A 111,902-nucleotide genomic window follows, 5' to 3' on the forward strand; every position below is an offset into this window, starting at 1 on the left:
TGCAGGAAGTCGGCGATGTAGTCGTTGGAGGCGACCAGCCTGGCCAGTTCGCGCCAGTAGCGGATGTCGTAGCCGATGAGGATGTCGAGGTCCCCGGCGCGGGCGGCGCGGGAGGCGGCCTCGCCCCTGCGGCGTATGGAGACGAGCGCGACCCCGATGCCGAGGTCGGGTTCCGGGACGGCGGTCACGGCGGTCACGGTCGCCGGGCTCACGGGCGCGTGGCGCCGGAAGATGCCGTCGACGACGAGCATCCGGGCCTCGACGATCCGCCGGTAGTCGTCGACCGAGTACTCGTGGACGCGGAAGCCGCGGTGCTGGTCGGAGTCGAGGAGGCCCTGCGCGCAGAGGTCGACCAGGGCTTCCCTGACGGGCGTCGCGGACACGCCGTACTGGTCGGCGATCTGCTTGACCGTGAACTCCTGGCCCGCTTTGAGACGGCCCGCGAGCACTTCGTCACGGAGCGCGTCCGCGATCTGCTGTCGCAAGGTGTTGCGTGTGACAGCTCCGCTCGCGGGCATGTGGTCGGTCCCCTCCGTCCGGCTCCGGACACCCTAGTCCAGACGGAGGGAACCTCCCGGGAAGAGCGGTTACGCGGTGTGCTCGTCGGCCACCGAGAGGGCCGCGTCCAGGGCCGCGAGGCCTTCCTTGGCCTCCGCCTCGGAGACGTTGCAGGCGGGAACGGCGTGGGTGCGGTTCATGTTCACGAAGGGCCACAGGCCGTTCTTCTTCGCCGCGGCGCCGAAGGCGGCCATCGGCGCGTTGGCCTCGCCGGCGGCGTTGTACGGGACCAGCGGCTCGCGGGTCTCGCGGTTCTTGACCAGGTCGAGCGACCAGAACACGCCCATGCCGCGGACATCGCCGACGGAGGGGTGGCGCTCGGCCAGCTCGCGCAGGCCGGGGCCGAGGACGGTCTCACCGATGTGCGCGGCGTTCTCGACGACCTTCTCGTCCTCCATCACCTGGATGGTGGCGACGGCGGCGGCGCAGGCCAGCGGGTGACCGGAGTAGGTCAGACCGCCCGGGTAGGCGCGCTTCTCGAAGGTGGCCGCGATCCTCTCGCTGATGGCGACGCCGCCGAGGGGCACGTAACCGGAGTTCACGCCCTTGGCGAAGGTCATCAGGTCGGGGACGACGTCGAAGTGCTCGGCGGCGAACCACTTGCCGGTGCGGCCGAAGCCCGCCATGACCTCGTCGAGGATGAAGACGATGCCGTACTTGTCGCAGATCTCGCGGACGCCGGTGAGGTAGCCGGGCGGCGGGGTCATGATGCCGGCGGTGCCGGGCACGGTCTCCAGGATGATCGCGGCGATGGTCGCCGGACCCTCGAAGGCGATCGTGTCCTCCAGGTGCTGGAGGGCACGCGCGCTCTCCTCCGCCTCGGTGGTGGCGTAGAAGGGCGAGCGGTAGAGGAACGGCGCCCAGAAGCGCACGACGCCGGCGGAGCCGTTGTCGGAGGGCCAGCGGCGCGGGTCACCGGTCAGGTTGATCGCGGTGGAGGTGGCGCCGTGGTACGAGCGGTAGGCGGACATCACCTTGGTGCGGCCGGTGTGCAGCCGGGCCATTCGGACGGCGTTCTCGACGGCCTCGGCGCCGCCGTTGGTGAAGAAGATCTTGTCCAGGTCGCCCGGGGTGCGCTCGGCGATGAGGCGTGCGGCCTCGGAGCGGACGTCGATGGCGAAGGCGGGAGCGAAGGTGCTCAGCTTCCCGGCCTGCTCCTGGATGGCGGCGACCACCTTGGGGTGCTGGTAGCCGATGTTCGTGTAGACGAGACCGCTGGTGAAGTCCAGGTAGCGGTTTCCGTCGTAGTCCCAGAAGTACGAACCCTCGGCGCCGGCGACGGCGAGCGGGTCGATCAGGCCCTGGGCGGACCAGGAGTGGAAGACGTGCGCGCGGTCGGCGGCCTTGACGGCGGCCCCGGCCTGGGGATCGGGTTCGATGACATGAGGGGTCATGTCGTCGAGGGTAAGGAACCGCAGGTGAGGCGGGCCATGACCATCTTGTCCACCGAGATGCGGGCGGACCCGACACGTTGCCGGTCCGGGCCGTTCCGCCCGTCCCGGACTCGGAGGGGAAGGTCGTCGGGAAGCACCCGGAACGCCTTGTGCCGGCCGAGCGGCCGCACGGCCCGGAAGTCGCGCCGGTCGAGGGTGAGGACCGCGTCGGTGTCGTACTCGGCGGCCAGAGCCACATTGACGGCGTCGGCCAGGTCGAGGGCGCTGTGGCGGGACGGGTCCACCGGCGGACGCAGGGTTCCTGACCCCGGCATGACGCGTCTGGCGGCGGCCCGGCGCGGGCTCGGGCGGCCCAGCACGGGCGGCCGGACGCAGGCGTGGCGTGGGCGGCCTGGTGCAGGCCGCCCCGCGCAGGCGAGGCGGCTCAGATCATCAGGATGATGCGGCCGGGCCGGTGCCCCGCCTCCGCCCTCCGGTGGGCCTCCCCGACCTCCTCCAGGGGCATCACGTCGGCCACCCGGGTGATCAGCTCCCGGTCCGCCACCTTCCGCAGGGTCTCCGTCAGCCGGGCGGCGTCCGGCCTGGCCCGTACCGCCTCGACGCGGATGCCGCGCTCCGCGGCCGGGATCCGGTCGGGGGCGAGCGCGGCGAACGCGCCGCCGTCCTTGAGGACGGGCAGCAGCGCGTCTCCGACGAGCGCCCCGTCGAAGACCCCGTCCACCCGGTACGGGTCGCCCGCGAGCACCTTGGCCACCACGTCCTCCGGGGCGCCGCGCGTGACGACGTGGTCCGCGCCGAGGATCCTCAGTTCGCTCTCGTCGCCCTCGTGGGCGACGGCCACCACCCGCAGCCCGGCCGCGTGCGCCAGCTGGACCGCGATCCGGCCCACCACCGCGCTCGCACCGGTCACGAGCAGTGTCGCGCCCGGCCGCAGCGCGAGCCGTTCGAGGCCCTGCTCGGCGGTGGCCGAGGCCAGCGGCAGGGACGCGGCCACGGTGAACTCCACGTCGTCGGGGACCGGCGCCAGCCACTCCGGGTCGGCCCAGATGATCTCCGCGTAGGTACCGTCGCCGGTCAGCGACTCGAACCACGGCACGAGCCCGGCCACCCGGGTCCCCGGCGGCATCCCGGGGGCGTGGTCGAGCAGCCTGCCCGCGAAGTCCGTCCCCAGGACGAACGGGGGCCTGAGTGAACCGACCATGTCGGCGTACTTCCCCGCGCGGATCCGCAGATCCGCCTGGTTCACCCCGGCCGCCTTCAGGCGCACCCGTACCTTCCCCGGTACGGCCCCGGCCTCCGGCTCCGGCCGGCGGACCATTCTGAGGACCTCGGGTCCGCCGTAGGCGGTCACTTCGACGACACGCATGGGGTACTCCTCAGACGGAAGGCCCCCTCGTCGCCATTACACCCACGCTCCGCACACCCGGCAACCCCTGCCCGGCCACCCGGGGGCCGACCCCGCGCCGCCCCGGCCCCGCTCCCGGATCTCTCCGAACGAACGGAGAAGTCCAGGTGACCGCCCGCTACGCGGCCCCCGCCCTCGTACAGGCGTCCGTACCCTCCCGGCCATGGAGTGGATCACTGCTGAGAACGTCATCGCCCTGGGGACGGCGCTCCTCGGCGTCCTGGTCTCGGTCGGCGTCGTCTGGCTCGACCGGTTCTCGCCCCAGCGCAAGCGGCTCGGCTACCGCGTGCAGCTCAACACCCCGCTCCACCGGGAGGAGAACCAGGACCGCGAGGTCATGACCGTGCGGGAGGGCGAGGTGGTGGGCATGGCCCCGCCCGCCAACGGCTCCACCCTCGTCCTTCTCCGCATCGAGAACGACCGCGACCTCGACATCGGCTCCGACGACTACGGCGCCTCCACCGAGCCCCACGGGCTGCGGATCACCTTCGGCGACCGGACCGTGCAGGGCGTCGTCGCCACCGTCCCGGCCGGCTGGGTCTCGGTCCGGGACGACCTGGAGCGCGCCCCCAAGCTGGGCCGCAGCGGCAGTGCCGTGCTCGTCCCCAAGGTGGCGCTCGACCGCGGGCAGTACTTCAAGCTGCTCGTCCAGCTCTCCGGCGGGGTGGCCGACCGGGACGTCAAGGTCGACGGCAGCCTCCAGGGCGGTGCCATCCGGCGCAACAGGAGCACCACCCCCGACGAGAAGGCCGCCAGGTTCAGCCCCACCTCGCGGGCCGTCACCGTCGTCCTCACCCTCTGTGTGATCGCGCTCGCCGCGATCATCGTCCGCGAGCAGACCCCGCCGCCGATCGGCTGCGCCACCGGCACCCTCACCGTCACCGGCTCCACCGCCTTCGCCCCCGTCGTCCGCGAGGTGAAGAAGCAGTACGAGAAGGACTGCGCGGGGGCGACGATCATCCTCGACCCGCACGGCTCGACCTCCGGGATCCGGGCGCTGGCCGACGCCGGCGCCGGCGCGAAGCAGGGCAAGGGCTCCCCCGCCGTCATCGCCCTCTCCGACGGCCGCAAGCCGGACGGCTTCCCCCGGCTGCGGGAGAGCATGGTCGCCGTCTCCCTCTTCACCCTCGTCCTCAACGACGACATCCCCGTCGACAACCTCACCCTGGACCAGATCCGCCGCGTCTACCGGGGCGAGATCACCCGCTGGAGCCAGCTGGTCCCCGGCGTCGACCGGCCCGTCCGGCTCATCAGCCGCGACGCCAACTCCGGTACCCGCGAGGTCTTCCAGCGCCGGGTCCTGGAACGCAACGAACCCGCCAACTCCTCCCTGGACTGCGTGAACGTCGACGACACCGAGTCCGAGGTGATCCGCTGCGAACTCGACTCCACGGACCGGGTCCTGACCACCGTCGCCAAGCTCCCCGGAGCCATCGGCTACGCCGACCTCCGCTCCGTCGGCGGACACCCGGGCCTGCACAAGGTGGCCATCGACGGCCGTGAACCCGTCCTGGAGGAGATGAGCGGAGCGGGCTACCCGTACCGGGAGATCGAGTACGCCTACACCTGGGGCGCACCCCCCGCCGACTCGCTGACCTCCAGCTTCCTCAGCTATCTGACCCGGGGCCGCGGTCAGGACGTGATCGGCACCCAGGGCCACCTGCCCTGCGCCACCCCGAAGGGGCTGAAGCTCTGCGGGGACGGCTGACGTGCCGTCTGGCATGCTCTGACGACGTGGAGCCATTGACCGCGGAAGACCCCGCCACCATCGGCCCGTTCCGTCTGCTCGGCCGTCTCGGAGTCGGGGGGATGGGCCGGGTGTTCCTGGCACGCTCGGCCGGCGGGCGGACGGTCGCGGTGAAGGTGGTGCACGCCGAACTCGCCGCCCAGGACGAGTTCCGGCGCCGGTTCGCCCGCGAGGTCGCCGCCCTGGAACGGGTCGGCGGCACGGGCACCGCGCCCGTGCTCGGCTCCGACACGGAGGCGGGGTCGCCGTGGGTGGCGATCGGCTATGTCCCGGGGCCCTCGCTGCGGACCGTCGTCGGCGACGAGTCCGGGCCGCTGTCACCCGTGACGGTGAAGGCCCTGGCCGGCGGTCTGGCCCGCGCCCTCGAACACATCCACGCCGCCGGACTCGTCCACCGCGATCTGAAACCGTCCAACGTGCTGCTCACCGTCGACGGGCCCCGGATCATCGACTTCGGCATCGCCCGCGCCGTCGACACGGTCGCCGACGGCGGCAACCTGACCACCACCGGGGCGGTCGTCGGCTCCCCCGGCTTCATGTCGCCCGAGCAGGTCAGGGGCGAGCACATCGAGCCCGCCTCGGACATCTTCTGCCTGGGGTCCGTGCTCGTGTACGCGGCGACCGGGCGCGCGCCGTTCGGTACGGCGGACAGCGGCGTCCACGCCACCATGTTCCGGATCGCCCACGACGAGCCCGACCTGACGGACCTGGCGCCCGAACTCTCCGGGCTGATCCGGGCCTGCCTCGCCAAGGACCCGGCCGGGCGCCCGTCGGCCGCCGAGATCGCGGAGACGCTGTCGGTCCCGGACCCGTGGCTCCCGGCGGACGTACTGGCACGGCTCGGACGGCACGCGGCGCGGCTGCTGGAGGCGGAGACGCGGGCGGAGGAGGAAGGTCCGGTCTTCTCCGGTGCGTCCGGTGCTGCTGTCTCCAGTGCCTCTGCTGCCTCCGGCGTCACTGGTGTCACCGGCGCCCCCGGTGGCTCCGGCTCCGTCGTCGCCGCCCCCGGTGAGGCCACCCCGTCCACCCCCCTGCCCTCCGGCTCCTCCACCGCTCCCCAGGCCCCCGCCCGGCACCCGTGCCGCCGCGCCGGGCCGGTCGCCGGGCTCACGGCGCTCGTCGTGGCCGCCGCGGCCGGTCTCACGTACACCTTCTGGCCCGACCCCGGCGCCGGCGACGACCGGAAGAACCGGGCCGGCGGCAACGGCTCCGCCCGGCCCGCCGGGATCGTCCCCGCCGCCTTCCTCGGCGCCTGGGAGGGCGTCGTGCAGGGCTCGCCCGAGTCCCCCCGCGAGACCGCCCGGATCGAGATCGCCCAGGGCGCCGCGGGCTCCAAGAGCGCCGTCTACGTCCAGGTCACCGAGAACCGGATGTGCATGGGCCGCTCGCGGCTCGTCTCCGCCGACGAGGACAAGGTGGTCTACGGCGAGTCCGACGTGACCACCAGCGTGCCCGCCGAGCGCTGCACACCCGCCGCCCACCAGACCCTCACCCTGCGCTCCCCCGATGTCCTGGAATGGGCCTCGGGCGCCGCGCGGACCACGTACCGCAAGGCCCCCAGCGGCCCGGCGGTCGTCCCCGCCCGCTTCCTCGGCCACTGGTCCCGCGTCCCCGCACCGGAGATCTACGGCGAGAACGACGACCGCTACACCTCGGAGGTCACGATCACCCAGGGCCCGGTCGGCGCCCCCGTGATCGGCGTCATCGACGGCTACCCGCGCACCGTCGACGGCGTGACCACCGCCGAGGACTGGTCCTGCGGCACCACGTCCGTCCTCGCGGGCGCCGGGAGCGTGCTGGTCGTCGGCCCCCGCACCAAGGACACCGACGCCTGGGACCGCGAGTGCCAGGAGGGCCTGTCCCGCTACCTGGTCGTCGACACCTTCAAGGGCCGGGACCGGCTGCTGGTCTACCCGATGCTCGACGGCGAACCGAACGAGTACTACCGGTCCTAGGCGGTGCCCCGCGCGCCCATCGGCCTTCCCCGGCCCGCCCCCGCCGCGCGGGCGTACGCCCTGACCAGCGGGCGGGTGTCGTCCGCGCGCCAGGCGAGGGCGAAGCGGCTCGGGGCGACGCCGTCGACGGGGCGGGTGACGACGCCGTCGCGGGCGAGGAGCGGCGCGTTGCCCGCCGCGACCAGACAGATCCCCAGGCCGTCGACGAGCGCCTCGTAGGTCTCGTCCGCACTGGCTATCTCCCCGCCGACCACCGGCGGCCGGCCGCCCCGGGACTCCACCGCCAGCCAGTGGTCCCGCAGTTCGGGCCCGGTGTCCGGCAGCGCGAGGAAGGGCTCGTCGAGAAGGTCCGCGAAGTCCAGGCGGTCACGGGCGGCCAGCGGATGCGACTCCGGAAGGGCCACGAGCCGGGGCTCGGTCGCCACCACCACCCAGCGGAAACGGTCCTCCCCGGACAGCGGCAGCCAGACGAACGCCACATCGCTCGCACCGTCCGCGAGCCCCGCCGTCGGGTCCTCCCAGCCCACCTGGCGCAGTTTCAGCCCCGCCTCCGGGTGCGCCTCGGTGAAGCGGGAGCGGATCGCGGGCAGCAGCCCGCCGCGCCCCGGACTGGTGCTCATCCCGACCACCAGCAGGCCCCGCTCGGCCTCCCGGGCCCGCCGTACCGCCTCATGCCCCTCCTGCCAGGCGGCGAGCGCGGCGCGGGCGTGCGGCAGCAGGGCCGTACCGACGGAGGTGAGGGCCACCCCGCGCCGGTCGCGGTCGAAGAGCCGCACCCCCAACTGCCGCTCCAGGGACCGGATCTGCTTGCTGAGCGCGGGCTGCGACACATACAGGCGCTCGGCGGCCCGGGTGAAGTGCAGCTCCTCCGCGACCGCGAGGAAGTACCGGAGTTCCCGGCCGTGGACGTCCGTGATCGTCATGCCCCTGGGTTATCACGAGAGATCTTGGACGGACAACGCCCGCCTGCGCCAGGCTCGTTGAACACAGCACAGCGGAACACAGCACAGCGGAACACCACACCGCGGAACACCACACGGGGAGTACGCACATGGGCAAGGTCTGGCTGATCACCGGCGCCAACAGCGGATTCGGGCGCGCCTTCGCCGAGGCGGCGATCGGCGCCGGGGACGTGGTGGTCGCCGCCGCCCGCCGCACCGGGGCCCTCGACGACCTGGTCGCCGCCCACCCCGACCAGGTCGACCCGGTCGCCCTGGACGTGACCGACACGGCCGCCGTCGACCGGGTCGTCGCCGAGGTCGCCGCCCGCCACGGCCGTATCGACGTCCTCGTCAACAACGCGGGCCGCACCCACGTCGGTTCGGTCGAGGAGACCTCCGACGCCGAACTGCGCTCCCTCTTCGACGTGCACGTCTTCGGTCCTGCCGCCCTCACCCGGGCCGTCCTGCCCCATATGCGGGCCCGCCGCTCCGGCGCGATCGTGCAGCTCAGCAGCGTCGGCGGGCAGATGTCGATGGCCGGCTTCGGGGCGTACAGCGCGACCAAGTTCGCCCTGGAGGGCCTGTCCGAGGCGCTCGCCGCCGAGGTGAACCCGCTCGGCATCCGCGTCCTCATCGTGGAGCCCGGTGCCTTCCGCACCTCCCTCTTCGGCAACGGCAGCCTCAGCACGGGCACCCTCGCCGACTACGGGGGCACGGCCGGCGCCACCCGCGCGTTCGTCGAGGGCGGCGACGGCGGCCAGGCCGGCGACCCGGCGAAGGCCGCGGCGGCCGTCCTCGCGGCGCTGGACGCCGAGAACCCGCCGCTGCGGCTGGCCCTCGGCTCCGACTCGATCGACACGATCCTCGGGCACCTGGAGCAGGTCAGGGGCGACCTGACGGCCTGGGAGAAGGTCGGGCGGGAGACCGGGTTCGACGCGTAGGGGAAGCGGTACGGCGGGCGTACCCGCGGAGACACCGAGGGCCCGTGCCCCGTCGTGAGGACGGGGCACGGGCCCTCGGGCGTACGGCCTAGAGGAACGAGTTGATCTCGATCGTCTCGGTGCGGCCGGGGCCGACGCCGATCGCGGAGATCGGCGCGCCCGACATCTCCTCCAGCGCCTTCACGTACGCCTGCGCGTTCTTCGGCAGGTCCGCGAAGGTCTTCGCCTTGGTGATGTCCTCGGACCAGCCCGGCAGCATCTCGTAGATCGGCTTCGCGTGGTGGAAGTCGGTCTGCGAGTAGGGCAGCTCCTCGACGCGCTTGCCGTCGATCTCGTACGCGACGCAGACCGGGATCTGCTCCCAGCCCGTCAGCACGTCGAGCTTGGTGAGGAAGAAGTCCGTCAGGCCGTTGACCCGGGTCGCGTACCGTGCGATGACCGCGTCGAACCAGCCGCAGCGACGGTCACGGCCGGTGGTGACACCGCGCTCGCCACCGATGCGGCGCAGCGCCTCGCCGTCCGCGTCGAACAGCTCCGTCGGGAACGGACCGGCGCCGACACGGGTCGTGTACGCCTTGAGGATGCCGATGACCCGGCTGATCTTCGTCGGGCCCACGCCCGCACCCGTGCAGGCGCCGCCCGCGGTCGGGTTCGAGGAGGTGACGAAGGGGTACGTGCCGTGGTCGACGTCGAGCAGGGTGCCCTGGCCGCCCTCGAAGAGCACGACCTTGTCGTCGTCGAGCGCCTTGTTGAGGATCAGGGTCGTGTCGGCGACGAACGGCTTGATCTGCTCCGCGTACTGGAGCATCTCCTCGACGATCTGGTCGGCCTGGATCGCACGACGGTTGTACAGCTTGGCGAGCAGCTGGTTCTTGCCCTCCAGCGCCGCTTCGACCTTCTGGGTGAGGATCGACTCGTCGTACAGGTCCTGGACCCGGATGCCGACGCGGTTGATCTTGTCGGCGTAGGTCGGGCCGATGCCGCGACCGGTGGTGCCGATCTTGCGCTTTCCGAGGAACCGTTCCGTCACCTTGTCGAGCGTGACGTTGTACGGGGTGATCAGGTGGGCGTTGCCGCTGATCAGGAGCTTCGACGTGTCCACGCCTCGCTCGTTCAGCCCGCTCAGCTCGGAGAGCAGGACCGCCGGGTCGACGACGACACCGTTTCCGATCACCGGGGTGCACCCCGGTGAGAGGATTCCGGAAGGGAGAAGATGCAGCGCGTACTTCTGGTCGCCGACGACGACCGTGTGGCCGGCGTTGTTGCCGCCCTGGTAGCGCACCACATAGTCAACGGATCCACCGAGGAGGTCGGTGGCCTTTCCCTTGCCCTCGTCACCCCACTGAGCACCGAGCAGCACAAGTGCGGGCACAGGCGTACACCCCTTCCGGGTGGGGCATGTCCAAGGTCAGGGGGCGTGACGCCGCCTCACCGGTGTGCCCCGGAATAGACGAAGCCCCTGGCGCAATAGCGCAAGGGGCTCTTGCACAAAGATGCTACCCGAGGAAGGACCGAGGTGTCGGATCACGACCAGCTGCTGGTCATCGTCGACCCGGTCGCCCGCCGAAGTGACGGCGAGTCCGTGCGGATCGCGAAGGATGTACTGTCCGCGGGCGCGGAGGCGAAGATCTGCCTGCCGGACGGCCCCGAGGAATTCTCCAGAGCCCTGGCCAGGCGGGGATCCCGGCGTCCCGTGGTGCTCGGCGACGACCGCGCGCTGCTGCGGACGGTGGCGCTGCTGCACCGCGAGCGGGAGCTCTTCGGGGCGGCCCTCGCCCTCGTCCCGATCGGCGCTCCGGGCGCCCTGGAAGTCGCCCACGCGCTCGGCGTGCCGCGCTCCACGCCCGCCGCCGCGCGGGCGGTGCTGGACGGGGCGGTGCGCCGTCTGGACCTGCTGGTCGACGACAGCGACGGCGTCGTCCTCGGGGACCTGCTGGTCCCGGCCGCGCCGGTGCTCACCGCCGCCACCACCACCGTCTGGGGCACCTGCCGCTCCCTGGTGCGCACCCTGGTCCGCCCGGCCCCGACGGCCCCCGCGGTCCGGGCCCACCGGCTGCGGGTGGAGGCGGACGGGGTGCTGCTCACGGACGTCGACACCCCGGTCCAGGGACTGACGGTCCGCTCGGCGGGCGGCGCCGCCGAGGTGACGGTCCACCCGCCGGCGGCCCCGCCCCACCACACGACGGCCCACACCCTCACGGTCTCGGGCCCGGACTTCCGCTACCGGGCGGACGGGCGGCTCACGGGCCCGGTCCGCCGCAGGACCTGGACGGTCGGGGCGGGGGCGTGGGGGCTGACGCTTCCCCGGGAGATCCCGGGCGCTTAGCCTCATCCGTGGGGCACAAGTGACAGGTGGGGGGCTCGGGATGGCGTACGCGCTGGATCGGGAAGAGACGGCAAAGGGTCTGGCGCGGTACCGGGGGAGAGCCACCGAGATGACGGTCACGGGGGTGGTCCTCCTCGTGGCCGCCGTCGGCGTCGGGGTGCTGCGCCCGGGCGAATGGGCGACCTCCGTCGTGTCGCCGCTCGTCGGCCTAGGGATCGTGGCGCTGGTCATCGGCGTCGGCGCCAGGTCCCTCGCGCCACGGATCCGACACGCCCTCGGCACCGGAGCCTGGTCGGCGCACGCCGCCGTCCCCGTCGCCCGCACCTGGCACGCCGCGACCGTCGTCCTGTCCGACCCGGACAGCGGCGAGATGTGGCCGCTGACGGTCGTGACCACCCGGCAGCGGTACGAGCGGGTGCGGCCGGGCCCGGACGGCGTGCTGTGGTGGTGCGGGGACCCGCGTACCGGCGGGGTGCTCTCGCCGCCCGGCGGCGGGGAGCTGGTCTGGGCGAAGCCGGTGCGCGGCGGGGCCGCGCGGCGTCGGATCGTGGAGCGGGCGGTGCGGGCGGGCCTGCCGCACCGGGCGGTGCCGCTCAGCCCGCAGCGGCCGGTGGCCGCGGACGGCCCGCTCCAGGTCCCGGCAGGGCGGCCCGCCGCGCCGCTCGCGTCCGCCGGGGCCCTCGCCGCGCAGAAGGCCCGTCCCCGGCGCCGGTGGGGCCTCTGGCGCTGGGTGCTCCTGGCCGGCGCCGTCGCCCTGGGCCTCGGCATCTACGGCGTCGAGGCCGCGGACGACGACCGGCAGATCGACCTCACCGTCCTGAGCAAGCAGGCCGACGGCCACTGCACGGTCAGCTGGGAGGACCCCTTCGGCGGGGGCACGCGGACCGGCCCCTACCGGTGCACCAAGGATCTCGACCCGGTCCTCGAAGGCTGGGACACCGGCTTCGTCGTCTCGTACGGCCCCTGGAAGGGCGACCTGTACAACGCGGACTGGGAGGGCGCCCCCGCCAACAAGGTGAACGAGGCCTTCGGCATGTCCGGGCTGCTCCTGCTGCCCGTGGGGCTCGTCGGCGGCGCGGTGGGCCGGTGGCGCCGCACCCGTGCCGTACCCGTCCCGTACGTGTCCCCCGCGGGCGCTCCCCCGGTGAACCTGGTCAAGGCCGGTCACGCGCCCGCCGCCGAGACGCCGCCCTCCCCCACGTACGCCGTGCTCGCCGCGCACGCCGGGCGTCAGGCCGTCCCGCAGACCCGCACCCGCCGCCCCGAGGCGGACGTCCGCGAGGTCGTCTGGTGGCGGGTGCGGGGCCTCGGCCGGGGCGCCGGGGTGCACGAGACGCTGATCCTGGGTGCGGCCCTCGTGGTCGCGGTGTACGCCATCGGCGTCATCACGCTGGGCAAGCTCCTGCGCGCCGGCTACCTGCTGCTGACCTCGGGCCGCCACGCGGCCCGGATGCTGGCCCGCGCCGCGACCGCGCCCGTGCCCGTCGACCGCCGGTACGTCCTGCTGCACGCCCCGTACGGAGACGTTCCCGTCCTGGTGCTCTTCCCGGCCCACGGCGGGGCGGACGACCTGCCCGAGGCGCTGCTCGAACTGCTGCCGCCCGGCACGCGGAAGCACCCCAGGGCCGGGCTGCCGTCCGAGCCCACCGGCCGGGTGGAGCTGCGCGGCTGGCTGGACCGGGTGGACGACGGGCGGGCGGTGGTCGTGCCCTGGATCGAGGGGCGCCCGCTGTGGCCGGCGGAGCCGTACCGGGAGGCGGGCGGCGCGGAGTTCACCGCGCTCCTGGACCGGCTCGCGCCTCCCGCGACGGTCCGCCCGGAGGCGGGGGACGGGGAAGCCGGAGTTCAGAACTCCGTGCGCGACTCCTTGTAGGCCGACCAGCGGTCCATGATTCCCAGCATCTCGTTCTGGAGGAAGGCGAAGAACTCGGCCGTCTCGGCGATGCGGCGGCCCGCCACGGTGTCCGTCCCGAGGGTCGCGGCGCCCTCGTCGAGGACCTTCTCCCAGCGGGTGAGGACCTGGTCGCGGCGGGTGAAGGTCTCGTACCAGAGCTCGTTGTGGAGGACGTACCGCTCGCGGCGGGTGCCCGGGTCGCGCTCGCGGCTGACCATGCTGACCTGGCTGAGGTAGCGGATCGCGCCGGAGACGGCGGCGGGGCTGATCTGCAGCTGCCCGGCGAGTTCGGCCGAGGTCATCGAGGCGGTCTCGGAGGCGAGGAGGGCCGCGAAGACGCGGGAGGCCATCCGCTGCATGCCCGCCTCGGTCAGCTCGGCGGCGAAGCGCTCCACGAAGCGGGACACCGCCGCGTCCTCGCCCGTGGCCGCACCCGTACCGCCCGCACCCGCGCCCGCGCTCCCGCCGGTCGTCATCTCGCTCATCCCCCGACTTTATACGCTTCCATAACTTCACAACTTTGTGAAACCAGCGTACGTTCTGAAGTATGACCCAGGCAATCAGCGTCGCCGGACTGCACAAGTCCTTCGGGCGCACCCACGCGCTCGACGGCCTCGACCTGACCGTCGAGACCGGCGAGGTCCACGGCTTCCTCGGCCCGAACGGCTCCGGGAAGTCCACCACCATCCGGGTTCTCCTCGGCCTCCTGCGCCCCGACTCCGGCACCACCCGGCTGCTCGGGAAGGACCCCTGGCAGGACGCCGTCGAGCTGCACCGCCGCATCGCGTACGTCCCCGGCGACGTGACCCTCTGGCGCAACCTCTCCGGCGGCGAGGTCATCGACCTCCTCGGCAGGCTCCGGGGCGGCCTCGACAAGACCCGGCGCGCCGAACTGACCGAGCGCTTCGAGCTCGACCCCACGAAGAAGGGCCGCACCTATTCCAAGGGCAACCGGCAGAAGGTCGCCCTCGTCGCCGCCTTCGCCTCCGACGCCGAACTGTTCGTCCTCGACGAGCCGACCAGCGGCCTCGACCCGCTGATGGAGGAGGTCTTCCAGAGCTGTGTGGAGGAGGCCCGCGACCGGGGCCGGACCGTCCTGCTGTCCAGCCACATCCTCAGCGAGGTCGAGAGCCTCTGCGACCGGGTCAGCATCATCCGCAAGGGCCGCACGGTCGAGTCGGGTTCGCTCGTCGAGCTGCGGCACCTGACCCGCACCAGCGTCACCGCCGAACTCGCCTCCCCGCCCGACGGCCTCGCCCACCTCCCCGGCGTCCACGACCTCGACGTGCAGGGCCTCCGGGTGAAGCTCCAGGTCGACACCGACAAGCTCGACGCCGTCCTGCGCTCCCTGACCGCCTCGGGCGTCCGCAGCCTCATGAGCACCCCGCCCACCCTGGAGGAGCTGTTCCTCCGGCACTACGCGGCCGAGGTGACCGCGTCATGAGCGCCGTCCTCACCGGCACCGGCACCCTCACCCGGCTCGCCCTGCGCCGCGACCGGCTGATGATCCCGGTCTGGGCGCTCGTCACCGGCGGCATGGTCGCCAGCGGCGTCGGCTCGCTCGAAGGGCTCTACGGCACCGCCGCCCAACGCGCCGACCTCGCCGCCTCCATGACCGCGAACAGCTCGATGCGCGCGCTCTACGGCCCCGTCTTCGACGACTCCCTCGGCGGGCTCGTCGCCTGGCGGTTCGGCACCTTCGCCGCCGTCCTCGCCGCCGTCGCGAGCCTGATCGTGGTCGTCCGGCACACCCGCGAGGAGGAGGAGACCGGCCGTCAGGAGATGCTGTCCGCAGGTGCGGTCGGCCGCCGGGCCCCGCTCACCGCCGCCCTGCTCGCCGCGCTCGTCGTCAACGCCGCCGTCGCGCTCCTCGTCACCGCCGGGCTCGCCGGACAGGGGGCGGCCGGGGCGCTCGCCCTCGGCCTGGCCATCGGCGGCACCGGCATGGTGTTCGCGACCACGGCCGCGCTCGCCGCCCAGCTCACCGAGAGCGCCCGGCTCTCCAAGGGGCTCACCGGCGCCGCCCTCGGCCTCGCGTTCGTGCTGCGCGCGGCCGGCGACTCCGGGAGCGCGGACGGCGGCAGCTTCCTGACCTGGCTCTCCCCGATCGGCTGGGCCGAGAACGTCCGCGCCTTCGCCGGTGAACGCTGGTGGGTGCTGCTGCTGATCGCCGCGGCCGTCCTGGTCCAGGCGGCGGCGGCCTACGCGCTGACCGGCCGCCGGGACGTCGGCGCGAGCTTCCTCGCGACCCGGCCGGGCCCGGCGGAGGGACGGCTCGCGACGGCGGGGGCGCTCGCCTGGCGGCTCCAGCGCGGCACCCTCCTCGGCTGGTCGCTGGGCTACCTGGTCGGCGGGCTCGTCTTCGGCGGGATCGTCGTGGGCGCGGCCGATATCGTCGGCGACAACGAACAGGCCCGGGAGATCTTCGAGCGGATGGGCGGCCAGACCGCCCTGACCAGCGCCTTCCTCGCCACCATGGTGTCCCTGTTCGGGATGGTCGCGGCCCTCTTCGCGGTCGGCTCGGTGCTCCGGGCGCACGGCGAGGAGACCTCGGGACGGGCCGAACCCCTCCTCGGATGCGCTCTCGGCAGGCTCCGCTGGGCCGCCGGCCATCTGGTGATCGCCTTCGGCGGCTCCGCCCTGATCCTGCTCCTCAGCGGCCTCGGCCTGGCCCTCGGGTACGGGCACGACCTCAGCGCGGTCCTGGGCGCCTCGCTCGTCCAGCTCCCCGCGGTGTGGACCCTCGCGGCCCTCGCGGTCCTCCTCTGGGGCGCCGTCCCCAGGGCGGCCACCGCCGCGTGGGGCGTGGCCGGTCTCTGTCTGGCCCTCGGCTGGATCGGCCCGGCCCTCGGCCTGCCGCAGGCGGTCCTGGACCTCTCCCCCTTCGGCCATCTGCCGAAGCTTCCCGGCCAGGAGATGGCCTGGACCCCGGTGCTGCTCCTGACGGCCCTGGCGGTGGCGCTGACGGCGGCGGGTCTCACGGGGCTGCGGCGCAGGGACATGGTGGGCTGACGCCGCCGGCCGGCACCGTCGGCGGCCGGGCCCCTGCCAGGGCCCGGCCGCCCGCTCACTCGGTGTCGGTGTCGGTGTCGGTGTCGGAGCGCAGAAGTTTTTCCACAGCTGTGGACAACTTTTCGGGTTCCGGACGGACGCCCCACGCGGGTGGAGATCATCTCCTTGGCCGCCGCGCCTCAGCCTCCGACGCGCACCAGCCCCGCCTCGTACGCGAACACCGCCGCCTGCGTCCGGTCCCGCAGCCCCAGCTTCACCAGGATGCGGCTCACATGCGTCTTGATCGTCGACTCCGCGACGACGAGGTGGTCCGCGATCTCGGCGTTCGACAGGCCCTGCGCGATGAGCACCAGGACCTCCGTCTCCCGCTCCGTCAGCTCACCGATCCGCGCCATCGCCGGCGGGCGCGGGGAGTTCCCCGGCGCCTTCGCGAACTCGGTGATCAGCCGCTTCGTCACGGTCGGCGCGAGCAGCGCCTCCCCCGCCGCGACCACCCGCACCCCGTCCGCGAGCTGCCGCGCCGACGCGTCCTTCAGCAGGAAGCCGGAGGCCCCGGCGCGCAGCGCCTGGTACACGTACTCGTCCAGGTCGAAGGTGGTCAGGACGAGCACCTTCGCGTCCGCGTCGGCGGCGACGATCTCCCGTGTGGCGTCGATGCCGTTCAGCTCGGGCATCCGGATGTCCATCAGGACCACGTCCGGGTGGAGGGCCGCGACCTGGGAGATCGCCTCCCGGCCGTTGACGGCCTCCCCGACGACCTCGATGTCCGGCATCGCGCCGAGCAGCACCGAGAAGCCCTCCCGGACCATCACCTGGTCGTCGACGATCAGTACGCGGATCACAGCTCGGCCTCCTCACGGCTCACGGGGACGAAGGCCGCCACCTCGTAGCCACCGTCCTCGGTGGCCCCGGCCGTCATCTCCCCGCCGAGCATCGTCACACGCTCCCGCATGCCGGTGATGCCGTGGCCCGCGCCCGGCGAGGGCTTGACCAGGCCGCGCGCGGGACCGTTGGCGATCCGTAGGCCGAGGCCGCCGAGCACATAGCTGACCTCGACCTTCGCCGCCGCGCCCGGCGCGTGCCGCAGCACGTTCGACAGGGCTTCCTGGACGATCCGGTACGCCGAGAGCTCCACGCCCTGCGGCAGTTCCCGTACCGCTCCGGTCACCGTCTTCTCGACGACGAGACCGGCGTCGGCGACGTTCCCGACCAGCGTGTCCAGATCGGCCAGGGTCGGCTGCGGGGCGTCGGGGGCCTCGTAGTCCTCGGCGCGTACGACTCCGAGGATGCGGCGCAGCTCGGTCAGCGCGGCGACGGCGTTCTCCCGGATGGTGAGGAAGGCCTGCTCCAGCTCCGGCGGCGGGTTCTCGACCCGGTACGGGGCGGCCTCCGCCTGGATCGCGACCACCGACATGTGGTGGGCGACGACGTCGTGCAGCTCACGGGCGATGGTGGTCCGCTCCTCCAGGAGGGTCCGCTTGGAGCGTTCCTGCGCGGTGACGGTCTGCTGGGCGGTGACCTCGCGGTCGGCCTGTCGGCGGACCTGGAAGACGGTCACGGTGAGCAGGACCAGGGCCGAGACGAACACCATCGGGATGGCGTCGGTGCCGCCGCCCATCCCGAGGAACGTCTCGGCGAAGACCGCGTAGCCCGCCGTCCCGAGCCACATCCACACCGCGGTACGGGGCCGGGAGCGGGCGGCGACCACGGCGAGGACCACCAGGTGGGCGGCGAAGGAGTTCGCCGCCCAGGGCCAGCCGGTCCCGAAGCCGGCGATGTACCCGATGAACGGTGTCGTGCCGAGCGACGCCCAGAAGGCGAGGACCGGCCGGACCAGGGTGAGCAGCACGACCCCGGCCGGCGCGAGGGTGGCCACGAGCCCGATCGGGCCGACGACGCCGTTGTAGCGCTGCGTCCCGATGATGAAGACGATCACCGCCGCGAAGGCGACGACGGCGTGCGGCAGCAGCCCCGCGTACACGCGTATCCGCCGTGGCAGGAAGCGGGGCGGCCTGCTCTCCACGTCCATCCGCGGCAGCGGCCGGTAGGCGAAGGCGTCGTGGAAGAGTTCCTGGTGCAGCCCGCCGAGCGCCGCCTGCACCAGGCGGAACTCGGGGCTGCGGCTCGTCTCGGAGGTCTGTGTCTGGGTCACACCGAAACGGTACGGGCGGCGGGGGACCCGGTCGTCCCGCTGGATGCGGATCCTTCCGGGTCCCCCTTGAGGACTAGCGCGGTCCGGCCGGGGGCGCGCCTCAGGAGACGTTGCCGTACCTGAGGCCGTCGTACCTGAAGAGGTCCGTCGTCTGACGGGCTCGGAAGGGGCCGGTGACGGTGCCCGTCGAGCGGTAGACGTACGCGCCGTACTCGCCGCTCGTGCCGTAGGCGATCAGGTCGGGGCGGCCGTCGTTGTCGAGGTCGTCGGCGCCGACGAACTGGGAGTAGGCGCCCCAGCCGCCGCCGACCTTCACGCCGGGGGCGAAGCCGCCGCGGCCGTTGCCCTGGTACAGCCAGAGGACGCCGGAGGTGTCGCGGGCGACCAGGTCCCCGGCGGCCGTGCCGGCGATGTTCCCGACGGCGGTGATCTGGTTGAAGACCTGCCAGCCCCCGCCGACCCGGACCCGGGGCGCGTACGGCTTCGCGTAGTTGCCGGTCCCCTTGTAGAACCACAGGACGCCGGAGGTGTCCGCGGCCACCGCGTCGGGGCGGTTGTCGCCGTCGAGGTCCGAACCGCCGGCGACCTTGTTGTAGACCTGCCAGCCGGTGCCCACCTTCACCCGGGGGGCGAACGTGCCGTCGCCCTTGCCCAGGTAGAGCCACTGCACGCCGGAGCCGTCGACCGCGATCACGTCGCCGGTGGCGGCGCCGCCGGCGTTGCCGACGGCCTCGATCGTCTTGTAGATCCCCCAGCCCGAGCCGATACGGGTGGTCTTGGCGGTCCTGACCTCGCCGTAGAGCGGGGTGCGGTCCCTCAGGTCCTCGCGCCACAGCACACCGGCGGCGTCCCGGAAGAGGACGTCGGTGGATCCGTTGTCGTTGAAGTCGTGCGGGTTGTACGTCCGGGCGAGGTTCGTCATCCAGCCCTGGTAGGCGGGCTCGCCGGTGCCGTCGAGCAGCGTCGCCTCGGCCTCCACGGCGTACTTGCCGTTCGGCGCGTCCACGAACCCGGTCTCGTCCGGCGTCGACTCCTCGATGACGCCGTCCCAGCTGAGGGAGAACGTGGTGCCCTTCGCGGGGGCGTCCACCCGCGCCTTGAACTCCTTGCCCGTGGCGATGTGCGTGAGCGTGACGTCCAGGTAGGCGTCGGCACGCGACAGCGTCCAGGACAGGTTCACCCTGCCGCTGGTCGTGTCGGGGTTCACCGTGTCGGGGACGTGGACCTCCTGGATCGCCAGCGGGACGACCCGAACGCCCGTCTCCGCCACCTTGGTGACCGCCAGGGTGCCGTCCTGCGCCGTCGCGACCCGGAAGAGCCCGTCGCCCTCGTCGCCCCGGCTGCCCTGCAGCACCGCGCTGCCGTCGGAGGAGGACGCCGAGGCCGCGGTGGTGACGCCGAGGTCCTGGGACTCGCCGCTGCTGAGGGAGACGGCCCGGGCGGTCGACCAGCGGGCGCCGTACACCAGCCGGTCGCCCACGAGTTCGCAGAACCACGGTTCGGTGCGGGAGCCCAGCGCGGTCTTCTTCTCCTCGCGCGTCTTCCGGTCCACGGACGTGACGTACAGCCCGTCCTCGTCCGAGTAGTCGAGCCAGGCCACGTGCGAGGCGGAGAACATCAGCTGGGTGTAGTCGTACCCGGAGTCCACGGAGGCGTAGGTCTCGGTCACCGTCCCGGCCGCCGTGTCGACCAGGGCCCGGCCGCCGGTCCGCGCGTTCGCGGGTCCGGTCGCGTACCCGACGAGGACGGAGCCGTCACGGGCTGTCGAGCCGGTGAACTCGGTGGCGTCCGCGGGCAGTCCCGCGACCTTGCGGGTGGTCGTCGTGGCGCCGTTCCTGGTCACGACGTGCAGTTCCGCCGTGCCGTCGGCCTTCGTGATCTGCGCCAGGACGCTCGTCGGGCTCAGCACGGCCACGTAGTTGCCGTTCAGCGCGCCGAGGTCGATGTCCACGCCCGGGGCGGCCGGGTCGGCCATGTTCCGCAGGGTGAGCGACCGCATCTGCACGGTCCAGCTCTCGTCGCCGATGACGGCCAGGTCATTGCCCGCCAGGGCGAACCCGCCGCCCTCGGGGCGGTGGAGCCTGGTCGAGGGTCCCCCGTCGTACGGCGTCCAGATCAGGGACATGACCCCGTCGGCGTAGTCGTACGAGAAGAACCCGCTGGTGCCCACGCCCGCCAGGTTGTCGCCCTTGGGGAAGACGGGAAGGCCCGAGGCCTGGCCGGCCGCGGCCGAGGTGGCCGCGAACGCGGCCGGCGCGGTGGCGAGCGTGCCCGCGCCGACGGCCGTGACGGCGAGGACGGCCGTGACGGCGGCGGCGAGGCGGGTGCCGGTGGAGCGGAGCTGCAAGGTGAAACCCCCACGAGGAAGATCGGACACGGACGTCCTTGCCCGATCAGACCCGCGACCGGCTCGCATGGTTGTACGGGAGATCCGGGAAGTCCCCGGTCACCAGGCCAGCTGCGCGAGTTCCTCCGCCACCACCGCGCAGGCGTCCGCCGCCGGGTCGATCAGCGGGAAGTGGCCGACGCCTTCGAGGAGGGTGAAGCCGACCTCCTCGCCGGCCTTCGCCGCCGCCTCCGCGTACGCCTCCGCGACCGCGTACGGCACGTCGACGTCCTCGCGGCCCTGCACGACCGTGGTCGCGATCCCCGTCGGCAGCAGCGCCGACGGGTCGGTGGAGGCCACCCGCTCCCCGTACGCGGCCGGGCCGCCCAGCAGTTCGGTGACCGCGCCGCCGCACACGCCCAGCTCGACCGCCCGGTCGAAGTGGGCGATCGGGGCGAGCGCGACGACCCCGCGGAGCGCGGGCGCGGCGGGCAGCCGCCACGGGGACCCGGCGGGCAGGACGTGCCGGGCGGCGGCCCACAGGGCGAGCGTGCCGCCCGCCGAGTGGCCGGTGAGCACGATCTTGCCGATGTCCGCCGATGGCAGGTGCGCGGTGGCCAGTTCCGGTACGGCGTCCAGAGCGGCGGCCACGTCGTCGAAGGTCTCCGGCCAGCGCCCGGCGACGGGGGCGGCACCACCCTGCCGGGGGATGTCGCTGCCGCGCCGGTACTCGACGCTGGCCACGGCGAAGCCCCGGCGGGCCAGGAAGTCCGCGAAGGGAGTCAGGTGGACGCGGTCGTACGGTGCCCGCCACGCCCCGCCGTGCAGGGCGACGACGAGCGGCGCCCGGGTGCGGCCGTCGCGGGGGGCGTAGAAGTCGATGACCTGGTCCGGGTGGTCGCCGTACGCGGCGGTGGCGTCCGGGGCGACGGCCGGGTGCGAGAAGGCGGACGCCTCTTCGGCGGCGGCGCGCGCGGCGGGGTCCGGCATGCTGTTCCAACCTCTCGGGTACGGGGCCGAATTGGCCTGACCTGCGGGGACGGTACCAGCACCGGAGCCCCCGCAGATCAGGCGATCATCGGACCTTCATGCCTCAGGAGGCGAGATCGGCCAGGACCTCCCCGAGGACCCGCGCCGCCTTCTCCGCGTCCGCGAAGCCGACGTACAGCGGGGTGAAGCCGAACCGCAGGACGTCCGGGCGGCGCAGATCGCCGACGACCCCGCGCTTGATCAGCTCGGCCATCACCGCGGGCGCGTTCTCGCAGCTCAGCGCCACCTGGCTGCCGCGCTCGCCGTGCGCCGCGGGCGTCACGGACGTGACGCGGCCCCCGGGGACGTACGCCTCGACGCACTCCAGGAAGAAGTCCGTCAGCGCCAGCGACTTCGCCCGTACGTCCTCGACATCGACCCCGTCCCACACGTCGAGCGCCGCTTCGAGCGCCAGCATGGAGAGGATGTCCGGGGTGCCGACCCGGCCGCGCACGGCGCCCGTGGCCGCCTCGTACCCGGGGGTCATCGCGAACGGATCGGCGTGCGAGTTCCAGCCGGGCAGCGGCGAGTCGAAGGCGCCCTGGTGCCGCTCGGCGACATACAGGTAGGCCGGCGAACCGGGCCCGCCGTTCAGGTACTTGTAGGTGCAGCCGACGGCCAGGTCGACCCCGTGCTCGTCGAGCCCGACGGGCAGCGCGCCCGCGCTGTGACACAGGTCCCAGACGGCCAGCGCGCCCGCCCCGTGGAGCGCGGCGGTGATGCCGGGCAGGTCCTGGAGCCGGCCGCTGCGGTAGTCGACGTGGTTGACGAGCGCCGCGGCCGTACGGTCGCTCACCGCGTCCGCCATGTCGGCCGGGTCGCAGGGCACGATCTCGTGACCCGTCATCCGCGCCGCGGACCGCGCGATGTACCCGTCCGTGGGAAAGGTCGTCGCGTCGACGAGGATCTGGTCCCGGTCGTCACCGGCTCGACGGGCCGCCGCGACGACCGCCTTGAAGACGTTCACGCTCGTCGAGTCGCCGACGACGACCTGCCCGGCGGCGGCGCCGACGATCGGCGCGATCCGGTCGCCGATCCGCTCGGGCGCGGTCCACCAGCCCGACTCGTCCCAGGAGCGGATGCGCAGCTCGCCCCACTCGCGGGTGATGACATCGGCCATCCGGGCGGGGACGTGCGCGGGCAGCGCGCCCAGCGAGTTGCCGTCGAGGTAGACGGTCCCCTCGTCGAGGGCGAACTTCTTCCGGTGCTCCGCCAGGGCGTCGGCGGCGTCGAGACCCGCGGCCCTCTTCTCGTACGGCTCAGACATGGCTGCGCGCCGTCCACAGCTCGGGGAACACGTTCTTCTGGGCCCGCTTCTCCAGCCAGGCCACGCCCGCCGAACCGCCGGTGCCGGTCTTCGCGCCCATCGCGCGCCGGGTCGCCACCAGGTGGTCGTTGCGCCATCGCCAGACGAGTTCGGCGACGTCGCTCAGGGCCTCGCCGAGCCGGACCAGCTCGCCGTTCTGGTCGGCCTCCGCGTAGATCCCGGCCCAGACGGCCTCGACCTCGGTGGAGGGCTCGTACCGCTGCGCCAGGTCACGGTCGAGGACGGCGGCCGGGACGGGCAGGCCGCGCCGGGCCAGCAGCCCGAGGACCTCGTCGTACAGGCTCGGCTCGTGCAGCGCCTTCTCCAGCTCCGCGTGGACGCGGGGCGCGCCCCGGTGCGGGACGAGCATGGACGCGGCCTTGTCGCCGAGCAGGAACTCCATCCGGCGGTACATCGCGGACTGGAAGCCGGAGCCCTCGCCCAGGGCGGCCCGGTAGGAGTTGAACTGGGCGGGGGTGAGCTGCGCCAGCGGACGCCAGGAGTGGTTCAGAGCCTCCAGCTGGCGGACCGAACGCTTGAGCGCGTCCATGGCGACGGGGACGCGGTCCTCGCGCAGGGCGCGGCTCGCGGTCTCCCACTCGTGGACGATCACCGTGAACCACAGCTCCATGACCTGGGTGGTGACCAGGAAGACCATCTCGCCCGGGTCGTCCGAGCGGAGGTGCTGGAGGTGGGTCAGGACGTCCGCCTGGACGTAGTCCTCGTACGGCGTCGTCCCCGCGAAGTCGAGGTTCGGGGCGTCGGCGGCCGAACCGGATCCGGCGAGGTCGGGAGAGGCGGGAAGGGATGACATCTCTGTCTCCTCGATGCGTACTACCGGGTAGCGGTCTGCTCCACCGTGTCCGCGTCGATGCGTGCGGCACGGGAGCCCCGGTCCCCTCGGGAGACGTGCTCCGTCGCACGCCGTCCCAAGCGCATCATGACACGATCGGCCCGGTGATGTAGCTCCCGTCTTCGCTGTACGGAAACGCGTTCGAGCGGCATCCGTTCAGACCCTTGATCTGCTGCATCATCGCGGGCGCGAGCCTGCCCGGACCCGGGCAGCCCATGTGCTGCCGGATGCCGATCTCGTGCCCCACCTCGTGGTTGATGATCAGATGCCGGTACTCGACGGCCTCGCCCGCGAAGGTGGGCGAGCCGAGCATCCAGCGCTTGAGGTTCACCACGACGCCGTCGGAGGTCTCGCAGTTCAGCTCGCCGTGGGTGTTGAGGCCCTGCTTGGCGCAGAGGGTGTCGGCGGTGTCCGGGGTGGCGATGCGGATGACGAAGTCGGCGTTCTGCGAGACCAGCTGGAACCGGCCCCGGCCGTGCGCGGCCCAGCCGCGCGGATGGGACAGGATGCGCTGGATCTCGGCGGCCGTCTCGCGCGCCGACAGATCGACGCCGTCCTCGACCTGGACCCGGTAGCGGCGCAGGACCCCGCTCTTGCCGACCGGTTCGCCGGAGGCCTGCGCGGTGGTGAAGGTACCGGCGCCGGACTGCGGCACGGTCGTCTTCTTCGGGGTGGGCTTCGGTTTCGGCTTCGCCGTGGTGGGCCGGGGTGTGGGCGTGGTCGTCGTGGGCGCCGGGGCGGGGGCCTCGGTCGTCGCCTCCGTCGTGGTGGGCGCCGGGGCGGCGCTCCCGCCGGACGCCCGGCCGTTGTAGTGGGCGAGGGCGGCGCCCGCGCCGAGCGCGACCGTCATCAGGACCAGCGCGGGAAGGGCGAGCCGGGCTATGGGGCCGCGTCTGTCTCCGCCGCGCCGCCGGCTCCGTGCTCGTCGCCGTCCTGCGGTTGAGGCACGCTTGCCCACGACAGACTTCTCCCCTGCGTCGGCCGGCGGTGGGGGAAGAGGAAGTGAGGCCTCGGAACCGGCGTCTTCGGTGCTTCGGTCCCGGGGATCGTACCGGCCGTCTCGAACACCCTCGAACGGCCCGGAGAGTCTGTCCGGTTTTCCCCCTGTCCGTCGAGACAGGGGGAAAACCGGACAATGTCACCTGTGCGCGGCCGAGCGCTCCCGGCCGCGCGTCACGCGTCGTGCCTGCTCAGCCGAGGGTCTCCGCCGCGGTCTCCGAGGAGTCGCGCAGGAAGGTCGAGCAGCGCTCGTACTCCTCCTTCTCGCCGATCTCGCCGGCCGCGCGGGCCAGTGAGTGCAGCGCGCGCAGGAAGCCGCGGTTCGGCTCGTGCTCCCACGGCACCGGGCCGTGGCCCTTCCAGCCGTTGCGGCGCAGCGCGTCGAGGCCGCGGTGGTAGCCGGTACGGGCGTACGCGTACGACTCGACGACCGCACCGCGCTCGTACGCGTCGTCGGCGAGCTGGGCCCAGGCGAGCGAGGAGGTCGGGTACTTCGCGGCGACGTCCGCCGGAGCCGTACCGTTCGCGAGCAGCTCGCGCGGACCGGGATCGTCGGGCAGGTGGGTGGGGGCCGGTCCCCCCAGGAGGTTCTCATGGATGGCCATGGGGCCAGTCTGCCTCAGACCCGGCGGCGGAAGGCCGACACGGCCCTGCCCGCCCCCCCGGACCACCGTGTCCCGCTCGCGCCGCCGTGTCCCGCTCAGACCGCCGTGTCCCGCTGCCCCGGGTCCAGCGGCGGGGACGACACCCCGCAGTGCACCTTGCACTCCGGGTGGCAGCCCGCCCGCACCGGGGCCCGCATCGTCGTCCAGGCGATCACCGCGCCCACCACCAGGATCCCCGCGCACATCGGCATCGCCCGCCGGAACGTCGCCCCGAACTCCTCCGCCGAGCGGTACGCCTCCGGCCCCATCCCGGCGAGCAGCGGCAGCGCGGCCACCGCGAGCAGCCCGGCCGCCCGCGCCGCCGCGTTGTTGATGCCGCTCGCCAGGCCCGCCCTGGACACGTCCACCGAGGCGAGCACCGTCGCGGTCAGCGGCGCGACCAGCGTGGTCATCCCGAGTCCGAGCACCAGCAGGGCGGGCAGCACGTCCTGTACGTACGCGGCGTTCTCCCCGACCCGCAGCATCAGCAGCATGCCCGCCGCGCACAGCAGCGGCCCCACCGTGAGCGGGATGCGGGGCCCGATCCGCTCCCCCAGCTCCCCGGACCGCGCCGAGAGCAGCAGCATCAGGACGGTCGTCGGCAGCAGGGCCGTACCGGCGCCGAGCGCCGAGTAGCCAGCCACCACCTGGAGCTGGAGGGCGGCCAGGAAGAAGAAGCCGCCGAAGGCCGCGTACACACAGAGGGTGACCAGGTTGACCGCGGTGAACATCCGGGACGCGAAGATCGAGGGCGGTACCATCGCCGCCTCGCCGCGCCGCCGCTCGACCAGGACGAACCCGGCGCCGACGGCCACCCCGGCGACCCCGGCCCACCAGGCCGCACCGATCAGCGCGTACGTCACGAGCGCGAGCGCCGCCGCGCCGAGGACCGCGCCGAGCACGTCGAACCGGCCGTGCGCGACCTCGTCCCGCGACTCCGGCACGTGCCGCAGGGCGACGGGGACGCAGAGCGCGGCGAGCGGCACGTTCAGCAGGAACACCCACCGCCAGCCGGGACCGTCCACCAGCCAGCCGCCCACGAACGGCCCGATCGCCGCCCCCACACCCCCGAATCCCGACCACAGGCCGACCGCCCTGGCCCGGTCGTCCTCGTGGAAGCTCGCCTGGATCAGCGCCAGCGAACCGGGGGTGAGCAGCGCCCCGCCCACGCCCTGGAAGGCGCGCGCGGCGATCAGCACCCCGGCGTTCGGGGCGAGCCCGCACAGCAGCGAGGCGAGCGCGAACCACACCACCCCGATCACGAAGACCCGGCGCCGCCCGAAGCGGTCGCCGAGCGCCCCGCCGAGCAGGATCAGTCCGGCCAGGGTCAGCATGTAGGCGTTGACCGTCCACTGGAGGACGGCGAGGTCGGCGCCCAGGTCCTCGCCGATGTGCGGCAGTGCGACGTTGACGACGGTCGAATCGAGGAGCGCCATCCCGGAGCCCAGGACGGTCGTGAAAACGATCCAGCGCCCGGTCCCGGAGCTCAGCCGGATGTCCATGCCTGCATGGTCCCGCGAACGACGGAGCCCCGCCCGCCGGAATCCGAGGAGAACGGCGGACGGGGCTGCGGTGGCCTTCGGGTCAGCGGGTGAAGTTGAAGTACTTCCACGCGCCGTAGACCGTGGTGTTCACGTTGTCGCCGGAGGTGCCGTCCACGTACGCCGTGCGGACCCGGGCCCGGATGCCCGCGGCCCCGTCCCCGTCGAACGCGATGTACGCCATGCCGCCGCTGGTCAGCGGGACCAGGTCCGAGGCGCCGTAGCGCCAGGCGCCGTCGTACCAGACCTGGAGGTCGTACTGGGTCTTGCGGCCCGGGTACGGGTTGTTCCAGGCGGTGACCAGCGGGTCCGAGGTCTGGTGGTACGTCTGGTACCAGATGGTGCCGATCTTCGACCACTTGTAGTGCCGGGACAGCGCGGTCGTCAGACCGGCCCGCGTGTACACGGTGGACCCGGTGTGGGCCCTGCCGGAGCGGGTGTCGGCGGCGAAGTCCGCGGTCACCCAGCTGTCACGGGTCATCCTGACGGTCACCGACAGCTTGCCCGCCGAGTTGACCGTGCCGCGCTTGAGGAGCCGCTTCGGCTCCGGGCCCAGCGGGTCGGACCAGATCTCCACCACGCGGTTGCGGTACGTCCAGCCGAGCGTGGCCGTGTACGTCACGTTGGTGCCGTAGTTGACCGTGCGACGGTTCTGATCGAGCGTCAGCGCGGTCGTGAACGGGGTCACCTTGACGACCGCCGTGCCGCTCGCACCCAGGTGCGTGGCGTCGCCCGCGTACGCCACCTTGTACGTGGCGCTGCCGGCCGCGGTCGGGGTGTCGGTGAACGAGAACGTGCCGTTCGCCCCGAGCGCCCTCGTCCCGAGCGCCTTGCCCTTCGGGAACTCGGGGTCGTACCGCGTCACGGTGAGCGGCGTGCCCGCGGGCAGTCCCAGCGTCGCCGCGACCGTGCCGGAGACGGTGACCGCCTTGGTGACCACCACGGTGGCCGGGACCTTCACGGTGACCGTCGGCAGGGACTTGGTGGGCGTGTCCAGGACCTGCAGGCGGACGCTGCCGCCGCCGACGGCCGTGGTCACCGCGAACAGACGGCTGCCGCCCGGCTCCCAGGCGAGGGCGCTCTCGGCGAGGCTGTCGCCGCCGCTGCCGCCCCCGGTGTTGGGGAAGTCGTACTGCCGCACGGCCTTCATCTCGCCCGGCCGGTAGACGAACACGTCCGGGTCGTACCAGGCGTCGGAGCCCGCCGCCACGGTCCCGTCGGCGGCGACCGCCACGGCGGCGCCGTGGTACTCGCTGGCGTAGGACGGCAGCTCGGCCATGTCGGTGGTCCGCCACACCCGGTGGCGGTTTCCGGCGGTGGCCGTGATGAGCTTGCCGCCGTCCGGGGTGTAGGCGAGGTCGTTGGCCATGCCCACCGAGCCGACGTCGGGGGACGTGCGCGCGGTACGGGTCGCGGTGCCCGTGGACACGTCGTACGCGCCGAGCAGGAAGCGGTGGTAGTACGAGGACATCGCCGCGAAGGCGTTCGGGTCCGTCGGCGAGGAGACGAGCCGCGGGGCGCCCGAGTAGTTCAGCTCGGTGTCCTGGGCCAGGGTCACCACGGGTTCGGCACCGGAGGTGTCGACCGACCCGATGTCGCCGTGGTCGCCGTTGCCGTAGCCGAACCAGATCCTGCCGCCCGCGGCGGCGACGTACTGCGGATCGGTGCCCTCGCCGGTGGCGTACCGGGCCTGCTCGGTCACGGACTGCGGGTCGAGGGCGACGACGACGTCGGCGCCCGGGACCGCCGCGTACAGGCTCCCCGAGTCGGGGGAGAGCGCGAGCCCGGTGACCCCGGGAAGGCCGGTGACGGTGCTCAGCACCGTGCCCGTGTAGTCGGTCGCGACGACCTTGCCGAGGTACGGGTCACTGATGAAGATCTTGCGGTGGACGCCGTCCACCAGCATGTCGCCCACGGACGACAGCGGAAGGGCCTTGCTGCTGTCGGCAGCCGCCTGGCCCGCCGTGCCCGCGACGAGCGCCACGGAGCCGACAAGAACCGCGAACGACGTCGCGGCAGAGAGAGTGCGCTTGCGCACGATGAAGAGACCCCCCAGAAACATGGTCTCCGGCCCTCAGAGCGGGGCACGGTGCACGAAGACTAGAACACGCCTGCGACACCTCGCCTCCCGGTATCGCCGCCGGCCATGACGGGGCCCCACCGCCCCCTCAGGCCTTCCGCAGCCGCGCCGCCGTGCGCACCAGCGCCTCGACGCCCCGCTCCGCCTTCCGCCGGGGGCAGCCCACGTTCAGCCGGACGAAGCCCGGCGTGCCGTACACCCCGCCCGGCATGATCGCGACCTTCTCCACCGACACCAGCTCCTCCTGGAGCCGGGTCTCCTCGATGCCGAGCGGGCGCAGGTCGATCCAGGCCAGGTAGCCGGCCTGCGGGGGCTCCCAGACGAGGTCGGGAAGGCCGGCCGCGAGGCGCTCGCGGACCATGGTCATCGTGCCCGCCACATAGGCGCGCAGCTCGTCCAGCCAGGCCGCGCCGTGGTGGTACGCGGCGATGTGGGCGGTCAGCGAGAGCACGGCGGGCGAGGCGAGGCCCTCGCCGGTCTCCATCCGCCGGACGAAGGCCGTGCGCTCGTCGGGGTCGCCGATGATCCCGTACGAGCCGGAGAGCGCCGGGAAGTTGAAGGCCTTGGTGCCGGAGGTGACCAGGGCCCAGCGGCGGCCCCGGCCGGACTCCGCGATCCGGGCCCACGGCACGTGCCGGTGGCCCTCGGTGGTCAGGTCCGCGTGGATCTCGTCGCTGACGACGGACACCCCGTGGCGCTCGGCCAGCCCGGCGAAGACGGTGAGCTCCGCTTCCGTCCACACCCGGCCGGTCGGGTTGTGCGGGGAGCAGAGCAGCAGCATCCGGCTGTCCGGCCGGGCCAGCTCGCGTTCCAGGGCCTCGGTGTCCCCGACCGGGACCCCGCGCAGCTCGCGCCCGAGTCCGGTGACGGCCTTGCGGAAGCCGTCGTACGTGGGGGTGTGGACGACGACGCCGTCACCGGGCTCGGTCCACATCTGGAGCAGCTGGGAGAGCTGGCTGAGCACGGAGGGCGCGTACACCAGGGCCTCCGGGTCGATCTCGGTGGCGAACCGGCTCGCGTACCAGTGCCGGATCGCCTCCCGGAACTCCCCGAGCCGCCAGTCCGTGTAGCCGAAGACCCCGTGGCCGACGCGCTCGTGGAGGGCCGCCAGGACCTCCGGCGGGGAGGCGAAGTCCATGTCGGAGATGGTGAAGGGGAGCAGGTCGGGCACGCCGAAGCGGTCCGCGATCCCGTCCCACTGCACCGACCAGGTGCCGTGCCGGTCTATCTCCCGGTCGAAGTCGTACATGGGGCCCTCCCGTCGACGCACGAGGACCCGGCGCCTCGGGAGGCGCCGGGTCCTTCGCTCACACGAACACTGCTTCCACCGCTTCTTGCCGCGGTACTTACTTCATCCTGGTGCCGGTGGAGCGGAGCGCGCCACACGCCTCGGTCACACGGGTGGCCATGCCGGCCTCGGCCAGCTTGCCCCAGGTGCGCGGGTCGTAGGTCGACTTGATGCCGACCTCGCCGTCGACCTTGAGGACGCCGTCGTAGTTCTTGAACATGTGGTTCGCCACCGGACGCGTGAAGGCGTACTGGGTGTCGGTGTCCAGGTTCATCTTCACGACGCCGTTCTCCAGCGCGGTGGCGATCTCCTCGGCCGTGGAGCCCGAGCCACCGTGGAAGACGAAGTCGAACGGGGACGCCTTGCCGTACTTCTCGGCGACACCGGCCTGGAGGTCCTTGAGCAGCTCGGGGCGGAGCACGACGTTGCCCGGCTTGTAGACGCCGTGCACGTTGCCGAAGGAGGCGGCGAGCAGGTAGCGGCCCTTCTCGCCCAGGCCCAGGGCCTCGGCGGTGCGGAGCGCGTCGTCGACGGTGGTGTACAGCTCGTCGTTGATCTCGTGGCTGACGCCGTCCTCCTCGCCGCCGGTCGGGGTGATCTCGACCTCAAGGATGATCTTGGCGGCGGCGGCCTTCGCGAGCAGCTCCTGGCCGATGGCCAGGTTGTCCGCGAGGGTCTCGGCGGAGCCGTCCCACATGTGCGACTGGAACAGCGGGTTCAGACCGCGGGCGACGCGCTCGGCGGAGACGTCGAGCAGCGGGCGGACATAGCCGTCCAGCTTGTCCTTCGGGCAGTGGTCGGTGTGCAGCGCGACCGTGATGTCGTACTTCGCGGCGACGATGTGCGCGAATTCGGCCAGGGCAACGGCGCCCGTGACCATGTCCTTGTTGTACTGGCCGCCCAGGAACTCGGCTCCACCGGTCGAGATCTGGATGATGCCGTCGCTCTCGGCCTCCGCGAAGCCGCGCAGAGCAGCGTGCAGGGTCTGGGACGAGGTCACGTTGATGGCCGGGTAGGCGAACTTGCCTGCCTTCGCCCGGTCGAGCATCTCGTTGTAGACCTCGGGGGTTGCGATGGGCATTCGTCCGCTCCTTGTGATGTGCGGGGTGTGTGCTACTGCTGTCCCTGACCTGGGGGCGACGTCATCGTCGAGACCATCTTTCCAGACTCTTGTACGGGCTCCCACGGGCGCGGCACGCCGAAGGGCGGGGTGTTTCACGTGAAACACCCCGCCCTTCGGCAAAAAAGCAGGTCAGGACCGTTCTGGCGGGGGTCCGGGACCTACGTCACGACTTCGCGGCGGTTACGCCAGGTCGAGATCGGCCAGCTGGTAGCCGGTGAGGTACGCCAGGCCCGCCCCGGCGATGGCCTCGGCGGCGCCCCGGTCCACGATCGTGGCCACGGCGACGACCTCGCCGCCGGCCTCACGGACGGCCTCGACGGCGGTCAGCGGCGAGCCACCGGTGGTCGAGGTGTCCTCGACGACCAGGCAGCGACGGCCCTTGACGTCCGTGCCCTCGATCCGGCGCTGCATGCCGTGCGCCTTCTGCGCCTTCCGGACGACGAAGGCGTCGAGGCGCTGCCCGCGCGCGGCGGAGGCGTGCAGCATCGAGGTCGCGACCGGGTCGGCGCCCAGGGTCAGACCGCCGACGCAGTCGAAGTCCAGGTCCGCCGTCAGGTCGAGCATGACCTGCCCCACCATCGGGGCGGCCTCGCCGTCCAGCGTGATCCGGCGCAGGTCGATGTAGTAATCGGCTTCCAGACCCGAGGAGAGGGTCACCTTGCCGTGCACCACGGCCTTGTCCTTGATCTGCTGGAGCAGCTCAGCGCGTACGTCAGTCATGCCCCGAGCTTAGACCGACCGGCAAATGGGGGGTGGAAGAAGGAGCGGGGCTGGGTGCGTGCAGCTGCAAGGTGGAAAATTGAGGCATGGCGGAGCCATGGTGATTGACGACAACGCGGCAGATGTGCGTGCCCAGCCCCGCGACGCCGCCCCCCATGTGCCGGTCGGTCTTTAGAGGGCCGTACTCAGAGGCGGCGCCAGCGCCAGGTGCTCTCGACCTCCAGGGGGTCGATCGGGGTGACCAGGCGCGGGTGGGTGTTGAGGCCGTTCGGGGGGCCGGACTGCGGCTCGACGCAGACGGCGTCCTCGGGCTCGTCGTAGATCACGACCCAGGGGGCGCGGCTCGCGACCTTCAGCTCCAGCTCCTCCGGCCAGGTGAGGGTGACGTCGACGCCGTCGGGCATGCCGAAGCAGTCGTCCCAGGGGCCGGGCAGGGGGTCGATCCGGTGCCCGGTGGGGAGGTGGTCCTCACCGCGCTCCTCCTGCCAGGCGGCGGTGAAGTCCAGCCGCACGTCCTGGCCGCCCCGGCCCAGGTTCCGCAGGAACCAGGGGTGCCAGCCGGCCTGGGCCGGGAAGGAGTCGTCGTAGGTCTCGACGCCGAACCGGAGGGTGAGGGAGTCCTCGGCCAGCTCGAAGATCTGGGTGACCCTGCCCTTGTACGGCCAGGGGTCGCCCAGCTCACAGGTGAGAACCGCCTCGGCCTCGGAGCTCCTGGCGGTCTTCCAGGCCAGGTCCCGGACGGTGCCGTGGATGGCGTGCGGGGGCGCGTTGACCGGCAGCTGATGGGTGGCCGCCCCGTCTCGGAAGCGGCCGTTCCCGGTCCGCCCGCACCAGGGCACCATCGGGAAGCTTCCGAACCGCTCGCCCTGGCGCAGCACCTCGGTGCCGCCGATGCGCAGGCTCTCGATACGGCCGCCGCGCTCGGGGCTGATGGTCAACTCGGCGTCGCCCGCCGTCAGTCGCGTCTGCATGCTCACCCCCCGACCCTAATCGTGCGCGGCACCGGACGCGGACGCCCCTTCCGGCGCCGGTCGTGGCGAACTCGGGCGGGGGCGCGGACGAGGGCGGGGTGTCAGCGACGTCGGCGGAGGGCCCGGCCGACGACGACGGCGGAGGCGATCGCGAGGGCCGCGGCCGGTGCGATCCAGCGCAGGGCGGCCCCGGCGCTGCTCGCCTCGGGAGCGGGCACGGGGGCGTACCGGCCGCGCGGCGGGGCGTGGTCGACCTCCTCGGCGCTCCGCCCGATCATGGTCCGACGGGCGTGGGCGGCCTCGGCGGCGGGCTGCGGGGAGGGGAAGTCGATGGGGGTGTCGCCGAAGCCCTCGACCGGGAGGGGGCCGAAGGAGGGCGGCGGGACCTGCGTGTCGAAGGCGACACCGGGGCGGGGCTCCTCGACGCCGTCGTCGACCCCGTCGTCATCGGTGTCGGCGTCAGCGCCTTCGGTACCGGTGTCGGTGTCGGCATCGGTGTCGGTGTCGGTGTCGGCACCTGCGTCGGCATCGGCCTCGACCGTCCCCGACGACTCCTCCGCGGCCGGCTCTCCCGCGAGCGCGGCCACCGCCGCCACGAACTTGTCGAGCAGCCGGGCGCCCGTCGTGGACCGCGCCTCCTCCGTCGCCTCGGCGAGCCGGCCGTCCGCCGTGAGGGCGCCGGTGAAGCTCAGGCTCGTGCCCTCGGCCACCGGAGTGAGGACGACGGTGAGCGACAGCTCGGCCGAGCCCTTGCCCCGGGCCTCGGTGCCGTGGCCCTCGTAGGTGATGGCGCCGTCGCGCTCGACGACCTTCAGGGCGCCCCGGTAGGTGATCGTGTTGCCGCCGACCCGGACCTTGAGCCGGCCCGTGAGGGGGCCCGCCTCCGCGTCGGCGTCCCGCTGGAGGCCGGGTACGCAGCGCACCACCCGACCCGGGTCCGTGAGCGTCGCGCGCAGGACCTCGGCCGGGACCGGAACGAACACCTCATGCTCCATGGAAGCCGAGCCTACTCAGGCCGGGGCGCGCCGTCGCCTGTTTGCCCCGCCGCCACCGCCCTCACCCTCCGTACCGGGGGTGCACCAGCGTCGAGGGCGGCAGTTCGGCGTCCCGGGCCCGTTCGGCCCGGCGCGCCGCCGCCTCCAGGGAGCCCGCGCCGAGCGAGCGCAGCGGGGGCGCGTCGGCGGCGAGCGCGAGCGGGGGTGGTGGCGCGCCGGGCCCCGCCGCCCGTACGGCCAGGAGGAAGCCCCAGTCGCCGGGCCCCTCGCCCGTACCTCCGGCGCGGTCGGCGCGGTCGGGTCCGGCGGCGAAGCCGGGGGTCCGGCCGCCCGCGCTGTACGGCCGGGTCGCGAAGCCGGCCGCGCGGAGGGTGGCGTCCACGGTCCAGTAGGTGCGGGGCCGGTCGGTGACGGACCCGGCGTGCACGGCGAAGCGCCCGGACGGGCTGATCATCTGCGCCACCAGGCCGTAGAACTCCTCCGAGTACAGCTTGGTGCTGGGGGTGATGCCGGGGTCGGGCAGATCGGAGATCACCACGTCGTACCGTTCCTGCACGCGCGCGGAGGCGCCCCGGAGCCAGCGGAAGGCGTCCGCGTAGACCACGTGGACGCGGGGGTCGCGGAACGCCTGTGCGTTGAGCGCGGCGAGCGCCGGGTCCGTACGGGCGAGGCGGACGACCCCCGGGTCGAGTTCGACGACGGTGACGGAGTCCGCCCCGGGGTAGCGCAGCACCTCGCGGGCGGCCATGCCGTCGCCGCCGCCGACGATGAGCACGCGCGCGTGCGGGCCGTTCATCGCGGGGTGGACGAGTGCCTCGTGGTAGCGGTACTCGTCCTGGCCGGCGACCCGGAGGCGGCCGTCGAGGAACAGGTCGGGCGGCCTCCCGGCCCCGCCCGTCACCACCACCTCCTGGAGCTCGGTGTGGACGGCGACCCGCACCGACTCCCCGTACACGGCGCGGCGGGCCGCCTGCTCGAAGTCGTCGACGAGCACGGTCGCGGTGGCGAGGACGGCGAGCACCGACACGTTCACGGCGACGAGCAGGGCGCGGGACCGGGTGGTCAGGTCGTGGCGGAACACCCAGAGGACGAGGCCGCCGCCCGCCACCACGTTGACCGCGCCGGTGACCAGGGCGCCGGTCAGCTGACCGAGCCAGGGCAGCAGCAGGAAGGGGAAGGCGAGGCCGCCGACCAGCGCGCCGACGTAGTCGGCGGCGAAGAGGTCGGCGACCGTCCCCGCGGCGTCGTCCTGCTCCCCGACCGCGGGCTTCCGCCCGGCCCGCCCGGCCCGGTCCGTGCCCTCCGCCGGGCGCCCGGGGCGCTGTATGAGCGACATGAGCAGCGGGATCTCGGCGCCGATGAGCACCCCGATGGCCAGCGAGAACGCCACGAGCACGTACCGCGATTCGCCGAGCCAGGCGAAGGCCGCGTACAGCACCATCGCCGAGCAGCCGCCGACCAGCGCGAGCCCCGCCTCGACCAGGCCGAAGCCGACGGCGGCGCGGCAGCGCAACCGCTTGGCGAGGAGCGAGCCCACCCCCATGGCGAAGACCATCACGGAGAGCACGACGGAGGCCTGCGTGACCGAGTCGCCGATCAAGTAGGAGGCGAGCGCCACCAGTTCGAGTTCGTAGACCAGCCCGCAGGCGGCGCAGACGAAGACCACCGCGAGCACCGGGAACCGCACCGTCCCGCGCGGCGGCTCGGGCCGCCGCACGGGCGCCCGCCGCACCCTCTTGGGTGGCATGGTCACGGTCGTCTCGATCATGAACGTAACGCTACGTCACGATCAGGATACCCCTTGTCACCCACACGAGTGTATTTGTGACTCCTGGGGGGCACATCAGAGCGTGGCAGGCATACGTACGCCGATCCGGGTCCTGGTCACCACCAACTGCCCTTCCTGCGGGTAGGCGTGCCAGGTGCGCCAGCGCACCTGGCCCTCGTGGCGCTGCGCCAGCATCGCCGTGAAGGCGTGCGGCGAGCCGGGGAAGGTCCCCGCGAGTCCGTGGGGATGGTCGGCGACCAGCGCGAGCAACTCCTGTGCCCGGCCCGCGAAGGAGCCGTGCGAGAGCGTCTCGACGCGTGCGGCGAATTCGTACTCCCAGCCGCCGACGCGCTTGGAGACGCCGAGCGGCAGCGGGGTGCTGCTCCCGGGCATGCAGGCGACGGTCTCCGAGCAGCTGCGGCCCTCCTCTTCCAGGAGGACCTGGTGCGAGGCGCCGAGCAGCCTCAACTGGATTTTCGCGCCGGCGAGTTCGAGGTCGAGCACGGCGAGCGCGGGCAGCGGTTCACGCCCGAGCGCCCAGGCCAGATCGGCCGCGCGCGTGTCGGTGTATGAGGTCTTCAAAGTGGTGAGCATGGGTCGGCTCCGCAAACACGGTTTGACGGGTGGGCCGGGGGCGCCCCGGAGAAGGATTCAACGGGAGTGGGAATCGCCGGCTCGGGTCCACACACGGTCCGAGGGCTGTCTCTGTCAGGAGCGAGAGAACCACGGACGGCGGGCGACTCGCAGCGTTTTTACCCAACTTGCTGTGTTTTCCAACCCCTTCGGGGACCCCACAGTTCAATTGTTCAATCGGAATCGATCGGACTGTGCGCACCGATTGCCCGCGTCACGTGCCGCACGCCTCGTAGGCGCGCACCGGCCCCCCGCTCAACTGCCGCCCCCACAGCCCCCGCCGCACCCGGAACCGCACGAACTTCCGGATCCGCACGAGCTGCCGCCGCCGCAGCCGCCCCCGCCGCCACCGTCGGCCCAGGTGCTGCCGCCGCCGCCCGACCGGCCGCCCCGACGCTTCGGCCGCCGGCGCCGGGAACCGAGCCGGTCCCTGACGGTGGCCGCGAGCCCGACGAGGATCAGGCCCCCCATGAAGATGATGAAGATGTCCATCGGTACTCCCCCGTTCTTCTGTGCGAGGGGGATGCCCGGTGCACCGTCCCGCCAAAGCCGACTTGAGCAAGTCCAGAGCTTGGCCGCGGGACGAGTCCGGCCCCAGGATGGCCGTCATGACACGACCGCTGCTCAACCGCCGCCTCGCCGAGTTCGGGACGACGATCTTCGCCGAGATGTCCGCGCTCGCCGCCAGGACCGGGGCGATCAACCTCGGTCAGGGTTTCCCCGACACCGACGGCCCCGAGGAGATCCGGGAGGCCGCGGTCCGCGCCCTGCGGGACGGCCACGGCAACCAGTACCCGCCCGGCCCCGGCGTCCCCGAACTGCGCTCGGCCGTCGCCGACCACCAGCGCGAACGGTACGGCCTCTCCTACGACCCGGACACCGAGGTGCTGGTCACGGCGGGCGCCACCGAGGCCATCGCCGCCGCGCTGCTCGCCCTGGTCGAGCCGGGCGACGAGGTGATCGCCCTGGAGCCGTACTACGACTCGTACGCCGCCTGCATCGCGATGGCCGGCGGCACCAGGGTCCCCGTCACCCTCCGCCCCCAGCAGGACGACGGGACCGGCGACCCCCGCTTCGTCCTCGACCTGGACGAACTGCGGGCCGCCGTCACCGACCGGACCCGGCTGATCCTCCTCAACACCCCGCACAACCCCACCGGAACCGTCCTCACCCGGGCCGAACTCACCGCCGTCGCCGACCTGGCGATCGAGCGGGACCTGCTCGTCGTCACGGACGAGGTGTACGAGCACCTGGTCTTCGAAGGCGCCGCACACGTGCCCCTCGCGAGTCTGCCCGGCATGCGGGAGCGCACCGTCACCATCGGTTCGAGCGGCAAGACCTTCTCGTTCACGGGGTGGAAGGTCGGCTGGATCACCGCGAGCCCTGAGCTGACCTCCGCCGTCCGCTCGGCCAAGCAGTTCCTCACCTATGTGTCCTCGGGCCCCTTCCAGTACGCGATCGCCGAGGCGCTCCGCCTCCCGGACACCTACTTCGACAGCCTCCGCGCCGATCTGGCCGCCAAGCGGGACCTGCTCGCCGACGGGCTCGCGCAGGCGGGCTTCGCGGTCTACCGGCCGGCGGGGACCTACTTCGTCACCACCGACATCCGGCCGCTCGGCGACGGGGACGGCTTCGCCTTCTGCCGCTCGCTGCCCGAGCGCGCCGGGGTCGTCGCCATCCCGAATGCCGTCTTCTACGACCACCGCGAGGCCGGCGCCCCCTTCGTCCGCTTCGCCTTCTGCAAGAAGACCGAGGTCCTGGAGAAGGCCGTCTCCCGGCTCAAGCGGCTGGGCTGACGCGCCGGCGCGGATCACGGGACCCGGCGGACGTTCCCCCGGGCGGGGGTGTGCCCGCGCGCGCCCCCCGGGTGCCGGGCCGATGGTCGGGTAGACCGATTTATCGGCAGTGACCGGTTTCCCGCAGGCCCGGAGGTGCACCCTGTCCGCCGAGACCCTCGACCGGCCGACGACGACCACGGTCCGGGGCACCCCGGACCGTACGGCCCGGCGCCGCGCCCCCCGGTGGCGCGCCGCGCTCCGCCGGGCGGCGCCCGCCCTCGGGCTCTTCGCCGCCGCCCGGCTCACCGGCCTGCTGGTCCTCGCCCTCTGGGCCCGGCACACCGGCCGCTCGCCCCGGGAGCTCCTCGCCACCTCGTGGGACTCCGGCTGGTACGCCGGGATCGCGGCCCACGGCTACGGGCGGACCCTGCACGGCGCCCACGACATGATCCTTTCCGACCTGGCCTTCTTCCCGCTCTACCCGGCGCTCGTACGGGCCGTCACCACCGTGCTGCCGGTCGCCGGGGGCACCGCCGGGCTGCTGCTGTCCTGGCTCGCCGCCGGGGCCGCCGCCTGGGGCGTGTACGCGGTCGGGGAGCGGCTGCGGGGGCGGGCCACCGCCGTCGTGCTCGTCCTGCTGTGGGGGCTGCTGCCGCACTCGATCGTGCTGACCATGGCGTACACGGAGCCGGTCATGACCGCCTTCGCCGCCTGGGCGCTGTACGCGCTCCTGACCCGCCGCTGGCTCTGGGCTGCCTCCCTCGCGAGCCTCGCCGGGCTCACCCGCCCCAACGGGATCGCGGTCGCCGCCGCCGTCCTGACCGCCGTCGCCTGCGAGCTGTGGCGGACCCGGGGCCGGACCGGGCCCCGGGTGTGGGCGGCGGCCTGCCTCGCCCCGGCCGGCTGGCTCGCGTATCTGCTCTGGGTGGGGGCCCGCCGCGGCGACCTGCTCGGCGGCTACTTCGCGGTGCAGTCGGGCTGGACCTCCCGCTTCGACCTCGGGAAGGGCGCCCTGCTGTTCGTACGGGAGATGCTGGGCGGTCCGACCCAGTTCGGCTTCGCGATGGCGCTGCTCATCACCGGCGCGGGGGTACTGCTCTTCGCGCTCGTCGTCTGCGGGGAGCGGCTGCCGCTGCCCGTCCTCGCGTACACGGCGGTCCTCGTGCTCATCACCGTCGGCGGCTCCGGCTTCTTCGAGTCCAAGCCGCGGTTCCTGCTCCCGGCCTTCCCGCTGCTCCTGCCGCTCGCCGGGGCACTGACGAAAGCCCGGCCGAGAGCCGCGATCGTGGTGATCGCGGCCCTGGCCGGGCTGTCGTTCTGCTACGGGACCTACGCCCTGACGCTCGCGCGCATGGCGATCTGAGGCACCGGGGGCCGGTGCGGGACCGGACGGGGAGGATCAGGCCTCCTCGTCGTCACCCGCGCCCTTGTCCTCGGGGGACTCCAGGCCGAACTGCTCGACGATCCACTTGTCGAACTCGATGGAGGCGCGGACCCAGCTGACCGTGGAGGACACGAAGTGCTCCAGGGCGACGCCGGTGCCGATCAGCATCTGCGCCTCACCGATGAGGCGGAGGGTGGCGGAGCCGTCCTCCTCCTCGTGCAGGTGCGTGTAGACCTTCGGCCACAGGGTGCGGCGGTTCCAGTCGTCGATCGCGTCGAGGATCCTGGCGCGGTCGTCGGCGTCGTGCGGGCGGTCGTAGAACGTCCGCACCGAGAAGACCTGCTGCTCGTCCTCGCCGCGGAACATGAAGTACGTGCGGAACTCCTCCCACGGCGCCGCGAGGTCACCCTCGTCGTCGACGACGTACTTCAGCTCCATCTGCTCGAGGAGCTGCTTGACGAGGTCCTGGTCGGGGACGACGGGGCCCGCCGGTCCTGCGGCCTGAGGCTGGGGCTGGCCCCCGAAATTCGGAATCGAGGACGGGTCGATGCTCACCGTGAATTTCCCTTCGTACGGATGCTCGCCATCCTCCCCCATCCCGGGCGGTACGTGGCAAGTCCCACCTCCCGCGATCCGCTGCGAGCTGACAAGATCTGGTGCCCATGGGGGAGAAATCGGGGAAGAAGGCGAAACCGGTGCGCCCACGGCCGCGGACCTGGGTCTGGGTGTCGGCGTCGGTGGCGCTCGTCTGCGGCGCGCCGCTGGCCCTGCTGGTCTGGGGCGCGATGGCCTGGGACGAGATCGGCGAGTCGAAGCCGGTCGACTGCGCCCAGCTGATGGCCTTCGCCCGGGGAAGCCTGCCGATGAGCGCCGAGGACGCCCGCTGCACGGCGGCCCACTGGCAGGACACCCGGGCCGAGGCCGAGTTCCGGATGCCGCGCTCCGAGCTCGGGGGGTGGCTGGACGCGACCTACCCGACGGGCGAGCCGCCGTACTCCTGCGAGGCGGACCGCTGCGTGGACGTGTCGTTCGACGAGACGCTGTACGTGAACCTCCGGGTCACGTACGAGGACGGCGGCACCGCCCTCGTACGTGTGGAGGCCTTCGACACCTGAGTCAGGAGGCCTTCCCGGACAGGGCGTCGCTCTGCGCCCCGACGCTCAGGCCGTCCTCGAAGCGGTCCACCCGGACCGTGTCGCCGTCGGCGACCTCGCCCGCCAGGATCTCCTTGGCGAGCCGGTCCCCGATCGCCGTCTGGATCAGACGGCGCAGCGGCCGGGCGCCGTACGCCGGGTCGTTGCCCTCCTCGGCCAGCCACTCCAGGGCCTCCGGGGTGACGTCCAGGGTGAGCCGCCGCTCGGCGAGCCGCTTCGCGAGCCGGTCGATCTGGAGCCGTGCGATCCGGCCCAGCTCGGCCCGGTCGAGGGCGGAGAAGACCACCAGGTCGTCGAGCCGGTTGAGGAACTCCGGCTTGAAGCTGGCCCGGACCACGTCCAGGACCTGCTGCTTCTTGACGTCCTCGGGGGTCGGGGGATCGACGAGGCTGTGTCCACTCAAGAATTGGCTGCCCAGGTTCGAGGTCAGGATCAGGATGGTGTTGCGGAAGTCCACCGTCCGGCCCTGCCCGTCGGTGAGCCGGCCGTCGTCCAGGACCTGGAGCAGGACGTCGAAGACCTCCGGGTGCGCCTTCTCCACCTCGTCGAGCAGGACCACGCTGTACGGGCGGCGGCGGACCGCCTCCGTGAGCTGGCCGCCCTCCTCGTACCCGACGTAGCCGGGGGGCGCGCCGACCAGCCGGGCGACGCTGTGCTTCTCGCCGTACTCCGACATGTCGATGCGGACCATGGCCCGCTCGTCGTCGAAGAGGAAGTCCGCGAGCGCCTTCGCCAGCTCCGTCTTGCCGACGCCGGTCGGGCCGAGGAAGAGGAAGGAGCCGGTGGGCCGGTCGGGGTCGGCGATGCCCGCGCGGGTGCGGCGCACGGCGTCGGAGACCGCCTGGACGGCCTCGGACTGGCCGATCAGCCGCCTGCCGAGCTCGTCCTCCATCCGGAGCAGCTTCTGCGTCTCGCCCTCCAGGAGGCGGCCGGCGGGGATGCCGGTCCAGGCGCCGACCACGTCCGCGATGTCGTCGGGGCCGACCTCCTCCTTGACCATCGTGTCCTTGGAGCTCTCCTGCTGGGCCTCGGCCTCGCTCGCCTCCTCCAGCTCCCGCTCCAGCGCCGGGATCTCGCCGTAGAGCAGCTTGGACGCGGTGTCGAAGTCGCCGTCGCGCTGGGCACGCTCGGCGCGGCCCCGGGCCTCGTCGAGGCGCTCCTTGAGCTCACCGACCCGGTTGAGGGACTGCTTCTCCTTCTCCCAGCGGGCGGTCAGGCCGCGCAGCTCCTCCTCGCGGTCCGCGAGGTCGCGCCGCAGCTTCTCCAGGCGCTGCCTGCTCCCCGCGTCCGTCTCGTTCTTCAGGGCCAGCTCCTCCATGCGGAGCCGGTCCACCGAGCGCTGGAGCTCGTCGATCTCGACCGGGGACGAGTCGATCTCCATCCGGAGCCGGGAGGCGGCCTCGTCGACGAGGTCGATGGCCTTGTCGGGGAGGAAGCGGGAGGTGATGTACCGGTCGGAGAGGGTCGCGGCGGCCACCAGCGCGGAGTCGTTGATCTGCACCTTGTGGTGGGCCTCGTAGCGGCCCTTGAGGCCGCGGAGGATGGCGATGGTGTCCTCGACGGTCGGCTCGGCGACCAGGACCTGCTGGAAGCGGCGCTCCAGGGCGGGGTCCTTCTCGATCCGCTCGCGGTACTCGTCGAGGGTGGTCGCGCCGACCATCCTCAGCTCGCCGCGGGCCAGCATGGGCTTGAGCATGTTGCCCGCGTCCATGGCGGAGTCTCCTCCGGCGCCCGCGCCGACGACCGTGTGCAGCTCGTCGATGAAGGTGATGATCTGGCCGTCGCTGGCCTTGATCTCGGAGAGGACGGTCTTCAGCCGCTCCTCGAACTCGCCGCGGTACTTGGCTCCCGCGACCATCGCGCCCAGGTCGAGCGAGACCAGCCGCTTGTTCCTGAGCGACTCGGGCACGTCGCCCTTCACGATCCGCTGGGCGAGGCCCTCGACGACGGCGGTCTTGCCGACGCCGGGCTCACCGATGAGGACCGGGTTGTTCTTGGTGCGGCGGGACAGCACCTGCACGACGCGGCGGATCTCGTGGTCCCGGCCGATGACCGGGTCGAGCTTGCCCTCGCGCGCGGCGGCCGTGAAGTCCGTTCCGAACTTCTCCAGCGCCTTGTACTGCCCCTCCGGGTCGGGTGTGGTCACCCGGCGTCCTCCCCTGCTCTTCTCGAACGCGTCGAGCAGCTTGGAAGCGCTCGCGCCCTGCCGGTCGAGGATCTCACCGGCCGGACCGCCCTTGGCGGCGATCGCGATCAGCAGGTGCTCGGTGGACAGGAAGTCGTCACCCAGCTCCTTGGCCTGCTTGTCGGCCTCGGCGATGACCGCGAGGAAGTCGCGGCTCGGCTGCGGCGGCGCGACCGTGGACCCCGTGACGCTCGGCAGGGCGGCGAGCAGCCGCTCCGCGCCGGCGCGCACGACCGCCTGATCGGCCTCGACGGCGGCGATCAGGTCGGTGATGTTCTCGTTTTCCTGACCCGTCAGGAGTGCCAGCAGAAGATGGGCGGGGGTCAGGTCGGCGTGCCCCTCGGACACGGCGCGGCTGCTCGCCGCGTTGATCGCGTCCCGGCTCCGGTTGGTCAGTTCGGCGTCCACGTGCGGTACTCCTCCTGGGGTCTCGTGGGTCCTCTCCCTTTATGACCCCTCCAGGGTACACAAAGTTGAGTCCCATCCGCTCAAGGTATCGGGAGTGTAGTTTCCGGGCATGGCCACAGACCCGAGGAACCCCTCCGACTCGTACCTCAGCTTCTGGCGCGAGTACCACATGTGCACCCTGACCACCCCGCGCCCGGACGGCACCCCCCACGTCGTGGCGGTGGGCGTCACCTACGACCCCGAGCAGGGGTACGCGCGGGTCATCACCAACAAGAACAGCCGGAAGGTCGCCAACGTGCTCGCGGCGGGCGCGGACGGCGCGCGGGTCGCGGTCTGCCAGGTCGACAAGGGGCGCTGGGCCACCCTGGAGGGCGTCGCGCACGTCCGCACGGAGGCGGAGACCGTCGCGGACGCGGTGGCGCGCTACGCGGAGCGCTACGGGCGCACGCCGGCCCCGAACCCGGACCGGGTGGTCATCGAGATCGCCCTCACCCGGGCGATGGGCCGCGCCTGACGGCGGGCGGACGGCAGCCCGCCCGGTCCGGGACAGGGAAAAGCACAGCGGCGCCATCGCGTTTCAGGTCCGCGATGGCGCCGCTGTGTGGGGGAAGTGCCGGAGCGATCTACAACGACGGGGGAATCGCTCAGGCACTGCGGGGGGTGGCGGTGATGGTCTCTGGTTCGATCAGCTGGTGGTCCCGCTGGTCGAGGTTGACGAAGATCATGCCGTACCGGATGGCACAGCGGATCGGTTGTGGGGCGCCGCGCGGGCGGCGGAGGCAGCGGTACGCGCGGACGTCCTCGTCCTGCTCCCGTGCCACCAGGATCGGCTCTCCGAAGAGCGTCACCCGCAACGCGTCACCACGGTGGGGGATGGCCGTGGCGAGGTCGACGAAGTGCCACCCGGACCGGTAGGCCGAAGCCATCTCCCGGCGGAACCTGGGGTCGTCCGGCGGCACGGTCACGCGCCCGCACCCCTGGGAGCGATCTCCCAGGAGGGCTCGTCGGGCGTGTTGCCGTCCCTCGGAGCGACCTCCCACGAGGGCTCCGTCGGTCCCGCCCACACGTCGTGGGACGGAATACTCTCCCACGAGGGCTCGCCCGGCCCTGCCACGGAATGCGCCGGGGTGCTCTCCCACGAGGGCTCGCCGACGGCGAGTGCGCCGAGAGCAGCCGCCGCAACGGCTATGGCGCTAAGTGCACGAACCATCCTGGTCATGGCCGATCTCCACCTCTTTTGATCACTACCTCCCCCCCGCGAGTAAGACGATGGCTCACTCCCGACCCTTTCCACCAGCCAACCCGGGCATCATGTTCCTGTAATTCATGACCCTGAGGGGGGTGCAAATGAGGCGAGAATGCGACGAGTCCGGTCATAAGCACAGTCACGGTGAACTATGCGACGTGGGCAAGGAGCTCTATGCGAGTGCGCTCCGCACCGGCCGCATAGCCCGGGCGGACGCCGAAGCGGCCCCCTGCCTCAAGGAACTGTCCCTCCTCCACCCGGACCCGGACGACGGCGAGTGGCTGCACCCCGTGCCGCCCTCGATCGCACTGAACCAGCTCGTGCATCCCATCGAGCAGGAGATACAGGTCCGCCGGCAGCACGCCATCGCCCTGGCCGACGCGTTCGAGCCGTTCATGGCGATCCACACGCAGGATCCTTCCGGCGCCCAGGCCATCACGGTTCTCGAAGGCCTCAGCGTCATCAACGCCACCCTCGACCGGGTCATCAACGAGTGCACGGTCGAACTCCTCACCATCCAGCCCGGCAGCGGCCGCCGCCCCGAGACACTGGAAGCCGCACTGCGCCGCATGGAACCGCTCCTGGACCGGGGCGTCCGGATGCGCACGCTCTACCAGCACACGGCCCGACACCACCCCGCCACCCTCGCCTACGTCGAACGCGTCGCCCCCTACGGGCTCGAACTGCGCACCCTGGAAGAGATCGTCGACCGGCTGATCATCGTCGACCGCAAGGTCGCCTTCGTGCCCGCGCGCAGCGACCGCCAGGTCGCCCTGGAACTGCGCCACGAGGGCCTCGTCCAGTACCTCGTCGGCGTCTTCGACCAGTTCTGGCTGCACGGCGTGCCCTGGGAGGAGGAGATCCCCTACAGCCCCTCCGTGGACGGCATCGGCGGCGTCCAGCGCTCCATCGCCAAACTGCTCGTCGAGGGCCATGTCGACGAGGCCATCGCCCGCCGCCTCGGCATGAACGTCCGCACCTGCCGCGCCCACATCGCCAAACTCGCCGCCACCCTCGGCAGCGGCAGCCGCGCCCAGCTCGGCTACCTCATCGCCCAGTCGGGCATCCTCGACCGGGCGCCGGACCAGAAGGACGTCTGAGCGGGGAGCCATCCGGCACCCGGCATCCGGCCCCGGCCCCGGCCCCGGCCCACGGCAACGCACGAGGCCCCCTCCACACCCGTGGAGGGGGCCTCGTGACCGTCGTCCTACTCGCCGCGCTTGGGGCGCCAGACCACCAGTGCGCTCGCCTGCTGCACGTCCTGATACGGCACCAGATCGCGCCGGTAGGAGGCGTGCACCTGGGCCTCGCGCTGCCGCATCGCCGCCGCCGCGCCGTCGACGGCCGCCGACAGCTCCGCGATCCGGCTCTGCAGGGCGGCGACCTGGTTCTCCAGTTCGATGATCCGCTTGATCCCGGCCAGGTTGATGCCCTCGTCCTGCGACAGCTGCTGCACCTGGCGGAGCAGCTCGATGTCACGGGCCGAGTAGCGCCGGCCGCGGCCGGCCGTACGGTCCGGGGAGACCAGACCGAGACGGTCGTACTGCCGCAGGGTCTGCGGGTGCAGACCGGAGAGCTGGGCCGCCACCGAGATGACGTACACCGGCGACTCGTCGGTCAGTTCGTACGGATTGCGTCGGCGCCCGTCCACCGGGTCACGCTCCCTTCGCGGCCTGGAACAGCTCCGCCCGGGGGTCCTCCGAGGCGGTCGCCTCGCGGTAGGTCTCCAGGGCATCGCGTGCCTTGTCGTCCAGCTCCTTCGGCACCGCGACCTCGACCGTCACGAGGAGGTCGCCGCGGGTGCCGTCCTTGCGGACCGCGCCCTTGCCCCGGGCACGCATGGTCCGGCCGTTCGGAGTGCCCGCGGGCAGCTTGAGGGTGACCGCGGGGCCGCCGAGGGTCGGCACCTTCACCTCGCCGCCGAGCGCCGCCTCCGTGAAGGAGACCGGCACGGTGACGGTGAGGTTGTCGTCCTTGCGGCCGAAGACCGGGTGGGTGTCGACGTGCACGACGACGTACAGGTCGCCGTTCTGCCCGCCGCGCTCGCCCGGCGCTCCCTTGCCCCGCAGCCGGATCTTCTGGTTGTCGCTGACGCCCGCCGGGATGCGGACCTGCATGGTCCGGGAGGACTTGGCCCGGCCGCTGCCCTTGCAGACCTCGCAGGGGTTCTCCGCGATCAGACCGCGGCCCTTGCAGTCCACGCACGGGTCGGTCAGCGAGAAGCCGCCGCCGCTGCCGCGCGAGACCTGCCCGGTGCCGACACAGGTCGGGCACACCCGGGGGGTGCCGTTCTTGTCGCCGGTCCCCGAACACGCCGTGCACGGCTGCTGGCTGGACATCCGCAGCGGTACGGTCGCGCCCTCGATGGCCTCGGTGAAGCTGAGCGTCACCTCGGACTCGATGTCCTGGCCGCGCCGCGGCTGGGTACGGGTGCCCCCGCCGGAGCCGCGGTTGAACAGGCCGCCGAATACGTCCCCGATGCCGCCACCGCCGCCGAAGCCACCGCCGCCGCCGGGGCCGCCCTGGGCGCCTCCGAAGAGGTCGCCCAGGTCGAAGTTGAACGAGCCGCCGCCGGGTCCTCCCGGCGGCCTGAAGCCCCCGTTCCCGAAGAGGGCGCGGGCCTCGTCGTACTCCTTGCGCTTCTTGGGGTCGCCGAGGATGTCGTTGGCCTCGGAGATCTCCTTGAAGCGCTCCTCGGCCTTGGTGTCGTTCTTGTTGGCGTCCGGGTGGTTCTCGCGGGCGAGCTTCCGGTACGCCTTCTTGATCTCGGCCTCGGTGGCGTCCTTGGGGACGCCGAGAACCTTGTAGTAGTCCTTCTCGACGAAGTCCTTCGTGCTCATCGACGTCCCTCCTTCCGGACTGCTCCGGTGATCGCTGTTACTCGCTGTCCTTCTCGGACTTGTCGGACTTGTCGGCGTCCACCGACTCCTCCGCCTTGGCCGGAGCCGCGCCCGGCTGGGGCTCGGCGACGGCCACACGGGCGGGCCGGATGGTCCGCTCGCCGATCCGGTACCCCGGCTGCAGGATCGCCACGCACGTCGTCTCGGTGACGTCCGGCGCGTACGAGTGCATCAGGGCCTCGTGGATCGTCGGGTCGAAGGGCTCGCCCTCCTTGCCGAACTGCTGGAGGCCCATCTTGGCGACGACGGTCTCCGTCGATTCGGCGACCGACTTGAACCCGCCCACGAGCTCACCGTGGTCCCGGGCCCTGCCGATGTCGTCGAGCACGGGCAGCAGCTCGCTCAGGAGGCTCGCGACGGCGATCTCCTTGACCGTGACCCGGTCCCGCTCCACGCGGCGGCGGTAGTTCTGGTACTCGGCCTGGAGCCGCTGGAGGTCCGCGGTGCGCTCGTCGAGCGCGGTACGGGCCTGGTCCAGCTGCGCCAGGAGGGCTACGTCGGTAGCGTCCCCGGCCGGGGCCGCCCCCTCCGCCTTGTCGGCGGAGGCAGCGGCCTCGGTCTCCTCGGGCGTGCCGTCGGCGGGGACGTCGGGCTTCTCCTCGAAGCCCGGGGTCTCCTTCGACATCAGGCAGCGCCACCCTTCGGCTTGTCCTCGTCGACGATCTCGGCGTCGACGACGTCGTCGTCGGCCGGGGCCTGCTGGCCCGCGTCGCCGCCGGCGGCCTGGGCGCCCTGGGCGTCGGCGTACATCGCCTGGCCGAGCTTCTGGGAGACGGCCGCGACCTTCTCGGTGGCCGTACGGATCTCCGCGGTGTCCTCGCCCTTGAGCTTCTCCTTCAGCTCGACGAGCGCCGTCTCGACCTCGGCCTTGACGTCACCGGGGACCTTGTCCTCGTTGTCCTTGAGGAACTTCTCCGTCTGATAGACGAGCTGCTCGCCCTGGTTGCGGGACTCGGCGGCCTCGCGGCGACGGTGGTCCTCGTCCGCGTACTGCTCGGCCTCCTGGCGCATCCGGTCGACCTCGTCCTTCGGCAGCGAGGAGCCGCCGGTGACGGTCATCTTCTGCTCCTTGCCCGTGCCCAGGTCCTTCGCGGTCACGTGCATGATGCCGTTGGCGTCGATGTCGAAGGCGACCTCGATCTGCGGGACCCCGCGCGGGGCCGGCGGCAGACCGGTCAGCTCGAACATGCCGAGCTTCTTGTTGTACGCCGCGATCTCGCGCTCGCCCTGGTAGACCTGGATCTGGACGGACGGCTGGTTGTCCTCGGCCGTCGTGAAGATCTCGGACCGCTTGGTCGGGATCGTGGTGTTGCGCTCGATGAGCTTGGTCATGATCCCTCCCTTGGTCTCGATGCCGAGGGACAGCGGGGTCACGTCGAGGAGCAGGACGTCCTTGACCTCACCCTTGAGGACACCGGCCTGGAGCGCGGCGCCGATGGCGACGACCTCGTCCGGGTTGACGCCCTTGTTGGCGTCCTGACCGCCGGTCAGCTCCTTGACGAGCTCGGCGACGGCCGGCATACGGGTCGAACCACCGACGAGAACGACGTGGTCGATCTCGGAGAGGTTGATGCCCGCGTCCTTGATGACGTTGTGGAACGGCACCTTGCAGCGGTCGAGCAGGTCCGAGGTCAGCTGCTGGAACTGGGCGCGCGTGAGCTTCTCGTCCAGGTGCAGCGGGCCCTCGGCGGAAGCCGTGATGTAGGGCAGGTTGATCGACGTCTCGGTCGAGGACGACAGCTCGATCTTCGCCTTCTCCGCGGCCTCGCGGAGACGCTGGAGAGCCATCTTGTCCTTGGCCAGGTCGACGCCGTGGCCGTTCTGGAACTGCGTCACCAGGTAGTCGACGACGCGCTGGTCCCAGTCGTCACCACCGAGGTGGTTGTCACCGTTGGTGGCCTTCACCTCGACGACGCCGTCGCCGATCTCCAGGAGGGACACGTCGAAGGTGCCGCCACCGAGGTCGAAGACGAGGATCGTCTGGTCGTCCTTGTCGAGGCCGTACGCGAGGGCCGCGGCGGTCGGCTCGTTGACGATGCGCAGGACGTTGAGGCCCGCGATCTCACCGGCCTCCTTGGTGGCCTGGCGCTCGGAGTCGTTGAAGTACGCCGGCACGGTGATGACCGCGTCGACGACCTTCTCGCCCAGGTAGGCCTCGGCGTCGCGCTTCAGCTTCTGCAGGATGAAGGCGCTCATCTGCTGCGGGTTGAAGTTCTTGCCGTCGATCTCGATCTTCCAGTCGGTGCCCATGTGGCGCTTGACCGACCGGATGGTCCTGTCGACGTTGGTGACGGCCTGACGCTTGGCCACCTCGCCGACGAGCACCTCGCCGTTCTTCGCGAAGGCGACGACGGACGGCGTGGTCCTGGCGCCCTCTGCGTTGGTGATGACGGTGGGCTCGCCGCCTTCGAGAACGCTGACGACGGAGTTAGTCGTGCCCAGGTCGATGCCGACCGCACGTGCCATTTCGATTCCTCCAGCTGACGTACTTGAGTGGATCTGACTCAAGGATGCATGACCGACCGGAGTACGTCAACAGACCTGAGTCGGGTCGACTCAACTCTTCACCCGTAAGGACGCTCACAGGACCACTCGCAGCGCGCGTCCTCCCCCATTCGCCCGGGTTCGCATGAGAGAGTCCGGACATATCCCAGGATTCCCGCCGGAGGGTGTGACCGCATGACGGCGAAGCGCGCGTTCGACCTGGCGGGCGGGATGCTCCTGCTCCTCGCCCTCTCGCCGCTGATCGCCGGCACCGCCCTGTCCGTCACCCTCGGCGGCGGCGGCGCGGTGCTGCGCCGCCGCACCGTGGCGGGTCTCGACGGCCGGCCCTTCACCATGCTGACCTTCCGCACCAGGGGCCCGCTGGCCGCGCTGCCCCTGCTGCTGCACGTGATCGTGGGCCGGATGTCGCTGGTCGGACCGTGTCCGCTGACCCCGGGCCACCGCGAGTGCGCGGGCGAGGGCCGCCGCCGGCTCTCCGTACGCCCGGGGCTGACCGGCCCCTGGCAGATCAGCGGTCGCTCGGACCTGCCGTGGGAGGAGCGTGAGCTGCTCGACCTCCACTACGTGGACCACCACTGGCTGGGGATGGATCTGACGATCCTGGCGCGTACGCTTCCAGCAGTCCGCAGGCGTCGCGCGGCAAGGTTTCCCCGGGTCACACGGACGGTTTCGCCCGTGTCGCGCGGATAGGTCTGCCTGAGCGACACATATCACCGCGAGCGCCGCTACAGCGCGGCGCCGTGACCGGGTAATCTCAGCGGGAACTCAATAAGTTACCGCTTAGTAGGCCCGCCCGAGGAGCCCGTCATGCAACTCGCCGCGATCATCGTGTCGATCGCCATCACGGTGGTGGCCGTCGCGCTGTTCGGCCGCGCCACCGTGCAGATCTACCGCTTCGTGCGGCTCGGTCAGCCGGTACCCGCCGGCACACGCACCGGAGACCCCAAGCAGCGCACCCTCACGCTGGTCAAGGAATTCCTCGGCCACACCCGGATGAACCGCTGGGGCATCGTCGGCTTCGCGCACTGGTTCGTGGCGGTGGGCTTCTTCTCGCTGCTCCTGACGATCGTCAACGCCTTCGGCCAGCTCTTCCAGGCCGACTGGCTGATCCCGATCATCGGCGACTGGCTGCCGTACGAGATCTTCACCGAGTTCCTCGGTCTGATGACGGTCCTCGGCATCGTGACCCTCATCGTGATCCGGCAGCTCAGCAGGCCGACCAAGGCCGGCCGCAAGTCCCGCTTCACGGGATCCAAGACCGGCCAGGCCTACTTCGTCGAGGCCGTCATCCTGATCGTCGGCGTCTGCATCATGACGCTCCGCGCCCTCGAAGGCGTCCAGCACCACGTGACCGGCTGGGAGCCGGGCTTCTTCGCCTCGTACCCGCTGATCGCGCTGCTCGACGGTCTGGACCTGAGCACGATCCAGTACCTCACCTACGGCTTCGCGTGCCTCAAGATCGTCACGTCCTTCACCTGGATGATCGTCGTCTCGCTCAACACCAACATGGGCGTCGCCTGGCACCGCTTCCTCGGCTTCCCGAACATCTGGTTCAAGCGCAACGCCGACGGCTCCACCGCCCTCGGCGCGCTCCAGCCGATGTCCACGGGCGGCCAGGAGATCGACTGGGAGGACCCGGCCGAGGACGCCGTCTTCGGTGTCTCCCAGGTCGAGCAGTTCTCCTGGAAGGGCATCCTCGACTTCTCCACCTGCACCGAGTGCGGCCGCTGCCAGTCGCAGTGCCCCGCCTGGAACACCGGCAAGCCCCTCTCCCCCAAGCTCCTCATCATGTCGCTGCGCGACCACGCGCACGCCAAGGCGCCGTACCTGCTCGCGGGCGGCGGCAAGCTGGATCCATCAGCGCCTGGTGGCGCGGGGTCGGGCAACGAGAAGGCGACCGAGGAGCAGCTCAAGGACGTCCCCGCGTCGGCGATCGCCGAGGCCGAGCGCCCCCTCATCGGCACCGCCGAGGAGAACGGCGTCATCGACCCCGACGTCCTGTGGTCCTGCACCACGTGCGGCGCCTGCGTCGAGCAGTGCCCGGTCGACATCGAGCACATCGACCACATCGTCGACATGCGCCGCTACCAGGTGATGATCGAGAGCGCGTTCCCGTCCGAGGCGGGCACGATGCTCAAGAACCTGGAGAAGAAGGGCAACCCCTGGGGCCTGGCGAAGAAGCAGCGCGTCGAGTGGACCAAGGAGGTCGACTTCGAGGTCCCGATCGTCGGCAAGGACGTCGAGGACCTCACCGAGGTCGACTACCTCTACTGGGTCGGCTGCGCCGGCGCCCTGGAGGACCGCGCCAAGAAGACCACCAAGGCCTTCGCGGAGCTGCTGCACATGGCGGGCGTCAAGTTCGCGATCATGGGCGGCGAGGAGAAGTGCACGGGTGACTCCCCGCGCCGTCTGGGCAACGAGCCGCTGTTCCAGCAGCTGGGCGCGGAGAACGTCGCGATGCTGAACATGGCGTTCGGCGAGGACGACGAGGACGAGTCGACGAAGAAGCCGAAGTCGGCCAAGAAGATCGTCGCGACCTGCCCGCACTGCTTCAACACCATCGCCAACGAGTACCCGCAGCTCGGCGGCGAGTTCGAGGTCATCCACCACACCCAGCTGCTCCAGCACCTCATCGACGAGGGCAAGCTGGTCCCGGTGACCCCGGTCGACGGCCTGATCACCTACCACGACCCCTGCTACCTGGGCCGTCACAACAAGGTGTACACGCCTCCGCGCGAGATCATGTCCGCCGTCCCCGGCCTGCGCCAGCAGGAGATGCACCGCCACAAGGAGCGCGGCTTCTGCTGCGGCGCCGGTGGTGCCCGGATGTGGATGGAGGAGCGGATCGGCAAGCGCATCAACAACGAGCGCGTCGACGAGGCCCTGTCCCTCAACCCGGACATCGTCTCCACCGCCTGCCCGTTCTGCCTGGTCATGCTGACCGACTCGGTCAACGGCAAGAAGAACGAGGGCAAGGCCAAGGAGTCCATCACCGTCGTGGACGTGGCCCAGCTGCTCCTGGACTCGGTGAAGACCCCGGTCGACCCGGAGCCGGAGCGGGAGCCCTCGGAGCCGGAACCGGCCGTCTGAGCCCGAGCCGAGCCTCGGCCGAGAAGGGCCGCCCCGCGTGCGTCGCGGGGCGGCCCTTCTCCGTACTCCCCCGGCCCACCCCCCGAAACCCCTCCAGGACGTCCCTTAGGGGATGTCACAGCTCAGTGGCAAGGCCCGGTCCGGGGAGCGCTCGCACGGCGGAAGCAGGTACGTTCGACGACGTGGCTGGATTCAGGAACGGACGCGGCCGGGACAACCGCCCCCCGCAACAACAACCGCAGCAGGCGCCGTACGGGTACAACGCGGCCCCGCCGCCGCACCCGCAGCAGCAGTGGCCCCAGCAGGGCCCGAACCGGGGCCCTGCTCCGTACGGGCAACAGGACGGGCAGCAGTACGGCGGGCAGCAAGGTGGCCAGCAGTACGGCGGGCAGCAGGGCGGACAGCAGTACGGCGGGCAGCAAGGCGGACAGCAGCCCTACGGCGAGCCCGAGTACTTCGGCGACCCCTACGGGCAGCCGCAGCACCCGCACGCGTCCACGGCGAACAACCCGGGCCACACCCAGATGTTCAGCGTCGACGACCCCTACGGCCAGGCCGGGCCGCCGCCCGCCCCCGTACCCATGGGCCCCCGGCTCCCCTGGAAGGCGCTGCTGAGCGGCATCGTGCTGCGCCCGGCGGATACCTTCCTGCGGATGCGGGACCACGCCGTCTGGGGCCCGGCGCTGATCGTCACCTTCCTCTACGGGCTCCTCGCGATCTTCGGCTTCGACAAGGCCCGCGAAGAGGTGATCAACGCGACCCTGTCGACGGCGATCCCGTACGTGCTGATGACGGCCGTGGGCTTCGTCGTCGGTGGGCTCATCCTGGGCGCGGTCACCCACACCGTCGCGCGCCAGCTGGGCGGCGACGGGGCCTGGCAGCCGACCGTGGGCCTCTCGATGCTGATCATGTCGCTGACGGACACGCCCCGGCTGGTCTTCGCGCTCTTCCTCGGCGGCGAGAACGGCCTGGTCCAGGTCCTCGGCTGGCTGACCTGGCTGGCGGCCGGCGCACTCTTCACCGTGATGGTCAGCCGCTCCCACGACCTGCCGTGGCCGAAGGCGCTGGGCGCGTCGGCGATCCAGCTGGTGGCGCTGCTGAGCCTGATCAAGCTGGGCACCCTGTAGCGACGCGGCACCGTGACCGCGTCACGACGTACGACAAGGCCCCCGCCGGTACACGGTGGGGGCCTTTCCGCTGCCCGGCCGCTCAGCGCGGACGGCCGATGCGCCACCACGCCGTCCGGTCCGCCGGGCCGCCCGCCGGGCCGCCCGCCGTCCGGTCCGCCGGGCGGTCCTCCCAGAACTCCAGGAGGTCGCCCGGCGCGAGACCGAGGGCCCGCTCGATCTCGCCGGGGGTGAGACCGCTCAGCGAGTCCGAGAGCGACCTGGTCAGGTCGTACCAGTAGCCGCGCAGCGTCGACTCGCTCACGAACAGCCGCTTCGCGACCTGGGCGTAGCTCAGCCCCCGGGCCCGGCCGTGCAGGATCTGGCGCTGGCGCTCGCTCAGCAGGGTGATGCAGTCGCGCCGGACGAGCACTTCGAGTATCCCGACGACCGGCTGCGGCACCACGGTGCCTCCGGTGGCGACCTCGTGGAAGAGCCGCTCCGCCCGATCGCACGGCAGGGCCTTGGACACGATGCCGCTCGCGCCCGCCGCGAGGCACGCGGCGAGCACGAAACGTCGCTCCTCCTGGCTGTAGACGCAGACGCGGTAGCCCCGGCGGGTCAGCGCGCGGACGGCGGCGATGCCCTGGCGGACGTCGGGCTGCTGTTCCAGGTTGGCCAGGTGCAGGTCGAGCAGGACGACGTCCACGGCCGGGCCCCGGCGCACCAGCTCCTCCACGTTCGCGGTCGCCGCGACCACGTCGAGGCCGGGCATCAGCAGACCGATCGACTCGCGGATCAGCGAGGCGTCGTCGACGACCGCCACCGTGGGCCTCATGACGCGTCCGCGAGGGCGTCGCGTTCGGCCGGTGGACCGGTCTCCGTCCCCGCCCGGGACCGGACCGTCACGGTCGTCCCCTCCCCCACGGCGGACTCGATCGCCACGCCCAGGCCCCGCCTGCGCAGCTCGCCGACGACGACCTCGCGCAGCCCGACCCCGGCGGTCACCGACGCCGGGTCGAACCCGACGCCGTCGTCGTGCACGCTCAGCGTCCAGCCCTCGCCGCCGTCGAGGTGCACCACCACCTCGTGCGCGCGGGCGTGCGTACGGACGTTCAGCAGCAGGCTGTCGAGGGCGCGCTCCAGGGCCTCGGCCTGCGCGGCGGGGATCCGCAGGTCGGCGCCGAGGTCGAGCAGCGCGACGACCCCCAGGTCGGCGAAGCGGTCGCACGACCGCTCGACCAGGGCGACGAGCCCCGCCGACGGGCCCGCGCCGTCGTCGTACGCCCGCGCCTCGTCGCCCGCGCCGTCGTCGTACGCCCGCGCATCGTCCCCCGCGCGCCCGTCCGGGCCCCGGCCGCGCAGATAGGAGCGCATCCGCCGGAGCTCCACCTCGGCCTGGTCGACGAGCCGGCTGCGCGGGGCGCCGTGGCTCTGCTCGGTCAGCAGGCGCATGACGGCGACGCCGTTGTGCATCATGACCCGGGCCCGCCGCTCCTCCTCGCGCCGGGCCAGCTCCGCGGCCCGCGCGCGCGAGGTGTCGGCGTCGTGCGCGATCCGGCGGGTGTACCCGAAGAACATGCGGGCGACCAGGGCGTACACCACGTAGGTCAGGACGTTGCCGACGGCGGTCGAGATCATGTCGCCGCCCACCTCGCCGCCGAGATAGACCAGGTAGCAGACGGCGACGCCGAGCAGGCTGCCCGCCCAGAGGGCCAGGCCGCGCACGCCGCCCGCCGTGATGACGACGGACAGCGCGTACCCCGGCTGGAAGGCGACCCAGGTACCGAAACGGTCCCCCGGCGCGAGCACCAGGGGACCGAGCACGAGCAGGGCGCAGGCCAGGGCGAAGTCCAGCACGGACACGACCGTCCCCGGCGGCCGTCTGCGCACGAGCGTCACCACGCTCACCGCGACCGCCGCCAGCGCCGCGGCCCCCCAGCACGCTACGTAGGCGGAGGCGTGCGGGGACCTCGCCGCGCCGAGCTGCACCGCAGGGACCATCTGCGCGACGGTGCCGAGCCGGACCCCCGCGGTGAAGTAGGAGAACGCCCTCTCGACGCCGGCCTTCGTCGTGGGCAGGTCCCCGACACGCCGCAGCCCGTTACGGATCCTCATCGTCCTCCTCGGCTCCGGGCGGCCCAGGCCACCGGAAGGTGAGCGGATTCGTCGGGCCGCGGGGCCCTGTGAATGCACGATGAAGATAGTGGAGGAAGGCGTGCGGGGAGGCCGGATCGCGGAGGATGCCCGTCCGGCCCGGCGGTCCCCCGCCCCGCGCCCGCCGGGTGGCCCGCCCGGGGCGGGGCCGGCGGGCGCGGAGGCGGTCAGACGAGGCGGGCGAGCGCCGTCCAGGTGTTGGTCCCCGGGACGCCGTCGACCGGGCCGGTGTAGCCGCCGCCCCGGGCCGTCCTCTGGAGCGCGGAGTACGTGCCCCCACCGGGCGCGCCGTCGAGCGGGCCGGTGTAGCCGTAGCCCCGTACCGCCTGCCGCACACCGAGCCAGGTCCGGCTGCCGGGCACGCCGTCCAGGGGTCCGGTGTAGCCGCCGGCGCCGACGATCTTCTGCAGCGTCAGCCCCTCGCCCTTGACCGGGGGCGGCGTGGACCCGAAGGAGATCGGGTTGCCCCTGACGCCGCTCGGGTTGATGACGTGCCAGTGCAGGTGCGGCCCGGTGGAGTTGCCCGCGCCGTCGGCGCCCGCGGCTCCGCCGGAGAGCCCGACGACCGTCCCGGGGCCCACGGAGGCGCCGTTGGCGAGCAGGAACCTCGACAGGTGCGTGTACTGGCTGCGGTATCCGTCGCTGTGATGGATGGTGACGGTGTGTCCGCCGGTGCCGTTGTACGGGATGTTCTCGATCGATCCGGCGGCGCAGGCGGGGAGCGAGGTCCCCAAGGCCATGCCGAAGTCGACGCCGTTGTGGTTCGGCGGGTCCCACTGGCCGGTGATGGCGTACGCGGCGAAGGGGTTGTAGATCGCGGGGACCGCGTACGCGGTGGAGGGCAGGATGGGGCCGCCGGCGGCGAGCGCTCCGCCGCCCACGACCGCTCCCCGCAGCAGGGTGCGGCGGCTGACGCCGGTCGGGACGTGGGGGTCGTCGTGGCCGCAGCCACGACGGTGCCGTGCCTCGTTCTCGGTCATCGCTTCTCCCTGAGCTGTGGTCTCGGGTGGGGTCCTCAGCGGGTCTTACGGCGGGTCGGGCAGCGGGTCGTACGTACCGGTCTTCCGACGGGTTCGTACGGACGTTCGCGAGCCCGCTCATCCCATCCGGCCGCCCGGGCGCCGACAACCCGACGAACGCGCGGAACCGGGCCCCGAATCCGCGCTTTCGTTGGGTTGCCCGCGCCCGGGCGATGGGGTGGTCTTGACCGGTCCGAGGCCGGGCGACAGCGCAGGGACTCCAGGAGGTCAGGTGCCGATGCGGGTTGATGGCGAGCGACGTCCGGGGGGGGGCGTTCTCGTCGCCCGGCTCGCAGCCGGCGGGTCGGAGACGATCCTCGCCGCTGCGGGCCTGACCGTCTCCTGACCGGCACCGGACCGGTCGTCCGGCCGGGCCGACGGCTCGGTCTTCGTTCGGCGGCGAGCACGGTGGGTGGCTTCGCCGCACCTGACCAGAGGGGTGCGAGTTGACGAGAACGGTCGCCGGGGCTGAGCGGTGCGCTCGCCCGCACGTCACCGACGGTGGTGACGCCGGCTTCGACAACGGCTACGACGGGTACGGCATGCGCCAGTCGCCCATGTTCCGGTCCTGCGATCCGAACAGCTCGCGCGGCACGGCGTACAACGCGTGGGAGGTGTCCGGGGAAGGGCGTCCGGACTGGTCCAGGCCGGTCGACGGCGCGATCGGCGTCAACGGCTGGCAGTGACAGACCGCGGTCCGCGGCTACGGGTACGGGTACGCCGGACCGGTCGACGGACCGCCCGGCACGAAGACGTACAAGGCCGTCCGGGCCCTCGCCCGGGACGGCGACTGCACGGGCCCGCTGGACGGCGTACCGGGCCTTGGCGAACCTGGTCGCTCGAAGCGGCACGCATGGGCGGCGCCGGAGACCGAGAAGGGCCCCCCCCCGGGGGGGGCCTTCCGGGTCTCGCCGGGGGGCGGCTCAGGCGTCGAGCACCTGACCCTCACGCTTGACGACGGGCGGCTCGACCGACCGTGGCAAATGGACTGAATGACGGTAGCAACCTGCTGCGGTACAGACGGACCAGGTCGCGGGCAGGGGAGGCCCCGATCATGGCGCGCAAGGTGGGCGTCTACCCGCGCATCTCGCGTGACGACGAGGGCGAGGCCCTGGGCGTCGCTCGCCAGCGGACGGACTGCGAGCGCCTGGCAGACCTCCGCACCTGGCAGCCGGTGAGGGCCTACGAGGACAACGACGTGTCCGCGTTCAAGCGGAACGTCGTCCGCGACGAGTTCGAGCTGATGCTCAAGGACTTGAAGACCGGCCTGATCGACGGAGTGGTGTCGTACGACCTCGACCGCCTGGCACGCCAACCCCAAGACCTTGAGCGGTTGATCGAGATCTACGACGCGAGCATCAGGTTCTGTCCGAGGCCGAGCAGGCCACTGTCCGGCAGGCCGTCCTGGATCACACCCCGTCTGGCCTGGGACGGCGTATTCGCTCTCGTCCTCTGCGTACCGCTTGACTCCGGCAGGCTGTGGAAGCGCGCCCAGAGATCCCGGTACGGGTCGCGGAGCTTGTACCCGACCGGAGGACAGTTGGGCCAGTGCTGCCGCCACAGCTCAGTCAGAGCCGTTTGTACGCCTCCCACACTTGCCGCACCCGTCCTCGCGCGATCGGCTCCCGTCGACGACCATGATGCCCGGCACCCATCCACCAGCACGTCCGCTTACTTGCCATGTCTCACTTCCGATCCGGTTGTACCGCCCCGGAAGAACCGGGGTCCTCGACCTCCTGGCCGAGGCGCAGGATGGACCGGAAGTGGACGGCAAGAGCAGATATGCGGGCACCGACACCAGCCGGGGGCTGAACGTCGGCACCTACCACCGCTCCAGGGCTACAGTGCTTCCAGGTTCGGCTTGGGCGGCTCGCCCGACTTGCTTACTGGAGGCAAGACGGACCAGGGGAAGTTGATCCACTCGTCGGTCTTCTTCCACACGTACTCGCACTTCACGAGGGAGTGCGACTTCTCGTAGATGACGGCCGAACGGACCTCGGCGACATGGTCGACGCAGAAGTCGTGGACGAGCTTGAGGGTCTTGCCCGTGTCGGCGACGTCGTCGGCGATGAGCACCTTCTTGTCGCTGAAGTCGATCGCGTTCGGGACGGGCGCGAGCATGACCGGCATCTCCAGGGTCGTGCCGACCCCGGTGTAGAACTCCACGTTGACCAGGTGGATGTTCTTGCAGTCCAGGGCGTAGGCCAGCCCGCCGGCGACGAAGACACCGCCGCGGGCGATCGACAGCACGACGTCCGGCTCGTAACCGTCGTCGGCGACGGCCTGCGCCAGCTCGCGGACGGCGAGCCCGAAACCCTCGTACGTCAGGTTCTCGCGTACTTCACTCATGCCTGCGACCGCCTCACACCTGGGTCCGATGGAAGTTCATGAACGAGCGGGAGGCCGTCGGCCCCCGCTGGCCCTGGTACCGGGAGCCGTACCGCTCGCTCCCGTACGGGAACTCGGCGGGCGTGCTGAGCCGGAACATGCAGAGCTGCCCGATCTTCATACCCGGCCAGAGCTTGATCGGCAGGGTGGCGAGGTTCGACAGCTCCAGGGTCACGTGCCCCGAGAAACCGGGGTCGATGAACCCGGCGGTCGAGTGCGTGACCAGCCCGAGCCGCCCCAGGGAACTCTTCCCCTCGAGGCGCGACGCGATGTCGTCCGGAAGGGTGATGACCTCGTAGGTCGAGGCGAGGACGAACTCGCCGGGGTGGAGGATGAACGCCTCGTCGCCCTCCGGCTCGACCTCACGGGTCAGGTCCAGCTGCTCGACGGCGGGGTCGATGTGGGGGTAGCGGTGGTTCTCGAACACCCGGAAGAAGCGGTCAAGCCTCACGTCGATGCTCGAGGGCTGCACCATGGATTCGTCGTACGGGTCGATGCGCACCCGACCGGCATCGATCTCGGCCCGGATGTCCTTGTCTGAGAGAAGCACGCCCCCACGATACGCAGAGGGCGCGGACCTGCCCCAATCGGCAGCCGCCCGCGCCCCGGCACCTCACGGCTCAGCGCCGCCCGGCCTCCACCGGCACCGCGTGCCGCAGCCGCGCACACCGCGGACACCGGATCAGCCGCCCTGGCCCGATCCGCCCGGCCCCGAGCTGCTGAAGCGGGAACGAAGCGGTACTGAACACGTGCCCCTCGGCACAACGGACGACGGTGCGCTCCATCGAACCCATCAAGTCCCTTCCCCTACACATGCGGTGGACGAGCAGCCACATTAGGGGATGAAGAGGACACCCTCCAGACGGCACTCCGCACACGAAAAGGCGTGAGCTTCGCCTCAAGTGGACCATGGGGTACAGTGTGCAACGATGCGGCAGGGATCATCCAGCCGCTCTGCGGATGTAGTTTAATGGTAGAACATGAGCTTCCCAAGCTTATAGCGCGGGTTCGATTCCCGTCATCCGCTCTTGCGAGAAGGCCCAGGTCAGCGACCTGGGCCTTCTTCGTTGGCAGGCCGGTCTCGTCGCTCGCACACCCTTCAGCCCCGCGAGATGGGGCACGCGGAGGGCATGAACATTGCATTGTTTCGCCGGAGGCGTCGCCTGACCTGCCCTTACGGCGGAGCTACTACCACTGCGACCAGGTAGAAGCTCTGAGCCGGGTGTTACCTGTACCGGAAACACGGGGCCGCCTCGCTCTCCTGCGGAATAATCAAGACATGGCAGCCACACCCAGCGTTCCCGAGCTCCGCCGAGCCAGATTTGCCAGGCGGCTCCCAGCCAAGCTCTCGGAGCTCGGTGGCCCCGCCCGCGGCCACGTCGACCTTCCGCTGCACCTCGCGTGGTCCGGCCTGTCCCGGTTCGACCTCGACCAGCCCCGATTGCGGATGGGCTGCTACCGGATCGTGCTGGCCGAAGGGCAGCACGATGACCTGGTCCATTACCTGAACCGGGAACTGCTCATCGCCATGTGGCCCGTCCTGCGCACACTGATCAGCCGGGACATCCGCGATGTCTGGGAGGACGCCTTCAACGAACTGACGCCCGATGCCCAGGCTGCTGCGTGAATCTCACGGAACTGCACCGGCGGCTCCTCGCGGATGTCCTCGCCGTGGGCGATGTCTACCCGCTCGTGCTCACGGGTGGCTACGCCGTCCAGGCACACGGACTGGTCGATCGGCTCAGCAAGGACCTCGATGTCGCCACCGAGAACCCGGAGCCGATGGAGCAGATCGCCGCCGCCGTGCGCGTCGGGCTGGAACAACGCGGCTGGCAGGTACAAGCGTTGGAAACCGACCCGCTCTCCGCGCGGCTGATCGTCACCGACACCTCCACCGGCGAGGAGTGCGAGGTCGACGTCCTCAAGGAAGCCCTCTGGCGTCCACCCGTGAAGACTCAGCACGGCTTGGTACACAGGTCAGAGACCTGGGGCTTCGTCGTTTTCCAGAAGGTCGACAAGGACGCAGGAGGGGTTCCACGCGGCACGAGCGATGGCCGAGAAGGACCGCTTCCCGATGCTGGTGCCTGCTGCTCAGCTTGGACACCCGCTCCGATCCGAGGGTCGCGGCCGAAGCCTCCGCACAGACTGTCGGTCCGGGTCAGCTCAGTCGCTTGAGTCGGCGCACAGCCGCGGGCAGCGCGAGGCAGAGGGCGAAAGAGGTCGCGAAGCCGCCTCCCCCGGCCAGCACGACATCAGTGGTGTTGGCACCTGATCGAAGTACGAGCAGGCTCACGACGAGGCCGACCACCACCGAGCAGGCAACGCACAGTGCAAGCCACAGCCGCCACGTGCGTCCGGAAGAGGCTGTCTGTTCGGGCATGGGCTCGATCCTTTCGAGGGTCACGGATGAGGGGAGGGCGGTCGGGGGGATCGGCCGCCGGTGCGCCGCCACAGAGGCTCGACCGAGCCGTGCAACAGGTGCTCGGCGAGTTCAGCGCGCAGTCGACCAAGTGCGGAGGTGTACGAGGCATACGCCTCACCGCGTCGGCCGAGCTCACCGAGGAGTTCCACGCACCGGAGCTGCTCGGTCGGCAGCACGCAGCCCGTACTCCCCGACGTCCGAGCACTCCTCTCCATCGAGCCATGGGCGCACCACAGTCGTGATCGCCTCGCGATCCGTGACCCGCAGCACTCGCCGACGCCGCTCCTTCTCCCCCAGCTCCTGAGCGTCGACGAACAGGATGCCTTCGCACACCGGTTGCTCGACCCCTCGTAGCAACCACAGGGAAACCGGCACGGGGGTTGCGGAGAACAGGTGAGGCGGCAGCGTGATGACGCACTCCACAGCTCCGCTGCGGATCAGCGCACGGCGGATCTCGCGTTCGGAGGTATTCACCGAGTTACCTGCCTTCACCGGCATGACCACCGCCGCTCGACCGCCAGGAACCAACGCTTCGAGCACGTACTGCACCCAGGCGAAGTTGTCGTTTCCCCGTGGCGGTGATCCGTACAGCCGGTTCCCCGTTCGGCGACCGGGACCAGGCGCGTCGCTCATGTGGAATGGAGGGTTCGTCAACACGGACCTCCCGAAGGGATCCTCGCCTTCCGGGTGGCGCCCACCTACCCGACGAGGAACCGAAGGATCCCCGGCGGGGTGAGGCGTGAGCGCGATGCATATGCCCGCCTGTCACGCCCTGCATCGGGTGGGGTTTCGCGCCACGACAACCGAACCGGTAAGCCGTTTCCGGTCAACTCACGGCTTACACGCGGTGCACCATTTACTCCATTCGCACCTTTGCTTTTGCCTCCACGGGGGGCCGGGGTTCGACTCAACGTGATGCCGTGGGACCTGGCCAAGTCCACTCTCCGACGCGCCCCACGCATCCGTACAGAACGCAAAGCGGAATAAGCACCTACGGGTGCGCGAGTCGCTTGTCTGGCAGAGCCGACCGTGCGATCTTCCTTCGGGCTTCCCGCCCCGCACTTGGGTCATCACTCTGTGTGGGACGGGTCGCCCGAACAAGACGGTGGGCACAGCACTCGCCATGCCATGCCCACCTGACCTTTCGCAGTCCATCCCGAACAAGGAGAACCTTTATGCGAAGGCGTGCGGGTATCGTAGCGGGCCTGTTTGCCACCTCGGCGGTGCTGATGAGCGCCCCGATGGCCGAGGCCAAGGTGTGCACGTACAACACGTGCTCCTCGGCCATCAACTCCTGGCAGGCCGTGCAGATATGTGACGGCGACGCCGACGGCAACGCTGTCGAGAGCAACTACTACCGCGACAGCGGTGGTCACGGCGCCGTGCAGGAGTACAGCGGCAACGGCAACTGCGAGGCCAGTGGCTCCAGCAGCGACCACGTGTACCGCCACCAGGCTCACCAGATCCGGGACTTCGCGCCCGACTCGTGGTCGAGCTGGGAGTACCGCTACTAGAAGTTGAGGTGGAGGGTGCGGAGTCGCCTGCCGACTCCGCACCCTCCACCGCTTCTTCGTTTCCCGATATCGAGCCGGAGCCGCCCCCATGCAGAAGACCAACATCGCCGGCGTGGACGTCCGTGACCTGAGTTACGACGTCGCCGGACGGGCCATCCTCAGAGGGGTTGACCTGTCAGTCGGCCAGGGTGAGAGCGTCGCCGTCACCGGGCCCAGCGGTTGCGGAAAGAGCACGCTGCTCAGTTGCCTGTCCGGTCTGCTCGAACCCACCGGCGGCAGCATCGCCCTCGACGGCCAGGCGCTCACCGGTGTGTCAGCAGGCCGACGAGCCGCGGTCCGGCTTCGCTCCATCGGCATGGTCTACCAGTTCGGGGAACTCCTTCCCGAACTCAGCCCCCTGGAGAACGTGGCGCTGCCGGCTCTCATGGCCGGCGCCTCAGCAGGCGAGACCTACGCCAGGGCACAGGAACTGCTGGACGAATTGGGCGTAGGCCATGTGGCCGCCGGGGAGACCGGGGTCATCTCCGGCGGTGAGCGCCAGCGCACCGCTGTGGCCCGAGCCTTGATCGGAAACCCTCGGCTGGTCCTCGCCGATGAACCCACAGGAGCGCTGGACGGCGAAGCGGCACTCGCCGTGGCCGACCTCCTGTTCGCTCTGCCGAAGCAGCGCAGCTGTTCACTGGTGGTCGTCACCCACAACCCCGAGATCGCCGCGCGCGCCGACCGCGTGCTGGTCATGCGGGACGGAAAGCTCCACCAGGACGGTGTGGCCGGCTGATGACGAATTCCACGCCTCGTGCGACCAAACCGCCCGGATCTGTCGAGACCGCGCGAGCCACGCCGATGGTCGGGAGATGGGGTGGTCGTACCGGCCTCGCCCTGGCCGTGGGTCGCCGCGGTGGCCGTGGCACAGGCGGCGGTGTACACCGCGCCTCGCTGATGTGTGCCGCGTTCCTCGCCGTGATCACTCTGTGGGCACTCGCAGCCGCCCACTCCGTGTACGCCGAGCGCGATGCCCGAATGACAGCGCGCAACCCGGTCCCCGTGTCCGAGGGGGCCGCCGACACCGCGATCGCACGTTGGTGGGAACGCCCCGACTCCGTCAACGAGCGCGCCGTGTCAGTCATCTACGTCCGCCCGCTGCAGGCACAGGCGGCCCCACCGCCCGGGCTGAATGCCTGGCCGAAGCCCGGACGGGCATATCTGTCGCCCGCGCTCCTCGACGAGGCTCGGGAGATGGGCACCAGGTACGGGAAGCTCGCGGGGACGGTCGCCCCCGGCGGTCTCGCCGACGCCTCCGAACTCATCGCCTACGTGAACCCCGCCCGGGCCGATTTCTTCGACGAGGTCTTCGAGCCCACCTCCAGCATCCGAGGATTCGGCAACCCGGACCGGCGCATGTTCTTCGTGGCCTCCCATCAGTTCGACAGGGGGCTCGCCGAGCTGGATCTGCTTGTGCTGATCATGGCGGCACTGCCCTGCGCCGCACTGATCATGGTCGCCGTTCGCAGCCGAGCGGAGACGCGCGACCGGCGCCTGGCCCTCCTGGACGCCCTCGGAGCGCCCACGACCACACGGGCACTGGTCGTCATAGGTGAAGCCTGGGCGCCGATCGGCATGGGAGTGGCCGTGGCAGGACTGCTCCTGGGCACGGTTGCCTGGACCTCTTCTCCCACCCTGCCCTTCACGGGCTACCAGGTGTGGTCCGCCGATCTGCAGACCGCCCTGCCCCAGCTGCTCTTCGTCGTCCTCGCCGTATTCGCGGCCCTGGTGCTCTTCACGGTGCTGGCCAGCATCCGTCGTCCCGTACGCAAGGGGTCACGCCCCGCCGCGGCCCTCCGGGGCAAGGCCCGCTGGCCCCTCTGGATCTTCCTTCTGGGCTTCCTGGTCACGGCCTGGGGTTCGCAGGAGCGCGGCGCAGGCGGACGTATCGCCTTCGTCGCCGGCGCCGTCCTCACCTTGGCTGCCCTGCCGCATTCCGCAGGTCAGCTGGCCCGACTCATCGGCGGACGCGTGGCAGGGCGCGGCCAGAAGGCGGGCGATCCCGTTCGAATCGTCGCGGGACGATGGCTCCAGGCCCGCCCCGCGACATTGGCGCGGCTCAGCGCGGCCCTGGTCGTCGGCCTGGGCATCGTCACCCTCGGACAGGTCCTCACCACGCAGTTCGCCGGCCCGGTGGAAGCCGCACGAGAGCGGTACCAGGCAGCCGGAGCGGAGCTCGTACAAGTACGGTCCCGGAACATCCCCGCGACCGCTCCGGCGTTCGTCGAAGCGGTCGGACCGAACCGAGTTCTCAGGTACTCACCGGAGTCCCGGCCCAGCCAGGGCGAACCGGGAATCCGGCTGACCGGCACCTGCGAAGCTCTCGCGCACCTCGGCGAGCTGCGCGAATGCCCTGCCACGCCCCAGAAGCCCGCGCAGGTGTTCTCCAGCCTCAGCGCGGCCGGCGTGCAAGTCTTCCGCGCACAGGACCTGACCAGCGCCCCGGTCACCACCGTCTGCCACTGCGCCGCGCCGGAGAACGGGGACAAGGTCATGTACGGATTCCTCGTCATCAACCGGGACGGAGACACCGGACTCAACAGCATCGAGGAGGCCGCGTACGCGCACCTCATCGGCCCCATGACCGCGCTGCCGGGACAGGGTTGGGTCCTCGGCTCCGCCGCACAGGCAGCACAGATCCGCTGGATGCTCGACATCGCTCTGCTCGGACTGGTGGCACTCGCCGCCGCGGGGGCGCTCGGTGCGGCAGGCATCTTCCTCGAGCAGGCCAAGGCTCTGGGGCCGCTCTCGGCATACCGCACCGACCAGGCGTTCTACCGCCGCATCGCCCTGTGGAACCTGGCTCTGCCCCTCAGCGCCGTAGGAGCGATCGGTGTCCTTGTCGCGGCCGCGCTGGGTGGACTGCTGATCAATCTGGGCAAGGGCGGCTGGATGTCCACCACACTATTGGCGGTCGGACTCGGAGCCGTGGCACTGGCCGGGCTGTCCGTGGCATGGGTGTGTGGACGGGTGGCCGGCAAGCAAGCCGTCGTCTGGAGACCTCAAGGCGACTGACGGGTGAGGCATCGAGTACGCACCCCATCCCTGCCCCTTGCCTTCAGCGACGATCGTCAGGGCGCGTGCCACAACGTGCCAGTAGAGACGGTGAACAGCGGTCAACAGCAGGCACAGCAAGGTGGTCGAGTGCTCTGCGTCTGATGACCTTTTCGCAGGTCAGAGGCTGTCAGGTCGCTCAAGTACCGGGTGATTCCCAAGCTTATAGCGCGGGTTCGATTCCCGTCATCCGCTCTCTTGAACGAAGCCCCAGGTCAGAGACCTGGGGCTTCGTCGTCGCCTGCTCACCGGGGCCTCACCCAAGAGGCCCTCCGGGGGCTCCCCGCACTGCGACTTGAGGAGGAGTCAGACCCTGGTCGCCTCCCCCGCCCCGGCCGGTGCGGTCGAGGTCGTCTTCGGTGCCCGGCGTCCGGGCATCCACCAGTTGGCCTTGCCGCACAGTTCCATCACCGCGGGGACGAAGATCATCCGGACGATGGTGGCGTCGATGAGCACGGCGACGGCCATGCCCAGACCGCCCTGCTTCACGGAGACATCGGGGCCGAGCAGCGAGGTGGTGAAGACGGCGATCATGATGGCGGCTGCGGCTGTGATCACCTTCGCGGTCCGCGCCAGCCCGCGGGCGACGGCCGCGCGGGTGTCGCCGGTCCGCTCGTACTCCTCACGAACCCGCGAGATCAGGAAGACCTGGTAGTCCATCGACAGGCCGAACAGGATCGGGAACATCATCATCGGTGTCCACGTCGTGACCGGCATGGCGGCGGGGAACCCGAGGGCCGGGCCGAGCCATCCCCACTGCACGACCGCCACCAGCACACCGTAGGCGGCGCCGATCGACAGCAGGTTCATCACGGCGGCCTGCAGAGCGATCGTGACCGACCGGACCAACGCGATCAGCAGCACCATGGACATCGCGACGACGACCACGATCATCAGGGGCAGGCGCGAGCCGACCTCGTCGGCGACATCGATGGTGCCGGCGTTCGGTCCGCCCACGAGGACCTGTTCGCCGCCCGATGTCCCGGGCAGCACGTCGTCGCGGAGCTTGTGCACCAGGTCCGCGGTCGCCTCGTCCTGGTACCCGGTCACGGGGAAGGCGAGGAAGGTGACGGCCCTCCCGTCCGCGCTGGCCCGGGGCGGCGTGACATAGGCGATGCCCTCGGTCTTGCGGACCGTTTCGACGAGGGGAGCGAGATCAGCGCCCTCGGAGTCGATCTCGGCGGCGAAGACCAGAGGTGCGCCGTAGCCCGGCCCGAAGCCCTCGGAGAGGATCTCGTGCGAGATGTAGCTGCTCCGGTCGCGGGGCTGGACGCTGGCGTCGGGCTGACTCAGCCGCATCGACAGCGTGGGGACGGCCAGCACCAGCAGGGTCCCGCCGGCGAGGAGCCCGGCGACCAGCGGCCTGCGCTGCACCGCACCGGCCCAACGCTCCGCGAGCGTCCGGCGCTCCTGGGACGGTGCACCGACGGACTGGTTCCGGCGGGACGCGCGGCGAGGCAGGCGCAGCGAGTCGATCCTGTTTCCGGTGAAGCCCAGGAGCGCGGGCAGCAGCGTCAGGGCGCCGATCATCGTGACGAGCACCGTGATCGACGTGGCGACGGCCAACCCGGTCATCAGCCGCTGTCCCATGACGAGCAGGCCCATCAGCGCGATCACGACGGTCGTACCGGCGAAGAGCACCGCGTGCCCCGCGGTGGTGATGGCCTTGACCGTGGCGCTCTCGGGGTCGTCACCTTCCTCGAGGCCGTCCTTGTAACGGGTCACGATGAACAGCGCGTAGTCGATGCCGACGCCGAGCCCGATCATCGCGCCGAAAGTGAGAGCGAAGTTCGGCGCGGGAACCAGGTGCCCCACCAGCTTCATCAGGGCGAGACCGCCCACAATGGCCAGGAGGGCGGTCGCGATCGGCAGGCCCATCGCCACCAGTGATCCGAACGCGACGAACAGGATCACGGCCGCTGCCAGGAGGCCCACGCTCTCGGCCGGACCCTGCGGGGGCGTCTCGGCCTTTTCCGCCATGTACCCGCCCAGCGCGAGCGTGACACCGTCGCCGGAGGCGTTCCTGGCCGTGTCCACCAAGGGCTTGACCTCGCTCTTCTCCACCTCCTTGTCGCTGAGCGGGATGGTCATACGGGCGATCCGTCGATCCGCCGTCACCAGGCTCTTGTCCTGATACGGCGAGGTCACCGGTCCGGTCACGGGCGAGTCGGCGAGCTCGGCGATGACCTTCTCGATCTTCTGCTTTGCGGCAGGATCGTCGATCCCCTCTTCGGCCTTGACCGCGAGAGTCAGCCTGTCCCCTTGCTCCTCGGGGAAGTGCTTCTCCATCAGCTGCTGCGCCCTGGCCGACTGCGAGTCTCCTCCGGAGAAGTCGTTGTCGGGGGCGGCGCCGTAGCCGAATCCGGCGAACGCCACGGCGATCACACCGATGATCCAGATCAGGAGGACCAGGCGGCGGCGCCGGAAACAGAAGCGGCCCAGGCCCGCCAGAGTCCCGCCCGTGGGAGCGGTCCCGGTTGCCATCATCGTCTCCTCGTGTCCCTGTCCCGCTCTCACGCGGACACGCGCAAGCGGAGGGGGCGGTCGGCCGGTCGGCCGGTGCGGCGGGAACGGACGAGGGCCGGCCGGCCGATGACCACGCCGGCCGGGGCCACCGGTGCGGCCACGACGCCCACGAGTCGCCCGGTGGTCAGGGCACAGGCATCGGCAGCGAGCGGCTGAACCGAAGCGCGTGCGGCCGCAGGTGCGGCAAGCACGTGACGGACGGACATGAGGTGCTCCTTCTCCTCGTACGACTCCTGCTCCTGGATGTCCCCCCGATCTTGTCCGCCGGACCTGTCGCCGGTCGTCCCGCACACGGACGCACTTCGCGCTGCCGCCGGTGGCGTACGCGGCTACCGCGGACGCGGCAGGAGCCACGCGGATACCGCGGACGCCGTAGGCGGTCGGTCATCCACGAGCCGGACTCCTCCGCGGCAGCATCTGGCTAGGGTGCGCGCATGGGCATACGACGGTTCGGTGTACCGGCTGGTGTCGGGGACTGGGTGATCGCCGTGGGCGTGGCGGCGCTGATGCTGGGCGACGGGTGGTCCGGGGAGCGCCTCGGGACGGGTCCCGATCTGCTCGGCCACGCACTCCTTGCGGTCGGCGGCCTGGCGCTGGCCGCGCGCCGCAGGGCTCCGGTCGTCGTCCTGGCCGTCACCGGGCTGTGCGCGGTGGGCTACCAGGCGGCCGGGTTCGACGTGCTCACCGTCGCGTACCTGGTCGCGGTGTACGGCGCGGTGCGGGCCGGGTGCCGTGCCGTGGCGGTGACGGCGTCTCTGACCCTGCTGGTGGCGATCCAGTTCACGGCGCTGCTCGTCCGCGACGGGCCCGTGGGCGAGGTGCTGGTGCAGGCCCGCGGCACCCTGGAGATCGCCTGGCTCATCGCCGCCTTTGCCGCGGGGGAGGCGGTGCGGCAGGCGGAGCAACGGGCGGAGGAGGCCGAGCGCACCCGGGAGGAGACCGCGCGGCGCCGTGCCGACGAGGAACGGCTGCACATAGCCCGGGAACTGCACGACTCGCTCACCCACCAGATCTCCGTCATCAAGGTGCAGTCCGAGGTCGCCGTCCACGTGGCCCGCAGACGCGGCGAGAGCGTGCCGGAGGCGCTGCTGGCGATCCAGGAGGCCGGGCGGGAGGCGAGCCGGGAGCTGCGCGCGACTCTGGAGGCGCTGCGCGACGACGACACGGCCCCACCGCGCGGGCTCGCCGACGTACCGGAACTGGTGGAGCGGGCCGGCAGGACCGGTCTGGAGGCGACGCTGACGATCGAGGGGCACCGGCACGACGTGCCGGCCGCGGTGGGTAGGACCGCCTATCGGATCGTTCAGGAGTCGTTGACCAACATCGTCCGGCACGCCGCCGCCACCACGGCATCGGTCCGGATCGACTACCGGCCCAACACCCTCGCGCTCCGCATCGACGACGACGGCAAGGCCACGCCGGGCACCACCCCCGTGCCCGGCGTCGGGCTGCTCGGCATGCGCGAACGCGTCACCGCCCTCGGCGGCCTCCTGCGCGCCGAACCGCGCGGCGAGGGGGGCTTCACCGTCCGGGCCGAACTCCCCGTGGAGCGAACATCGTGATCCGGGTCCTGCTGGTCGACGACCAGCCGCTCATCCGCAGCGGATTCCGCGCACTCCTCGGCCTCGAGGCCGACATCGAGGTGGTGGCCGAAGCCGCCGACGGCGAGGAGGGCCTGGAGCTCGCCAGGGAACACCTGCCCGACATCGCGCTCATCGACATCCAGATGCCGGTCGTCGACGGCATCGAGGCGACCCGGCGCATCGCCGCGGACCCCACCCTGGCCGGGGTACACGTCGTCATTCTGACCAACTACGGCATGGACGAGTACGTCTTCGACGCGCTGCGCGCCGGCGCCGCGGGATTTCTCGTCAAGGACATCGTCCCGGACGACTTCCTGCACGCCGTCCGCGTGGCCGCGCGCGGCGACGCCCTGCTCGCACCCTCGATCACCCGCAAGCTGATCGACAGGTACGTGTCCCAGCCGCTCGACACCCATGCCGAGGCGGGGCTCGAAGAGCTGACCGGCCGCGAACGCGAAGCCGTCGCCCTCGTCGCACGCGGCCTGTCCAACGACGAGATCGCCGACCACATGGTGATCAGCCCGATGACCGTGAAAACCCACATCAACCGGGCGATGACCAAGCTCCACGCCCGCGACCGAGCCCAACTCGTGGTCCTCGCCTATGAATCCGGCCTGGTCGTCCCGCGCAACTCCTGACCCCCGGGTCGCGGCCGAGCGTGCCCCATCCGTGCCCTTCGGGGTCGGGGCGGTGAACGGCGGTCGGCACGAGTGTCTCCGCGACCGCCTCAACCGCCACATCAGAGGACGTCTTCGCGGCCGGACACCGAATGATCTGTCTGAGCGACGGTGATTCCCGAGCTTGTGGCGCGGGTTCGATTCCCGTGATCGGCTCTCTTGAACGAAGCCCCAGGTCAGAGACCTGGGGCTTCGTCGTTGTCCGGACCTGCCTATGCGTCTTGCACGACCGCTGCACCACCTGCCCCGAGGTTCCTACCTGCCCGCCGGGCCCGGGGCGGCCTTCAGCGTCTCCCGCATGATGCGCGCGCCTTGCTCGACCATCTCGCTGATGGGGGCGGCGAGTTCGTCCGGCGTCACGTCGGTCGTCCAGACGAACCGGCTGCGCCCTTCGGTGTCGGCGAAGACCCGCATCGAGGCGTGATGGTGCTTCGGCTCCATCGAACCGCCGACCACCGCGTAGGCCACCCGGCGGGCCGCTTCGTCGATGTCGACGATCAGCTCGTGCACGACCACACCGTTCGCGAAGGTCACGATCCTGGTGTCCGCCTCCATACGGGTGTCCGTGACGAAGCCCGGCACCAGACGCCGGTGCACCGCGCCGACGTCACGCAGGGCCTCCCAGACGCTCTCCGGGGAGTTGTCGACCAGGAATTCCTTGTGGATGTGAGCCATGTGCCCCTCTCCTGTCGGGTGACGTGTCAGGGGACGTGTCAGGCGTCGGCGATGAGGCAGAACGGATGCCCCTCGGGGTCGGTGAGGACGACCCACTGGTCCTTGCCGGGCTGGAACCCGGGCCTCGACGCTCCGAGGGCGAGGATCCGGCCGGCCGCCTCCTCCAGGTCGGTGACCGTGAGGTCGAGGTGGGCGTGCTTGGCATCGTCGGGCCAGCCCGGGGCCTGGTAACCCTCGATCCGTACGAAGGCCAGGCCGGGCTGGTCCCCGCCGGCCAGAGCGGCGTAGTCCTCGCCGCTGTCGGTGATCTCCCATCCGGTGACCTTGCTGTAGAACTCGGCGAGCCGGACCGGGTCACCACAATCGACGACCACGGTGCTGATCTTCGCGAGAACGGACATGACGGCAACTCCTAGAGCGCGATACGGGACGACGTGCGATGCCGCTCAGCCTGCTCGCCACGTCCCGTCCCGGTCTTGAACATCCTTGCGGCGGGCCGTTGTCAGACCCCCGGCGTAGCGTCGAAGGGTGCTCACCACCACCGCCCTCGCCACCCGGCCCGACTTCCGCATCACCGCGGTGAGCTGCCGGGACGACCACACCCGCTGGTCGCAGACGGAGGTGCGCGAGGACTACCGGGTGGTGATCGTGCGGCGCGGCCGGTTCCGCAGGCGGGTGGCGGGCGCCCCCGTCGAGGTCGACCCGACGACGGCCTATCTCGGCGTGCCGGGTGAGGAGGAGCATTTCGCACACCCGGCAGCCGGGGGCGACGAGTGCACCTCGATCAGCCTGACGCCCACGCTGTGGCGGGCCGTGGCCGGCGAGGACGCCCGCCCGGCCCGGCAGAGTGTGTACGTGGACGCCCGCCTCGATCTGACCCACCGCCGCGTCCTCGCGTCCGCCCGCACCGGAGACGTGGACCACGCGGTGACCGAGGAACTCCTCGGACTGCTCTCCGCCACCGTCGGACAGGCCGTCGACGGAGCCGTCCCGACGGGGGTGCGCCCCGGCCGGGACGAGGCGCCGCTCGTCGCCGCGGCACGGCGGGCGATCGGCGAGGCCCACCCCGCCTCCGAGGGACTGCTGCCCCTCGCGGAGCTCCTCGGCGTCTCGCCCTACCGTCTGAGCCGCGCCTTCACCCACGAGCTGGGAGTCTCCCTGACCCGCTACCGCAACCGGGTCCGTGTCGGCCGCGCCCTCGACCGTCTGGACGCGGGCGAGGAAAGCCTCGCCACCCTCGCCGCCGACCTGGGCTTCTCCGACCAGGCCCACCTCACCCGCACGATGCGCCACTACCTCGGCCACACACCCACGGCACTGCGGCGGCTCCTCGCCCCGAGTCCGTAGTCGACCGATCGCACAGGCCGATCGCATGCGAGCTGACTGGGCCGCTTTCGGTCCGGGCCACCTGGCCCGCTGTGAGCAGCTCCATGTTCCGTACCGGCGTCCGTACCGGCGTCCGTACCGGCGTCCGGCGGCGAGGGACCGTTCACGGAACCGAGGCCGTCTCCTTCAAAGGGAGGCACCCGCACCACGGTGCGACGTACGGACGCGGCACGGTCCCCCTCGCGGCGCGTCGAGCATCTCTCCGCGCCACGTACGGGAGGGAATCAATTTTCCCAGGTCAGGCACCAGGTAGCCGAGACAGGTGGCGGTGGTTCCCGATCCTGTGGCGCGGTTCGATCCCCGTCATCCGCTCTTCGGCGAAGCCTCGGGTCAGAGAACTGGAGCTTCGGTCGCAGGTCGGCGGGCCGTCGTCCGGCGGGCCGCCCGTTCCGGGTGCGCTTCCGAAATACCGCATTCGAAGTACGCGAATACCTGTGTTCGCGCACTGAGATTTTGACGGCCGTCGCAGACAGAGTTTTTACCGGCGACACACAGGGAGAAATATCCGCGACGCACCGGCCACAGTGACGTGCTACTGTCGAAACCAGTTGCAGTTTTGGTACCCAAAGACTTCAAGCGCCTCCCGTCGGCCGCGTGCCGCAGGAAGCGCTTTGTATTTCCGGTCATTTTCATTTTCCGGGCAGGGCATCATCGCGGCGACACGGCGTCCGTAAAGTGCGGATTCCGTCGTACTGCCCAGAGGAGAATTGACATGGCTACTGGCACCGTGAAGTGGTTCAACGCGGAAAAGGGTTTCGGCTTCATCGAGCAGGACGGTGGCGGCCCTGACGTGTTCGCCCACTTCTCGAACATCGCCGCGCAGGGCTTCCGCGAGCTCCAGGAGGGCCAGAAGGTCTCCTTCGACATCGCGCAGGGCCAGAAGGGCCCGACGGCCGAGAACATCGTCTCCGCCTGACGCTCGCGCTTCATACACAGCTGGGGCCCGCATCCCTCGGGGTGCGGGCCCCAGCTGTTTCGTTTCGCGGGGTCCCCACCCGCACCCGCATCACCCGCATTTCTTTCGCCGGCCTGCTTGCGCGTCGACAATTCCTTGTCCCGGCCAAGCCGCCTGCTCTCTCATTCGACTCGGCCGTTCCTGTGATTCCCCAAGCTGTTCATCCGCTGCTGGAATTCTTCGATACGCGCCGTATCCAGGAAGGTTCTGAATGAACCCCACACGCACGAACGGCCGTTCCTCCCGCACCCGCCGCAACGGCGGCCACACGTACGACTCCTCCGCCGGAACGGGCCGGGCCGGTCGCCCCGCTTCGTCCGCCGCGAGCCGATCGGGAGGTCCGAGCCGGTCGGGCGGATACGGCAGGCGTCCCGCCGCCGTGCAGGGGGAGTTCGCCCCGCCGAAGACGATCACTCCGGCGCTGCCCGCCGTCGAGGCCTTCGCCGACCTGGCTCTGGACCGGCGCCTGCTGGCCGCGCTCACCGCGCAGGGCGTGTCCGTCCCGTTCCCCATCCAGGGCGCGACGCTGCCGAACTCCCTGGCCGGCCGTGACGTCCTCGGCCGCGGCCGGACCGGCTCCGGCAAGACCCTCGCCTTCGGTCTGGCCCTGCTGGCCCGCACCGCAGGACAGCTCGCCGAGCCCCGGAAGCCGCTGGCGCTGGTGCTGGTCCCCACCCGGGAACTCGCCCAGCAGGTCACCGACGCCCTCACCCCCTACGCCCGCGCCGTGAAACTGCGCCTGGCCACCGTCGTCGGCGGGATGCCGATCGGCCGGCAGGCGAGCGCGCTGCGCGGTGGCGCCGAAGTCGTCGTGGCCACCCCCGGCCGCCTCAAGGACCTCATCGACCGCGGCGACTGCCGGCTGGACCAGGTGACGATCACCGTCCTGGACGAGGCCGACCAGATGGCCGACATGGGCTTCATGCCGCAGGTCACCGCGCTTCTGGACCAGGTCCGCCCCGAGGGCCAGCGCATGCTGTTCTCCGCGACCCTGGACCGCAACGTCGACCTCCTGGTCCGCCGCTACCTCGCCGACCCCGTCGTCCACTCCGTCGACCCCTCCCAGGGCGCGGTCACCACGATGGAGCACCACGTCCTGCACGTGCACGGCGCCGACAAGCAGCGGCTGACGACGGAGATCGCGGCACGCGACGGTCGAGTGATCATGTTCCTGGACACCAAGCACGCCGTGGACCGCCTCACCGAGGACCTCCTCCACTCCGGTGTGCGGGCCGCCGCCCTGCACGGCGGGAAGACGCAGCCGCAGCGCACCCGCACCCTCGCGCGCTTCAAGACGGGGCACGTCACCGTCCTGGTGGCGACGAACGTCGCCGCGCGCGGCATCCACGTCGACAACCTCGACCTCGTCGTCAACGTGGACCCGCCGACGGACCACAAGGACTACCTCCACCGCGGCGGCCGTACCGCGCGGGCCGGCGAGTCCGGCACCGTCGTCACCCTGGTCACCGCCAACCAGCGGCGCGGGATGACCCGGCTCCTGCAGGACGCCGGCATCGTGCCGAAGACCACCCAGGTCCGCTCCGGCGAGGAGACGCTCCGCAGGATCACCGGCGCCCAGGCCCCGTCGGGCGTGCCCGTGACGATCACCGCGCCGCCGGCCGAGCTGCGTAAGCGCGGGGCGACCTCCCGCGGTCGGCGCAGTTCCGCTTCGGCCGTCCGGCGCGCGGGCGTGCGACGGCCCGCCGCCGACACGGCGGCCTGAGCCGCCACGTGATCCGGAAGCCGCCCCATCTCCCCAGGAGGCACGTCGTGACATCGGCCCAGACGCAGCCCGGCTCGGTCCAGACGCAGTCCCCCTCGGCCCGGACCTCTCCCGCGCTCAGGACCGTGAGGGACCGGGACTCCCTGGACCCGGCGGAACTCCGGGTCGGCGACGACATGACCGTCGAGGTGGCGCTGGCCGTGATGGCAGGCGCCCGGACCGGCCACCTGCTCGTCTGCGACGACGACGGGCTCGCCACCGGCCTCGTCACCCTGGCCCGGCTCACCGCCGTCCGCGAAAGCTCCGCCTACACGGACCGGCTTCGGCTGCGCGACCTCTGCGGCGACGGCGAGCCGCTCACCTCGTCCACCGTCCTCACGGCCGGGCGGGCGATACGTCTCCGCCGGCTCGGCACCCCGTCCGTCATGGGCGGGCAGGACGGCCCCTCAGACGTACCCACGCCCGCTCTCGCCCTCGCGTGACCCGCCTCACCACGGCGGACCCATCCCCTTCCTCTTCCTGTGAGGCATCGTGCGCTGTGTCATCGCCCGCTTCCCGTTCGAGCTCACCAAGAGCGGAGTCCTGGACTCCATGAAGGGCGTCAAGCCCGAGGAGGCCACCGGTGAGTCCGTGATCATCGGCCGCCGCACCTACCCCGCCAAGCAGGTCGGCCAGGTCCTCACGGGCCAGGACCGCCGCGATTTCAGCGTCGGCGAAGTCGTCCGGGCCATGACCAAGCTCGGCTTCACCTGCCGCTCCCTTCCCCGGGCCGTCGAGCCCGCGCACGGGCTCGACCCCTTCCAGCACGCCTCGGCGCAGCTCGGCACTTCGGCTGCGGCCTGACCGCGATCCGCGAGCGAACGTGGGCTGACTCAGATCAGCCGAGAGGGCCCGACCGGCACACGCCGGTCGGGCCCTCTCGCGTATCGAGCGAGTGACCCGCGCCATGGGCGGCGGCGTGGTGGTCAAGCCGGCGACGAACGCTCCACCACTCTCCGCATCGCTCGTCGAGGTCGATTACCTGCCCACCGGACACGCGAAAATCTATCTCGGCCAGAGTAGACATTGAGTGGTGGCCTGGTTATGGTTTCTCTCGTAGCCCAGAGAGACAAGAGGGCCTGGCAGAGACGAACTGCCGGCAAGCAGTACCAGCGGTACGAGGAAGTCGCAGGACGGTGCGGCGGTGGAGTCTCGAAGCCAGGGCTTTCGCAGGACGGCGACGGGACTGACGGCCGGACCGGGTGGCCCGCAGTGATCAGGGGCCGCCACGAGCGGGACCGTGGGCATGGCAGATACGGACCCGCGATGGCAGTGCGCAGTACCCGGCAGTGACGAGGAGTGGCGCTGACACAGGCCACTGAGCAGACCGAGGGAAGAACGGAGGAACGCAGCGCCATCAGGATCGCCCGGCCGGAGGTCTCGAGTCCGGGTACCGCAGGACATCGATAGTGAGGTGGTCTCCGGTCAAGCAACCACGATCCCCGCGAACCCGACAGTCACTGGGTCGAGTCGGCGGACACAGTAGGCCGGCGCAGTATCAAGGCCGGCAGGTGGTGTAGTAGTTCCTTCGGGGCCCTGGTGCCGTACGGCACCAGGGCCCCTCTACGCGTTTCACAGAGAGGTGCAAATGACAGCAGACGACTCGTACGGGCGTCTCGACGACGACGACTACCCCGCCTACACCATGGGCAGGGCTGCCGAAATGCTCGGCACCACCCAGGGTTTCCTGCGCGCCATCGGCGAAGCCCGCCTCATCACCCCGCTCCGCTCCGAGGGCGGCCACCGCCGCTACTCCCGCTACCAGCTGCGCATCGCGGCACGCGCCCGGGAACTCGTCGATCAGGGCACCCCCATCGAGGCCGCCTGCCGCATCATCATCCTCGAAGACCAACTCGAAGAGGCCCAGCGCATCAACGCCGAGTACCGCCGCGCCGCGGAATCGGACGCGGACTCGGACACGCCTCCGGCCTCGGACTGAGGTGGGCTCGCCCGTCGTCGATTCCGGAGGGGCTTGACGGAGAACCACTCGAGCGCGAGGGCGCGCGCGAGGCCCTCTTCGGCATCAGCGCCGCGCGGCCCGGACCGTCCCTTCGGGCGCCGAGTGATGCGCCGGCTCGCAGCAGTGACGCGCGGGCTTGCGGCGCGGGTTCGATTCCCGTCATCCGCTCTTGGACGAAGGCCCTGGTCGGAGACCAGGGCCTTCGTCGTACGTCATGCCGCCGGGTCCGACGGCGAGGACAGGCTCGCACGGGCCGCGGTCATGAACGCGGCCTTGTGCTCCTCCAGGTGCTCGTTGACCTCGGTGTCGCCGATCTCGCGCCATACCGCTTGGTTGAGCGAGCGGCCGTACGCATGGACAGGGGCGTGCAGGTTCGGATCGCAGAGCAGTACGAGGTGCCGTTCAGCGACCCAGAGTGCGGTCATGGCGGCGCCGGCGGTTCCCCTCCAGCCGTCGTCACCGCCCCATGCGTCGGGGCGGCTGTAGGCCGCTCTTTCGGCTTCCTGGGCGCACACGAGGAAGTCCTTGATCGCCTGGAGCTGTTCCGCCCGGCGCGCCTCGTCGCCGGCCGCCCTCCGTCGCCGTTCCTCCGAGCGTTCGGCGGACCGCTGGGTGGCCCGCTGGGAGAACGCCGTCAGCCCACCGCCGAGCGCGACACCCGTGAGCGAAAGGACCGAAGTCCACACCTCCAGGGCCATGGCCCTCCCCCTAAGCCAAGTCCTTGCGCATCAGCGTGCACATCGTCTCGTACCGACGCAGCGAACCGTCCGGCGCCTCCACGTCCCAGGCATCGGGCTCCCGGCCGTACGCCACATACCCCAGACGCTCGTACAGGGCCCGAGCCCGTGGATTGCTCTCCTCCACCCCGAGCTCCGCACGGCGCAGGCCGCGTGACCTGACGCGGTCCTCCGCGGCCCGGACGAGGACGGTGCCCAGACCGCACGACTGCAGGGCGGGAAGCACCCCGAGCTGCGACAGCGTGCCCGCACCGACCGCGACCCGATAGTCGACACAGCCGATCGCCACCGGGAGCCCGGCGGGGGCACAGACAGCCAGGTAGTCCACCTCGCCGGCAGCGGCGCGCTCCAACTCCCGCGCCACCCGCACCAGATGGGCCGCCGAACCGGACCAGGCACAGTCCGGCAGATCGGCGACCGTCAGATCGCGCACGAGAACGGGGACGACGACCTCGGCCGCCCCGGCAGGTAGGAGACTCATGCCTCCATCCCAGCAGTCCGAAGAGAATCCGCACAGGGGATTCCGGCGCGGGGCGCCAGCCCTCGCAGTGAGGTCAGCGACTGCCCCGGGGTCGTGTCTCCATGGCCTGGCACGCCGAGAGCGGCTGCACCGCCTACAGCCGGCCGATGCGCAGTCAGGACTGCCCGAACGGGGCACCGACAGTGGCCGGCGGCGGCGAACGTGGCATCGCGGGCCACGCCGCTGCCCGCCGCGCCGCACCGACTGTGGTTCGCTGCCGGGATGGCTGAGGACTTGGAGATCGTCGCGTTCGCGTCCGCCGGGGAGTTCGAGAGGTGGCTCGGGGAGCACCACGCCCAGTCCCCCGGCATCTGGCTCAAGCTGCGGAAGAAGGCGCCCGGGATCGTCGCGCTCGACTACGCGCAGGCGTTGGACGTGGCGCTCTGCCACGGGTGGATCGACGGGCAGAAGGCGAAGTTCGACGACGAGTGGTGGCTCCAGCGGTTCAGTCCGCGCAGCTCGCGCAGCCGGTGGTCGAAGATCAACCGGGACAAGGTGGCCGTCCTGATCGCCCAGGGCCGGATGCGCCCGGCCGGCCAGGCCGAGATCGACCGCGCCAAGGCCGACGGCCGCTGGGAGGCCGCCTACGACAGCGCGAGGACCGCCACCGTGCCGGACGACCTCGCCGCCGCCCTGGCCGCCGTACCGGCCGCGGCAGCCGCGTTCGAGACCCTCGACCGCCCGAACCGCTACGCGATCCTCTACCGCGTCCAGGACGCCAAGAGGCCCGAGACCCGGGCCCGCCGCATCGAGAAGTTCGTGACGATGCTCGCGAACGGCGAGAAGCCGCACCCGTAGAGGAAGGGGAGGCGGCAGCCGGGCACTGCTTGTACGAGTGCCGCGATGCCGAAGCAGCCCCACCGGCGGTCCGAGACCGGCGGGACTACCTCGGCGGTGTCACTGAGAGGCCCACCAGGTCGCGGACGCCGCGGCGGTGTAGCCCAGCGACTCGTACAGCGGCCTGCCCAGCTTCGAGGCGGTGAGCGTGACCGGCAGGTCAGCCAGGTGGGCGAGGGAGCCGAGCATGACGGCCCGCCCCACGCCGCGCGACCGGAAGGCCGGCGAAGTGCCGACCCAGTAGTGGCTGCCGATGCCGTCGTCCACGACGGTGACACCCGCTCCCGCGGGCACGCCGTCGCACATGGCGACGAACACGTCCACGCCGGGCTGCTCGATCAGCGCCGCCGGGAACAGCTCGCCGGGGCGGTGGGGCTGGAACCCGGCCAGCTCGAAGCCCTCGATCGCGATCCGCTCGGCCGCCTGGAGGTCCTCGGTCCGCCGCACCCGGATCACATCCAGCCCCGGTTCGCCGACGGGACCGGGCGGGCGCAGCATGACGGGCATCTGCCAGCCGCGCATGCCCATCCGGCTCAGGTCGGTCGAGCTGAACGGATCCTCGGCGTTCACCGCGCCCGGGGCTCGGCGTACCAGCTCGCCCAACTCGGCCAGTTCCCGCGGGTCGAGGTCCGGCTCCTGGATCAGGATCCGCAGGCCGGCACGCGCGTCGCCGTCGACCGCGAGGAATCCACGACGCCGGACGACCTCGTGCCCCCGGCACCGGCCGGTAGCGGTCCACAAGGCGGCGGAGTTACGGGCCTGCCGCGTCGGCACCTCGGCCGGGGCCACGGACACGGGCTGTTCGGCCGACGTAGATCGTGTGGTCATGGCACCAACGGTACTGAGCAATTGCCCGGTCACGGGGGCCAATTCGATCCGGGATGACCGGGCCACCTGGCGGGCGCACCCTCCCGCCTTCCGCCCTTCCGCCCTTCCCCCTCCCCCTTCCCCCTTCCGGCGTCGGACCGTCCCGCGGAATTCGTCAGGAACAGAGAAGCACCGGAGGTATCGCCCAACTAGCGTGGTGGGCATGGACATCACCATTCACACCACCGTTCTCCCGCACGACGATCCCGACGCCTCCCTGCGGTTCTACCGGGACGCCCTCGGGTTCGAGGTGCGCAGTGACGTCGGGCAGGGGCGGACCCGGTGGATCACCGTCGGGCCCGCCGGGCAGCCCGGTACGTCGATCCTGCTCGCGCCGCCCGGGGCCGACCCCGGGATCACCGAGGCCGAGCGGCGGACCATCGCCGAGATGATGGCCAAGGGCACGTACGGCTGGATCCTGCTGGCCACCCCCGACCTCGACGCGGTCTTCGAGAAGGTGCAGGCCGGGGACGCCGAGGTCGTGCAGGAGCCGACCCGGCAGCCGTACGGGGTCCGCGACTGCGCCTTCCGCGACCCCGCCGGCAACCTCGTCCGCTTCCAGGAAGTCCGCTGAGCCGTACGACGCCACCGGCGTCGCGCCGAGCCGTCCGGCGCCCCCGGCGCCACGCCGAGCCGTACGACTCCCGGCGTCGCGCCGAGCCGTCCAGCTCCCGGCCCCCGCCGAGCCGTCCGCTCCCGGGAATCCGCCGGCCGTCCCCTTCCCGGAAGTCCGCCGAAAGGATTCCTCCCATGTGTCATCCTGCGTGGATGAGCGCACTGACCGAGGCGCAGCGCCTGAGTGATCTGGCGCGGTTGCGCCGTGTGCGTGACCGGATCGACCGGGAGTACGCCCAGCCCCTCGACGTCGAGGCCCTCGCCAGGGGCGTCAGCATGTCGGCGGGCCACCTCAGCCGCCAGTTCCGGCAGGCCTACGGCGAATCCCCGTACTCGTACCTCATGACGCGGCGCATCGAGCGCGCGATGGCCCTGCTCCAGCAGGACGAGCTGAGCGTCACCGACGTCTGTTTCACCGTCGGCTGCTCCTCGCTCGGCACCTTCAGCACCCGCTTCACCGAGCTCGTCGGCGTCCCGCCCAGCGTCTACCGGCGCCAGGTCGCGGACGGCGACGCGGGCATGCCGTCCTGCGTCGCCAAGCAGGTCACCCGACCGGTCAGGAATCGAGAAGCACCGGTGGCCGCCCGCGCCTAGCGTGAACGGCATGAACACCATCGCCTCCGTCACCGTCGAGGTGGCCGACCTCCCGGCCGCCGACCGCTTCTACACCGCCTCCGGTCTGGGCTCCTGGGTCCGGCTGCGGGCCTCGTCCGCACCGACCTCCGGTTTCCGCGGGATATCGCTCTCGCTGACCGTCTCCCAGCCGGCCGACGTCCGGTACCTGGTCGACGCCGCCCTCGACGCGGGCGCCACCGTCCTCAAGCCCGTCTCGAAGTCCTTCTGGGGGTACGGCGGCGTCTTCCAGGCCCCCGACGGGACCGTCTGGAAGGTCGCGACCTCCGCGAAGAAGGACACCGGCCCCGCGACCGGGCACGTCGAAGGGTTCGTCGTCCTCCTCGGCGCCGCGGACGTGGCCGAGACCCGGAAGTTCTACGTCGAGCACGGCCTGACCGTCGCGAAGAGCTTCGGCCGCAAGTACGTCGAGTTCGACGCCGGGGACAGCCCCGTGAAGCTCGCCCTGTACGGGCGCCGCGCCCTCGCCAAGGACGTCGGCCTCCCCGCCGACGGCGAGGGTTCGCACCGGATCGCCCTCGGCGCGGCCGACGGCACCGCCTTCACGGACCCGGACGGCTTCGCCTGGGAGACCGCCACGGCCCCGGCCTCCGCCGACGCCCGCAGCTGACGGAGGCCGGGACCCGGAGTGGATGGAGGGCGGATCGGGGCCGGTCCGTCCTCCCTCCGCTCCGGAAATTCGAAGCGACGTACGGTGGAATTTGTCATGTAAACGCATGGGATGACAGGGGGTGAAATCTTCACCCCGCAGACGTCGGCCCACCGTGCTACTGTCGATAACAGTTGCAGTTGTGGGTCCCGAACGTACGAGTGCCCTCTTCCGGTTTCTCCGGCGCTGGGCACCCTTTTTCATTTCCGGACTTTTTGGAGCAGTGACATGGCAACCGGCACCGTGAAGTGGTTCAACTCGGAAAAGGGTTTCGGCTTCATCGAGCAGGACGGTGGCGGCCCCGACGTGTTCGCCCACTACTCGAACATCGCCGCCCAGGGCTTCCGTGAGCTGCTGGAGGGCCAGAAGGTGACCTTCGACGTCGTGCAGGGCCAGCGGGGCCTGCAGGCCGAGAACATCGTCCCTTCCTGAAACCGAAGCGTCGTACGCGTCGCGAGAACTGGGGCCCGCACCTTCGGGGTGCGGGTCCCAGTCCTTTGCACCGTTCTTTTTCGCACCACTGATCGGCCGCGGGAATTTCCTGCCCGGATCACCTCTGGAACCACCTCTCCGCAGGAGTCACCATGCGCTGTGTCATCGCCCGCTTCCCCTTCGAGCTGACCAAGGCCGGAGTGATCGATTCGATGAAGGGCGTCAAGCCCGAGCCGGCCGTCGGCGATGTCGTCGTCATCGGCCGCCGTCAGTTCCCCGTGAAGCAGGTGGGTGAGGTCGTCACCCGCCAGGACCGCCGCGACTTCAGCGCCGGCGAGGTCACGCGGGCCATGACCAAGCTCGGCTTCACCTGCCTCACCGTGCCGGCCGCCGGCACCACCGACCCGGTGGCCGGAGAGCCCTCCGAGACGTTCTGACGGTACGGACCCGGCACCCGGGCCCCGGCGGTACCCCGTAGGGGCCTCCGCCGGGGCCCGTACGCCCTCAGGGGCCTGCCCGGTCCATACGGGTCCCAGTGCCCTCAGTGGTCGAAGTAGCTGAAGTCGCCCACCGTCCAGGCGCTCACGTCCGCCAGGGCCACCCGGTACATCCCGCCGGTCTCCGGGATGCCCACCGTGCCCTGGAGGATCCGGGCGAGGTGGAAGTGCAGGTGGGTCGGGGGACTTTCCCTGGGTTCGGAGGGGCTGAACACCCCGGAGAACTCACCGAGGCGGGCGGAGTCCGTCAGGACCTCCGACACGCGCTGTCTCCACAGGGCTTCCGGGGCGAGCCGGCCGGTGAGAACCACGCCTCCCGCGACCACTGTCAGGGACATCTGATTGCTCTGCCCGGACTCCACCGTTGCGGCGATCTCGACGAGCAGCTCGTCAGGCTTCGACATGGAAGCCCATTCTAGGCGCCCTCCCTGGCATGGGGACCCTGGCTCGGGGGTTCCTTCGCCCGGCCCTCCGGCGTCTCCTCCGCCAGGAACGCCGTCACCGCCAGGGCGAAGAGCAGGGCGAGCGCGAGGCCCACGACGACCCAGCCCGTGGGGTGCGGCCAGAACACGCAGGCCGCTGCCGCCGCCGCGACGAGCAGCCAGGTGATCCACCGCCGGTACCGGCGCACGAAGGGGCCCACCGGTCCGGTGCGCAGGCCCGCCCGGTCCGCGGTGCCGCGGGTGGCGGAGATGCCGTCGTCCCAGAGCTTCCGGGTCAGTACGGCGGGGCGGCTCGGGCCGGAGAGCCAGGCCGCGAGGGCGAGCAGGACGCCCAGCGTCGCGTACACCCGTACCGAGGTGCGGAGGTAGCGGATCAGGGTGTCGTAGAGGGAGCCCGCGGCGGCCGGGGAGACGGTGGCCGGGAGGGCGTTCAGATAGACCGTACGGAACACCGTGAGGGCCACCCCGAGGATCACCGCCGCCACCGCCACGCCGAGCGCCGCCGCGACCAGGGTGCGGCGCCGGCCCACCGCGAGCAGCACGCCACCGACGACGAGCAGCACCGCGATCACCGGCAGCCACATGCCCATCTTCTGGAGCAGCCCGAAGGCCGTCTTCACCTTCCCGATGTCCTTGGACTGCACGACGGTGAAGTTGGTGTGGATCTCGGGGATCTTGCCCGCGACCGTGAGGCCGGACTCGACGAGCCGCTGCTTGACCCGGTCGATCACGGGCGCCAGGTCGATGGTGACCGTGTCCGTGCTGATCTTCACGGCCCCGTCGTCGCTGCCGGTCAGGGCGCGGTCGAGGGAGGTGTGGACGGCACGGTTGGCGTCGGTCCAGATCGTCTCGAAGGCCGAGGAGGCGACCACGTCCTGGGCGCGGTCGTGGACGAAGCTGCCGACCGCGCTCTCCAGGGAGCCGCCCAGCTTGCCGAGCGCCTTCTCCACCAGGGGCCGCTGGTCGGGCGCGACGCCCTCCAGGAGGGAGGCCAGGTCGATGTGGTCCATGACGGCGTTCGTCACCCGGTTCGCGACGGCGGCCTGGATGTCCGGGTCCGAGGCGAGCGGGGCGACCGTCTTCACGTACCGGTCGGTGTTCCCGACGATGTCCGAGGTCCAGGAAGCGACGATCCCGAGGGGGATGAGCACGCAGCCGATGACGATCAGCAGGGCGGAGAAGAACGACCGGAGGCGGTGGTGGGGCGGGCGCACCGGGGCGGGCGTCCTCGCCTCCTCCTCAAGGGCGGCCACGCGGGCGCGGAGCCTCGCGAGTTCGTCGGCACCGGCATTGCCGCCGGCGGCACCACCGGCTTCGGCATCATCGGCATCCATGGCGCCCACTCCTCGTCACCGCTTCTCGATACGGGGCAATTCAGCGCAATTCTGTGAGACGGGGGCGGTCCTGTCGCCCTGGGCGGGGCACCAGGGGGACACGAACGCACCGCGCACCCTCCCGCCGTACGCGATCATGCGGGCATGAAGCTGCGCTGCGCCGTCCTCGACGACTACCAGGGGGCCGCCCTGGCCTCCGCCGACTGGAGCCCGCTCGCCGACCGGGTCGACGTACGCGTCCTGCGGGAGCACCTCACCGACCGGGACGCGCTGGCCGAGGCCCTGGCGGACTGCGAGATCCTCGTCGTCATGCGGGAGCGGACCCCCGTCGACGCCGCACTTCTGGCCCGGCTCCCCCGGCTCCGCCTCCTGGTGACCTCCGGGATGCGCAACGCCTCCGTCGACGTGGCCGCCGCACGCGCGCGCGGGATCACCGTCTGCGGCACCGCCAGCGGCTCCGAACCGCCCACCGAACTCACCTGGGCGCTCCTCCTCGGCCTGGCGCGCCACGTACCCGCCGAGGCCCGGTCCCTGCGCGAGGGCGGCCCCTGGCAGTCCACGGTCGGCGCCGACCTGGCCGGCCGGACCCTGGGACTCGTCGGGCTCGGCAAGATCGGCGGCCGGGTGGCCCGGATCGGGCTCGCCTTCGGGATGCACGTGCGCGCGTGGAGCCCGAACCTGACGGAGGAACGGGCGGCCGAACACGGCGTCGGGTACGCGAGGGACCGGCGGGAGCTGCTCGCGGAGAGTGATTTCGTCTCGCTCCACATGGTGCTCTCGGACCGGACGCGCGGGCTGATCGGGGAGCCGGAACTACGGGCGATGCGCCCGCACGCGTACCTCGTCAACACCTCGCGTGCGGGGCTCGTCGACGGCGGGGCGCTGCTGCGGGCGCTGCGCGAGGGGTGGATCGCGGGGGCCGGGCTGGACGTCTTCGAGACCGAACCGCTGCCCCTGGACGACCCCCTGCGGTCCCTGCCGAACGTCCTGGCGCTGCCGCACCTCGGTTATGTGACGGAGGGGAACTACGGCCGGTACTTCGGGCAGGCGGTGGAGGACATCGAGGCGTTCCTCGCGGGGGCTCCGGTACGGGAACTGGGCTGAGCCGCGCTGCCCCCCGTACGGGAGCCGCGCTGCCCCCCCGTACGGGAGCCGCGCCGATCCCCGTACTAGAGCGGGTCTCAGCCCAGGCTCGTGCGGGCCAGTTCCATGAACTCCTGGTCCGTCAGGCCGAGTTCGCGGGCGTCCGCCGCCGCCTCGCGGAGCCGGGAGACCAGGCGGGCGCGGTCGGGGGCGGTGGCGCCGGGGACGATGACGGCGCCCCTGCCCCGGCGGAGTTCGATCAGACCCTCCTCGCGGAGCCGCTGGTAGCCGCGGAGGACGGTGTGGACGTTGACGCCGAGGGAGTCGGCGAGCTCCCGGGCGGCCGGGAGGCGTTCGCCGGGTGCGGCGGAGCCGTCGGCGAGGGCGCCCCGGACACAGGCGGCGATCTGGTCGCCGAGGGGCGCGGCGGAGGCCGGGTCGACACGGAAGAGCACGGTCAGACCTTCCCATGGCGCTCGACGAGCGTGTTGAGGAGGGCGGCGGCGGTGCCCGCGTCGGGCACGGTGACGGCGAACTCGCGCCCGCTGTCCCGCCGTACGACCAGGGTCTCCCCGGTCCGGACGATCACGCCCGTACGGTGGGCCCTGACGCGGTAGCCCCAGCCGCCGAACTCGCCGAGGACGGCGGCCGTGTCGAGTTCTCTGACGCTCGCCCCCGCGATCTCTTCGAGCGGAACCCGGACGCGGGGCCGGGCAGCCAGTGAGGGCCGTACGGTGACGCCCCGGCGGTCGACGGTGACCCGGACCCGGGCGAGGGCGAGCCCCGGCACCCCGATGACGAGGCCGAGCAGTGCGAGCAGCGCGCCGGGCCAGGGGGCGAGGATCAGCCCGACGGGGACGGCGGCGAGGGCGAGGACCCCGAGGACGGTCAGCGGCCCCGAGGCGGCGGCGTGGGACCAGCCGGCGACCTCGCTCGCACCGAGCGGGAGCCGGGGGGCGTCGGGGGCGTCGCGGACGGAGGCCGTCGCGTCCTCGGGGACGAACCGTGTCAGGCCCCATCCGGCGAGCCCGAGCAGCCCGGCGGTCGCCGCGGCGAGGGTGAGGTTCACGAGGGGGGAGGAGACCTGCGACGGGTCGGTGACGTCCAGGTTGTCCCGTAGGAGGAGGACGAGCAGCGCGCCCGCGAAACCGGCCGTTGCCCAGGCGCCCCAGAGGGAGGAGCGGCTGACGAGGGCCGTCCAGCCGGCGCCGAGGGCGACGAGGAGGGCGACGCCCACGACGGCGAAGGCGGTGCGGCCGGTGAAGCCGTCGGGGTGGCCGTCGAGGCCGAAGTGGGTGGCGAGGGTATCGGGGAGCCGGTCGTACCGGAGCACGAGGAGCGGGACGTACACGAGGAGCGTGAGGACGAACGGGAGCGCGGCGAGGGCGCGGAGACGGGGCATGGATCGGTTCATGGAGCCTCCCTTGTTCGCACCAGGATAGAACAAGTTGTTCGCGCTTGGCTAGAACAACTAGATCTCGGGGCTCGGGAACGTCGACGCGGCGGCGGCCGTGAGGGCCGCCGCCGCGAGGGTCGCCGCAGGAAAGGTCGCCGCAGGGAGGAAAGCGCCGCTGGGCGGACGGGCCCGCCGGACGCCAGGTCCCGACGGACGCCAGGTCCCGACGAGCGCCGGGTCCCGACGCGCGGAGCGGCGCCGGGACGTCAGCCCGGCGCTCCGTCCGTGTCAGTCCCGGCCGTCGCCGTCCAGGGCCGCCCGCAGCGCCTCGGCGAACTCCGCCGGGGCGCCCTGCTGGCCGAACTCGCCGCCCAGGAAGCCGCCGTGGTGGCTCGGGAAGACGGCGAGCGGGGTGCCGACGCCCTCGGCGACGGCCGCCGCCGCGCGGGCGGCGAGCTCGCCCTCCGACTCCTTGCCCGCCGCGACGACGATCCGGGTCGGCGCGGCGCGCAGGGCGGTGAAGTCGGGACGGTAGGAGGTGCAGCCCGGCATGTTCTGGCCGAGCAGCGGGTCCCCGCGCGAGCCGTCGTCCTCGACGGGCAGGCCGAAGGTCGCCGGGTCGGGCGCGGGCTCCTCCGCCCAGTTCGCCGGGAACGGGCCCTTCCGGCCCGTCAGCGCCAGGAACTTCGCCATCGCGGGCCCCCAGCCCTCCCGCAGATAGGTCGCGTGGACGTCCGCGCACGCACCGAGGGCCGCCTCGCGGTCCGGCAGGACCTGGGCCGTCGGCGGCTCGTGCGCGACGAGGGTGTGCACGAGGTCGCCGCGGGCGGCGACGAGGGCGAGGGAGTTGACGGCGCCGCCGCTGCTCCCGAAGACGTCGACCGGGCCGACGCCGAGCGCCTCGATCAGCCGGGCCAGGTCGTCGGCGTGCTCCTCGGGAAGCGACGCCGTCGCGCCGTCGGTGCGCTCGCTGCGGCCCACCCCGCGCGGGTCGTACGTGACGACGGTCCGGTCGGTGAAGTGGGAGGCGAGCGTGGTGAAGCCGGTCGCGTCCATGGGGGAACCGATCAGCAGCAGGGGGCGCGCCTCGGTCCCCGTGCCGGGGCGCACGTCGTAGCGCAGGGTCGCGCCGGCGGTGTCCAGCGTCCGGGTGCCGGTCTCGGCCATGGTGATCTCCTCGGTGGTGAGTCAGTCATGGGGGTAGACCGCCGGGGGCGCCGGAACTCATCGCCGGGCGGAGAAATATCCGGGGCGGGGAGGGAAAGCGGTTCGGCCCGCCGCTCGGCGCCGGGGTCGTGGGCGGCCGGGTCCACGACGACCCGGTCCAACAGGCCGCGCGGCAGGACCTGTTGGGCTTCGGTCAGGTCGCCGAACAGTTCGCGCTCCGCCGCGCTCACCGCCGCGTCGACCCGCTCCAGGGCGGTCGCGCCCGCGTCCGTGATCTCCACGATGTGACGGCGCCGGTCGTGGTGCTCACCCCGCTCCCCATGGCCGCGCTGTTCCTGCGCGTCGCCTCCGCCTGAGCGGACACGCCACTCGCGACGAGACGAAACGTCTTGCGAAGGGGTCGCCCCTGGCGTACCGTCGACGACATGAGACGAGACGTCTCGTATTGCTTTGTCGTCGACGCAACGGAGGCCGCCCTTGTTCCGTGTCCAACTCACCGAGGTCAGCAAGCGCTACGACGCCGGAGCCACGCACGACGGAACCGCGCACGACCGAGCCGCGCAGGACCGGACCGTGCTCGACCGGGTCTCCCTCGCGCTTCGGGCCGGTGAGCGGCTCGGGGTCGTCGGGGACAACGGCTCCGGGAAGTCCACCCTCCTCCGGCTCATCGCCGGCCTGGAGACCCCAGACAACGGCACCGTGACCGCCGAGGTCCCCGGCGGGCTCGGTCATCTCGCCCAGACCCTCGACCTGCCGCCCGCCGCCACCGTCGGCGACGCCGTCGACCACGCGCTCGCGGAGGTCAGGGAACTGGAGCGGGCCATCCGCGCCGCGGAGGCCGCGCTCGCCGTGACCGGTGACCTCGCCGGGTACGCAGGACTGCTCGCCGCCCACGAGGCCCGGGGCGGCGCCGGGGCCGACCGGCGGGTCGAGACCACCCTCCGGCGGCTCGGGGAGCCCGGCCCGCTGGACCGCGCCCGGCCGCTCGGGACGCTCTCCGGCGGACAGCGGTCCCGGCTCGCGCTCGCCGCCGTCCTCGCCGCCGAGCCGGAACTGCTGCTGCTCGACGAGCCGACCAACGACCTCGATGACGAGGCCGTGGCCTGGCTGGAGGAGCGACTGCGCGCCCACCGGGGCACGGTCGTCGCCGTCTCCCACGACCGGGTCTTCCTCGACCGGGTCACCACCGACATCCTGGAGGTCGACGAGGACCGGCACACCGTCCGCCGGTACGGCAACGGCTACGCCGGCTACCTCACCGGACGCGCCGCCGAACGGGCCCGCAGACAGCGGGAGTACGAGGAGTGGAAGGACGAACTGGCCCGGCACCGGGCACTCGCCGACACGAACATCGACCGTTTCACCGCGATCCCCCGCAAGGCGCCGGCGGCGTTCAGCGGGGCGGGGGCCTTCCGGGCCAGGTCACGGGCGCACGGCGCCGCGAGCCGGATCCGGGCCGCCCGCGAGCGGCTCGCCCGGCTCGCCGGCCATCCGGTGGCCGCGCCGCCGGAGCCGCTGCGGTTCCGCGCGGAGCTGACCGGCCGGGGCGGGCCCGTCGGCCTCGCCGGGGTGCGGGTGGACGGCCGGCTCCGGCTGGACGCCCTCCACCTCGACGCGGGCGAGCGGCTCCTGGTCACCGGGCCGAACGGCGCGGGGAAGACCACCCTGCTGAGAGTCCTCGCGGGCGAACTCGCCCCCGACGCGGGCACGGTGGACGCACCCGCGCGGGTCGGACTGCTCCGTCAGGAGACGGCCCCACCCGCCGACCCCCGTACGGTGGGCGAGGCCTTCGGAGCCGACCGCACGGACGAACTGCTCGCCCTCGGTCTCTTCTCCGCCGGGGACCTGAAAACCCCGGTACGGCACCTGTCGACAGGACAGCGCCGGAAACTGGAACTGGCACGGCTCGTCACCGAGCCCGCCGATCTGCTCCTCCTCGACGAGCCGACCAACCATCTGGCCCCGGCGCTCGTGGAGGAGATCGAGGCGGCGCTCGCGGAGTACCGGGGCACGCTGGTCGTGGTCTCCCACGACCGCCGGCTCAGGGCGGGCTTCCGGGGCCGCCGCCTGGAACTGGCCCCGGCCGACGCCTTCGTGACGGCCTGGCCGTCACGACACGCCCCGGCCCCCGCCCCCGCCCCGATGAGGACCTAGTCCTCGGAGGAGCCTTCGAGGTCGCCCTCGGTCTCCAGGAACACCTGGCGCAGGGCGGCCAGGGTCTCCGGGTCCGGCTTCTCCCACATGCCGCGCGACTCGGCTTCGAGGAGGCGCTCCGCGATGCCGTGCAGGGCCCAGGGGTTGGCCTCCTTCAGGAAGGCCTGGTTCTCCGGGTCGAGCACGTACTCCTGCGTCAGCTTGTCGTACATCCAGTCGGCCACGACGCCCGTCGTGGCGTCGTACCCGAAGAGGTAGTCGACGGTCGCCGCCAGCTCGAACGCGCCCTTGTAGCCGTGGCGGCGCATCGCCTCGATCCAGCGCGGGTTGACCACGCGGGCGCGGAAGACCCGGGAGGTCTCCTCGACGAGCGTGCGGGTGCGGACGGTCTCGGGGCGGGTCGAGTCGCCGATGTACGCCTCGGGGGCCGTGCCCCTGAGCGCGCGGACGGTCGCGACCATGCCGCCGTGGTACTGGAAGTAGTCGTCGGAGTCGGCGATGTCGTGCTCGCGGGTGTCCGTGTTCTTCGCGGCGACCGCGATCCGCTTGTACGCGGTCTCCATCTCGGCGCGCGCCGGGCGGCCTTCGAGCCCGCGCCCGTACGCGTAACCGCCCCAGACCGTGTACACCTCGGCGAGGTCCGCGTCCGTGCGCCAGTCGCGCGAGTCGATCAGCTGGAGGATGCCCGCGCCGTACGTCCCCGGCCGCGAGCCGAAGATACGGGTGGTGGCGCGCCGTTCGTCGCCGTGCTCCGCGAGGTCGGCCTGCGCGTGCGCCCGGACGTAGTTCTCCTCTGCCGACTCGCCCTCCAGACCCGCGACCAGCCGGACGGCGTCGTCGAGAAGCCCGATGACGTGCGGGAACGCGTCCCGGAAGAAGCCCGAGATGCGCAGGGTGACATCGACGCGCGGACGGCCCAGCTCCGCGAGCGGGATCGGCTCCAGGCCGTTGACGCGGCGGGAGGCCTCGTCCCACAGCGGGCGGACGCCGAGCAGGGCGAGCGCCTCGGCCACGTCGTCGCCGGCGGTCCGCATCGCGCTCGTCCCCCACAGGGAGAGACCGACGGAGGTCGGCCATTCGCCGTTGTCGGTGCGGTAGCGCTCAAGGAGCGAGTCCGCGAGCGCCTGCCCGGTCTCCCAGGCGAGCCGGGAGGGCACGGCCTTCGGGTCGACCGAGTAGAAGTTCCGGCCGGTCGGCAGGACGTTGACCAGACCGCGCAGCGGCGAGCCCGAGGGGCCGGCCGGGACGAAGCCGCCGTTCAGCGCGTGGACGGCGTGGGTGAGTTCGTCGGTGGTGTCGGCCAGGCGCGGCACGACCTGCTCGCAGGCGAACCGCAGTACGGCGTGCACCTCGGAGCCGTACGCGGCGGCCACGGCCGGGATCGCGTCCACGGACCAGTCCGCCGCCTCCATGCCCTCGACCAGCTCGCGGGCCCTGGCCTCCGCCTCGTCGGCGGTGGTGCGGGTCGCGGCCGACTCGTCCAGGCCGAGCGCCTCGCGCAGACCCGGCAGCGCCTGCGTGCCGCCCCAGATCTGGCGGGCGCGCAGGATGGAGAGGACCAGGTTGACCCGGGCCTCGCCCTCCGGGGCGCCGCCGAGGACATGCAGACCGTCGCGGATCTGGGCGTCCTTGACCTCGCACAGCCAGCCGTCGACGTGCAGCAGGAAGTCGTCGAAGCCGTCGTCCTCCGGGCGCTCCTGGAGGCCCAGATCGTGGTCGAGCTTCGCGGCCTGGATCAGCGTCCAGATCTGGGCGCGGATCGCGGGCAGCTTCGCCGGGTCCATGGAGGAGATCTGCGCGTACTCGTCGAGCAGCTGCTCCAGGCGCGCGATGTCGCCGTACGAGTCGGCGCGGGCCATCGGCGGCACCAGGTGGTCGACGAGGGTGGCGTGGACGCGGCGCTTGGCCTGGGTGCCCTCGCCCGGGTCGTTGACCAGGAAGGGGTAGATCAGCGGGATGTCGCCGAGGGCGGCGTCGGGGCCGCAGGCGGCGGACAGACCGGCGTTCTTGCCGGGCAGCCACTCCAGGTTGCCGTGCTTGCCGAGGTGGACCATGGCGTCGGCGCCGAAGCCGCCGTCCTCGGCGCGGGCGGCGATCCAGCGGTAGGCGGCCAGGTAGTGGTGGGACGGCGGGAGATCGGGGTCGTGGTAGATCGCGATCGGGTTCTCGCCGAAGCCGCGCGGCGGCTGGATGAGGATCAGGAGGTTCCCGCGCCGCAGGGCCGCGAGGACGATGTCGCCGTCCGGGTTGCGGGAGCGGTCGAGGAACATCTCGCCGGGCGCCGGGCCCCAGTGCTCCTCGACGTGGGTGCGCAGCTCCTCGGGGAGCGTCGCGTACCAGCGCTTGTAGTCGGCGGCAGGGATGCGGACCGGGTTCTTCGCGAGCTGCTCCTCGGTCAGCCAGTCCTGGTCGTGGCCGCCGGCCTCGATGAGGGCGTAGATCAGCTCGTCGCCGTCGCCGGAGAGCAGACCGGGAAGGTCGGCCTCGGGCCCGAAGTCGTACCCCTCGGCGATCAGCCGGCGCAGCAGGGAGACGGCGGAGGCGGGGGTGTCCAGGCCGACGGCGTTGCCGATGCGGGAGTGCTTCGTCGGGTACGCGGAGAGGACGAGCGCCAGCCGCTTCTCGGCGTTCGGGATGTGGCGGAGGCGGGCGTGCCGGACGGCGATCCCGGCGACGCGGGCGGCGCGCTCGGCGTCGGCGACGTACGCGGGCAGGCCGTCCTCGTCGATCTCCTTGAAGGAGAACGGGACGGTGATGAGCCGGCCGTCGAACTCGGGCACGGCGACCTGGCTCGCGGCGTCCAGCGGGGAGAGGCCCTCGTCGTTCTCCTCCCAGGCGGCGCGCGAACCAGTCAGGCAGAGCGCTTGGAGGATCGGCACGTCGAGCGACGCGAGCGCGCCCGCGTCCCAGGCCTCCTCGCCCGCCCGTCGCCCACCACCGCCCTTGTCCGAGGCGCCTTGCGCCACCCCCATTTCCGCGGCCTGCGCCTCGGCGGGCTTGGTGCCACCCGCCGCGAGCACGGTGGTGACGATGGCGTCGGCGGTACGCAGGCGGTCGAGCAGCTCCGGTTCGGGGGCGCGCAGGGAGGCCACGTACAACGGGAGGGCCCGGGCGCCGGCGTCCTCGACGGCCTCGCAGAGGGCGCCGACGAAGGCGGTGTTCCCGCTCATGTGGTGGGCGCGGTAGTAGAGCACGGCGATCGTCGGACCGTCGGTCGTCCGGGGCGTGCGCTCCAGGGGCCCCCAGGTGGGGGCGGCGGCCGGGGCCTCGAAGCCGTGACCGGTGAGGAGCACCGTGTCGGACAGGAAGCGGGCGAGCTGCTCCAGGTTCGCGGGGCCGCCGTGCGCCAGGTAGGCGTGCGCCTCGGTGGCGACGCCGACGGGGACGGTGGACGCCTCCATCAGCTGGGCGTCGGGGGCCTGTTCGCCGCTGAGGACGACCATCGGCTTTCCGGCGGCGCGGACCGCGTCGAGCCCGTCCTCCCAGGAGCGGAGCCCGCCGAGGAGCCGTACGACGACCAGGTCGGCGCCGTCGAGCAGGGCCGGGAGACCGGCGAGCGGCAGCCGGGAGGGGTTGGCGAAGCGGTACTCGACCGGACCGCCGCCGGAGCCGGCGGTCGCCGCGCGGGCGCTGAGCAGATCGGTGTCGGAGTGCGACAGCAGCAGAAGCATGGCGAGCGCAGGCCTTCCTCGGGGTTGTCCGCGCCCCGGGTGGTCGTATGGATGGCAGGAGTTCCTGACTCACCCGCACCATCGCTGGTACGGGCTCACAGTGGCGGGACCGCGCCGGATTCTCACCGGGCTTCCTCCCCGGGGTCCTGGGACCCCATGCCGATCTGCATCCTAGATCGTGCGGTCTCCGCGCCGGAGGGAGCCGGGGAGTCGGCCGGATCACACTCGGTGGCCGCCCGGTTCCCCGTGGGTATGCTCGCCGCCATGCCGCCCACCCCACCCCCGCCGCCCGAACCGGGCGAAGCTCGCATACGGGACCGTGGCGACGCCTGCCCCGGGGCGCTGCGCCTGCATCCCGCCGATGACGGCCGGCTCGCCCGACTGCGCCTGCCCGGCGGGCGGTTGACCGCACGTCAGGCCGAGGCGCTCGCCCACGCCGCCGAGACGCTCGGTGACGGGCGGATCAGCATCACCTCGCGGGGCAACGCGGAGCTGCGCGGGCTCGACGACGGCTGTGGGGCGGAGCTCGCGGCGCTTCTCGCCGGGGCGGGGCTGCTGCCCTCCCCCACCCATGAACGCGTCCGCAACATCGTGGCCTCCCCGGCCTCCGGACTCGACGGACTCGGTTACGCGGACGTGCAGTTGTGGGCGCGCGCCCTGGACACCGCCCTGTGCGCCGAACCCCGGGCCGCGTCCCTTTCGGGACGGTTCCTGTTCCTCCTCGACGACGGGCGCGGAGACGTCGCCGGGCTCGGCGGCGATGTGAGCTTGGTCGCAGGAGAAGGCGGGACCGTCCTGCTGTGGCTCGGCGCGCAGGTCTTCCGGCTCGCCGCCGACGACGCCGTCCGCGCCGCCCTCACCGCCGCCCTCGCCTTCCTCGACGCCGCCGAGGCCGCCGGGAACGGCGCCTGGCGGCCCCGCGAACTGCCCGAAGGGCACGTACCCGACTGGGCGGGAGCCCTCGCACGGGCCGGGATCCCGGCGGAGCCCGTACCGGTATCGCCGCTTCCCGCGTCCCCGCCCCCCGCACCCGGGCCGCTCGGCGAGCACGCCCTGCACGTCCTCGCCCCGCTCGGCCGGCTGACCGCCGCCCAGCTGCGGGCCCTGCTGCCCGCCGGCGAGGTCCGGCTCACGCCCTGGCGCGGGGCGGTCGTCACCACCGACCCCGCGAGACTCCCCGAGCTGGAGTCGCACGGCCTGATCACCCGCCCCGACGCCCCCGGCGCCGGGGTCACCGCCTGCACCGGACGCCCCGGGTGCGCCAAGTCCCTCGCCGACGTCCGGGCGGACGCCCTCGCCGCGCCCCCCGGGCCGCTGCCCGTGCACTTCTCCGGGTGCGCGCGCCGCTGCGGGCACCCGTACGGCGCCTGGACCGGCGTCCTCGCCACCGGCGACGACACCTATCTGGTGGACGGCGCCCCCACCCCCCGTACCTCCCTGACCGCGGCAGTCGCGGCGGCCCGCGCCCTGCCGACCCACACGAGATGAGCGAGAGCACCAGGATGTTCGACTACGAGAAGGACGGGGCGGAGATCTACCGCCGGTCCTTTGCCACCATCCGCGCCGAGGCGGATCTGGCGGGCCTGCCCGCCGACATCGCCCAGGTGGCGGTCCGGATGATCCACGCCTGCGGCATGACCGACCTCGTGCAGGACATCGCGTACTCCCCCGGGGTGGTCGCGGACGCCCGCGCCGCGCTGCGCGCCGGTGCGCCGATCCTCTGCGACGCGCAGATGGTCGCGAGCGGCGTCACCCGCAAGCGGCTGCCCGCCGACAACGAGGTGATCTGCGCGCTCTCGGACCCGGCCGTGCCCGGCCTGGCCGCCGAACTCGGCACCACCCGCTCCGCCGCCGCCCTCGAACTCTGGCGGGACCGCCTCGAAGGCTCCGTCGTCGCCATCGGCAACGCGCCCACCGCCCTCTTCCACCTCCTGGAGATGGTCGCGAAGGGCGGCCCCCGCCCGGCGGCCGTCCTCGGCATACCGGTCGGCTTCATCGGCGCCGCCGAGTCCAAGGACGCCCTGGCCGCCCAGGAACTCGGCCTCGAATACCTCGTCGTACGGGGCCGGCGCGGCGGCAGCGCGATGACGGCCGCCGCGATCAACGCCATCGCTCACGAAGCGGAGATCCAGGCATGAGCGGGACCGAGGGCATGAGCGGGACCGAGGGCATGAGGGTGAAGGGCGACGGGGGCACGACCGTGACCGGCAAGCTGTACGGCGTCGGGCTCGGGCCCGGCGATCCGGATCTGATGACCGTGGCCGCCGTGAAGGCCATCGCCGCCGCCGACGTCGTCGCCTACCACTCGGCCCGCCACGGCCGTTCCATCGCCCGCTCGATCGCCGCCGAGCACCTCCGCGAGGACCACGTCGAGGAGCGGCTGATGTACCCGCTCACGGTGGAGACCACCGACCACCCCGGCGGCTACCGGGGCGCCCTCGACGACTTCTACGAGGAGGCCGCGGCCCGCCTCGCCGCCCACCTCGACGCGGGCCGCACGGTCGCCGTCCTCGCCGAGGGCGACCCGCTGTTCTACGGCTCGTACCAGCACATGCACAAGCGGCTCGCCGACCGCTACGACACCACCGTCATCCCCGGTGTCACCTCGGTCAGCGCCGCCGCCGCCCGGCTCGGCGAGCCGCTGTGCGAGGCCGAGGAAGTCCTCACGATCATCCCCGGCACCCTGCCCGAGGACGAGCTGACGGCCCGTCTCGCGGGCACCGACTCGGCGGTCGTGATGAAGCTCGGCCGCACCTTCCCCACCGTGCGGCGGGCCCTCGAACGGTCCGGCCGGCTCGACGACGCCCGCTATGTGGAGCGCGCCTTCATGGCGGGCGAGCGCACCGGCGAACTCGCGGCCGTCGACCCCGAGTCCGTCCCCTACTTCTCGGTGGCCGTCCTGCCCTCCCGGATCGACGCCACGCCTCCCGTGCGGGACCGGGGCGAGGTCGTCGTCGTCGGCACCGGCCCTGCCGGGGCACCCTGGCTCACCCCCGAGTCGCGCGGCGCGCTCGTCAACGCCGACGTCCTCGTCGGCTACACCACCTACCTGGACCGGGTGCCGGTGCTGCGCCCCGGGCAGATCCGGCACGGCTCCGACAACAAGGTCGAGTCCGAGCGCGCGGAGTTCGCCCTCGACCTGGCCCGCCGCGGCCGGAAGGTCGCGGTCGTCTCCGGCGGCGACCCGGGTGTCTTCGCGATGGCCACGGCCGTCCTCGAGGTCGCCTGCGAGCCGGAGTACGCGGACGTTCCCGTACGGGTCCTCCCGGGGGTGACCGCCGCCAACGCCGCAGCCGCGGCGGCGGGCGCCCCGCTCGGCCACGACTACGCCACGATCTCCCTCTCCGACCGGCTCAAGCCCTGGGACGTCATCGAGGCCCGGCTGCGCGCCGCCGCCGGCGCCGATCTGGTCCTCGCCCTCTACAACCCGGGCTCCAAGTCCCGTACGCACCAGGTGGCCGCGGCCCGCGACCTCCTCCTGGAACTGCGTCCCCCGGAGACCCCGGTGGTCGTCGCCCGGGACGTCGGCGGCCCCGAGCAGTCCGTACGGGTGGTCACCCTGAAGACCCTGGAGCCGTCCGAGGTCGACATGCGCACGCTGCTGCTCGTCGGCTCCTCGCAGACGCGCGCGGTGGAACGGGCGGACGGCCGCACGATCACCTGGACACCGCGCCGGTACGGGTGACCCGGGCCCAACCCGCCGTCGGCTAGGAGGCGGTGCGGGTGAAGGTGCCCAGGCCCTCCTGGTCCAGGTACTCCACGCGGACCGTCTTCCCGTCCGGGGAGAACGTGACACCGGTCGGGCCGACGGCGTTCTCCCCGCGCGTGGGGAAGCTGAACGTGTCGCCGTCGTAGTGCGTCAGCCGGTACGACTGACGCTCCGTCTCCGGCCCCAGCCGGAGCACCAGACCGCCGTCCTCGCCCTTGGCCACCGCCAGCCGGCCGTAGTAGGCGCTGGTGTACGTGCCCGTGTAGGCGCTGTCGGCCTTCGCGGGCTTGGCGTGGGCGGGCGCCTTCGCGTAGTTCGTGGGCGAGACGCCGGCGTCGGCCTCCTGCTCGTAGAGCGCGTTGACGAGCGGCAGCCAGTCCCGGCTGGGCTTCCCCTCCTGCGCGGTGTCGAAGAAGTCGAGGGCGACGGTGTCCGCGACACCGGCCGGGGCGCCGTTGGTGAGGACGACGATGCCGAGCTGCTCGCCCGGCAGCATCGTGACGTTGGTGTGCGCGCCCTGCGCGAACGCGCCGGTGTGCGAGAGGCGCAGCCGGCCCCGGTCGTCGTACGACACGTTCCAGCCGAGGCCGTAGAAGCCGGTCCGGGCGGCCGGGGCGGGCGCCGGGTTGGCGACGGCCTCGGGGTGGTGGGTGAGGTCCAGGGCGTCCTCGGCGACGATCCGGCGGCCGTCGAGGCTGCCGTCGGCGAGCTGGAGACGCAGCCAGGTCGCCATGTCACGGGCCGAGGAGCTGACACCGCCGGCGGGGGACTGGGCGTCGGGGTCGCGTACGTACAGCGCCTTCCAGGTCCCGTCGGCCTGCTTGACGTGGCCGTGGGCGCGGTCGGGGTTGGAGACGAAGTCCTCGAAGCGGGAGCTGGTGTGGTTCATCCCGGCCGGCTTGTAGAGGGTGTCCTCGGCGAGCTTCGCCCAGGGGACGCCCTTCTCGGCGGCGACGGACTCGGCCGCCGCCGTCAGGCCGAAGTTGGTGTAGGCGTAGCTCGCGCGGAACGGCGCCAGGGGCTCGTACCGCAGGTGGGACAGGATGTAGTCCTGGTCGTAGCCGAGGTCCTCCAGGAGGTCGCCCGCGTGGTCGGGCAGGCCGCTGCGGTGCGAGAACAGGTCGGCGACCGTCACATGGGACGTCACCCACGGGTCCTTGAGCCGGAATTCGGGCAGTGCGGGGTTGACCGGCTTCTGCCAGCCGTCCACGCCGACCGCTCCGGAGACGATGGTGGAGGCGATCGGCTTGGACACGGAGGCCAGTTGGAAGACGGTGTCGGCGTCGATCCGGGCGGACTTGCCGACCTCGCGCACCCCGTAGCCCTTGATGTGGACGACCTTGTCGCGGTAGACGACGGCGACCGAGACCCCGGGGACTCCGGTCCGCTTCATCAGCTCCGCGACACTCCCGTCGAGCCGGCCGACGGCCCGGTCCACGTCGGCCCGGTCGAGGGACGGCGGGGGCTGGGCGGGAGGCGGCTCGGGTGGGGGCGTGGGCGTGGGCGTGGGTCCGGTCGCGGCGAGCGAGCCCACGCCCAGCACGGCCGCTGCCCCCGCGGTGACCAGCCATCGGACGGTAATCACGCTTCCATTGAACGCCCGGGGAGGAGGGTTGTCGCGCGGGGGACCGGGCGCGCTCGGGGCTCATGGCAGGCGCGACCGCACCCAGGCGACGGCCTCCTCCGGGGTCGTCGCCACCGGGACGCCGTCCGGGACCGGGGGGCGGCGGACCACCACGACCGGGATGCGCGCCTCGCGGGCCGCCGTCAGTTTCGGGGCGGTCGCCGCGGCGCCGCTGTCCTTCGTCACCAGTACGTCGATCCGGTGCCGGGCCAGCAGCTCCCGCTCGCCGTCCAGGGTGAACGGGCCCCGGTCGAGCAGCACTTCGGCGCGGGCCGGCATCGGGGCCTCCGGGGCGTCCACCGAGCGGACCAGGAACCGGTGCGGGAGGGCCGCGAAGGCCGCCAGGCCCATCCGGCCCGTCGTCAGGAACACCCGCTCCCCCAGGCCGTCGAGCGCGTCCGCCGCCGCCGCCAGGGACGGCACCGACAGCCAGCGGTCCCCGGCCGCCGGGACCCAGCCGGGACGGCGCAGCGCCAGCAGGGGAACATGGGCGGTGACGGCCGCCCCGGCCGCGTTGAAGCTGATCCGCTCGGCGAAGGGATGCGTGGCATCGATGACCGCGTCCACCGCGTGTGCGCCGATCCACTCGGCGAGCCCCTGGGCCCCGCCGAACCCGCCGATCCGCACCTCGCCCTCGGGGAGCCGGGGGCTCGCCACCCGCCCCGCGAGGGAGCTGGTGGCCCTGACCCCGCCGCCGTGCAGCAGCCCGGCCAGGGCGCGGGCCTCGGTGGTCCCCCCGAGAATGAGTATGTGCACAGGAGCCTCTTCGTGACTTCAGGCGGCGGGCGTGAGGCCCAACTCAAGCACACCGGCCTCAGGCCGGGCTGGACGACGGGCGCCTGCGCGACCGCGGCGACCGCGGCCGCGTACACGGCCCTGCTGACCGGCGAGTTCCCCGACCCGGTGACCGTCACCCTGCCCAAGGGACAGACGCCGTCCTTCGCGCTCACCGCGGAGCGGCTCGCCGGCGGGACGGCCATGGCGGCCGTCACCAAGGACGCGGGCGACGACCCGGACGTCACCCACGGGGCCGTGATCCGCTCGACGGTACGGCTCCTCCCGCCGGGCTCCGGCGTGGTCTTCCGGGCGGGTGAGGGCGTCGGTACGGTCACCCTGCCGGGACTCCCCCTGGAGGTCGGCGAACCGGCGATCAACCCCGTGCCCCGGCAGCTCATGCGCGAGCACGTGGCGGAGGTCGCGGCGCGGCACGGCGGCGCCGGCGACGTCGAGATCACCGTCTCCGTCGACGGCGGCGCCGAGATCGCCCGGTCCACGTGGAACCCCAGGATCGGCATCCTGGGCGGCCTGTCGATCCTCGGCACGACGGGGATCGTCGTCCCCTACTCGTGCTCCGCCTGGATCGACTCGATCCGCCGTGGCGTGGACGTGGCCCGCGCGGGCGGCCTCACCCACGTGGCCGGGTGCACCGGCTCCACCTCGGAGCGGACGGTGGCGACGCTCTACGACCTGCCGGAGATCGCGCTCCTCGACATGGGCGACTTCGCGGGCGCGGTCCTCAAGTACGTACGCCGCCACCCGGTCGACCGGCTCACGGTCTGCGGCGGTTTCGCGAAGCTCTCCAAGCTCGCGGCCGGCCATCTGGACCTGCACTCGGCGCGCTCCCAGGTCGACAGGGCGTTCCTCGCGGACCTGGCCGTCACGGGCGGCGCCTCGGAGTCCCTGGCGGCGGAGATCACCGCGGCGAACACGGGCCTGGCCGCGCTCCGCCTCTGCGAGGCGGCCGGCGTCCCCCTCGGCGACCTGGTCGCCGCACGCGCCCGCGACGAGGCCCTGGCGGTCCTCAGGGGCGCACCGGTGGCGGTGGACGTGATCTGCATCGACCGGGCGGGTGTGGTGGTGGGACGGTCGGAGGTCGCGGGTCCGGGCCCGGGGTCGGGGTCGGGGTCGGGGTCGGGGTCGGGGTCGGCGTAGGCCTCGGGGGCGTAAAGCCGGCGACACATGCCCCCCGCCTGCCCGAGAATCCCCCGATGACCGATTTCTCGCACAAGCCCACACTCACCGGTGACCTCGTGGTGCTCCGGCCCGTCACCGTGGACGACGTGCCCTCGCTGCTGCCCATGTTCGAGGACCCGGAGATCGCGCGTCTCACCGGAAACCACACCGTCTTCGACGTCCCCGCGCTCCGGAAGTGGTACGGGTCCCGGGGCGAGCGGGGCGACCGGCTCGACCTCGCCGTGGTCGAGCGCGCGACCGGCGCCGTGGTCGGTGAGGCGGTGCTCAACGAGTGGGACGAAAGCAACGAGAGCTGTTCGTTCCGGATCTGTTTCACCCCGGCCGGGGTGGGGCGCGGGCTCGGCACGGAGGCGACCCGGCTGATCGTCGGGCACGCCTTCGAGGCCCTGGGGCTCCATCGCGTCTGGCTGGAGGTCTACGCCTTCAACCCGCGCGCCCGCCGCGCCTACGAGAAGGCCGGCTTCACGGCCGAGGGCGTGCTGCGCGGGGCGCTGCTGTGGGAGGGCGAGCGGGTGGACGCGACGGTGATGTCGGTCCTGGCGCCGGAGTGGACGGGCGCCAGGGGGTAGGACGGGGGCAGGGCGAGCACGCGCCGGGCCGGGGCTCGGGCCACCGGGCACCGGCCCCCCACCCTTCAGCCCGCCGGGTAGCCGATCTCCGCGATGTCCTCCGCCAGCTCGGCGAGCTCCGTCTCCGGGTTCAGGGCCGCCACGAGCTCCTCCGTCAGCGGGCGCAGCGCCAGCACGCGCCGGACCGCCTCGATGTCCACCGTGCGCTCGTAGTAGTCCGAGGCCCACTCCGCGTACGCCTCCGCCGTGCGGTTCGTCAGGAGGCGGAGAAGGGTGACCGAGCCGTCCGGGTCCGGGTGGTCCTCCAGGTCCGGGTAGGCGACCTCGCCCGTGTGCCAGGCCGTGTCAGCGGTCTCGCGCCACAGGCAGGCGGTCGTCACGTGCACGTCGTCCTCGTCCATGAACGCGGGCTCCGTCAGGTACTCCCGGAAGGCCTCGGGCACCCCGTCGAGCACCCCCGGCCACGTCTCCCCGTCCGCGAGCGGCCCGTACGGGCTCAGCGGCGACTCGTGGTCGAAGACGCGGGCGTACGCCCCCGCGGGGGAGAGGACGATCGTGTACTCGCCGCCCGAGCCGTCCCGCATGGACGCCAGCTGCTCGTCCTCCGACCACTGGGCGTTGAAGGAGTAGTACCGGCCTTCCCAGGCCGGGCTCAGGATCGCGTCCAGCATCGCGAGCCCCTGGGAGTGGTCGCGCAGTTCCTCGATGCCCGGCAGTGCCCGGGCCACGTCGTAGACAGTCACGTCTCCATGAGACCGCACGGCCCCGGCGGCCGACATGCGGGCCCCCCGCACCGAACCTAGGCTGGCCGGGACACGCCCCCCGAGCGAGAGGGAGTCCCATGGCCAAGCGAGGCAACAAGCGGCGCGCGCGGAAGAAGAAGAACGCCAATCACGGCAAGCGGCCGAACGCCTGACGTCCACGCGGCGGGGCCCCGGGGATCGGACTTCCCGGGGCCCCGCCGCGCGCCGCCCCGGGGGCGGCTCAGCAGGTGTGCCGGTCCCTGGCCGGGCCGGCTCAGCAGGTGTGGCGGTCCCTGGCCGGGCCGGCTCAGCAGGTGTGGCGGTCCCTGGCCGGGTCGTACAGGTGGCTGTCGCGGAACTCCGAGGCCGCGAGCGTGCGGCCCACCAGGATCACCGCCGTCTTCGTGATGCCCGCCGCCTTCGTCTGCGCGGCGATGTCGTCGAGCGTCCCCCGCAGGACGACCTCGTCGGGGCGGCTGGCCATCGCGACCACCGCGGCGGGGCAGTCGGTGCCGTAGTGGGGGACGAGTTCGGCCACGACCCGGTCGACATAGCGAGCGGCGAGGTGGAGGACGAGCAGCGCCCCGCTGCGGCCGAGGGTCGCCAGGTCCTCGCCCTCGGGCATCGGGGTGGCCCGCTGTGCGATCCGGGTGAGGACGACCGTCTGGCCGACCGTGGGGACGGTCAGCTCCCGCTTGAGCGCGGCGGCGGCGGCGGCGAAGGCCGGGACGCCGGGCACGACCTCGTACGGGATGCCCGCCGCGTCCAGCCGCCGCATCTGCTCGGCCATCGCGCTGAAGACGGACGGGTCGCCGGAGTGCAGCCGCGCCACGTCCTGTCCGGCCTCGTGGGCCGCGGCGATCTCGGCGACGATCTGGTCGAGGTCCATCCGGGCGGTGTCGACGCGCTTGGTGTCCGGCGGGCACTCGGCGAGCAGCTCGGTGGGGACGAGGGAGCCGGCGTAGAGGCAGACCCCGCACTTCGCGAGGGTCCTCGCGCCGCGCACCGTGATGAGGTCGGCGGCGCCGGGGCCCGCGCCGATGAAGTAGACGGTCATTCCTCTGTACAACCCTTCGTTACGGACCACTGGGTGACGGGCATGGCCTGGCGCCAGCCGGTGAAGCCGCCGACGGGGACGGCGGTGGCGACGGCGAGCCGGACGAGTTCGCCGCCGTGGCGGCGGTAGCGGTCGGCGAGCAGCGCCTCGGATTCCAGCGTCACGGTGTTGGCGACGAGCCGGCCGCCGGGCGGCAGGGCCTCCCAGCAGGTGTCGAGGAGGCCGGGGGCGGTGAGGCCGCCGCCGATGAAGACCGCGTCGGGGGTGGGCAGGGCGGCGAGGCCCTCGGGCGCGGGGGCGGTCACGACGCGCAGGGCGGGTACGCCGAGGGCGTCGGCGTTGCGGGCGATGCGGGCGGCCCGCTCGGGGGACTTCTCGACGGTGACCGCCCGGCAGGTGCGGTGGGTCCGCATCCATTCGATGCCGATGGAGCCGGAGCCGCCGCCGATGTCCCAGAGGAGTTCGCCGGGCGCGGGGGCGAGCGCGGCGAGGGTGGCGGCGCGCACGTACCGCTTGGTGAGCTGCCCGTCGTGCTCGTACGCCTCATCGGGGAGTCCGGGGGCGGCGCCGAGCCGGAGCGTGTCCGGGTCGCGTACGCAGTCGAGGGCGAGGACGTTGAGGGGGTCGGTCCGCTCGTGCGGCCAGTGGGCGGCGGTCCCGTCGAGGAGGCGCTCGGCGGGGCCGCCGAGCTGTTCGAGGACGCGGAGGCGGGTGCCGCCCCAGCCGGTGTCCCGGAGCAGCGCCGCGACCCGGGCGGGGGTGTCGGCGCCCTCGCTGAGGACGAGGAGGCGGCGGCCGTCATGGAGGGCGGCGGAGAGCGCGGCGAGCGGGCGGGCGACGAGGGAGACGGTCTCGACGGCTTCCAGGGGCCAGCCGAGGCGGGCGCAGGCGTAGGAGACGGAGGAGGGGTGCGGGTGGACGCGGAGGCGGTCGGCGCCCGCGACGTCGGCGAGGGTGCGGGCGATGCCGTGGAAGCTGGGGTCGCCGCTGGCGAGGACGGCGAGGGCGCGGCCCTCGTGGGCGGCGAGCAGGCCGGGGACGGCGGGGCGGAGCGGCGAGGGCCAGGTGATCCGTTCGCCGGGGCAGTCGCCGGCCGGGAGGAGGGCGAGCTGGCGGGGGGCGCCGAGCAGGACCTCGGCGGTGCGCAGGGGGCGGCGGGAGCTCTCGGGGAGTCCGTCCCAGCCGTCCGCGCCGATTCCGACGACCGCTATCGCACCGTTCACGACCGGGACTCTACGTGAGGGGCACGGGCCCCTACCGCCGGGTCACTTCTGGGCGTTCTGCCCGACGTGGAAGAGCAGCCAGACGAAGCCCGCGAAGGCGTGGGTGGCGAAGACGTACACGAAGACGCGGAGCATCACGCCCCGCTCCTTCCAGCGTTCGTTGTCGTACGTCTTCTCCTCGGCCACGCGCTCCAGGGTACGGGCCGGAATAGACGGCGGGGTGGCACCGTTGGACGTGATAGTTTAAGCTTCAACCAATACATCAGGAACCGCGAGAGGTGAGCACGATGCAGTTCGGGATCTTCACCGTCGGCGACGTGACGGCCGACCCCACCACCGGCCGCACCCCCACCGAGCACGAGCGCATCAAGAACACCGTCGCCATCGCGCTCAAGGCCGAGGAGGTCGGGCTCGACGTCTTCGCGACCGGCGAGCACCACAACCCGCCGTTCGTCCCGTCCTCCCCCACCACCCTCCTCGGGCACATCGCCGCCCGCACCGAGAACCTGATCCTGTCCACCTCCACGACCCTGATCACCACCAACGACCCGGTGAAGATCGCCGAGGACTACGCGACCCTCCAGCACCTCGCCGACGGCCGCGTGGACCTGATGATGGGCCGCGGCAACACCGGCCCCGTCTACCCGTGGTTCGGCCAGGACATCCGCCAGGGCATCCCGCTCGCCATCGAGCACTACGCGCTCCTCCACAAGCTGTGGAGGGAGGACGTGGTCGACTGGGAGGGCAAGTTCCGCAGCGCCCTCCAGGGCTTCACGTCCACCCCGCGCCCGCTCGACGGCGTCCCGCCGTTCGTCTGGCACGGCTCCATCCGCTCCCCCGAGATCGCCGAGCAGGCCGCGTACTACGGCGACGGCTTCTTCGCGAACCACATCTTCTGGCCCAAGCAGCACACCGAGAAGATGGTCAGGCTCTACCGCCAGCGCTACGCCCACTACGGGCACGGCACCCCCGAGCAGGCGATCGTCGGCCTCGGCGGCCAGGTGTTCATGCGCAAGAACTCGCAGGACGCGGTACGGGACTTCCGTCCGTACTTCGACAACGCGCCGGTCTACGGCCACGGCCCCTCCCTGGAGGAGTTCAGCCGCGAGACCCCGCTGACCGTCGGCTCGCCGCAGGAGGTCATCGAGCGCACCCTGTCCTTCCGCGACTACGTGGGCGACTACCAGCGCCAGCTGTTCCTGGTCGACCACGCCGGGCTGCCCCTCAAGACGGTCCTGGAGCAGCTCGACCTGCTCGGCGAGGAGGTCGTCCCGGTGCTCCGCAAGGAGTTCGCGAGCCTGCGCCCGGCCGGCGTGCCGGACTCCGCCCCGCTGCACCCCGCCGTTCAGAAGAAGCAGGAGGTCTGAGGTCATGCAGACGTTGAAGCTGGTCGCCGTGTCCGCCGGACTCAGCGCCCCGTCCTCCACCCGGCTGCTCGCCGACCGGCTCCTCCAGGCCGCGCGGTACCGGCTGGCCGAGCAGGAGTACGCCGTCGACGTCCAGGTCGTCGAACTGCGCGACCTGGCCGTGGACATCGCGAAGAACCTCGTCACCGGCTTCCCCTCGGAGAGGCTCCAGGAGGCGATCGACACGGTGACGGGCGCGGACGGCGTCATCGCCGTCACCCCCGTCTTCACGGCCTCGTACAGCGGCCTGTTCAAGTCGTTCTTCGACCTGATCGACCCGGCCGCTCTGACCGGCACCCCGGTGCTGATCGGGGCGACCGGCGGCACCGCCCGGCACTCCCTGGTCCTCGACCACGCGCTGCGACCGCTCTTCGCCTATCTGCGGGCCCTCGTCGTCCCGACCGCCGTCTACGCGGCCTCGGAGGACTGGGGTTCGGGCGGGGGCGAGGCCTCCCCGACGGGATGGGGGGAGGGCCTGCCCAGCCGGATCACCCGCGCGGGCAACGAGTTCGCGGACACGGTCGCGGCGCGCCCCGCCCGCCGGGAGGACGAGGACGAGATCGTCCCGTTCGAGAAGCAGTTGGCCGACCTCCGCCTCGATTGATCGGTTTGTTACGTTGTGGGGGAGGCCCTTCCCGGGGTTCCCGACAGCGAAACGGAGGTCGGCGATGGCCGGCGGCAGGATCGTGGTGGGCGTGGACGGATCGGCGCCCGCTCTGAAGGCGTTGAAGTGGGCGGCCGGGCAGGCCGCCCTGACCGGGGACTCCCTCCAGACGGTGATCAGCTGGGAGTACCCGGCCTCGTGGGCGACGCTCATGCCCGGCATGCCGGCGGAGTTCGACCCCGAGCGGCTCGCGAAGCAGATCCTCGACGAGTCGATCGACCAGACCCTCACCCCGCAGGAGGCCGCCGCCACCACCCGTACGGTGGTCGGCGGCAACGCCCCGCAGGCCCTGCTCGACGCCGCGAAGGGCGCGTCCCTGCTCGTCGTCGGCGACCGCGGGTACAGCGGCTTCAAGGCGGCGATGCTCGGCTCGGTCTCCTCGCACGTCACCCAGCACGCGCCGTGCCCGGTGGTCGTGGTCCGGGGCGAGACGGGGGAGTAGACGGGTCCCGGCGTCATGTGCCCGGCCCGGGCGGCGGCGTGCACGGCATGCCGTGCGCCCGGCCCGGGCCGGGCGCATGATGCCCCCATGGACATCAAGCTGGAACTCGTCGCGGTCCCCGTCACCGATGTCGACCGCGCCAAGGCCTTCTACGAGCGGGTCGGCTTCCACGCCGACCACGACGTGCCCGTCAACGACGACATCCGGTTCGTCCAGATGACCCCGCCGGGCTCGGCCTGCTCGATCGCCTTCGGCAAGGGGCTCACCGAGATGGCCCCGGGCTCCCTCGACAACATGCAGGTCGTCGTCACCGACATCGAGGAGGCCCACCGCGAGCTGACCGCGCGCGGGGTCGGGGTCAGCGAGATCTCGGACATGCCGTGGGGCTCGTTCGTCTTCTTCGCCGACCCCGACGGCAACCGCTGGGCGGTCCAGCAGACGACACCGCGCGGGCGGTAGCGTCGGGCGGGCGGGGACGACCGCGCCCGGAGGCTGGTGACAACCCCTGGTTGTCGGAGTGACCACCTGAGGTTGTGGCCCGGCGTCGTGTCCGGCAGCCCCACTCGCCTCCCGGACGACCCCCCTCTCCCCCGCGTGGCGGAGACGGACGGGTCGTCGGGGCGACGTGCGGGGCCGGGGGCGGCGGAAGGCTGGAGCCATGATGAAGCTCAAGGCCCTTCCGGACGTGCCCCGTTGGGCCGTCCTCGCCGCCCACGCCGTCCCGCTCGTCACGCTCCCCTCCGGCCTGTGGCGGATCGCCCTGGTCGCCGGACTGCCCGTCACGCAGGACTCCGGGCTCGGACCCCTCGGCCCCGGGGAGTCGCTGTACGTGGTCTCCCTCAGCGTCGTGTCCGAGCTGCTGGCCTTCCTGACCCTGGGGCTGGTCCGCCGCTGGGGCGAGGTCTTCCCCCGCTGGATGCCGTTCCTCGGCGGGCGCCGGGTGAATCCGGCCGCCGCGACGGGCGCGGCCCTCGCCGGGGTGGCGGGGCTGTGCGCCATCGCGGGCTGGGGCGCGTACGCCTCGTACGCGGACCTGGGGCCGGGCGTCCCGGCCTCGACGGCCCAGGCCGCCCTGCTGATCGCCTGCTACGCGCCGCTGCTCGCCTGGCCGGTGCTGCTGGCCGCCGTCGCGGTCGCGTACCACCGGCGCCGCGGCCACGGCGGGAAGGGCGGGCGCGGTCAGTACGGCGCGGGCCGGCCCGCCGCGTCCTCGTGCGTGTAGAAGAGGTAGTACGCGCCGGCGCCCGCGACCCCGGCGATGGTGAGCCCGAGACCGCTCGACGACAGGACGCTGGCGCCGGAGAGGCTGAAGAGGAAGCCGACCGCGATGCCCGTCAGGCTGCCCCAGGCGGCGGCCCGCAGCTCGCGCGGCAGCCGGTGGCCGTGGCGCCGGAGGGCGTACAGACCTCCGGCGAGGACCACGGCCGACACGATGCCGAGCCACAGCTGCCCGAGGGTGGTGGGGCCGCCCTGGCGGGCGACGGTCGCCGCGTAGAGGCCGTACAGGACACCGGTCGCGACCGGGAACCCCCAGCCGTGCGTACTGAAATGGCGCCTCGTGGGCACCGCTGCGTGTGCGGCCATGGCAGGAGCTCCTTCGCTCTCGCCCCCCTGCTGCTTCCCGCACCCTCCAGAGCACACCCGGCCCCCGCCCGCCGCAAGTGGATCAGCCGGTGGCCGCCGGGAGGGACCCGGGCGGCTCGGCGGCCAGCGCCGCCAGTCGCCGCAGGGCCCCGTCGAGGACCTCGTGCGGTGGGGTGGCCAGGCCGATCCTGATCGCGTCGGGGGCGGTGCCCGTACCCACCGCGAAGGCGCTCCCCGGGGTGACCGCCACGCCCGCGCGGGCGACGGCCGCCGCCGTGAAGGTCTCCGCCCGCCAGGGCGCGGGCAGCTGCCACCAGCAGTAGTACGCGTGCGGGGAGGTCCGCAGCGCCTGCCCGGCGAGCCGCCGCCGGACGAGGGCGTGCCGGGCCGCCGTGTCCGCCCGCTTCGCCGCGACCGCCTCGGCGACCGTGCCGTCCCCGGTCCAGCGGGTGGCGGCGGCGACCGCGAGCCCGCCCGCCGTCCAGGCCCCCGAGCGCAGGGCGTCCGCCGCCGCCGCGCGCAGGCGTCCGGGCACCACGAGGTAGCCGACGGTCAGGCCGGGGGCGAGCCGCTTGGAGAGGCTGTCGACGAGGAGGACCCGCTCGGGGGCGTGCGCGGCGAGCGGGGCGGGCGCGTCCGGTACGAGGAAGGCCCAGGTGGTGTCCTCGACGGCCGTCAGGTCCAGGCGGCGGAGCAGCTCGGCGAGTTCGGCCCTGCGGCCCTCCCCCGCCGTCGAGGAGAGCGGGTTGTGCAGGGTCGGCTGGAGGTAGACGGCGGACAGCGGCGCCGCCCGGTGGGCCGCCGCGAGCGCCTCGGGCCGTACCCCTTCGGCGTCCAGGGCGAGCGGTACGAGCCGGATGCGGAGCCGCTCGGCCACCGCTTTGACCAGGGGGTACGTGAGCGCCTCGACGCCCAGCCGGCCGCCGGGCGGGACGAGCGCGGAAAGCGCGGCGGCGATGGCCTGCCGGCCGTTCCCGGCGAAGAGGACGCCGTCGGGGTCGGGGGCCCAGCCGGGCCGGGCGAGCACGGCCGCCGCCGCCTCGCGGGCCTCCGGGGTGCCGGTGGCGGCGGCGGGCCGTGAGACGGCCTCGGCCAGGACGTCGGGCCGGGCGAGGGCCGCGAGCGCGCGGGCCATCAGCTCCGACTGGCCTTCCGCGACGGGGTAGTTGAGCTGGAGGTCGACGGGCGCGGCGCCGGTCGCCTCGGCGAGCGCGGGCCCCGGCAGCGGGGGCGCGGCCCGTACGAAGGTGCCGCGCCCGACCTCCCCGACGACCAGGCCCCGCCGCGCCAGCTCTCCGTACACGCGGATCGCCGTGGAGTTGGCGATGGCGTGACGGCGGGCGAAGACCCGCTGCGGAGGCAGCCGGTCGCCGGGGCTCAGCCGCCCGTCCCGTA

General features: G+C 72.2%; 106 protein-coding genes, 1 tRNA gene, 3 pseudogenes and 1 riboswitch (2 of these 111 cut by a window edge). Of the genes and pseudogenes, 52 read left to right on the forward strand and 58 right to left on the reverse strand.

The window, feature by feature from the left end; translation table 11 throughout:
• The 4 genes and pseudogenes from ABT154_RS00510 to ABT154_RS00525 all read right to left on the reverse strand — a co-directional run.
• On the reverse strand, positions 1-518 hold the 5' portion of the coding sequence (locus ABT154_RS00510) for a GntR family transcriptional regulator (RefSeq protein WP_351851010.1). It extends 202 nt beyond the left edge of the window; only the first 518 of its 720 coding nucleotides appear in the window; the start codon lies at positions 516-518; its stop codon lies beyond the left edge, outside the window.
• Between the two features lie 69 nt (positions 519-587).
• Entirely contained in the window at positions 588-1,952 is a 1,365-nt protein-coding gene (locus tag ABT154_RS00515; RefSeq protein ID WP_351851013.1) for an aspartate aminotransferase family protein, read from the reverse strand.
• A 113-nt stretch (positions 1,953-2,065) separates the two neighbouring features.
• Positions 2,066-2,212 (reverse strand): annotated as a pseudogene (locus ABT154_RS00520) (VapC toxin family PIN domain ribonuclease); the annotation flags it as partial.
• 164 nt (positions 2,213-2,376) lie between these two features.
• Positions 2,377-3,318, reverse strand: a complete 942-nt coding sequence (locus tag ABT154_RS00525; protein WP_351851016.1) for an NADP-dependent oxidoreductase — start codon at positions 3,316-3,318, stop codon at positions 2,377-2,379.
• A gap of 202 nt (positions 3,319-3,520) precedes the next feature.
• Here ABT154_RS00525 and ABT154_RS00530 point away from each other — a divergent pair, with 202 nt between their 5' ends.
• Together ABT154_RS00530 and ABT154_RS00535 are read left to right on the forward strand one after the other, a co-directional pair.
• Positions 3,521-5,065: a substrate-binding domain-containing protein gene (locus ABT154_RS00530; protein WP_351851018.1), complete on the forward strand. Its 1,545-nt coding sequence runs from the start codon at positions 3,521-3,523 to the stop codon at positions 5,063-5,065.
• A 26-nt stretch (positions 5,066-5,091) separates the two neighbouring features.
• Complete coding sequence (locus ABT154_RS00535; RefSeq protein WP_351851021.1) at positions 5,092-7,059, forward strand: serine/threonine-protein kinase; 1,968 nt, start codon at positions 5,092-5,094, stop codon at positions 7,057-7,059.
• On the opposite strand, the gene ABT154_RS00540 is transcribed toward ABT154_RS00535, so the two are convergent.
• Positions 7,056-7,982 (reverse strand): LysR family transcriptional regulator, encoded by a 927-nt coding sequence (locus ABT154_RS00540; RefSeq protein ID WP_351851023.1) that lies wholly within the window; start codon positions 7,980-7,982, stop codon positions 7,056-7,058. The genes ABT154_RS00535 and ABT154_RS00540 overlap by 4 nt on opposite strands.
• Before the next feature lie 128 nt (positions 7,983-8,110).
• Here ABT154_RS00540 and ABT154_RS00545 point away from each other — a divergent pair, with 128 nt between their 5' ends.
• On the forward strand, positions 8,111-8,941 hold the full coding sequence (locus ABT154_RS00545; protein WP_351851025.1) for an oxidoreductase: 831 nt from the start codon (positions 8,111-8,113) through the stop codon (positions 8,939-8,941).
• Between the two features lie 88 nt (positions 8,942-9,029).
• Here the strand turns inward: ABT154_RS00545 and ABT154_RS00550 are convergent, their stop codons facing one another.
• Positions 9,030-10,313, reverse strand: a complete 1,284-nt coding sequence (locus ABT154_RS00550; protein ID WP_317875160.1) for an adenylosuccinate synthase — start codon at positions 10,311-10,313, stop codon at positions 9,030-9,032.
• Between the two features lie 144 nt (positions 10,314-10,457).
• Here ABT154_RS00550 and ABT154_RS00555 point away from each other — a divergent pair, with 144 nt between their 5' ends.
• Both ABT154_RS00555 and ABT154_RS00560 read left to right on the forward strand, forming a co-directional pair.
• Entirely contained in the window at positions 10,458-11,267 is an 810-nt protein-coding gene (locus tag ABT154_RS00555) for a diacylglycerol kinase family protein (protein ID WP_351851028.1), read from the forward strand.
• A gap of 109 nt (positions 11,268-11,376) precedes the next feature.
• Entirely contained in the window at positions 11,377-13,140 is a 1,764-nt protein-coding gene (locus ABT154_RS00560; RefSeq protein WP_351851030.1) for a hypothetical protein, read from the forward strand.
• Here ABT154_RS00560 and ABT154_RS00565 read toward each other — a convergent pair.
• Positions 13,113-13,637: a GbsR/MarR family transcriptional regulator gene (locus ABT154_RS00565; RefSeq protein WP_351851989.1), complete on the reverse strand. Its 525-nt coding sequence runs from the start codon at positions 13,635-13,637 to the stop codon at positions 13,113-13,115. The two genes, ABT154_RS00560 and ABT154_RS00565, sit on opposite strands and share 28 nt — an antisense overlap.
• A 71-nt stretch (positions 13,638-13,708) precedes the next feature.
• Between ABT154_RS00565 and ABT154_RS00570 the strand changes: the two genes are divergently transcribed.
• Both ABT154_RS00570 and ABT154_RS00575 read left to right on the forward strand, forming a co-directional pair.
• Entirely contained in the window at positions 13,709-14,605 is an 897-nt protein-coding gene (locus ABT154_RS00570) for an ABC transporter ATP-binding protein (protein WP_351851032.1), read from the forward strand.
• Positions 14,602-16,173, forward strand: coding sequence for an ABC transporter permease (locus ABT154_RS00575; protein WP_351851034.1), 1,572 nt, complete (start codon positions 14,602-14,604; stop codon positions 16,171-16,173). Before ABT154_RS00570 ends, ABT154_RS00575 begins: the two co-directional genes overlap by 4 nt.
• A 179-nt stretch (positions 16,174-16,352) precedes the next feature.
• On the opposite strand, the gene ABT154_RS00580 is transcribed toward ABT154_RS00575, so the two are convergent.
• The 17 genes from ABT154_RS00580 to ABT154_RS00660 form a co-directional block, all read right to left on the reverse strand.
• Complete coding sequence (locus ABT154_RS00580) at positions 16,353-17,015, reverse strand: response regulator (protein ID WP_351851036.1); 663 nt, start codon at positions 17,013-17,015, stop codon at positions 16,353-16,355.
• Positions 17,012-18,325, reverse strand: a complete 1,314-nt coding sequence (locus tag ABT154_RS00585) for a sensor histidine kinase (RefSeq protein ID WP_351851039.1) — start codon at positions 18,323-18,325, stop codon at positions 17,012-17,014. The genes ABT154_RS00580 and ABT154_RS00585 overlap by 4 nt, the downstream gene beginning before the upstream one ends.
• A gap of 100 nt (positions 18,326-18,425) precedes the next feature.
• Positions 18,426-20,702 carry an FG-GAP repeat domain-containing protein gene (locus ABT154_RS00590; protein ID WP_351851041.1) on the reverse strand — a complete coding sequence of 759 codons (2,277 nt, stop codon included), beginning with the start codon at positions 20,700-20,702 and terminating at the stop codon, positions 18,426-18,428.
• A gap of 69 nt (positions 20,703-20,771) precedes the next feature.
• Positions 20,772-21,641 (reverse strand): alpha/beta hydrolase, encoded by an 870-nt coding sequence (locus ABT154_RS00595; RefSeq protein ID WP_351851043.1) that lies wholly within the window; start codon positions 21,639-21,641, stop codon positions 20,772-20,774.
• A gap of 103 nt (positions 21,642-21,744) precedes the next feature.
• Entirely contained in the window at positions 21,745-22,947 is a 1,203-nt protein-coding gene (kynU, locus tag ABT154_RS00600) for a kynureninase (RefSeq protein WP_351851046.1), read from the reverse strand.
• Positions 22,940-23,800: a tryptophan 2,3-dioxygenase family protein gene (locus tag ABT154_RS00605; RefSeq protein ID WP_351851048.1), complete on the reverse strand. Its 861-nt coding sequence runs from the start codon at positions 23,798-23,800 to the stop codon at positions 22,940-22,942. Before ABT154_RS00605 ends, kynU begins: the two co-directional genes overlap by 8 nt.
• 124 nt (positions 23,801-23,924) lie before the next feature.
• A complete protein-coding gene (locus ABT154_RS00610) occupies positions 23,925-24,797 on the reverse strand; it encodes a DUF3152 domain-containing protein (RefSeq protein ID WP_502969409.1) in 873 nt (290 codons plus the stop codon).
• A gap of 232 nt (positions 24,798-25,029) precedes the next feature.
• Entirely contained in the window at positions 25,030-25,443 is a 414-nt protein-coding gene (locus tag ABT154_RS00615; protein WP_351851054.1) for a DUF3151 domain-containing protein, read from the reverse strand.
• A gap of 95 nt (positions 25,444-25,538) precedes the next feature.
• The gene (locus ABT154_RS00620) at positions 25,539-26,984 is read right to left on the reverse strand and encodes an MFS transporter (protein ID WP_351851056.1); all 1,446 of its coding nucleotides are present in this window, start codon (positions 26,982-26,984) and stop codon (positions 25,539-25,541) included.
• Between the two features lie 82 nt (positions 26,985-27,066).
• Positions 27,067-29,061, reverse strand: a complete 1,995-nt coding sequence (locus ABT154_RS00625; RefSeq protein WP_351851058.1) for a YncE family protein — start codon at positions 29,059-29,061, stop codon at positions 27,067-27,069.
• A 130-nt stretch (positions 29,062-29,191) separates the two neighbouring features.
• Positions 29,192-30,352, reverse strand: coding sequence for a MalY/PatB family protein (locus ABT154_RS00630; RefSeq protein ID WP_351851060.1), 1,161 nt, complete (start codon positions 30,350-30,352; stop codon positions 29,192-29,194).
• Positions 30,353-30,449: 97 nt separating this feature from the next.
• Complete coding sequence (gene fbaA, locus ABT154_RS00635) at positions 30,450-31,472, reverse strand: class II fructose-bisphosphate aldolase (RefSeq protein WP_351851062.1); 1,023 nt, start codon at positions 31,470-31,472, stop codon at positions 30,450-30,452.
• 222 nt (positions 31,473-31,694) lie between these two features.
• Positions 31,695-32,234: an orotate phosphoribosyltransferase gene (pyrE, locus tag ABT154_RS00640; RefSeq protein ID WP_317876491.1), complete on the reverse strand. Its 540-nt coding sequence runs from the start codon at positions 32,232-32,234 to the stop codon at positions 31,695-31,697.
• A gap of 185 nt (positions 32,235-32,419) precedes the next feature.
• Positions 32,420-33,205, reverse strand: coding sequence for an aldose epimerase family protein (locus ABT154_RS00645; RefSeq protein WP_351851992.1), 786 nt, complete (start codon positions 33,203-33,205; stop codon positions 32,420-32,422).
• 101 nt (positions 33,206-33,306) lie between these two features.
• Complete coding sequence (locus ABT154_RS00650) at positions 33,307-34,200, reverse strand: SRPBCC family protein (RefSeq protein ID WP_351851065.1); 894 nt, start codon at positions 34,198-34,200, stop codon at positions 33,307-33,309.
• Between the two features lie 61 nt (positions 34,201-34,261).
• Complete coding sequence (locus ABT154_RS00655; protein WP_502969410.1) at positions 34,262-35,968, reverse strand: polyamine aminopropyltransferase; 1,707 nt, start codon at positions 35,966-35,968, stop codon at positions 34,262-34,264.
• 75 nt (positions 35,969-36,043) lie between these two features.
• Positions 36,044-36,562 carry a DUF2617 family protein gene (locus ABT154_RS00660; RefSeq protein ID WP_351851067.1) on the reverse strand — a complete coding sequence of 173 codons (519 nt, stop codon included), beginning with the start codon at positions 36,560-36,562 and terminating at the stop codon, positions 36,044-36,046.
• Between the two features lie 647 nt (positions 36,563-37,209).
• Here ABT154_RS00660 and ABT154_RS00665 point away from each other — a divergent pair.
• Positions 37,210-38,397, forward strand: coding sequence for a pyridoxal phosphate-dependent aminotransferase (locus tag ABT154_RS00665; RefSeq protein ID WP_502969411.1), 1,188 nt, complete (start codon positions 37,210-37,212; stop codon positions 38,395-38,397).
• Positions 38,398-38,506: 109 nt separating this feature from the next.
• On the forward strand, positions 38,507-39,742 hold the full coding sequence (locus ABT154_RS00670) for a putative hexosyltransferase (protein WP_351851073.1): 1,236 nt from the start codon (positions 38,507-38,509) through the stop codon (positions 39,740-39,742).
• A gap of 36 nt (positions 39,743-39,778) precedes the next feature.
• Here the strand turns inward: ABT154_RS00670 and ABT154_RS00675 are convergent, their stop codons facing one another.
• Complete coding sequence (locus ABT154_RS00675) at positions 39,779-40,318, reverse strand: type III secretion system chaperone family protein (RefSeq protein ID WP_351851076.1); 540 nt, start codon at positions 40,316-40,318, stop codon at positions 39,779-39,781.
• 140 nt (positions 40,319-40,458) lie between these two features.
• Here ABT154_RS00675 and ABT154_RS00680 point away from each other — a divergent pair, with 140 nt between their 5' ends.
• The gene (locus tag ABT154_RS00680; protein WP_351851079.1) at positions 40,459-40,878 is read left to right on the forward strand and encodes a hypothetical protein; all 420 of its coding nucleotides are present in this window, start codon (positions 40,459-40,461) and stop codon (positions 40,876-40,878) included.
• A 1-nt stretch (position 40,879) separates the two neighbouring features.
• Here the strand turns inward: ABT154_RS00680 and clpB are convergent, their stop codons facing one another.
• Positions 40,880-43,510: an ATP-dependent chaperone ClpB gene (clpB, locus tag ABT154_RS00685; protein ID WP_351851080.1), complete on the reverse strand. Its 2,631-nt coding sequence runs from the start codon at positions 43,508-43,510 to the stop codon at positions 40,880-40,882.
• Between the two features lie 109 nt (positions 43,511-43,619).
• On the opposite strand from clpB, the gene ABT154_RS00690 reads away from it, so the two are divergent.
• A complete protein-coding gene (locus tag ABT154_RS00690) occupies positions 43,620-44,024 on the forward strand; it encodes a pyridoxamine 5'-phosphate oxidase family protein (RefSeq protein WP_351851083.1) in 405 nt (134 codons plus the stop codon).
• A 130-nt stretch (positions 44,025-44,154) separates the two neighbouring features.
• Here the strand turns inward: ABT154_RS00690 and ABT154_RS00695 are convergent, their stop codons facing one another.
• Positions 44,155-44,475, reverse strand: a complete 321-nt coding sequence (locus ABT154_RS00695; RefSeq protein ID WP_317873093.1) for a (2Fe-2S)-binding protein — start codon at positions 44,473-44,475, stop codon at positions 44,155-44,157.
• Positions 44,476-44,836: 361 nt separating this feature from the next.
• Here ABT154_RS00695 and ABT154_RS00700 point away from each other — a divergent pair, with 361 nt between their 5' ends.
• Positions 44,837-45,856, forward strand: coding sequence for a helix-turn-helix transcriptional regulator (locus tag ABT154_RS00700; protein WP_351851086.1), 1,020 nt, complete (start codon positions 44,837-44,839; stop codon positions 45,854-45,856).
• Positions 45,857-45,963: 107 nt separating this feature from the next.
• On the opposite strand, the gene ABT154_RS00705 is transcribed toward ABT154_RS00700, so the two are convergent.
• From ABT154_RS00705 to dnaK, 4 genes are read right to left on the reverse strand one after another with little or no spacing between them, the layout of a single operon-like run.
• On the reverse strand, positions 45,964-46,407 hold the full coding sequence (locus ABT154_RS00705) for a heat shock protein transcriptional repressor HspR (protein WP_015034631.1): 444 nt from the start codon (positions 46,405-46,407) through the stop codon (positions 45,964-45,966).
• A 4-nt stretch (positions 46,408-46,411) separates the two neighbouring features.
• Positions 46,412-47,596 (reverse strand): molecular chaperone DnaJ, encoded by a 1,185-nt coding sequence (gene dnaJ, locus ABT154_RS00710; protein ID WP_351851090.1) that lies wholly within the window; start codon positions 47,594-47,596, stop codon positions 46,412-46,414.
• Positions 47,597-47,633: 37 nt separating this feature from the next.
• Positions 47,634-48,281 carry a nucleotide exchange factor GrpE gene (grpE, locus tag ABT154_RS00715; protein ID WP_351851093.1) on the reverse strand — a complete coding sequence of 216 codons (648 nt, stop codon included), beginning with the start codon at positions 48,279-48,281 and terminating at the stop codon, positions 47,634-47,636.
• Complete coding sequence (gene dnaK / locus ABT154_RS00720; RefSeq protein ID WP_317873088.1) at positions 48,281-50,122, reverse strand: molecular chaperone DnaK; 1,842 nt, start codon at positions 50,120-50,122, stop codon at positions 48,281-48,283. Before dnaK ends, grpE begins: the two co-directional genes overlap by 1 nt.
• A gap of 213 nt (positions 50,123-50,335) precedes the next feature.
• On the opposite strand from dnaK, the gene ABT154_RS00725 reads away from it, so the two are divergent.
• From ABT154_RS00725 to ABT154_RS00735, 3 genes are all read left to right on the forward strand, one after another.
• Positions 50,336-50,851, forward strand: a complete 516-nt coding sequence (locus ABT154_RS00725; RefSeq protein ID WP_351851096.1) for a sugar transferase — start codon at positions 50,336-50,338, stop codon at positions 50,849-50,851.
• Positions 50,852-50,968: 117 nt separating this feature from the next.
• Positions 50,969-53,251: a (Fe-S)-binding protein gene (locus tag ABT154_RS00730; protein ID WP_351851098.1), complete on the forward strand. Its 2,283-nt coding sequence runs from the start codon at positions 50,969-50,971 to the stop codon at positions 53,249-53,251.
• Between the two features lie 182 nt (positions 53,252-53,433).
• Positions 53,434-54,378, forward strand: coding sequence for a Yip1 family protein (locus tag ABT154_RS00735; protein ID WP_351851100.1), 945 nt, complete (start codon positions 53,434-53,436; stop codon positions 54,376-54,378).
• Between the two features lie 82 nt (positions 54,379-54,460).
• Here the strand turns inward: ABT154_RS00735 and ABT154_RS00740 are convergent, their stop codons facing one another.
• The 3 genes from ABT154_RS00740 to ABT154_RS00750 all read right to left on the reverse strand — a co-directional run bounded on the left by ABT154_RS00740 (position 54,461) and on the right by ABT154_RS00750 (position 57,494).
• A complete protein-coding gene (locus tag ABT154_RS00740; protein ID WP_351851103.1) occupies positions 54,461-55,195 on the reverse strand; it encodes a response regulator in 735 nt (244 codons plus the stop codon).
• Positions 55,192-56,475 carry an ATP-binding protein gene (locus tag ABT154_RS00745; protein WP_351851105.1) on the reverse strand — a complete coding sequence of 428 codons (1,284 nt, stop codon included), beginning with the start codon at positions 56,473-56,475 and terminating at the stop codon, positions 55,192-55,194. Before ABT154_RS00745 ends, ABT154_RS00740 begins: the two co-directional genes overlap by 4 nt.
• Positions 56,476-56,681: 206 nt before the next feature.
• Positions 56,682-57,494, reverse strand: coding sequence for a M23 family metallopeptidase (locus ABT154_RS00750; protein ID WP_351851107.1), 813 nt, complete (start codon positions 57,492-57,494; stop codon positions 56,682-56,684).
• Positions 57,495-57,979: 485 nt separating this feature from the next.
• On the opposite strand from ABT154_RS00750, the gene ABT154_RS00755 reads away from it, so the two are divergent.
• Together ABT154_RS00755 and ABT154_RS00760 are read left to right on the forward strand one after the other, a co-directional pair.
• Positions 57,980-58,219, forward strand: coding sequence for a hypothetical protein (locus tag ABT154_RS00755; RefSeq protein ID WP_351851109.1), 240 nt, complete (start codon positions 57,980-57,982; stop codon positions 58,217-58,219).
• 368 nt (positions 58,220-58,587) lie between these two features.
• Positions 58,588-58,866 (forward strand): annotated as a pseudogene (locus tag ABT154_RS00760) (recombinase family protein); the annotation flags it as partial.
• A 506-nt stretch (positions 58,867-59,372) separates the two neighbouring features.
• On the opposite strand, the gene ABT154_RS00765 reads toward ABT154_RS00760, so the two are convergent.
• Positions 59,373-59,882 carry a phosphoribosyltransferase gene (locus ABT154_RS00765; protein ID WP_351851111.1) on the reverse strand — a complete coding sequence of 170 codons (510 nt, stop codon included), beginning with the start codon at positions 59,880-59,882 and terminating at the stop codon, positions 59,373-59,375.
• A 13-nt stretch (positions 59,883-59,895) separates the two neighbouring features.
• Positions 59,896-60,471: a dCTP deaminase gene (dcd, locus tag ABT154_RS00770; RefSeq protein ID WP_055642613.1), complete on the reverse strand. Its 576-nt coding sequence runs from the start codon at positions 60,469-60,471 to the stop codon at positions 59,896-59,898.
• 406 nt (positions 60,472-60,877) lie between these two features.
• On the opposite strand from dcd, the gene ABT154_RS00775 reads away from it, so the two are divergent.
• The 3 genes and pseudogenes from ABT154_RS00775 to ABT154_RS00785 form a co-directional block, all read left to right on the forward strand.
• Positions 60,878-60,948 (forward strand) — tRNA-Gly (locus ABT154_RS00775).
• A gap of 252 nt (positions 60,949-61,200) precedes the next feature.
• Complete coding sequence (locus tag ABT154_RS00780; RefSeq protein ID WP_351851114.1) at positions 61,201-61,548, forward strand: transcriptional regulator; 348 nt, start codon at positions 61,201-61,203, stop codon at positions 61,546-61,548.
• Positions 61,545-61,892, forward strand: a pseudogene (locus tag ABT154_RS00785) (nucleotidyl transferase AbiEii/AbiGii toxin family protein); the annotation flags it as partial. The gene ABT154_RS00780 and the pseudogene ABT154_RS00785, both read left to right, overlap by 4 nt.
• A gap of 187 nt (positions 61,893-62,079) precedes the next feature.
• Here ABT154_RS00785 and ABT154_RS00790 read toward each other — a convergent pair.
• Both ABT154_RS00790 and ABT154_RS00795 read right to left on the reverse strand, forming a co-directional pair.
• A complete protein-coding gene (locus ABT154_RS00790) occupies positions 62,080-62,301 on the reverse strand; it encodes a hypothetical protein (RefSeq protein ID WP_351851116.1) in 222 nt (73 codons plus the stop codon).
• A 174-nt stretch (positions 62,302-62,475) separates the two neighbouring features.
• A complete protein-coding gene (locus ABT154_RS00795; RefSeq protein WP_351851118.1) occupies positions 62,476-63,000 on the reverse strand; it encodes an N-6 DNA methylase in 525 nt (174 codons plus the stop codon).
• Between the two features lie 572 nt (positions 63,001-63,572).
• Here ABT154_RS00795 and ABT154_RS00800 point away from each other — a divergent pair.
• From ABT154_RS00800 to ABT154_RS00810, 3 genes are all read left to right on the forward strand, one after another.
• The gene (locus ABT154_RS00800; RefSeq protein ID WP_351851121.1) at positions 63,573-63,857 is read left to right on the forward strand and encodes a hypothetical protein; all 285 of its coding nucleotides are present in this window, start codon (positions 63,573-63,575) and stop codon (positions 63,855-63,857) included.
• Between the two features lie 88 nt (positions 63,858-63,945).
• Complete coding sequence (locus ABT154_RS00805) at positions 63,946-64,635, forward strand: ABC transporter ATP-binding protein (protein ID WP_351851124.1); 690 nt, start codon at positions 63,946-63,948, stop codon at positions 64,633-64,635.
• Positions 64,636-64,877: 242 nt separating this feature from the next.
• Positions 64,878-66,914 carry an FtsX-like permease family protein gene (locus tag ABT154_RS00810; RefSeq protein ID WP_351851126.1) on the forward strand — a complete coding sequence of 679 codons (2,037 nt, stop codon included), beginning with the start codon at positions 64,878-64,880 and terminating at the stop codon, positions 66,912-66,914.
• Between the two features lie 345 nt (positions 66,915-67,259).
• Here ABT154_RS00810 and ABT154_RS00815 read toward each other — a convergent pair whose 3' ends face one another.
• Positions 67,260-69,437, reverse strand: coding sequence for an MMPL family transporter (locus ABT154_RS00815; protein WP_351851129.1), 2,178 nt, complete (start codon positions 69,435-69,437; stop codon positions 67,260-67,262).
• Positions 69,438-69,913: 476 nt separating this feature from the next.
• Between ABT154_RS00815 and ABT154_RS00820 the strand changes: the two genes are divergently transcribed.
• Positions 69,914-71,041 carry a sensor histidine kinase gene (locus tag ABT154_RS00820; RefSeq protein WP_351851131.1) on the forward strand — a complete coding sequence of 376 codons (1,128 nt, stop codon included), beginning with the start codon at positions 69,914-69,916 and terminating at the stop codon, positions 71,039-71,041.
• Positions 71,038-71,700, forward strand: coding sequence for a response regulator (locus ABT154_RS00825; protein ID WP_351851134.1), 663 nt, complete (start codon positions 71,038-71,040; stop codon positions 71,698-71,700). Before ABT154_RS00820 ends, ABT154_RS00825 begins: the two co-directional genes overlap by 4 nt.
• A gap of 294 nt (positions 71,701-71,994) precedes the next feature.
• Here ABT154_RS00825 and ABT154_RS00830 read toward each other — a convergent pair whose 3' ends face one another.
• Together ABT154_RS00830 and ABT154_RS00835 are read right to left on the reverse strand one after the other, a co-directional pair.
• Positions 71,995-72,414 (reverse strand): SRPBCC family protein, encoded by a 420-nt coding sequence (locus tag ABT154_RS00830; protein ID WP_351851137.1) that lies wholly within the window; start codon positions 72,412-72,414, stop codon positions 71,995-71,997.
• A gap of 38 nt (positions 72,415-72,452) precedes the next feature.
• Positions 72,453-72,815 (reverse strand): VOC family protein, encoded by a 363-nt coding sequence (locus tag ABT154_RS00835; protein ID WP_351851140.1) that lies wholly within the window; start codon positions 72,813-72,815, stop codon positions 72,453-72,455.
• A gap of 127 nt (positions 72,816-72,942) precedes the next feature.
• Here ABT154_RS00835 and ABT154_RS00840 point away from each other — a divergent pair, with 127 nt between their 5' ends.
• The 7 genes from ABT154_RS00840 to ABT154_RS00870 all read left to right on the forward strand — a co-directional run bounded on the left by ABT154_RS00840 (position 72,943) and on the right by ABT154_RS00870 (position 78,456).
• Positions 72,943-73,761, forward strand: a complete 819-nt coding sequence (locus tag ABT154_RS00840) for a helix-turn-helix domain-containing protein (protein WP_351851143.1) — start codon at positions 72,943-72,945, stop codon at positions 73,759-73,761.
• Positions 73,762-74,512: 751 nt separating this feature from the next.
• The gene (locus tag ABT154_RS00845) at positions 74,513-74,716 is read left to right on the forward strand and encodes a cold-shock protein (RefSeq protein ID WP_030323642.1); all 204 of its coding nucleotides are present in this window, start codon (positions 74,513-74,515) and stop codon (positions 74,714-74,716) included.
• A gap of 250 nt (positions 74,717-74,966) precedes the next feature.
• Positions 74,967-76,478 carry a DEAD/DEAH box helicase gene (locus ABT154_RS00850; RefSeq protein ID WP_351851146.1) on the forward strand — a complete coding sequence of 504 codons (1,512 nt, stop codon included), beginning with the start codon at positions 74,967-74,969 and terminating at the stop codon, positions 76,476-76,478.
• A 47-nt stretch (positions 76,479-76,525) separates the two neighbouring features.
• On the forward strand, positions 76,526-76,960 hold the full coding sequence (locus tag ABT154_RS00855) for a CBS domain-containing protein (protein WP_502969412.1): 435 nt from the start codon (positions 76,526-76,528) through the stop codon (positions 76,958-76,960).
• A 49-nt stretch (positions 76,961-77,009) separates the two neighbouring features.
• Entirely contained in the window at positions 77,010-77,321 is a 312-nt protein-coding gene (locus tag ABT154_RS00860; protein ID WP_351851148.1) for an SCO5918 family protein, read from the forward strand.
• A gap of 91 nt (positions 77,322-77,412) precedes the next feature.
• Positions 77,413-77,547 (forward strand): hypothetical protein, encoded by a 135-nt coding sequence (locus ABT154_RS00865; RefSeq protein ID WP_351851151.1) that lies wholly within the window; start codon positions 77,413-77,415, stop codon positions 77,545-77,547.
• Positions 77,548-78,105: 558 nt separating this feature from the next.
• Positions 78,106-78,456, forward strand: a complete 351-nt coding sequence (locus ABT154_RS00870) for a MerR family transcriptional regulator (protein WP_317873062.1) — start codon at positions 78,106-78,108, stop codon at positions 78,454-78,456.
• A gap of 233 nt (positions 78,457-78,689) precedes the next feature.
• On the opposite strand, the gene ABT154_RS00875 is transcribed toward ABT154_RS00870, so the two are convergent.
• Together ABT154_RS00875 and ABT154_RS00880 are read right to left on the reverse strand one after the other, a co-directional pair.
• On the reverse strand, positions 78,690-79,175 hold the full coding sequence (locus ABT154_RS00875) for a hypothetical protein (RefSeq protein ID WP_351851152.1): 486 nt from the start codon (positions 79,173-79,175) through the stop codon (positions 78,690-78,692).
• A gap of 10 nt (positions 79,176-79,185) precedes the next feature.
• Positions 79,186-79,695, reverse strand: coding sequence for a GNAT family N-acetyltransferase (locus tag ABT154_RS00880; protein ID WP_351851155.1), 510 nt, complete (start codon positions 79,693-79,695; stop codon positions 79,186-79,188).
• 261 nt (positions 79,696-79,956) lie between these two features.
• On the opposite strand from ABT154_RS00880, the gene ABT154_RS00885 reads away from it, so the two are divergent.
• The gene (locus ABT154_RS00885) at positions 79,957-80,532 is read left to right on the forward strand and encodes a YdeI/OmpD-associated family protein (RefSeq protein ID WP_351851157.1); all 576 of its coding nucleotides are present in this window, start codon (positions 79,957-79,959) and stop codon (positions 80,530-80,532) included.
• Between the two features lie 99 nt (positions 80,533-80,631).
• On the opposite strand, the gene ABT154_RS00890 is transcribed toward ABT154_RS00885, so the two are convergent.
• Positions 80,632-81,399 (reverse strand): GNAT family N-acetyltransferase, encoded by a 768-nt coding sequence (locus ABT154_RS00890; protein WP_351851159.1) that lies wholly within the window; start codon positions 81,397-81,399, stop codon positions 80,632-80,634.
• 202 nt (positions 81,400-81,601) lie between these two features.
• Between ABT154_RS00890 and ABT154_RS00895 the strand changes: the two genes are divergently transcribed.
• The 5 genes from ABT154_RS00895 to ABT154_RS00915 all read left to right on the forward strand — a co-directional run bounded on the left by ABT154_RS00895 (position 81,602) and on the right by ABT154_RS00915 (position 84,204).
• Positions 81,602-82,012, forward strand: a complete 411-nt coding sequence (locus ABT154_RS00895) for a VOC family protein (RefSeq protein WP_317876337.1) — start codon at positions 81,602-81,604, stop codon at positions 82,010-82,012.
• Between the two features lie 194 nt (positions 82,013-82,206).
• Complete coding sequence (locus ABT154_RS00900; protein WP_317876336.1) at positions 82,207-82,647, forward strand: helix-turn-helix transcriptional regulator; 441 nt, start codon at positions 82,207-82,209, stop codon at positions 82,645-82,647.
• 10 nt (positions 82,648-82,657) lie between these two features.
• Positions 82,658-83,296 carry a glyoxalase gene (locus tag ABT154_RS00905; protein ID WP_351851163.1) on the forward strand — a complete coding sequence of 213 codons (639 nt, stop codon included), beginning with the start codon at positions 82,658-82,660 and terminating at the stop codon, positions 83,294-83,296.
• Between the two features lie 267 nt (positions 83,297-83,563).
• The gene (locus ABT154_RS00910; protein ID WP_056565564.1) at positions 83,564-83,767 is read left to right on the forward strand and encodes a cold-shock protein; all 204 of its coding nucleotides are present in this window, start codon (positions 83,564-83,566) and stop codon (positions 83,765-83,767) included.
• A 152-nt stretch (positions 83,768-83,919) separates the two neighbouring features.
• Positions 83,920-84,204, forward strand: a complete 285-nt coding sequence (locus tag ABT154_RS00915) for an SCO5918 family protein (protein ID WP_351851165.1) — start codon at positions 83,920-83,922, stop codon at positions 84,202-84,204.
• 104 nt (positions 84,205-84,308) lie between these two features.
• On the opposite strand, the gene ABT154_RS00920 is transcribed toward ABT154_RS00915, so the two are convergent.
• Together ABT154_RS00920 and ABT154_RS00925 are read right to left on the reverse strand one after the other, a co-directional pair.
• Positions 84,309-84,668: a hypothetical protein gene (locus ABT154_RS00920; RefSeq protein WP_317876332.1), complete on the reverse strand. Its 360-nt coding sequence runs from the start codon at positions 84,666-84,668 to the stop codon at positions 84,309-84,311.
• 11 nt (positions 84,669-84,679) lie between these two features.
• Positions 84,680-86,041: a hypothetical protein gene (locus ABT154_RS00925; RefSeq protein WP_351851168.1), complete on the reverse strand. Its 1,362-nt coding sequence runs from the start codon at positions 86,039-86,041 to the stop codon at positions 84,680-84,682.
• Between the two features lie 144 nt (positions 86,042-86,185).
• Between ABT154_RS00925 and ABT154_RS00930 the strand changes: the two genes are divergently transcribed.
• On the forward strand, positions 86,186-87,145 hold the full coding sequence (locus ABT154_RS00930) for a D-2-hydroxyacid dehydrogenase family protein (protein WP_351851171.1): 960 nt from the start codon (positions 86,186-86,188) through the stop codon (positions 87,143-87,145).
• 77 nt (positions 87,146-87,222) lie between these two features.
• On the opposite strand, the gene ABT154_RS00935 is transcribed toward ABT154_RS00930, so the two are convergent.
• The 3 genes from ABT154_RS00935 to ABT154_RS00945 form a co-directional block, all read right to left on the reverse strand.
• Entirely contained in the window at positions 87,223-87,579 is a 357-nt protein-coding gene (locus ABT154_RS00935) for a GntR family transcriptional regulator (RefSeq protein WP_351851174.1), read from the reverse strand.
• Positions 87,580-87,581: 2 nt separating this feature from the next.
• Positions 87,582-88,538 (reverse strand): DUF1648 domain-containing protein, encoded by a 957-nt coding sequence (locus tag ABT154_RS00940; RefSeq protein WP_351851176.1) that lies wholly within the window; start codon positions 88,536-88,538, stop codon positions 87,582-87,584.
• Between the two features lie 270 nt (positions 88,539-88,808).
• Positions 88,809-89,687 (reverse strand): alpha/beta fold hydrolase, encoded by an 879-nt coding sequence (locus ABT154_RS00945; protein ID WP_351851178.1) that lies wholly within the window; start codon positions 89,685-89,687, stop codon positions 88,809-88,811.
• Positions 89,688-89,815: 128 nt separating this feature from the next.
• On the opposite strand from ABT154_RS00945, the gene ABT154_RS00950 reads away from it, so the two are divergent.
• Together ABT154_RS00950 and abc-f are read left to right on the forward strand one after the other, a co-directional pair.
• Positions 89,816-90,043 (forward strand): hypothetical protein, encoded by a 228-nt coding sequence (locus ABT154_RS00950; protein ID WP_351851181.1) that lies wholly within the window; start codon positions 89,816-89,818, stop codon positions 90,041-90,043.
• A gap of 121 nt (positions 90,044-90,164) precedes the next feature.
• Complete coding sequence (abc-f, locus tag ABT154_RS00955; RefSeq protein WP_351851183.1) at positions 90,165-91,841, forward strand: ribosomal protection-like ABC-F family protein; 1,677 nt, start codon at positions 90,165-90,167, stop codon at positions 91,839-91,841.
• On the opposite strand, the gene cobN is transcribed toward abc-f, so the two are convergent.
• On the reverse strand, positions 91,838-95,512 hold the full coding sequence (gene cobN, locus ABT154_RS00960; protein WP_351851186.1) for a cobaltochelatase subunit CobN: 3,675 nt from the start codon (positions 95,510-95,512) through the stop codon (positions 91,838-91,840). The genes abc-f and cobN overlap by 4 nt on opposite strands.
• A 38-nt stretch (positions 95,513-95,550) precedes the next feature.
• Positions 95,551-95,680: riboswitch (cobalamin riboswitch) on the reverse strand.
• Positions 95,681-95,764: 84 nt separating this feature from the next.
• On the opposite strand from cobN, the gene ABT154_RS00965 reads away from it, so the two are divergent.
• From ABT154_RS00965 to ABT154_RS00975, 3 genes are read left to right on the forward strand one after another with little or no spacing between them, the layout of a single operon-like run.
• Complete coding sequence (locus tag ABT154_RS00965; RefSeq protein ID WP_502969414.1) at positions 95,765-97,000, forward strand: ferredoxin-like domain-containing protein; 1,236 nt, start codon at positions 95,765-95,767, stop codon at positions 96,998-97,000.
• Complete coding sequence (locus ABT154_RS00970) at positions 96,997-97,650, forward strand: precorrin-8X methylmutase (RefSeq protein WP_351851191.1); 654 nt, start codon at positions 96,997-96,999, stop codon at positions 97,648-97,650. The genes ABT154_RS00965 and ABT154_RS00970 overlap by 4 nt, the downstream gene beginning before the upstream one ends.
• Before the next feature lie 32 nt (positions 97,651-97,682).
• The gene (locus ABT154_RS00975; RefSeq protein ID WP_351851999.1) at positions 97,683-99,197 is read left to right on the forward strand and encodes a precorrin-2 C(20)-methyltransferase; all 1,515 of its coding nucleotides are present in this window, start codon (positions 97,683-97,685) and stop codon (positions 99,195-99,197) included.
• A gap of 22 nt (positions 99,198-99,219) precedes the next feature.
• Here the strand turns inward: ABT154_RS00975 and ABT154_RS00980 are convergent, their stop codons facing one another.
• Both ABT154_RS00980 and ABT154_RS00985 read right to left on the reverse strand, forming a co-directional pair.
• Positions 99,220-100,806, reverse strand: coding sequence for a serine hydrolase (locus ABT154_RS00980; protein ID WP_351851194.1), 1,587 nt, complete (start codon positions 100,804-100,806; stop codon positions 99,220-99,222).
• A 60-nt stretch (positions 100,807-100,866) separates the two neighbouring features.
• Complete coding sequence (locus tag ABT154_RS00985; RefSeq protein WP_351851196.1) at positions 100,867-101,601, reverse strand: cobalt-precorrin-6A reductase; 735 nt, start codon at positions 101,599-101,601, stop codon at positions 100,867-100,869.
• Between the two features lie 12 nt (positions 101,602-101,613).
• Here ABT154_RS00985 and ABT154_RS00990 point away from each other — a divergent pair, with 12 nt between their 5' ends.
• Positions 101,614-102,777 carry a cobalt-precorrin-5B (C(1))-methyltransferase gene (locus tag ABT154_RS00990; protein ID WP_351851198.1) on the forward strand — a complete coding sequence of 388 codons (1,164 nt, stop codon included), beginning with the start codon at positions 101,614-101,616 and terminating at the stop codon, positions 102,775-102,777.
• Between the two features lie 56 nt (positions 102,778-102,833).
• Complete coding sequence (locus ABT154_RS00995) at positions 102,834-103,388, forward strand: GNAT family N-acetyltransferase (RefSeq protein ID WP_351851201.1); 555 nt, start codon at positions 102,834-102,836, stop codon at positions 103,386-103,388.
• Positions 103,389-103,453: 65 nt separating this feature from the next.
• On the opposite strand, the gene ABT154_RS01000 is transcribed toward ABT154_RS00995, so the two are convergent.
• Positions 103,454-104,167 carry a hypothetical protein gene (locus ABT154_RS01000; protein ID WP_351851204.1) on the reverse strand — a complete coding sequence of 238 codons (714 nt, stop codon included), beginning with the start codon at positions 104,165-104,167 and terminating at the stop codon, positions 103,454-103,456.
• Between the two features lie 62 nt (positions 104,168-104,229).
• On the opposite strand from ABT154_RS01000, the gene ABT154_RS33875 reads away from it, so the two are divergent.
• Positions 104,230-104,304: a 50S ribosomal protein bL37 gene (locus tag ABT154_RS33875; RefSeq protein WP_015034725.1), complete on the forward strand. Its 75-nt coding sequence runs from the start codon at positions 104,230-104,232 to the stop codon at positions 104,302-104,304.
• Positions 104,305-104,438: 134 nt separating this feature from the next.
• Here ABT154_RS33875 and cobM read toward each other — a convergent pair whose 3' ends face one another.
• Genes cobM through ABT154_RS01015 form a run of 3 tightly spaced genes read right to left on the reverse strand, consistent with a single transcriptional unit; the run spans position 104,439 to position 106,597 of the window.
• On the reverse strand, positions 104,439-105,188 hold the full coding sequence (gene cobM, locus ABT154_RS01005; protein WP_351851206.1) for a precorrin-4 C(11)-methyltransferase: 750 nt from the start codon (positions 105,186-105,188) through the stop codon (positions 104,439-104,441).
• Entirely contained in the window at positions 105,185-106,411 is a 1,227-nt protein-coding gene (gene cbiE / locus ABT154_RS01010; RefSeq protein WP_351851208.1) for a precorrin-6y C5,15-methyltransferase (decarboxylating) subunit CbiE, read from the reverse strand. The genes cobM and cbiE overlap by 4 nt, the downstream gene beginning before the upstream one ends.
• A gap of 42 nt (positions 106,412-106,453) precedes the next feature.
• Complete coding sequence (locus ABT154_RS01015; protein ID WP_332435349.1) at positions 106,454-106,597, reverse strand: DUF6126 family protein; 144 nt, start codon at positions 106,595-106,597, stop codon at positions 106,454-106,456.
• A 101-nt stretch (positions 106,598-106,698) separates the two neighbouring features.
• Between ABT154_RS01015 and ABT154_RS01020 the strand changes: the two genes are divergently transcribed.
• The 5 genes from ABT154_RS01020 (at position 106,699) to ABT154_RS01040 (ending at position 110,145) form a co-directional block, all read left to right on the forward strand.
• Entirely contained in the window at positions 106,699-107,778 is a 1,080-nt protein-coding gene (locus ABT154_RS01020; RefSeq protein ID WP_351852002.1) for an LLM class flavin-dependent oxidoreductase, read from the forward strand.
• Between the two features lie 4 nt (positions 107,779-107,782).
• A complete protein-coding gene (locus tag ABT154_RS01025) occupies positions 107,783-108,421 on the forward strand; it encodes an FMN reductase (RefSeq protein ID WP_351851211.1) in 639 nt (212 codons plus the stop codon).
• 64 nt (positions 108,422-108,485) lie between these two features.
• Positions 108,486-108,923 carry a universal stress protein gene (locus ABT154_RS01030; protein ID WP_351851214.1) on the forward strand — a complete coding sequence of 146 codons (438 nt, stop codon included), beginning with the start codon at positions 108,486-108,488 and terminating at the stop codon, positions 108,921-108,923.
• An 87-nt stretch (positions 108,924-109,010) separates the two neighbouring features.
• A complete protein-coding gene (locus tag ABT154_RS01035; protein WP_351851217.1) occupies positions 109,011-109,382 on the forward strand; it encodes a VOC family protein in 372 nt (123 codons plus the stop codon).
• Between the two features lie 199 nt (positions 109,383-109,581).
• Entirely contained in the window at positions 109,582-110,145 is a 564-nt protein-coding gene (locus tag ABT154_RS01040) for a hypothetical protein (RefSeq protein WP_351851220.1), read from the forward strand.
• Here ABT154_RS01040 and ABT154_RS01045 read toward each other — a convergent pair.
• Together ABT154_RS01045 and ABT154_RS01050 are read right to left on the reverse strand one after the other, a co-directional pair.
• Entirely contained in the window at positions 110,103-110,507 is a 405-nt protein-coding gene (locus ABT154_RS01045; protein ID WP_351851222.1) for a hypothetical protein, read from the reverse strand. The two genes, ABT154_RS01040 and ABT154_RS01045, sit on opposite strands and share 43 nt — an antisense overlap.
• 82 nt (positions 110,508-110,589) lie before the next feature.
• Positions 110,590-111,902 carry the 3' portion of an aminotransferase-like domain-containing protein gene (locus ABT154_RS01050; RefSeq protein ID WP_351852004.1) on the reverse strand. 43 nt of this gene lie beyond the right edge of the window, so the window shows 1,313 of its 1,356 coding nt (coding positions 44-1,356); its start codon lies beyond the right edge, outside the window; its stop codon occupies positions 110,590-110,592.

This window comes from Streptomyces sp. NPDC001728 (genome assembly GCF_040297565.1).
Taxonomy (GTDB): Bacteria; Actinomycetota; Actinomycetes; order Streptomycetales; family Streptomycetaceae; genus Streptomyces.

What these genes read in the sequence shown, in the direction of transcription:
- ABT154_RS00540 (WP_351851023.1), bottom strand. Translation starts at nt 7,982, where the DNA reads ATGACGATCACGGACGTCCACGGCCGGGAACTCCGGTACTTCCTCGCG.
- ABT154_RS00530 (WP_351851018.1), top strand. Translation starts at nt 3,521, where the DNA reads ATGGAGTGGATCACTGCTGAGAACGTCATCGCCCTGGGGACGGCGCTC.
- ABT154_RS01030 (WP_351851214.1), top strand. Translation starts at nt 108,486, where the DNA reads ATGGCCGGCGGCAGGATCGTGGTGGGCGTGGACGGATCGGCGCCCGCT.
- cobN (WP_351851186.1), bottom strand. Translation starts at nt 95,512, where the DNA reads ATGCTTCTGCTGCTGTCGCACTCCGACACCGATCTGCTCAGCGCCCGC.
- ABT154_RS00560 (WP_351851030.1), top strand. Translation starts at nt 11,377, where the DNA reads ATGACGGTCACGGGGGTGGTCCTCCTCGTGGCCGCCGTCGGCGTCGGG.
- ABT154_RS00900 (WP_317876336.1), top strand. Translation starts at nt 82,207, where the DNA reads ATGAGCGCACTGACCGAGGCGCAGCGCCTGAGTGATCTGGCGCGGTTG.
- ABT154_RS00790 (WP_351851116.1), bottom strand. Translation starts at nt 62,301, where the DNA reads ATGCCCGAACAGACAGCCTCTTCCGGACGCACGTGGCGGCTGTGGCTT.
- ABT154_RS00940 (WP_351851176.1), bottom strand. Translation starts at nt 88,538, where the DNA reads ATGAACCGATCCATGCCCCGTCTCCGCGCCCTCGCCGCGCTCCCGTTC.
- ABT154_RS00875 (WP_351851152.1), bottom strand. Translation starts at nt 79,175, where the DNA reads ATGGCCCTGGAGGTGTGGACTTCGGTCCTTTCGCTCACGGGTGTCGCG.
- ABT154_RS00655 (WP_502969410.1), bottom strand. Translation starts at nt 35,968, where the DNA reads ATGATCGAGACGACCGTGACCATGCCACCCAAGAGGGTGCGGCGGGCG.
- ABT154_RS00575 (WP_351851034.1), top strand. Translation starts at nt 14,602, where the DNA reads ATGAGCGCCGTCCTCACCGGCACCGGCACCCTCACCCGGCTCGCCCTG.
- ABT154_RS00835 (WP_351851140.1), bottom strand. Translation starts at nt 72,815, where the DNA reads ATGTCCGTTCTCGCGAAGATCAGCACCGTGGTCGTCGATTGTGGTGAC.
- ABT154_RS00890 (WP_351851159.1), bottom strand. Translation starts at nt 81,399, where the DNA reads ATGACCACACGATCTACGTCGGCCGAACAGCCCGTGTCCGTGGCCCCG.
- ABT154_RS00830 (WP_351851137.1), bottom strand. Translation starts at nt 72,414, where the DNA reads ATGGCTCACATCCACAAGGAATTCCTGGTCGACAACTCCCCGGAGAGC.
- ABT154_RS00605 (WP_351851048.1), bottom strand. Translation starts at nt 23,800, where the DNA reads ATGTCATCCCTTCCCGCCTCTCCCGACCTCGCCGGATCCGGTTCGGCC.
- ABT154_RS00895 (WP_317876337.1), top strand. Translation starts at nt 81,602, where the DNA reads ATGGACATCACCATTCACACCACCGTTCTCCCGCACGACGATCCCGAC.
- ABT154_RS01025 (WP_351851211.1), top strand. Translation starts at nt 107,783, where the DNA reads ATGCAGACGTTGAAGCTGGTCGCCGTGTCCGCCGGACTCAGCGCCCCG.
- ABT154_RS00595 (WP_351851043.1), bottom strand. Translation starts at nt 21,641, where the DNA reads ATGCCGGACCCCGCCGCGCGCGCCGCCGCCGAAGAGGCGTCCGCCTTC.
- ABT154_RS00815 (WP_351851129.1), bottom strand. Translation starts at nt 69,437, where the DNA reads ATGGCAACCGGGACCGCTCCCACGGGCGGGACTCTGGCGGGCCTGGGC.
- ABT154_RS01045 (WP_351851222.1), bottom strand. Translation starts at nt 110,507, where the DNA reads ATGGCCGCACACGCAGCGGTGCCCACGAGGCGCCATTTCAGTACGCAC.
- ABT154_RS00725 (WP_351851096.1), top strand. Translation starts at nt 50,336, where the DNA reads ATGACGGCGAAGCGCGCGTTCGACCTGGCGGGCGGGATGCTCCTGCTC.
- fbaA (WP_351851062.1), bottom strand. Translation starts at nt 31,472, where the DNA reads ATGCCCATCGCAACCCCCGAGGTCTACAACGAGATGCTCGACCGGGCG.
- ABT154_RS00570 (WP_351851032.1), top strand. Translation starts at nt 13,709, where the DNA reads ATGACCCAGGCAATCAGCGTCGCCGGACTGCACAAGTCCTTCGGGCGC.
- ABT154_RS00885 (WP_351851157.1), top strand. Translation starts at nt 79,957, where the DNA reads ATGGCTGAGGACTTGGAGATCGTCGCGTTCGCGTCCGCCGGGGAGTTC.
- ABT154_RS00660 (WP_351851067.1), bottom strand. Translation starts at nt 36,562, where the DNA reads ATGCTCACCACTTTGAAGACCTCATACACCGACACGCGCGCGGCCGAT.
- ABT154_RS00945 (WP_351851178.1), bottom strand. Translation starts at nt 89,687, where the DNA reads ATGGCCGAGACCGGCACCCGGACGCTGGACACCGCCGGCGCGACCCTG.
- grpE (WP_351851093.1), bottom strand. Translation starts at nt 48,281, where the DNA reads ATGTCGAAGGAGACCCCGGGCTTCGAGGAGAAGCCCGACGTCCCCGCC.
- ABT154_RS00930 (WP_351851171.1), top strand. Translation starts at nt 86,186, where the DNA reads ATGAAGCTGCGCTGCGCCGTCCTCGACGACTACCAGGGGGCCGCCCTG.
- ABT154_RS00920 (WP_317876332.1), bottom strand. Translation starts at nt 84,668, where the DNA reads ATGTCGAAGCCTGACGAGCTGCTCGTCGAGATCGCCGCAACGGTGGAG.
- kynU (WP_351851046.1), bottom strand. Translation starts at nt 22,947, where the DNA reads ATGTCTGAGCCGTACGAGAAGAGGGCCGCGGGTCTCGACGCCGCCGAC.
- ABT154_RS00780 (WP_351851114.1), top strand. Translation starts at nt 61,201, where the DNA reads ATGGCAGCCACACCCAGCGTTCCCGAGCTCCGCCGAGCCAGATTTGCC.
- ABT154_RS00765 (WP_351851111.1), bottom strand. Translation starts at nt 59,882, where the DNA reads ATGAGTGAAGTACGCGAGAACCTGACGTACGAGGGTTTCGGGCTCGCC.
- ABT154_RS00700 (WP_351851086.1), top strand. Translation starts at nt 44,837, where the DNA reads ATGACCCTGAGGGGGGTGCAAATGAGGCGAGAATGCGACGAGTCCGGT.
- ABT154_RS01000 (WP_351851204.1), bottom strand. Translation starts at nt 104,167, where the DNA reads ATGTCGGCCGCCGGGGCCGTGCGGTCTCATGGAGACGTGACTGTCTAC.
- ABT154_RS00525 (WP_351851016.1), bottom strand. Translation starts at nt 3,318, where the DNA reads ATGCGTGTCGTCGAAGTGACCGCCTACGGCGGACCCGAGGTCCTCAGA.
- dnaK (WP_317873088.1), bottom strand. Translation starts at nt 50,122, where the DNA reads ATGGCACGTGCGGTCGGCATCGACCTGGGCACGACTAACTCCGTCGTC.
- ABT154_RS00925 (WP_351851168.1), bottom strand. Translation starts at nt 86,041, where the DNA reads ATGGATGCCGATGATGCCGAAGCCGGTGGTGCCGCCGGCGGCAATGCC.
- ABT154_RS01020 (WP_351852002.1), top strand. Translation starts at nt 106,699, where the DNA reads ATGCAGTTCGGGATCTTCACCGTCGGCGACGTGACGGCCGACCCCACC.
- ABT154_RS00800 (WP_351851121.1), top strand. Translation starts at nt 63,573, where the DNA reads ATGAGCGCCCCGATGGCCGAGGCCAAGGTGTGCACGTACAACACGTGC.
- ABT154_RS00905 (WP_351851163.1), top strand. Translation starts at nt 82,658, where the DNA reads ATGAACACCATCGCCTCCGTCACCGTCGAGGTGGCCGACCTCCCGGCC.
- ABT154_RS00690 (WP_351851083.1), top strand. Translation starts at nt 43,620, where the DNA reads ATGGCCACAGACCCGAGGAACCCCTCCGACTCGTACCTCAGCTTCTGG.
- ABT154_RS00630 (WP_351851060.1), bottom strand. Translation starts at nt 30,352, where the DNA reads ATGTACGACTTCGACCGGGAGATAGACCGGCACGGCACCTGGTCGGTG.
- dnaJ (WP_351851090.1), bottom strand. Translation starts at nt 47,596, where the DNA reads ATGAGCACGAAGGACTTCGTCGAGAAGGACTACTACAAGGTTCTCGGC.
- ABT154_RS00515 (WP_351851013.1), bottom strand. Translation starts at nt 1,952, where the DNA reads ATGACCCCTCATGTCATCGAACCCGATCCCCAGGCCGGGGCCGCCGTC.
- ABT154_RS00620 (WP_351851056.1), bottom strand. Translation starts at nt 26,984, where the DNA reads ATGGACATCCGGCTGAGCTCCGGGACCGGGCGCTGGATCGTTTTCACG.
- ABT154_RS00615 (WP_351851054.1), bottom strand. Translation starts at nt 25,443, where the DNA reads ATGGCCATCCATGAGAACCTCCTGGGGGGACCGGCCCCCACCCACCTG.
- ABT154_RS00880 (WP_351851155.1), bottom strand. Translation starts at nt 79,695, where the DNA reads ATGAGTCTCCTACCTGCCGGGGCGGCCGAGGTCGTCGTCCCCGTTCTC.
- ABT154_RS00730 (WP_351851098.1), top strand. Translation starts at nt 50,969, where the DNA reads ATGCAACTCGCCGCGATCATCGTGTCGATCGCCATCACGGTGGTGGCC.
- cobM (WP_351851206.1), bottom strand. Translation starts at nt 105,188, where the DNA reads ATGACCGTCTACTTCATCGGCGCGGGCCCCGGCGCCGCCGACCTCATC.
- ABT154_RS00650 (WP_351851065.1), bottom strand. Translation starts at nt 34,200, where the DNA reads ATGGAGCATGAGGTGTTCGTTCCGGTCCCGGCCGAGGTCCTGCGCGCG.
- ABT154_RS00995 (WP_351851201.1), top strand. Translation starts at nt 102,834, where the DNA reads ATGACCGATTTCTCGCACAAGCCCACACTCACCGGTGACCTCGTGGTG.
- ABT154_RS00975 (WP_351851999.1), top strand. Translation starts at nt 97,683, where the DNA reads ATGAGGGTGAAGGGCGACGGGGGCACGACCGTGACCGGCAAGCTGTAC.
- ABT154_RS00910 (WP_056565564.1), top strand. Translation starts at nt 83,564, where the DNA reads ATGGCAACCGGCACCGTGAAGTGGTTCAACTCGGAAAAGGGTTTCGGC.
- ABT154_RS00745 (WP_351851105.1), bottom strand. Translation starts at nt 56,475, where the DNA reads ATGAGGATCCGTAACGGGCTGCGGCGTGTCGGGGACCTGCCCACGACG.
- ABT154_RS00565 (WP_351851989.1), bottom strand. Translation starts at nt 13,637, where the DNA reads ATGACGACCGGCGGGAGCGCGGGCGCGGGTGCGGGCGGTACGGGTGCG.
- ABT154_RS00820 (WP_351851131.1), top strand. Translation starts at nt 69,914, where the DNA reads ATGGGCATACGACGGTTCGGTGTACCGGCTGGTGTCGGGGACTGGGTG.
- ABT154_RS00970 (WP_351851191.1), top strand. Translation starts at nt 96,997, where the DNA reads ATGAGCGAGAGCACCAGGATGTTCGACTACGAGAAGGACGGGGCGGAG.
- ABT154_RS00965 (WP_502969414.1), top strand. Translation starts at nt 95,765, where the DNA reads ATGCTCGCCGCCATGCCGCCCACCCCACCCCCGCCGCCCGAACCGGGC.
- ABT154_RS00665 (WP_502969411.1), top strand. Translation starts at nt 37,210, where the DNA reads ATGACACGACCGCTGCTCAACCGCCGCCTCGCCGAGTTCGGGACGACG.
- ABT154_RS00850 (WP_351851146.1), top strand. Translation starts at nt 74,967, where the DNA reads ATGAACCCCACACGCACGAACGGCCGTTCCTCCCGCACCCGCCGCAAC.
- ABT154_RS00810 (WP_351851126.1), top strand. Translation starts at nt 64,878, where the DNA reads ATGACAGCGCGCAACCCGGTCCCCGTGTCCGAGGGGGCCGCCGACACC.
- ABT154_RS00750 (WP_351851107.1), bottom strand. Translation starts at nt 57,494, where the DNA reads ATGACCGAGAACGAGGCACGGCACCGTCGTGGCTGCGGCCACGACGAC.
- ABT154_RS00740 (WP_351851103.1), bottom strand. Translation starts at nt 55,195, where the DNA reads ATGAGGCCCACGGTGGCGGTCGTCGACGACGCCTCGCTGATCCGCGAG.
- ABT154_RS01040 (WP_351851220.1), top strand. Translation starts at nt 109,582, where the DNA reads ATGATGAAGCTCAAGGCCCTTCCGGACGTGCCCCGTTGGGCCGTCCTC.
- ABT154_RS00845 (WP_030323642.1), top strand. Translation starts at nt 74,513, where the DNA reads ATGGCTACTGGCACCGTGAAGTGGTTCAACGCGGAAAAGGGTTTCGGC.
- ABT154_RS00870 (WP_317873062.1), top strand. Translation starts at nt 78,106, where the DNA reads ATGACAGCAGACGACTCGTACGGGCGTCTCGACGACGACGACTACCCC.
- ABT154_RS00915 (WP_351851165.1), top strand. Translation starts at nt 83,920, where the DNA reads ATGCGCTGTGTCATCGCCCGCTTCCCCTTCGAGCTGACCAAGGCCGGA.
- pyrE (WP_317876491.1), bottom strand. Translation starts at nt 32,234, where the DNA reads ATGACTGACGTACGCGCTGAGCTGCTCCAGCAGATCAAGGACAAGGCC.
- ABT154_RS00545 (WP_351851025.1), top strand. Translation starts at nt 8,111, where the DNA reads ATGGGCAAGGTCTGGCTGATCACCGGCGCCAACAGCGGATTCGGGCGC.
- ABT154_RS00805 (WP_351851124.1), top strand. Translation starts at nt 63,946, where the DNA reads ATGCAGAAGACCAACATCGCCGGCGTGGACGTCCGTGACCTGAGTTAC.
- ABT154_RS00645 (WP_351851992.1), bottom strand. Translation starts at nt 33,205, where the DNA reads ATGCAGACGCGACTGACGGCGGGCGACGCCGAGTTGACCATCAGCCCC.
- ABT154_RS01035 (WP_351851217.1), top strand. Translation starts at nt 109,011, where the DNA reads ATGGACATCAAGCTGGAACTCGTCGCGGTCCCCGTCACCGATGTCGAC.